Genomic DNA, 115,343 nt, shown 5'->3' on the forward strand with positions numbered 1-115,343 from the left:
CTTGGCGAGACGTTCCTGCAGCTTCTCCTTGTCGTAGTCCGAGGTGGTCTCCTCGATCTGCTGCTTGATCTGGGCAACGCGGCCCTGGATCTCGGCCTTCTTGCCGGCGCCGTCGACGATGGTGGTGTTCTCCTTGGAGATCGACACCTTCTTGGCGCGGCCGAGCATGTTCAGGCCGACATTCTCGAGCTTGATGCCGAGGTCTTCGGAGATGACCTGGCCACCGGTGAGGATAGCGATGTCTTCCAGCATGGCCTTGCGGCGATCACCGAAGCCAGGCGCCTTGACGGCGGCGATCTTCAGGCCGCCACGCAGCTTGTTGACGACGAGCGTGGCCAAGGCCTCGCCCTCGACGTCTTCCGAAATGATGACCAGCGGCTTCGAGGTCTGCACGACAGCCTCGAGGATCGGCAGCATGGCCTGCAGGTTGGAGAGCTTCTTCTCGTGGAGAAGAATGTAGGCGTCTTCCAGATCCGCAACCATCTTCTCGGCGTTGGTGACGAAGTAGGGCGAGAGATAACCGCGGTCGAACTGCATGCCTTCGACGACTTCGAGCTCGGTCTCGGCGGTCTTGGCTTCCTCGACGGTGATGACGCCCTCATTGCCGACCTTCTGCATCGCTTCCGCGATCATCGAGCCGACCGAAACGTCGCCATTGCCGGCGATGGTGCCGACCTGGGCAACCTCTTCCGAGGTCTTGATCTTCTTGGCGTTCTTGATCNGCGTCGCGACGACGTCGGCGACGGCGAGGTCGATGCCGCGCTTGAGGTCCATCGGGTTCATGCCGGCGGCAACCGCCTTGTGGCCTTCCTGGACGATCGACTGTGCCAGAACGGTCGCGGTCGTGGTGCCGTCGCCGGCGATGTCGTTGGTCTTCGAAGCAACTTCGCGGACCATCTGCGCGCCCATGTTCTCGAACTTGTCTTCAAGCTCGATTTCCTTGGCGACGGTGACGCCGTCCTTGGTAATGCGCGGTGCGCCGAACGACTTGTCGATGACGACGTTGCGGCCCTTGGGGCCGAGCGTGACCTTCACCGCGTCGGCGAGGATGTTGACGCCGCGCAGCATGCGCTCACGAGCGTCGCGGGAGAATTTTACGTCTTTGGCAGCCATTTTTAGCTCCTGGCAGGGGCTTGGATTGAGCCCGAAGATTTAANTTCCTTCATGATCAGAAGGTCTTCGCCATTGAGCTTGACTTCGGTGCCCGACCACTTGCCGAACAGGATGCGGTCGCCGGCCTTGACGTCCAGCGGGACGAGCTTGCCGGCTTCGTCACGGGCGCCGGAACCGACGGCGATGATCTCGCCTTCCTGCGGCTTTTCCTTCGCCGTGTCGGGGATGATGATCCCGCCCGCGGTCTTGGATTCGGATTCGACCCGACGAACGACCACGCGGTCATGAAGCGGGCGGAACTTCGACTTTGCCATTTTTTATTCCTCGATGAGAATGGTGAGAACAGTTCCTCCGTCCGGCGGCGCCGGACATGGTTAGCACTCATCTTGGGGGAGTGCTAACGTGGCGCTGAAATAGTCTGGCAACTCGCGCGAGTCAAGGCGCCCGGTGAGCATCATCAGAACAATTGCTTCAAACGGATGCTTCAAACAGATACTTGACCAAGTCAACTAAATGGCTGATCTTACCGGCAGGAGGATGCCATGACCATTCATCATCACCCAGGCAAGGAGCGGATCGACGCGGTGCGAGCCTTCAACCGCTTCTATACCCGCCAGATCGGGCTGCTCGACGAAGGGCTGCTGAAAAGCACCTTCTCGCTGACCGAGGCGCGGGTGCTCTATGAACTGGCGCATCGCGATGGCCTGACCGCCACGGACCTTGGGCGCGATCTCGGCCTCGATCCCGGTTATCTCAGCCGGCTGCTGAAGAAATTCGAGGAACGTCATCTGGTCGAGCGCGCCACGATCGAGGCGGATGCAAGGCGTTCGTCGATCGCCCTGACCAAGGCCGGGCGGCAGGCTTTCGCGCCGCTGAACCAGGGCTCGCACGACCAGGTCGCGGCATTGCTCGACCGGCTTTCGGTTCCCGAACAGGACAGGCTGGTCAAGGCCATGCAGACGGTGCAGCGTCTGCTGGGCGCGACCGCCGAACCCAACATTCCCTACACGCTGCGGCCTCTGCAGGTCGGCGACATCGGCTGGATCATCCATCGCCAGGGCCTGCTCTACGCGCAGGAATATGGCTGGGACGAAACCTATGAGGCGCTGGTCGCTGAAATCCTCGGCACATTCGTCAAATCCTTCGATCCGAAATGGGAACGCAGCTGGATCGCCGAGCGGGAAGGCGAGGTCGTCGGCTCCGTCTTCGTCGTGCGCCAGTCGGACGCGGTGGCGAAATTGCGCCTGCTCTACGTCGAGCCCTCGGCGCGAGGTCTCGGCATCGGCAAGCGGCTGGTCGAGGAATGTATCGGCTTTTGCCGCGCCACGGGTTACAGGACACTGACGCTGTGGACCAACGACGTGCTCGCCGCCGCCCGCCACATCTATGAGTCTGTGGGCTTTAAATTGACCAACGAGGAGTGCCACCATTCCTTCGGCAGGGATCTGGTCGGCCAGAACTGGAACCTGGAACTGTAGCAGCGCTTCCGGCGCTTCGGCGTCGGCCTGCCGTGCCTCACCCTTTGATCGGTATCCAGATTTCCAGCCCGCCATTGCCGCTGCGCGGATCAAATTCGGGGCCGTAACGCTCGAATTCCGGCGCATCGGCGATCTCGTGCCCAGAGGCTGGCAGCCATTTGTTCCAGATCGTGTTGACCGTGCGGCGGATGGTCGAGATATGGTCACGATGGGCGAACACGCCGTATTTCTGCGCCGGCACGCGCACACGCCAAAACTCCCTCGGCAGGTCCGAAAAATCGGACACTTCGACGCCAGCGATGTAGTCGAAATTGCCGGCGTCGTCGCCGTTGACGCAGACGCCATAGGCGACGTCGCCGATCTCGCCAGGAATGTTGCCAATATAGGGGCCGAACCGCTGCCACTGCATCGGGATGCCGGCGCTGGTTTCGCAGCTGTAGCGCTCGCCGAGACCGGCGATGAGAAACGGCCGGCTGGTCTCAAAACGCGGTGGTTCGAGAGTGGCGAGAAAGGACTGGTCCATCAGGATCGGCTCCACAAGATCGAGGTTGTCGAGCGAGCCTTGTGCGCGCACCAGTTCCGGCGTGGTGCCGAACTGGTCGCGGAAGGCGCGGGTGAAGGCCTCATGCGAGGCATAGCCGGCGTCGAGCGCGACCGAGAGGATGTCGGGTGCGCCGGCGCCAAGCTTGCGCGCCGCTTCGGTCAGTCGGCGAGAACGGACGTAGCTCATCACCGAACGGCCGGTAGCCGCGCCGAAAGCCCGCGTCACATGAAAGCGCGACACCCCGCTGATCTTGGCGACATCGTCCAGCGAGACTGCTTCGGGCAGATGGCTTTCGACGAACCACAAGGCTTTCTCGATCGGATTCATTTGGCACCTCGCATTGGCCCAGTCTCCGCATTGGCCCAGTCTTTACATGGCCCAGTCTTTACATTGGCCATGTCTTATATTGGCAAGATTATGGTGCCGCTTCCTGGCGGAGGCAGTTTGATCGAAATTGCGCACTGCGCAAATCGAGAGCGACGGTCGTCGGCAAGTCGCAGGCGTCGCGCGAAAAGGCTTGACAGGAAGCGGGCAAACGTCCTTTTAAATGTAACGTTATTACATCACGAGGTCTATATGGCTCCTTCTGACAAGACTTATTGCGCTGTGATTGGCGGAAAACTAGGGTGGCTGACTGATGGTCCCCGAGTCGAAAGGCAAGGGGTGAAAAGGGAACACGGTGAGATCTTCGGATCGAGGCCGTGGCTGCCCCCGCAACTGTAAGCGGTTAGCAAAATCCGAAGTGCCACTGGCCGGCAAGGCTGGGAAGGCAGGATGGCGCAAAGACCCGCGAGCCAGGAGACCTGCCATCAGCATGAGTTGACCGGACGGGGTGTGCCGGGAGGAGACGTGGACATCGGTCTTGTCGGCCGGTCCGTCCAGCTTCCTTCCGTCGCCATTGAGAAAGTGACGGTAAGTTGGACGCCTCCCAGCCTCTTCTTGAAGCGTGTGAACTGAGCGCGACGACGAATGGCCGGTGCCTGGTCAGCGCGGTGAGCCTTTCGATAGCGCCGGGCGACCGCCTCGCCATCATCGGCCCCAACGGCGCCGGCAAGACGACGCTGCTGCGCATGCTATGCGGTACGCTGCGGCCAAGCGCGGGAGATGTGAGATTTTCCGGACGCCGGCTGGAGAGGTTTTCGGCCGCCGAGCGGGCACTGCACATGGCGGTCGTTGGCCAGACCGACCAGCCTGATCCGCGGCTTGCCGTGATCGACTACGTCGAGCTTGGGCGCGTCCCGCATGCCGGCTTGCGACGGAGGAGCGAGCAACGCGACATCGTCATTGAAGCACTTCGCAGAACCGGCCTGCTGCCGCTGCTCGGCCGCACGATCGGCTCGCTATCCGGTGGCGAGCGGCAACGCGCCCAGTTGGCGCGCGCCATCGCCCAGGAGCCCAAAATCCTGTTCCTCGATGAACCGACCAATCATCTCGATCCGCGCGCCCGCAGCGACCTTCTCGAACTCGTATCGCAGTTTGGCATGACCGTCGTGGCGGTGCTTCATGATCTGTCGCTTGTCACGCCATTTGCCACCAGGGTCGCGGTGATGAACGAGGCCCGCCTGCAGGCACTTGCCAGTCCGCGCGAGGCGCTGACCAAGAAGTTGATCCGCGAGATTTTCGGCGTTGACGTGCTTTGGCTGCGCCATCCCACCGAAGACCGCGAACTCACGGTCTTCGACGTTCCGAACCGCGCCTCTTCACATCCCGATTTGACCAAGGAGCAACATCCGTGAAACGCCTCGTACTGTCTTTTGCCTCCCTCCTACTTGCCCAGACCGCCTTCGCTTTCCCGGTAACCGTTGATAGCTGCGGCACGCCGCTGACGTTCGACGCCGCGCCGAAGCGCGCCGTCATCCAAGATCTGAACATGGCGGAGATGGCCTTCGCGCTGGGGCTGCAACCATCGATCGTCGGCCTGACCGGCATCACCGGATGGTATAAGGTCGGTCCGGAATTCAAGGCCGAGCAGGGCGCGATCCCGGAACTCGCGCCGAAATACCCGACCCTCGAAAACCTCGTCGCCGTCGAGCCCGATTTCTTCTTCGCCGGCTGGTATTACGGCATGAAGCCTGGCGGCGAGGTGACGCCCGATACGCTGGCCCCGCACGGTATCAAGACGCTGGTGCCGACGGAAAGTTGCGTCCATCTCGACCAGAACCGCCCCGCAGCCTCGATGGACCTGCTCTATGGTGATGTCGAAAAGCTGGGCAAGATTTTTGGCAAGGAGGCGGAGGCGGGAAAGCTTGTTTCGAACTGGAAGGCGCAGCTCGCCGATATCACGGCAAAGATCGGCGACCGCACGGGAACGCGTGTGTTTCTTTACGACTCCGGCGAAGACAAACCCTTCACATCAGGCAAGTTCGCGATCCCCAGCGCCATGATCGCCGCAGCCGGCGGCGACAACATCATGGCCGACATGCCGACGAGCTGGGGCAATACGGATTGGGAGACGGTGGCGGCCCGCAATCCGCAATTTCTTATCCTGCTCGACTACCAGGACGGCGGCTACAGAAAACTGCTCGATTTCCTGAAAGCTCATCCGGCGATGAAGGAGACTGAGGCGGTCAAAAATGAGCACTTCATTGCGCTGCGCTATGCCGAACTGACGCCTGGGCCTGCCAACATCGAGGCGATCGGCAAGATCGCCAGGGCGATGCACCCGGAAGCTTTCTGAGCTTGCGCCAGAGAGCGTTCGAATTGGCGATGACAGCAGGAGCAGCAGCGATTGCCGCTCTTGCTCTGCTGTCGATTGCCTATGGATCGACGGTCATCGCGTTGAGCGACGTGATTGCTGCGCTCGGACATGCCGCCGGGCTGGACGGAGACATCGTGTCCGGTCCGGCCGGCAAGATCCCGATTGCCAAGATCGTCCTCGATCTTAGGCTACCGCGCACGATTATGGCCATCTGTGTCGGCGCCGGGCTGGGCGTCATCGGCGCGCTGCTGCAGACGGTAACGCGCAACGACCTCGCAGATCCGTTCTTGTTCGGCCTGTCGTCCGGAGCCGCGGCCGGCGCGGTTTCCGTCATCACCATTTTTGGCGACCATTTCGGTATCTGGACGTTGCCGGTCGCGGCCTTCACGGGCGGCGTATTGGCCGCCGGCATCGTGCTTTTGCTGGTTTCGCGGGTGAGGGGGCAAGGCCCCGAACGGCTGATCCTCGCCGGGCTTGCCGTCTCGTTCATGTTCACCGCCTTGACTAACTATCTCGTCTTTGCCGGAGACCAGCGCGCCGCTCACTCGGTGTTGTTCTGGACGATGGGCGGGCTCGGGCTGGCCCGTTGGGACAATATCGAGCTGGCTGCTCTGGGCGCAGGCACCATCCTTGTTTATGGACTTTGGAACCACCGCCGGCTCGACGCTTTCCTGGCCGGCGAGAATGCCGCTGAAAGCCTCGGCGTCCCGGTTGCGCGGATGCGCAGGATGACATTTCTCGTCGCCGCTTTCTCGACGGCGATCCTTGTCTCGGTCGCAGGCGTCATAGGTTTCGTTGGCTTGATGATCCCACATCTGTCCAGGACCCTGGCCGGCCCGCTTCATCTGCGCCTGATTGCAAGCTGCGCCCACTTCGGAGCGGTGCTGTTGCTGGCAAGCGACCTTCTCGCGCGCACGCTGCTGCCGCCGCAGGAACTGCCGATCGGCATCATCACCAGTTCGGTCGGCGCTTTCTTCGTGGTCACGATGCTCATTCGCAATCGCTCATGATGTGACTGCCATGTACATTTGCCGCCTTCTGGCACAATCCGGGTTCCTTGAATTATGAGCACGCTTATTATATATGTCGCTCATGGTTTCCGACGGCATCGACAGATTGGGCTTTTTGATCCACGACGTGCAGCGCCTGATGCGCAAGCGCTTCGAGGCGCGCGCCAGTGGTTTCGGCCTTTCTTCGGCGCAATGGCGGCTTCTGGTCCGTGTCGCCAAGGAGGCGGGTGTCGCGCAGGCGCGGCTTGCCGAGCTTCTCGAAATCGAGCCGATCAGCGTCTCGCGCCTTGTCGATCGCATGGAGGAGGGCGGCTGGATCGAGCGCCGTCCCGACGCAACCGACAGACGAGTGCGCATGATTTTCCCGACCGCCAAGGCGAACGCAGCCTACGCCCACGTCAAGAGCCTTGCCGGCGAGGTGTATGAGGAATCGCTCGTTGGCGTTTCGCCGGAAGATCGCCGCGTCCTGGTCAAGGCGCTGGAGACAATGGTGCAGAATCTTGCGGATGGTGAGACGCCGCCCTCGGAAAAAGTGAAGAATACGGAAGGCGCAGCAGCATGAACGCGGTAGCCAAAGTAGATAAGAATGCGGCCAAGCTGGAGATGGAAGCTCCCGCGAAGCCGGCGGCAGCTCCGGTAACGGTCGCTCCGCAGGTAGCTCCGGCGCCAGTGGCGCCGAAGAAGAAGCGTCGTGCCGGCCGCTTCCTTTTGATGTTTGTGCTGCCCGCTGCGTTGATCGCCGGCGGCAGCTATGTCTGGGTGACCGGCGGCCGCTATCAGGAGACCGAGAACGCCAATCTGCAGCAGGCCAAGGTGTCGATAGCCGCCGATACGGCGGGCCGCATCGTTCAGGTCGATATTTTCGACAACCAGTCTGTCAAGCAGGGCGACGTGTTGTTCGCCATCGATCCCGAGCCCTACCGGATCGCATTGGCCCAGGCCGATGCGGCGGTGGCCGGCGCGCGGCTCAATGTCGAGCAGCTGCGTGCGGCCTATAGCCAGGCGCTGGCGCAAGAGAAGTCCGACGAAAGCCAGGTCCAGTACGCGCAGTCGCAGTATGACCGCGCCGCCGACCTTGCCCGCAAGGGCATCAACGCCAAGTCGTCGCTGGACGAGGCCAAGAACGACCTCGACAAGGCCAAGCAGCAGCTGGCCGTGGCCCAGCAAGGGATCGTCAGCGCCAAGGCGGCACTTGGCGGCAATCCCGACATCGAGACCGACAAGCATCCGACAGTGATGGCGGCGCTCGCCGCACGCAACAAGGCGGCCTACGATCTGGTCCAGACAACAGTCAAAGCGCCTGCCGACGGCATCATCAGCCAGGCCGCTTCGTTCAAGGTCGGCCAGTATGTCGGCTCGGGCACGCCGCTGTTTTCGCTGGTCGAGACCGGCGATACCTGGGTCGACGCCAATTTCAAGGAAACGCAGCTCACCAACATGAATCCGGGCCAAAAGGCCGAAATCGTGGTCGACACCTATCCGGGCAAGACGTTCGAAGCCACCGTCAAGGCGATTGGCGCCGGCACCGGGGCCGAGTTCTCGCTGCTGCCCGCGCAGAACGCCACCGGCAACTGGGTCAAGGTCACGCAGCGCATTCCGGTCCGCCTGGAGTTGACCGACGCCGACGCCAAGATGGCGCTGCGCACCGGCATGAGCGCGACCGTCACGGTGGACACCGGCGTTTCCCGCGGGCTGCCGGGCATTTTCCGCCGCGCCACGGCAGGCGAGGCCAAGTAAAGAGGCCTGACAGCGGCCGCATGGCAAACAGCGAGATGGATGCAGGTGACAGGATTGGTCCGAGGGAGGCGCAGGAAGAGTTGAATGCGTAGACGGGCTGCGCTGCGGCCTGGCTAAACCAGACAACGTTGCGCAGGATCTTCGGTCCTCAGGTTTCCGGGCGGCAGGCGCCCGCTTTGTCGAGACGCTCAGTCGATGTAACCCCCACATCGATGCTCGCGTCCCACCGCGATGAGGGTCTCTCTGCAGCGAGGGCCTCGCCGTCCGGAAACCTAATGTACACGTTTTTGTTACCTGCTGGAAGTTTTACGTCATGAGCACCCCAGAACCCTTTCGCGAAGTACCGCACCGCGGCCTGATCACAGTTGCGCTCATGCTGGCGACGATCATGCAGGCGCTCGACACGACGATCGCCAACGTCGCGCTGCCGACCATGACCGGCGATCTCGGCGCCTCCCCCGACAACATCAACTGGGTGCTGACCTCCTACATCGTTGCCGCCGCGATCATGACGCCGGTGACCGGCTGGCTTGCCGACCGCTTCGGTCGCAAGGAGCTGTTCCTGACGGCGGTGGTCGGCTTCACCGTCTTCTCCATGCTGTGCGGCATAGCCTGGAGCCTGGAGACCATCGTTCTCTTCCGGCTGATGCAAGGCGTCTTCGGCGCGGCCATCGTGCCGCTGTCGCAGACCTTCCTGCTCGACATCAACCCTAGGGAACGCCACGGCCAGGCCATGGCCATCTGGGGCGCCGGCATCATGCTGGGACCGATCCTTGGCCCGACGCTGGGTGGCTGGCTGACCGAGAATTTCAACTGGCGCTGGGTGTTCTTCATCAACCTGCCGGTCGGCATCATCGCCTTCCTCGGCATGGCCGCATATCTCCCCAGCGTGGCCCGGCGGGTGCGCAGCTTCGATTTCTTCGGCTTCGCCATGCTCTCGCTCGGTGTCGGCGCGCTGCAACTGATGCTCGATCGTGGCGGTGAGGTCGACTGGTTTTCCTCGATCGAGATATGGATCGAGCTTGGTCTTTCCATCACCGGCTTCTGGGTATTCACCATTCACACGTTGACGGCGGAGCACCCCTTTATCGACCCGAAGATCTTCCTCGATCGCAATTTCGTCACCGGGCTGGCGTTCATTTTTGTCATGGGCGTGCTCATTTTGGCGAGCATGTCGCTGCTGCCGCCAATGCTGTCGACCATCTTCGGCTATCCGACCCTCACTATCGGCATCGTCCTGGGGCCGCGCGGTGTCGGCACGATGATCGCGATGCTGTTCGTCGGGCGGATCATGCACAGGATCGATGCCAGGATCCTCGTCGTGATCGGCTTCCTGCTGACCGCGCAATCGCTCTACACGATGTCGAGCTTTTCGCCGCAGATGGACAACTGGCTCATCCTCAGCTCCGGCGTCATCCAGGGCCTTGGAATGGGAATGGTGTTCGTGCCGCTGTCCACCGTGGCTTTCGCCACGCTCGACGCACGCTTCCGTACCGATGCCACGGCGTTGTTCAGCCTGGTGCGCAATCTTGGCTCATCGATCGGCGTATCGGTGGTGACGGTTCTGCTGGTGCGTAACACGCAGATCAACCACGCCGAGCTCTCGGCCTATGTCAACCCGTTCAATCCCAACCTCTGGGCGGCGTCGCCGGCAGCAGCGGGCGGCGATCCGATGGCGCTGTCGCTGATGGATCGCATGGTCAATATCCAGGCGATGATGATCTCCTACGTCAATGACTTCAAGCTGCTGATGATGATGACACTGCTTGCCGTCCCGTTTGTTTTCCTGCTGCGCAAGCCAAAGGCTGCGCCGCCCGCCGGTGGAGCGCCTGCCGCGCATATGGACTAAGTCTCACGGCTCCGGCAACCGCGACCGGCTCACGGCTTCCGTTGCCTGTGCCGGTCGCGTCGGCATTGAGCCGGTTCACCTGCCATTAGTATATCCCGACCAATATGCACTCGCTTTTGGGTTGAAGGCGAGCCTCCTTTGCTTGCCTCAAGCATCAGCGGGAGGAACTGTGTTTGGCCACGAAATCATCCAGGCAAACCGCCGAAGTGCCCGAATCCGCCAATTTGACGACGCTGGCACAACTGGCGACTGCCTCATATGAGGCGCTCGAGCGCGAGCTTCGCGCCACGATTGCAGCGCTTCAAGACCAGGCACTGCGGTTCCAGACCGCGATCGAGAACATCTCGCAAGGCATCTGCTTTTTTGACGCCGATGAACGGCTGATCCTGTGCAACCGGCGCTATGCGGAAATCTATCGCCTTGCGCCGGAGCAATTGCAGCCGGGGGCGGCGCTGCGCGAAATCGTCGAGCGGCGCGTCGCTGTCGGGACCTCGGCAATGAATGCGGACGCCTATCTGGCGTTGGCCCGGGCAGTCAATTCGGGCACTGCTTCGGGGAACTGGACAGCCGAGCTCGCCGATGGCCGGACAATTCAGGTCTGCCATCAACCGATGCCTGACGGCGGCTGGGTGGCCACGCACGAGGACATCAGCGAGCTCAGCGCCAACCGCTTGGTCGTCGACGAGCGTATCTCCTTGCAGACGCTGATCGACCTGGTGCCTGACTACATGTGGGTGAAGGACACCGAAAGCCGCTTCGTCGTCGCCAACCGAGCCATTGCGTCCGACAGCGGTCGAGACAGCACGAGCGACATGATCGGCCTGAGCGACTTCGACCTTCATGCGCCGGATCTTGCGCAGAAATTTCGCTTCGTCGAGCAGCAACTGATGCGCGACGGACAACCGATGATCGACGAGGAGGAGTTCGTCGTCGATGCGTCAGGCACCGGCAAATGGTTCCTGTCTACGAAACTGCCATTGCGCAACGTTCAAAACAACATTTTCGGCCTCGTCGGCATTGCCCGCGACATCACTGCGCGCAAGCAGGCCGAAATCCTTCGCGATGGGCAGGCGCATATCCTCGAGATGATCGCAAAGAGCGCTCCCCTCGAAGACGTGCTCGAGCGGCTCATGCGTCTGGTCGAGTCCCAACTGGCGGGGATATTCGGTTCGGTCTTGCTGCTCGACAAGGATGGCAGCCACTTGCGCCACGCTGCCGCGCCGAGCCTGGCGAAAGACTACACCGACGCCGTCGACGGCGCCGCGGTCGGCCCTCGGGCGGGGTCTTGCGGAACGGCGGTCTATCGGCACGAGCCGGTGATTGTCGCTGACATCATGCAGGATCCGCTTTGGCAGGATTATCGCGAACTCGCGCGGCCGCACGGTTTGCGTTCGTGCTGGTCGACCCCGATCCTGTCGCATCAGGGCGCGGTGCTTGGCGTCTTTGCGATGTATTCGATGACGGTGCGCGAACCGACCGAGGCCGAGACCCGCCTGATCGATTTCACCACGCGCATCGCCGGGATCGCCATCGAACGCAAACAGGCTGAAGACCGGATCCACTTCATGGCCAATCATGACGTGCTGACCGGGCTTCCCAATCGCGCCTTGCTCGAGGATCGGCTTTCGCAGGCGGTCCTGTACGCCCAGCGATACGATCGCTGGGTGACGGTGGTGTTCATCGATCTGGACAATTTCAAATTTGTCAACGACACGCTCGGCCACAATGCCGGAGACGAGCTTCTGAAGATCGTCGCAAGTCGCATGGTCGACTGCGTGAGGGCAACCGATACCGTCGTGCGGCTTGGCGGCGACGAATTCGTCATCGTGCTTTTCGACCAGCCGGCGAACGTCGATCTCGTTTCCGAGACCTTGCAAAAGCTCAGGGCGGCACTCGCCGAACCGGTTCGGCTCGGAGCGCATCTTGTGCGGGCGACTGCCAGCATCGGCATTGCCAACTATCCGAAGGATGGGACGGAGCCTGATACGCTGCTGGCAAATGCCGATGCGGCCATGTATCGCGCCAAGGAGTTCGGCCGCGACAATTTCCAGTTTTACGCTCCAGAGTTCAACACCCGGGCGCATGAGAAATTCGTGCTTCAGGAAGAGCTGCGAAATGCCTTGGCGCGTTCGGAATTCACGCTGCTCTACCAGCCGCAGGTGGACCTTCGGTCAGGTCGGGTTTTTGCGGTCGAGGCATTGATACGCTGGAACCATCCAACGCTTGGTACGATAATGCCGACGATGTTCATCCCGACCGCCGAGGAGACAGGTCTGATCGTACCGATCGGCGACTGGGTTCTGCATGAGGCCTGTCGGCAGAACAAAGCCTGGCAAGACGCCGGGCTGCCGTCCTTGACCGTTTGCGTGAATGTGTCGGCGCGGCAATTCAGGGAACGCAACCTGATCGATCGCATTGTCAGCGCGCTGAAGGACAGCGGTCTGGAGGCCAGGTACCTCGAACTGGAGGTGACCGAGAGCCTTATCATGCAGGATATCGACCTGGCGGTCGCGACCATGAACGCCCTGCAAAGCCTGGGTGTCCAGATCTCGATCGATGATTTCGGCACAGGCTATTCCAGCCTCAGCGCACTCAAGACCTTTCCCGTGGCGCGGCTGAAGATCGACAAATCCTTCATCAAGGATCTTGCCGCCGACGAGAACGACCAGGCTGTGGCCAGCGCGGTGATTTCATTGGGGCAAAATCTCAACCTGAGGGTCATTGCCGAGGGCGTTGAGACAGATGATCAGGTGGCCTTCCTGCGCAGGAACAATTGCGACGAAATGCAAGGCTATCATTTCAGCAGACCGGTTTGTGCGCAGGACATCGAGGAGTTGCTCGGCGGCCGCAAAGACTGACGGCTCGATCATCCGGCACGGACTCCGCCGACCAAAGGCGAAACCGTGCTATCTTCCGAGCACAAGGCACCAGTAGCGAAGCGTGTTGTCGCGGCCGTCGCGTACATAGGCGAGGCCGAAGCGGGTGAAGCGCGGGTCTAGCATGTTGCGGCGGTGGCCTGGCGAATGCACCCAGATATCGAACAGCTTCTGCTGGTCGAAGCGGCCTTCGGCGATGTTCTCGGCGGCGGCGCCGGCAATGCCATTGTCTTTGACGCGCGAGGCAAAGTCCTTGCCCCAGCCGGTGGTGTGATTCATGCGGCCGCGGCGCGCCATGTAGCCGGCCTGCTGCAAGGCCGCCTGTTCGAGACGAGGATCGGCGACAAGCGGTCCAAGACCGGCTGAGGCCCGAATGCCGCTCAGGGTGCCGGCCGCGGAAGCAGAGACACCGGCGCCTTCGCCGGTGGGCAGCACGGCGGTTGCGCAGGCGGCGAGCCCGGCAAGGGCGCCAAGGCCGGCAGCTCTGAGCAGCATGCGCCTGTTCAGGCTTGGTTTGCCTTCATAATTTTCAATTCTCGCAACGGTCATGCCCGCCTGACATAGCGGTGATCATGGCTTTTGCCGGGCAGGCGATTAGAATCTCGCTCAAGCCGACCCACAGCGCAACAAAAAGGGCCGAGCTCGCGGGTCGCAAGTCGCCCAGACTGTTCGTTGCGGAACCAGCAAAGTTTGCCGCTGGGTCCCCGCCTTTTATCGTGTTATGCTAATATACCCTAAAGGCCGTCCTTGAAGGGAACGGAAATGTCCGCCATGTCAACGTTGACCCGGACTTTCATTGCCGCTGTTCTTGTCGGCTGCGCACTCGTCGTGTCGTCTGCCATCGGAGCGGGAGTTACCGAGGATGTCGTGACGGGAACGCGACTCGCGGAATTGCTCCGTGCGGGGCGAAGCATCATCTCGAACTATCAGACGCTCATCAATGATCCTGCTCTTGGCGACAAGCACCTCGACGGTGAGCGCATTACGAGAGAAGCCATCGCCGCATACTCAAAACACACCGGCCACGACCCGCTTTCGGGCGGATTGACCGAGCGCGACCGGCGTCTGCTTGAGGCCCAGATTGAGGCGATGCGAGAGGTGGTGGACGAACAGCAAGATAACATCAACCGCGCGGGAACCGCTTTCAAAGGCTTCGTGCCGGCGGTGTTTGCGCGTCTGATGAATGACAAGTTCGCTGCCAAGGCCGGCAACGAAGCTCGGGTGCGCGTGACCGCGCCAGAGCAACTCGTGCGCAACCGCAAATCGCTTCCGGACGCATGGGAAGCACGGATCATCGAAAGCGTCTTGCTGGATCCGCAGAGAGCAAAGGGAGAAGCCTACACGGAAGTCACCGAGGCGGATGGACGCCCTGCATTTCGAATGCTGCTGCCCGAATACTATACTGGCTCGTGTCTTTCCTGCCACGGCGAGCCGAAGGGCGAGATCGACGTGACAGGATACCCAAAGGAGGGCGGCAAAGCGGGCGATCTGGGAGGCGCGATAAGCATCGTCTTGTTCAAATGAGCGCTTTGGAACAATCACCGCACCGCGTGGAAACGGTATCGGCGCCGGCGAGGCCCTTTGCGCGTCCCTTTGCCCATCTACCGATTTCGGCCCGCATAGCTGCGCTGACAGCGGCCGGCCTTATCAGCCTCATCGTATCGTCAATCTTTCTCACACAGGCACTTTATCGCAGTGCAGATCGAACTGCGGAGACCAAAGCATTTTTCGACGCCGCGTCCACTGCGGCTGCGGCGCACGCAACATTCGGCGAATTGCGATACTGGCTGACTGATCTGTCGGTTAGCTTGTTGATGAATTCCCAGCGTAATGCCGAGCAGGCGCGCGAGCGACTACTGGCACATCTGGACCGCCTTTCGAAATCATCACCGGATGCGGTCAGGGAAATCCGCGTTGAGATGGATGCCTATGTCAAAACAGCGCTAGAGGCGGCAGACAGCTATACTCAAGACAACCGCATCATCGGCAACACTCTCCTCGCCGAGGCGCGTACCCACAGCGCAAACGTGGATGCTGCGCTTAACAAACTCGTCGACCGAGCGAGCGCCGAGGCAGAAGCCGCTCGCAACGAGGTCGTAACGGAAACCCAGAAAACGGCGACTACTGCTGCTGTTCTGGTGGCCATCGTGGTGATGATCGGTTCGCTTCTCACCATCCTTGTTCTTCGCTCGATCGTCGGACCGTTGCGGCGGCTGAACCGGGTAATCGGAAATCTGACGGAAGGACGCTACGACGTCGAAATACAGGCAGAGGGAGGGGACGAGCTCGGCGCGATGGCGCGGACGCTTCGGCTTTTCCGGGCGAGCGCAATTGCAAAGCAACGACTGGAGGATGAGGCGGAGCGGCAAAGACGGACGATCGGAGCGGCACTCGAGGCGATTTCTGACGGATTTGTCCTGTTCGATTCGGAGGACAAGGTCCTTCTTGCCAACAGCAAATACTGCGAAATCTTTCCCGACAATGACCGAGCTACTCTGCCGGGGCAAAGCCTTCAGGATATTCTGAAAAGACGCTTGGCGAGCGGGCACGTCGACCTTGAGGGCGCGTCGCCGGAGGAATGGATTGCGAAGAGGCTGCGCATCCAGAAGGATCCGGCAGGCTTCGTCCACGAGGGTCGCTTTGGAGAACGCTGGGTCCGCGTCAGCAAACGAAAGACCCCTGACGGCGGGACCGTCGCCGTTTACACCGACATCACGGAACTGAAGCAGAGAGAGGTCGAACTCGAGCGGGCCAAGAGTCATGCTGAAGCGGCAAATGAGGCCAAGAGCAGCTTCCTCGCGTCCATGAGCCACGAGCTGCGCACTCCACTGAACGCGATCATTGGCTACAGCGAGATGCTGATCGAAGAGGCGAGCGACCAGCAAATGAATGAGTTCGTGCCAGATGTGGAAAAGATCGCCGGGGCCGGTCGCCATCTCCTCGCGCTCATTAACGACATCCTCGATCTGTCGAAGATCGAGGCAAATAAGATGGCAAATTTCCTGGAGACTTTCGACGTCGCCGACTTGTTGCGCGATGTCCAGGCCACAGTCGCGCCACTGATGGCGAAAAACCGAAACAGTTTCGTTATGGACCTCGCGGGCGACCTCGGGAAGATGCATTCGGACCAGACGAAGTTGCGTCAGAACCTCTTCAATCTCCTCAGTAACGCAGCCAAGTTCACCGAGGGGGGCCGTGTAACACTGGCGATTCGACGCGAGAGGAGATCGGACGGCGACTGGCTGATATTCACAGTGTCCGACACCGGGATCGGGATGACGCCAAAGCAGCAAGAACGGCTCTTTGATGCTTTTACGCAGGCAGACGCCTCCACCACTCGCAACTACGGCGGGACGGGATTGGGCCTCAGCATAACCCGGAGTTTCTGCCGCATGATCGGAGGCGTTGTAACCGTTAAAAGCGAGTTCGGAAAAGGCTCGACTTTCACAATGGAGATTCCAGCCGAGTGCGACGAAGAACCTGGCGAGCAGAAACCCGCCGAGCCGCTGTCGTCGAGGCCCTCGGAGCAGGCGGTTCTGATCATAGATGACGAACCAGCCGCCCGAACTCTCATCGCCAGGTCCTTGGCTGAGGCGGGACTGGCATCAATCGAAGCAGCAAGCGGCGAGGAAGGCATAGCCGCGGCGCGAGCGCATCGCCCGGCCGCAATCGTTCTCGACATCATCATGCCGCATCAGGACGGCTGGTCAGTGCTGCGCTCACTGAAGGGCGATAAGGAGCTCTGCGAGATTCCGGTAATCCTTGCGACGATACTTGCAGATCGCGAACTCGGCCTCTCACTCGGTGCGGTCGAATACCTCACGAAGCCGATCGACACCCAGAAGCTTATACGAACAATAGAGGCTTGCGGCGGCGGCAACCGCGATGTGCTTGTTATTGACGACGATCAAGCCTCCCGCGACTTCCTTCGGCGTATCCTGATCAAGAAGGATTGGCGGGTTCACGAGGCAAGCGATGGCCTGCGCGGCCTCAAGCTGATGAAGCGGTTGTTACCGCGTCTGGTCCTGCTTGATCTGCTGATGCCCGAAATGGACGGGTTCCAGACCCTGAACGAGATGCAGCAGGTGCCCGAGCTTCAGAACATTCCGGTCGTCGTCGTGACTTCCAAGGATTTATCGGCGGACGAGCTCAAGTGGCTTCGCGACAGGGCGGTCGCGGTTGTAATCAAGGGCGCAAATAGTCGGTCTCAGTTGGTCGAGGCCCTCGAGCGCCAGATCTTCCCACTTGGGTCGACAGGTGCCAGCATTGCCGATCGCGGAACCACCCCCATGGCTGAAGGAAGCTAAAGATGACGAGGATCCTTCTCGTAGAAGACAACGAATTGAACCGCGACATGCTTTTGCGGCGGTTGTCACGGCGTGGGTTCGAAGTCCTCATTGCGGAAAACGGACAGTCGGGCGTGGAACTCACCGTTTCGGAAAGGCCCGATCTCATCCTCATGGATATGAGCTTGCCGGTCATGGACGGGTGGGAGGCGACCCGGCGGATCAAGGCTGATCCGGCCACCTCCGGGATCCCGATCATTGCGCTTTCTGCGCACGCGATGGCCAACGATCGCGAAATGGCACTCGAGGCAGGCTGCGATGACTACGATAGCAAGCCGGTGGACCTGTCGCGACTTGTCCAGAAAATTGAACAATTGCTTGCCGCGAATCGATGAGGCGCGGACCGACGGTTTGAAAATATGCCTGCTAAGAACAAGTTCCAACGCCATGCGATCGCCGTCCATCTGGCGCAACAGCTCGCCGGACCGGCGCGGGCAATCTCAGGATTTCAGGAGTTGCTAACCGAGCAGGTGCAGGATCTCGGTCTGGGCCACATGAGACCGGATCTAGAGAAGGTTGGCGCCGCTGCTTGCGAATTGAGTAGCCTGATCGACAGCTTGATCCACGGCAAAGCGGACAATCAGAACCGGGCAGGGGTCGAGATCGAGGCGAAACTGCGCCACGACTTGCGAACGCCGCTCAACGCCATCATCGGCTATTCCGAAATGATTCGTGAAGAAGCCGAAGAATTGCACGAATACGCGCTGGAAGAGGATGTCAGGGTGATGCTCGCCGCGGCGGCTGAGTTGCTGGCGCATGTCGATGCGATTGCCGGCCTCTCGCGCGCACCCGACAGCGAGGAACCGCGGACCACGGATCAGGCTGAGATCGATGTGGCAGGGCTCGAACGGGCACTGATCAAGGCAGAGCACGACGCAAGCTCCGGTCACGGTGGCCGCATACTTGTCGTCGACGACATCACCAGCAACCGCGGTCTCCTCTCGCGCCGCTTGCAACGTGACGGTCATCAGGTAGTCACTGCCGAGTCCGGTCCGTCGGCGCTGACTCACCTCGCGGAACACGAGTTCGACCTGGTTCTGCTGGACGTCCTAATGCCGGACATGAACGGCATCGAGGTGCTCTCGCGATTGAAAGCGGAGCGCCGATGGCGGCATATCCCTGTCATCATGATATCGGGGTTGGACGAAGTGGACGCGGTGGTCCGCTGCATCGAGGCAGGGGCCGACGACTACTTGCCTAAACCTTTCAATCCGGTCCTGCTGCGCGCCCGGATCAACTCGAGTTTGGAGAAGAAACGTTGGCTCGACCGCGAGCACCAGTATCTTCAGCGGATCGAGGCGGAGAAGCGGCGGGCTGACTCGCTTCTCCATGCGATCCTGCCCGGTCAGATCGTGGCACGGCTGCAACGGGGCGAAGAGTTCATTGCCGACCGGTTCGATGAAGTGACCATTCTTTTTGCCGATATTGTCGGTTTCTCGAGCATAGCGGCAAGGTTGCCGCCGTCGGACCTGATCAAACGCCTCGACGGGCTATTCAGCACGTTCGACGTCTTGGCGGAGAAGCATGCCGTGGAGAAAATCAAGACCATCGGAGACGCCTATATGGCTGCGGGCGGTGTTCCGGAACCGGCAGCTGACCATGCCGACAGGATCGTGGCACTGGGGAAATCCATGCTGGACGCGTTGAAGCCCTTAGCGTGGGGCAACGATGGTTTTCGGATCCGCATTGGCGTGCACACGGGACCGGTGATCGCGGGCCTGATCGGCCGGCATCGGTTCGTCTACGACGTCTGGGGCGAAACCGTGAATATTGCAAGCCGGCTCGAGTCCCAGGGCGTGGCCGACCGCATGCAGATTTCGGAGGCAACCAAGCAGGCCCTGCACACCTCCTGGAAGCTCGAACCGCGCTGTAATGTAGAACTGGCAGGTGTCGGCAGGATTGAAACCTATCTCGTTCAACACTGATCGGAACAATGGCTAACCCTCAGGGAATTTCGCGAAGCGATGCTTGGAGTCGCGACACCTCGTAAACGAACAGCATGCAGCATTGGCGTTCCACTTTCACCCGGAGCTACACCATGAACAGGCGTCAGAGTCTTCTATTTCTCGCAGGAGCATCGGCCGCGGCAGCCAACACAACCCTGTTGGGCGCCGCGGCCTTTGCGCAGGAGACCCAACCCTTCAAGCTCCCACCGCTCGGCTACGCGAACAACGCATTAGAGCCGCACATCGACGCGACCACGATGATGATCCATCACGACCGCCATCACGCCGCTTATGTGAATGCCTGCAATCAACTCGTGCCGCTTTGGCCCGAGCTCGCCAGCACGCCGATGGAGGCTATTCTGGCAGATCTGGGCAAGGTCCCGGAAGGCGTGCGCAACAATCTTGGGGGACATTGGAATCACACTCACTTCTGGGAGCTGATGACTCCCGGGGGCCCCAACCAGCCCGGTGGCGACCTCAACGCCGCCATAAGCAGCACCTTCGGCAGCTATGCGGGCCTGACCGAAAAGCTCACGGCGGTTGGCCTTGGCCGCTTTGGCTCCGGCTGGGTATGGCTTGTCGTGAACAAGGACAAGAAGCTCGACATCGTCAGCACAGCCAACCAGGACACGCCGCTCGAGCTAGGGGCGCGTCCGGTGATTGGCGTCGACGTCTGGGAACACGCCTATTATCTCAAGTATCAGAACCGCCGCGCCGACTACCTCAAGGAATGGTGGCGCGTGGTGAACTGGGACAAGGCCCTCGCCAACTTCAAGAAGTCGACCGGCTGAGGGGGCCGCAGATCGCGACGCCTCGTCCCTTCAGCCGCAGCAGCCGGCCGCGTTCGTGGTCACAGCTGTTTTTTTCAGCGTCTCGCGCGAATACCGAGCGGTTCGCCGGCTGGGGTAGCGCCTTCGGTTCAGACATCCCGGTTGCCAATTTCCGCGACTGGCTTGTCTGTCGTGTTCACACCTTTGATATGCCCCAAGCTGTGACCGAAGGGCAGCAACGGGTCCGAGACGCGACCTTCGCGGCATCATTGGCAAAGGTCCGCAAGTGGCGCAAACCAGCCCACGCTATGCTGGACGCGAAGGTCAGCTTTTTGGCCCAATCATCCCGAAAGCGGATCTCCGCTTCCGGCCCAAACGCGACGTTAGAGTATCTGCTCGGCAATGACAGCTTCTGGCGCTGTCCGTGCATTCCGACATTCGGCCGGATCCTATCCAAAGCGGTTGTCCAGCCTCGGATAGCAAGCGTCAGATTTTCACGATCGGCTAGGCCGCTGTGTCTAGCCTCGTTTCCGGCATCGGTGGAGCCTGGCCGACCCGGTCGTCCCCGGTATGTTCCCACCATCTGCCCAAGGCCTCGATGAGCGGCACAAGCTTGAGACCGGGCGTCGTGAGGTCGTAATCCACGCGTAGCGGATAGCCGGCATGCGCCGTTCGCCGCACAATCCCGGCGTCCTCCAGCTTGCGCAGTTCGAGAGCCAGAATGCGGTGCGACACGGTCGGGTTGTCACGCCTCAGATCGCTGAAGCGCTTGGTGCCGTCCTTGAGATAGTAGAGCAGCAAGGTGGGCCAGCGACCGCTGAGCACACGGATGGTCTCTTCGATCGGGCAGCGTGAGACGACATCTTTCATGGGGGGACCTGGTTACAGAATAGTGCGTAATTTACATGGGGCGACCAGCGTTTAGGGTCAAGTTTCGCTGCGCAGCGTAATCCCTAAATCATGGAAGAGACAAAGAAATGGAACCTATCCTCCCTTTATGGCTTCCCGCTGGGAAGTTCGATGGGGCTCGTCGCTGCATTTGAACGCGTCGGACAGCCCTACCGCCTGTGTCGAGTCGACATGCTCACTGAAATGAAGAACGACGCCTATGCCAGCATCAACGGCCGTCAGGAAACGCCGGTGTTGATCACCGACGAAGGCAGGGTGCTCACCGAGACCATGGCGATTGCCGCTTGGCTCGAAGCCCGCGATACGCAACGTCGTATCAGCTTTGAGCCTCGCTCGCCGGAAGCCGACCGGATGCACCAGCTGATGGCTTTCGTGAACACCGGCTTCACCGCCGCTTTCACCCCGCTCTGGGCCGCATATGAAATGGAATCGCCCGAGCCGGTGCTGCTGGCAACCTTGCGTGACTTTGGCCGCAAGGTCGTTACCAACCGCCATGACCAGCTCGAGGCGATGATCCTCGACACGGATTTCCTGGTCGGCGACCGGCTGACGCTTGCCGATACCACGCTGATCGGCGTGGCGCGCTGGGCGGAGTTCCACAAGGCGGTCGACGGCGCAGCTTATCCCAAGCTGGCGGCGTTGCGCCGCCGGATCGAAAGCGATCCGGACGTGCGATTTGCGCAGGCCATCGAGGATGGTGAAAAGCCGGCCGGGTCAGGCGCTTGCCTCGGTCACGTGCGGCTGGCCGAGGTGATCGATCGCTTCGCGGCCTAATCTGTTCGTTCAGCCGCCCGGCGCCCTGGCGCCGGGTGGTGGCGACAAGCGCGCCGAGATCGGCTATCATATCGCCGTTCTTGAAGTGGCAGCTGCGGGCGGCCATCCTGGCGGTGACCGCCCCGACACACGGGAGAAAGGTTATGGCTGGCTTTCATGTCATGGCGGACGCGCGTGGAATGCATGTACAGCCCAGGGTGCGCCGCATCAGCACCGAGGATCTGATCGATGCGCTCCGTCTCGGCGTAGAGGATTTCTGGGCCAAGCCGTCGCATTATGTGTTCCTGTGCCTGATCTATCCGGTGGTCGGCCTGATCCTGACGCAGTGGACGTCGGGCTCGAATGCCATCCAGCTCATCTATCCGCTGATGTCCGGCTTCGCTTTGGTCGGTCCGTTCGCCGCTATCGGCCTTTACGAAATCAGCCGTCGGCGCGAGTTCGGCATGGATACATCCTGGTGGCATGCGCTCGACGTGCGCCACTCGCCGGCGCTGCCCGCGATTGCGGTCATCGGCATCATGCTGCTGGTACTGTTCCTGCTCTGGCTGTTCACCGCGCAATCGATCTACACCAGCCTGTACGGCAATCAGCCTCCGACCTCTATCGTCGGCTTTATTCGCGAGGTGCTGACGACCAGCAAGGGCTGGACACTGATCCTGCTCGGCAACCTGGCCGGGTTCGCCTTCGCCGCGATCGTGCTGGCGACGACTGTCGTCGCCTTTCCGCTGCTGCTCGACCGCGATGTCGGCGCGGTCTCGGCAGTCGAGACGTCGGCGCGCGCAGTTATGACAAACCCGCTGCAGATGGCGCTGTGGGGCCTGATGGTCGCCGTGCTCCTGGTCATCGGCTCGATCCCGCTATTTGCCGGGCTTGCCGTCGTCATGCCCGTCCTTGGCCACGCGACCTGGCATCTCTACCGCAGGGTGGTCGAACCGGAGCGGGCACAGCAGGTCAGACGGCCGATGTAGGCCCGATCAGCGTTGCGCATCGGTTGCCATCTTGACGGCCAGCGCGGTCAGCACCGTGCCCATCATCCAGCGCTGGATCACCAGCCATAGCGGCCGCCCGGCGAGGAAGATGGCGATCGAGCCGGCCGTCACCGCGATGATGGCGTTGACGGTCAGGCTGATGGCGACCTGCGTGGCACCGAGCACCAGAAGCTGCGACAGCACGTGGCCCTTGCCGGGGCTGATGAACTGCGGCAGCAACGACAGATAGAGCACTGCCACCTTCGGGTTGAGCAGGTTGGTCATCAGGCCCATGGCGAACAGCCTGCGCGGCCTGTCCTTAGGCAGTTCGCGGATCTGGAAGGGCGAGCGCCCGCCGGGCTTCACCGCTTGCCAGGCAAGCCACAGCAGATAAAGCGCGCCGGCAAGGCGCAGCACGTCATAGGCGAAGGGCACCGCGAGCAGCAGCGCGGTGATACCGAACGCCGCCGACAGCACGTAGAATAAAAAACCGAGCGCCACGCCGCCCAGCGAAATCAGCCCGGCCTTCGGCCCTTGCGACAGCGAGCGCGAGATCAGATAGATCATGTTCGGGCCGGGCGTCAGCACCATGCCGAGGCAGACCAGCGCGAAGGCGAGATGGTTGGCGGGTTCAGGCAAGAGCGTATCTCCGGATGGGGACACTCACCACATGCTTCCCCCACCGCAAGGCATGAGGGCAGGAGCCTTTGCGCCAGCGCGCTGCGCCCCTCTGCCTTTACGTCGCCAATCCCATCGCCTTCAGCCGACGATGCGCAGGTTCGACAATTCGTTGGCGATTTCCTTGAAATTGTCGGACAGCGTCGCGCCCGTCGCATTCCAGAACAGCTTGGCCGGCTTGCTCGGGTCGGCCGGATCCTTGCGGAAGCGCGAATCCGAGGAACACGCCTTCAGCGCATCGATCGCCTTCTTGTCGCCGGCATCTGTGGGCGACAGGTCGAGCGCCACCGTCATCACCAGAATGTTCGAATTCTTTGCATTGGCGCAGAGCGTTTTCATCTGCTCGTCGAGTGCTGCCGTGTAGTTGGCACCGGTATAGGTCGTCTTGCCGATATCGGTGCTGGTATTCATGAACAGGCGGGTCACGCTTCCAGATCCCGGATAGGTCAGGCCAGTGTAGCCGTAGGCGGCGTAGGTCGACCTGTTGTTGGCGTAGCTGCCGTCGCTGACGGCGCTATAGGTATTGGCTCCGTCGGTCAGCACCACGACCACCTTGTCGTTGCCCCTCTCGCTGTTCGGCCGGCCATCGGTGAACGGTGGGTTGCTCGATACCGTTCGCCAGCCCCAGGCAAGTCCCTCCGGTACGTTGGTATTGCCGTTCGGCGCCATGGCGTCGATGGCGTCCTTGATCTCCTGCTTCTCGGCGTCCTGGCTGACGTCCTTCAACGGCGTGATCGGGTTGGTGGTGCAGGAGGAATTCGGCCCATCGCCCGCGGCTGCGGATTGCGAACCGTACGGTTTTATCAGGAAATATTTGCGCATGTCAGACTGTCGCTGCGAAGCGGTAGGACCGGCGACATAGGGCCAATCGGCCCACCAGTTGTTGCCGTAATTGTAAGACGTGCTGATGACGTCGTTGATGCCGTCACGGTTGAAATCGAGCCACAGAGTGCCAGCCTCATCCGGGGCGAACATCGGCACGAAAAGCGTGGCCGGCGCGGCTGTGTCGGGCGTGATGTCGTCGACATTGTAGGGATATGGCCGTGCCTCGACGCAACCTTGCCAGCTCGCATAGCGGCTCGTCGTATAGATATATTCCGGTGCGCTCCAATGGCCGTACTGGCAGGTGCCGTTCTTCTTGTATGTGTCGCAGACATATTGCTTCGAATTGGGTACCTCTTCGCGGCCCGATTCGACCGTCATGTCGGCGTAGAGGCTGAAACGCGTCAGCGGCTGGTCCTTGGTCTCGCCCCAGCCGGTGCCGCGCTTGTACCAGATGCCATTGAGCTTCTCGGCATATTTGTCCGGATTGTTGGCTGCACTCATCGTCGTCCAGTCGAAATCTTCATGCTGGATCGGGGAGATGCCGTCCTGATCCATCCAGCCGTCTTGATCGTGGGTAGGGCCGATATTGACCGAGGCCGCAAACGGCACGAGAGAAAATTGCACCGGTTTGGTGATCTGCTTCATCTGCTGCGCCTGAAGCGCCAGCGTATCGACAAGCTGCTTGGCGGCCGACTTCAGCAGGTCTATTCGCTTCTCGCCGGTGCCGGAGCCGAGATCGCTCATCGAGCCGGAATTGTCGAGCACAAGCGCGACTTCGAGGGTGTTCTTGAGGCGGAGTTCCGAACATTCGGTGAAGGTCGTGTCGCTTGCCGTGCCGCCGACCAGCAGGCTGGCGGCCGGGAGAAAATAGGGGTGGAAGGTGAGGCTGGCGCAGAGCTTCAAGGTGCCGCCGCCGGCATTGTTGTTGGGCAGCGTGACGGTCAGCGCTGTGTTCGCCGGGTCGATACGTGCGAGATTGGTTTCGAAAAATGTCTTGGCGTAGGCCTTGACGTCGTCGTCGCTGGCGCCGGCGACGATCTGCTGGGCGGCGGCGAGGCCGGCCGCATCAAGTGCGTTCAGCGTTTCGTGCTTTTGGCGCAGCAACTCCCCGTAATCGACACTGAGCGCCAGACCGGCCATCAGCGGCACAATGGTGATTGCAGTCATTAAGGAGTAGTTGCCACGTCTGTCGTGTCGGAATTTTCCGATTATTGCCTTCAGCATTCCCGCCCCGCCCTATTTTTCCCGGACGATGCCACGCATTTTTAAATTTCCGATTGCTAAAATACGTCCAAGGTCGGTACGGTTTTTCAATCCCCGTTAACCACACGTCCGCAATCGGCAATGCCGCTCCGCGCTCTCCACGGCAAAGTCCCTAAAAGCGGATAAGGCGCTGGAAAAGAAAAGCTTTCGCCATCACGTCCCCGCCGGCGCCCCGGGCGGCAATCTTGCGGGCACAACGAAAGCTGGTGACAGAGCGAAGCGCTTCGGTTAATCCGGGCCGGCCGCTACGGACCGTCGGTCGCGGCGCTTGCAAGCATCATGGTACAGGGACAACGGCATGGCGGATTCGCCCGACATCATCGGTTCGCTCGCAGACCTGTCGGGAGCCTATTCAGCCATCCTGTGCGATGTCTGGGGCGTGGTGCACAATGGCGAATGGCATTTCCCCGCGGCTGCTGCCGCGCTGATCACTGCTCGCGCGGCGAAAATACCTGTCGTGCTGATCACCAATTCGCCGCGCCGCAGCGCCGACGTGGTGGCGCAGATGAACGCTATCGGTGTTCCTTCCGCCGCCTACGATCGTGTCGTGACGTCCGGCGACGTGACCCGCGACCTGATCGCCGACGGGCCGCGAAAGATCTTCCATATAGGCGCCGATCGAGATTTCACGCTCTATGATGGTCTCGACGTCGAGCTTGTCGAGGAGTTCGAAGCATCCGGCGTGGTCTGCACCGGCTTGTTCAATGACGAGGTGGAAAAGCCGGAAGATTATGCCGATCTTCTGCGGCGGCTGCGTGCCAGGAACCTGCCCTTCATCTGCGCCAATCCCGACATCGTCGTCGAGCGCGGCGAACGCATGATCTGGTGCGCAGGGGCTTTGGCCCGCGAATACGCGCAGCTTGGCGGGCGCACCCTGATCGCCGGGAAACCCTATGCGCCGGTTTATGAGGTCGCCATGAAAGAGATCGCCGTCATTCTCGGCCGCACGGTCGAGCGTTCGCAAGTTCTGGCCATCGGCGACGGCATGATGACCGACATCAAGGGCGCGGCCGATAATGGCTTCGACGTGCTCTACGTATCGGGCGGCATCCATGCCCGCGATTACGGTGAAGCGCTGCAGCCAGACCCGGCCAGGCTCGCGGCCTTTCTCGAAAAATACGGCTACAGGCCGGTCGCGGTGATTCCCAGACTGCAATAAGTTCAGGCCCAGACTGCAATAGGTTCAAGCCCAGACTGCAATAGGTTCAAGCTATGACGGCAATGTTCGAACGCATTTCCGCAACCGCACCGCTGCCGGCCCATCTGCGTGGCGGCGTGGTGGCGATCGGCAATTTCGACGGCGTCCACCGCGGCCACCAGGCGGTGCTCGAACGCGCGCGCGCCGAAGCGGAGCGTCGCGGCGTACCTGCCCTGGTGCTGACCTTCGTGCCGCATCCGCGAAAAGTGTTCAGGCCGGACATGCCGCTGTTCGTGTTGACGCCACCGCCGATGAAGGCGCGGCTGCTGTCGCATCTGGGCTTTGCGGCGCTGGTCGAGCAGCCGTTCACACGCGAGTTCGCCTCCTTGTCGGCGGAGGCTTTCGTCACCGGCGTGCTCGAGCGCAACCTCGGCATAAGCCACGCCGTCACCGGCTTCGATTTCCATTTCGGCAAGGACCGCCAAGGCGGCCCGGCCTATCTGATGGCGGCCGGCGAGCGCCACGGCTTCGGCGTCACGCTGGTCGATGCCTTCCGCGACGAAAGCGCCGAGGTGGTGTCGTCGAGCCGCATTCGCACGCTGCTGTGCGAGGGCAATGTGGCCGAGGCCGCCGGCCTGCTCGGCTACCGTTTCACCGTCGAGGCGGAGGTGATCGGCGGCCAGCAGCTCGGCCGGACACTCGGCTTTCCGACCGCAAACATGAGGCTTTCGCCGGAAGCCACCCTGAAGGACGGAATTTATGCAGTCCGCTTCCGCCGCGCCGACGGCTCGCTTCATGATGGCGTCGCCAGCTTCGGCCGCCGGCCGACGGTCGACGACAATGGCGCACCATTGCTGGAGACTTTTGTGTTCGACTTTTCCGGCGACCTCTACGGCGAGATTTGTGCCGTGTCCTTTTTCGGCTACCTGCGTTCGGAGGTGAAGTTCGACGGGCTTGATGCGCTGGTCGCACAGATGAAGCGCGATGAGGCTGAGGCGAAGGCACTGCTCGCCGGCGTCAGGCCGCTTTCCGGGCTCGACGCGGCCATAGCTTTCTGAATCTACTTTTTCAGCGCCAAGCCGACGGCAATGAAGGTCCAGCCTTGGAAAATCAGGTCGACGGCCAGGAACAGGCCGAGCACCCACACGCTGTTGACCGGCCAGCCCATGGCGATGACCAGTCCCGCCAGCGCGCTGATGATGCCGGCCGCGACCACCCAGCCCCAGCCCGGCTGCGGCCGGTGGCTGTAGCCGACCCAGGCCCTGAGCACGCCTGAAGCAAGGAGTGCGACTGCCAGGAGGAAGGTTAGCACCGTCGAGGCGAGGACCGGATTGTCGAAGGCGAAGAAGCCGGCGACGGCGTAGAGGAGGCCGCTGAGCAGCCAATAGAAGAAGCGGCCCCATGTCTTCACGCCGAAGGCATGGATGATCTCGACAACGCCGGCCATCAGCATCAGCCAGCCCACGACAAAGACGGAGGCGACGGTTGCGATGAACAGATTGCCGAAAGCGATGCCGCCGAAGACAAGCAGCAGCACCCCAAGCGCGACGAACCATCCCCACTTCGCCCGCGTCTGGCCAATGGCGTCTTTCAAGGCGTCGCCGTGCAGTGTCATCACCCTTCTCCCTCAAGGTTGCCTAGCTTCTTTGTTCCGGAAGGTAGCGCCGATCGCCTTGCCCGTCCAGCGAGCAGGCTGCGAGCGCCACGCCCCGAGCGATCCGCTTGCCACACTTCCGCTTTGTCCCGAAGAGGCCAAATATCAGATGGAATATTCGACCATATGCGAGGGGAGTGCTAAAGATGACGAGTGGGTTTAGGGGCGACCCGCCGTCTCGTGTATTCGCCATGACGCAAGTGTAACGAAAAATCCCCAGCGCTGGCATTGGCCCTTTATCGATGACGTGCTGCTGTACGCCGTTTTCTACGCTTGCTGAGGCTAGGGAAGCAAAATGGGCGACGTGGACGAACACCTCGATCTGACGGAGATCAACGCCGTCCGCAGGTTGTTGACCTCAAAGCCACGAACGGTCCGCTGGGACGAACGCCGGGCACGGCTCGACGAGGTTGGTTCGGTGTGGCCGATTGCCGAGGACATCCGATGCGAGGATGTGGTTTTCGATGGCCTCGAGGGAGAGTGGTCCCTGGCGCCTGCGAGTGACAGGGATAAGGTTCTGCTGTTTTTCCACGGTGGTGGCTACTGCTCCGGCTCTCCTAAAAGTCATCGTCGAATGGTGACAGAGGCAGGTCGGGCAATGGGAATGCGCACTCTCGCGATCGACTATCGACGCGCACCGGAACATCCTTTCCCTGCGCAACATGAAGACGCACTCACCGCATGGCGCTTTCTGAGGCGGCAAGGGATCGCGCCGGATCGCATCGTGGTTGGCGGAGACAGTGCGGGCGGCAACCTCACCCTGTGCCTGGTCAGTATATTGCGCGCGGCAGGCGAGCCGTTGCCGCGATGTCTTTGGCTGGTTTCGCCCTGGACGGACCTTTCGATGTCCGGCGCGACACTATCAACCAAGGACGCAATCGACCCCATCATCCACCGGGCGTATTTGGAGGAACTGGCAACCGCCTATGTTCCCAATGGCGTTGGTCGGCGCGATCCCCTGATCTCGCCGTTGTTCGCCGATCTGAGCGGATTTCCCCCAATGCTTATACAAGTCGGTTCGGCCGAGACGCTGTTGTCGGACGCAACTCGGCTCGCGGAAGCCGCTGGCGCGACTGACGTCAAAGTACGTCTCGAAATTTGGCCGCATATGATTCACGCTTGGCCGGTTTGGAATGCGCGGTTGAGTGCCGGTCGCCGCGCTCTTCACAGCGCGGGCACGTTTGTCCACGAGTATTTATAACCCTTGCCGAGGCAACTGCTGGCGCATTCCAGACGTCTTGATCTGGGATCTTGGTGCGCCAATACGATTCGTTGCTATGCGGAAAACAGGGCCAACGCCGCCAATGTTACGGATATTAAGTCAAATTTTACCGAAATGGCGCCATGGCTTGGATGAAGGCTGGTTGTATCGGCCAATGCGTTCGACGTATGGAGTAACGATGCGGTCAGTCCCGACGATCCCGACGGTCTTGGCCGCATTCATGCTCGGCACCTGCGGCGTTGCCAAGGCCGGCGAGGGCACCTTCGGCTGGCTGTCCGGAGACTGGTACCTGACGGTCGGCGCCACCGGCATGGTCGCGCCGAATTTCGAGGGCGGCAAGAAGTACCTGCTCAGCGCCTCGCCGATCATCTCGCTCGGCAAGGCTGGTCCCGCGGCGCGCTTCAACTCGCGCAACGACAATATCTCATTGGCATTGATCGACGATGGCGGCGTCCGCGCCGGCCTGACAGGCAAGTTCCTGTTTTCCCGCGATGGTGGTGACGCCGACGAATTGAAGGGTCTCGACCCGGTGCGCTGGGGCGGCGAGGCTGGCGGCTTCTTCGAATTCTATCCTTTGGATTGGCTGCGTGCCCGCGCCGAATTGCGGCACGGCATTCGCGCCCATAACGGCTTTGTCGCCGACATCGCCGCCGACGCCTTTTACGATGTGACGCCCGACGTCAGGATTTCCGGCGGGCCGCGCGTTTCATTCGCCTCATCGGACTATTTCGACGCCTATTATGGCGTTGATGCCAAGGAGTCACTGGCCTCGGGGCTCAGCGAATATCATCCAGGCGGCGGGGTGAAATCTGCGGGCCTGGGCGGCGCGGTGACCTGGAAGGTGACCGAGCCGATGACGGCCAGTCTGTTCGGCGAATATTCCCGCCTGATGGGCCCGGCCGCCGATTCCAGCCTGGTCAAGGAGCGGGGCTCCAGGGATCAGTTCATGATCGGCGTGTCGACGACCTATCGCTTCGATTTCTCGATGTGAGCGGGCGGGTTGTGCACGACGGAGAGCCGCAAGGCTCAGACGACTATGCCGTAGCCGATCCGATTGAGTTCCTCTTCCACAAGCGTGGCACCTGTTGCAGACTGAAGGAGATCGATGGGCGCGTCGTTGAGAACCCGACTTCGCTTACGCAGCCAGCGTTGCGCCTTTTCATGGTTGCCAAAAACGCGATTCGCCATCGTTGAAATGCGTTCAAGTCGCAAGGCGGACTCGGTAGTCGTCAGGGTCACATTCCGTCCTTCCAGCGCGCTAAACTGTGAAATGCAAACCGAAGATGCTGGTCTCTCGACGCCATCTACCGACAAACATAGGCGCAATTGGTGTACGCTCCTAGCGGAAGCATCAGAGTTCGGGCTTTTCAACATCGCCGGTCTCAGTTAAAAGCCCAGCCATGACGAGCTTTTCGCGCCTTCTCGCGACTGCGATACGAATTACAGGCCCGGTGTTCCGGGCGGCTTGACCGCCGCCGGAGCCGCCGGGAATCTTGCGCGCGGCCTCTCGCGCTTTTTCCAGATCATGATAGTTCAACGCCCGGGCTCTTTTGCCGACGGGCAACGCATATGGCAGACGAATGACTGATACCGAGACCGCCGAGACGATCGACTATTCCAAAACGCTCTACCTGCCGCAGACGGATTTTCCGATGCGCGCCGGTTTGCCGGAAAAGGAACCGCTGCTGGTCAAGCGCTGGCAGGATATGGACCTTTACCGCAAGCTGCGCGAAGACGCAGCCGGCCGCGAAAAATACGTGCTGCACGACGGCCCGCCCTATGCCAATGGCAACATTCATATCGGCCATGCGCTGAACAAGATCCTCAAGGACGTCATCACCCGCTCATTCCAGATGCGCGGCTATGACTCGAACTATGTACCCGGTTGGGATTGCCACGGCCTGCCGATCGAATGGAAGATCGAAGAGCAGTACCGCGCCAAGGGCAAGAACAAGGACCAGGTGCCGGTCAACGAGTTCCGGCAGGAATGCCGCGAGTTTGCGGCGCACTGGATCAAGGTGCAGGGTTCCGAATTCCAGCGCCTCGGCGTCGTCGGCGACTTCGACAATCCCTATACGACGATGGCTTTCCACGCCGAGGCGCGCATCGCCGGCGAGCTGCTGAAATTCGCCATGTCCGGCCAGCTCTATCGCGGCTCCAAGCCGGTGATGTGGAGTGTGGTCGAGCGCACCGCGCTGGCCGAGGCGGAGGTCGAATACCAGGACTATGAGTCGGACACGATCTGGGCGAAGTTTCCGGTCGTCAGCCTCGCTCGCCAGGTCATCAACATCGATGATGGGCAGCCAGCCCTGGATCCCAAGCTGACGCAGACGTCGCTCGATCTGCTTGATGCCAACGTCGTCATCTGGACCACGACGCCGTGGACCATCCCCGGCAACCGCGCCGTCAATTACTCGCCGCGCATCAACTATGGTCTCTACGAGGTCACGGCGGCCGAGAACGCCTTTGGCCCCCAGCCCGGCGAAAAGCTGATCTTTGCCGAGAAACTTGCAGACGACGCTGCCGCGAAGGCCAAGGTCACCCTGAATCGTCTTCGCGGCGTTGGCGCCGAAGAGCTTGAAAATCTTACGCTTTCGCATCCCCTCAAAAGTCTGGGTGGTGGCTACGAATTCCCTGTGCCTATGCTGGCCGGCGATCATGTCACCGACGATGCGGGCACCGGATTCGTCCACACCGCGCCGGGACACGGCCGAGAAGACTTCGACGCCTGGATGGATGCCGCCTCTGATCTTCGCCAGCGTGGCATCGACACCGCGATCCCCTTCACCGTCGACGATGCCGGCTTCTTCACCAAGGACGCGCCGGGCTTCGGCCCGGACCGCGAGGGTGGAGCGGCGCGCGTTATCGACGACGATGGCAAGAAGGGCAACGCCAACCAGGCCGTCATCGACGAGCTGATCAAGCGAAACGCGCTGTTCGCGCGCGGCCGGCTGAAGCACTCCTATCCGCATTCCTGGCGCTCGAAGAAGCCGATCATCTTCCGCAACACGCCGCAATGGTTCGTCTATATGGACAAGGAGCTTGGCGACGGCACGACGCTGCGCAGCCGCGCCCTGAAAGCCATCGACGATACCCGTTTCGTACCCGCCGCCGGCCAGAACCGCATCCGCGCCATGATCGAGGAGCGCCCTGACTGGGTGCTGTCGCGCCAGCGCGCCTGGGGCGTGCCGATCGCCGTCTTTGCCGATGCCGACGGCAATGTCCTGCGCGACGAGGCAGTCAACCAGCGCATCATGGACGCCTTCGAGAAGGAAGGTGCCGACGCCTGGTTCGCCGCCGGCGCCAAGGAGCGTTTCCTCGGCAATCACGATGCCTCGAAATGGCAGCAGGTGATGGACATCCTCGATGTCTGGTTCGATTCAGGCTCGACGCATGCCTTCACGCTTGAGGACCGGCCCGACCTGAAATGGCCGGCCGACGTCTATCTCGAAGGCTCCGATCAGCATCGCGGCTGGTTCCACTCCTCGCTGCTCGAAAGCTGCGGCACCAGGGGCAGGGCGCCCTACGAAACCGTCGTCACCCATGGCTTCACCATGGATGAGGAGGGGCGGAAAATGTCGAAGTCGCTCGGCAACACCGTCGTGCCGCAGGACGTCATCAAACAGTCCGGCGCCGACATCTTGCGGCTGTGGGTGGTGACGACCGATTATTGGGAAGACCAGCGGCTCGGCAAAAACGTGCTGCAGACCAACATCGACGCCTACCGCAAGCTGCGCAACACCATCCGCTGGATGCTGGGCACGCTCGCCCATGACGATGGCGAGGAGGTGCCGCTGGACAAGATGCCGGAGCTGGAGCGGCTGATGCTGCACCGGCTCGCCGAGCTCGATGAAGTCGTACGCTCGGGCTACGACGCCTTCGAATTCAAGCGCATCACCCGCGCGCTGCTCGACTTCATGGTGATCGAGCTGTCGGCCTTCTATTTCGATATCCGCAAGGATGCGCTCTACTGCGAAGCGCCTTCCAGCGTGAAGCGCAAGGCTTCCGTGCAGGTGGTGCGCCATCTCTTCGACTGTCTGGTGAAATGGCTGGCGCCGATGCTGCCTTTCACCATGGAAGAGGCTTGGCTCGACCGTCATCCGGATGTCGTCTCGGTGCATCTCGACCAGTTCCCGGAGATCCCGGCGGACTGGAAGGACGAGGCGCTGGCGGAGAAGTGGCGCAAGGTGCGGCAGGTCCGCCGTGTCGTCACCGGCGCGCTGGAGATCGCCCGCGCGCAGAAGGTCATCGGCTCTTCGCTGGAAGCGGTGCCGGTCGTCACTCTCGACGATGCCCTACTCGAAGCGGCGATCGCCGATGTCGACATGGCCGAGATGGCGATCACCAGCGATCTGGTTATCGCGCACGGCAAGGCGCCGGCGGGCGGCTTTACCCTCGACGATGTCAAAGGCGTCGCCGTGGTCGTCGAGAAGGCGGAGGACCGCGGCCTGGTGAAATGCGCACGCTCCTGGCGCTACACCGCCGATGTCGGCTCAGATCCGGAATTCCCGGATGTTTCGGCCCGTGACGCAGCTGTCCTGCATGAGCTGAAGGCTTTGAGCCGCCTTTAAGGCGGTGCACAATTGCCACGGCGGGCGGCCGATCGGCCCCCGTGCGTTGCCCTTAACGAGTGGTTGAGGTAAACACGCGAAACTCCGGACGACAAATTGTCGCCGGAATTCCGTCGGAAGAGCATAGGCGATGGGGGCCGGACCTTTCTTTGGCCGGCGGCAATCGAGAGGCTGTCTACAGTGGGACTTTTTGGCATGACCGAGAGAACTTACGCGCGCGTCGCGCTGCTGGCGCCGCTTGTCGTATCGAGCCTCGCCTTGTCCGGCTGCATGGGCTCGCCCACCTACGGGACCGACAAGACCGCGGGCGCGCAGCTTGCCGGCGACCTCACCGGGGCTTTTTCCTTCGCACCCAAACGCAAGGATAGTATCGACTACAAGCCGCGCCCCACGCTGGTGAAGCCAGGGCCGGGGCAGAAGGAAGTCTTGCCGCCGCCGCAGGAAAGCATCGAGACGGCGAGTGCCGAATGGCCCGAATCGCCGGAGCAGCGCCGTGCCCGCCTGCGCGCCGATGCCACCCTGCATCAGGACGACCCGGCCTACCAGGCGCAGGTCATCGATGACGTGCAGACGGATCCGGCGTCGGTCAAGGCCGCGCTGAAGCAGTCGGGCTCGAGCCACCCGCCAGCCTGGACTCCGGCCGATTCGGACAAGGACCGCGCCGCGGAAATCATGCGCCGCCGGGCTGAAGGCAAACAGGGCGACCCGACCACCCGCAGATATCTGAGCGAGCCGCCGGTGCAATACCGCGCTGCCGCCGACACTGCGCCGCAGGGTGACCTCGGCGAGGACGAGTACAAGAAGGAACGCCGCCTCAAAAGGGAGGCGGCCGCCAAGAGCAAGAGCAGCGGCATGTTCGACTGGCTGCCCTGGTAGACTGACGGCGCCAGAGACGTTCTGGCCTGGATTGGCTGAACTGGATTGGCTGACTTGGATTCGGTCCGTCTGCCGAACCAGGAAAATCAGGGTCCGCGTCGCTCGCGAAAAAAGTCCTTCAGCAATGCTGCTGCAGCGTTCTCGGCCATGCCAGGATAGATGTCGGGCACATGATGGCAGGTCGGTGACGTGAAGAAGCGAACGCCATTGACGACTGCGCCGCCCTTCTCGTCGGCGACGCCGAAATAGAGCCGGCGCAGCCTGGCGAAAGAGATGGCGCCGGCGCACATGGTGCACGGCTCCAGCGTCACATAGAGATCGTGGCCGCTGAGCCGCTCGCTGGAAAGCTTGCGGCAGGCCTCGCGGATCGCCAGCATCTCGGCATGGGCGGTCGGATCGGCGAACTCGCGGGTGCGGTTGCCGGCACTCGCAACGACCGTATCGCCGCCGACGACGACCGCGCCAACCGGCACCTCGCCACGCAGGGCGGCGGCTTCGGCTTCTTTCAGCGCCAGCGCCATGAAATCCTGCCGCCTCACGCGGTTTCCATTCCGATTATCTCCTCGCCACTAGAGCGCGATCCTGTTACTACCCGCGCAAACGAGCAAAGGCCACATGGACGACAAAAACAAGAAATTCCCGCGCAAGGCCGGCCCGAAACCGGCGGGGCCGCGTGGTCGCGATGGCGCTCCCGGCAAGGGTGGCAAGCCGTCCTTCGGCGTCAAAAAACCCTACACTCCGCGCGGCGATCGGCCGGCGGCGGCCGAAGGCGAACGGCCGAAACGCGACTTCAAGCCGAAGCGCGAAGGCGACCGGCCGTTCGGCAAAGGGCTGCGTCCGGAAGGCAAGCCTTATGAGAAGCGCGAAGGTCCACGCAAGCCTTATGCACCGCGCGGCGATCGGCCGGCGGCGGCCGAAGGCGAACGGCCGAAGCGTGACTTCAAGCCGAAGCGCGAAGGCGACAGGCCGTTCAGCAAAGGGCCGCGTCCGGAAGGCAAGCCTTATGAGAACCGCGAAGGTCCACGCAAGCCTTATGCACCGCGCGGCGACCGGCCAGCAGCTGCCGAAGGCGAGCGGCCGAAGCGCGACTTCAAAGGCAGCGAGAGGCCATTCAGCAAAGGGCCGCGTCCGGAGGGCAAGCCTTATGAGAAGCGCGAAGGTCCGCGCAAGCCCTACGCGCCGCGCGGCGACCGGCCGGCCGCTGCCGAAGGCGAGCACGGCGAAAAGCGCTTCGACCGTCCCAAGCGTGACTTCGGGGATCGTCCTAAGCGTGATTTTGGCGGCGATCGGCCGCAAGGGGCACAAAGGGCACAGGCGGCATCGGAGGGCGGCTTCAAGCCGCGTCCGCGTCGCGTCGAGGCAACGGAAGAAGCCGGCGAACGCATTGCCAAGCGGCTGGCGCGTGCCGGCCTGGCCTCGCGCCGCGATGCCGAGGAACTGATCGCGGCCGGCCGCGTCAAGGTCAACGGCAGGGCGCTGACCTCGCCGGCCTTCAACGTGATGCCCGGCGACATCATCCATCTCGACGGCATGGAGATCCCGCCGATCGAGCGCACGCGGCTGTTCCTGTTCAACAAGCCGGCCGGCGTGGTCACCACCAACCGCGATCCCGAAGGCCGCAAGACCGTCTTCGACGTGCTGCCCCCCGGGCTGCCGCGGCTGATGACCATCGGCCGGCTCGACATCAACACCGAAGGGCTGCTGCTGCTCACCAATGATGGCGGCCTGTCGCGCGTGCTCGAACTGCCGGCGACCGGCTGGCTGCGGCGCTACCGCGTGCGCGTCCACGGCAAGGTCGAGGAAAGCGCGCTCGCGGGCCTGCGCGAAGGCATTGCCGTTGACGGTGTCTTTTATGGCGCCATCGAGGCGACGCTGGACCGCGAGCAGGGTTCGAATGCCTGGCTGACGCTCGGCCTGCGGGAAGGCAAGAACCGTGAGGTCAGGAACATCCTGGGCTCGCTCGGTCTCGACGTGACGCGGCTTATCCGCATTTCCTACGGGCCGTTCCAGCTCGACGATTTGCCGGAAGGCCATGTGTTGGAGATCAAGGGCCGCGTGCTGCGCGACCAGCTCGGCGAGCGCCTGGTCGAAGAGTCCGGTGCCAATTTCGACGCCGATATCGCCAAGCCGTTTTCCAACAAGCCGGTCAGGCGTGAGCGGGAGGAGGAGCCCGAGCGGCCGAAATTCACCCGTGACGGCGAACGCCGTCCGATCGGCGAGGGCGGCCTGATCAAGAACCGCAAGCGCCGCGAAGGCAGCCGCGACGAAGCGCTCGGCAAGCTGTCGACAAAACCGGAGAGGAGCTTTGGCGAGCGTGGCGCCAAACCTGAACGCGGCGACTTCGGGGACAAACCCCGTGGCGACAAGCCTCGTGGCGGCTTCGGCGGCAAGAAATCCGAACGCGAGCAGCGGCCGATCGAACCGCCGGGCCAGCGCAAGGCCAATGTCTGGATGGCGCCGGGGGCGCGGCCGATCGGCAAGGGCAGGGCGGAGGCAGACGCCGCCAAGGCGGCGGAAAACAAGGCGCGCAAGGCCGCTTTCAAGCCGTCTTATGGCAAGCCCGGCGGTGCAAAGCCGTTCGGCAAGCCTCGTGGCGAACGTTCGGATAGCGGTGGCGACCGGCCGCGTGGCGGCCCGAAAGGAAGCAATGCGGATCGTCGGCGGTGAGCTTCGCGGGCGTCCGCTGGCGACGCCCCGCACCTTTGCCATCCGCCCGACGACCGACCGCACGCGTGAGGCGGTCTTCAACGTGCTGGCGCATCGCTTTCCCGAAAAACTGAACGGCGCGCGCGTGCTCGACCTGTTCGCCGGCACCGGCGCGCTCGGCCTCGAAGCGCTGTCGCGCGGCGCTGCCTATGCTGTCTTCATCGAGGAATCCGCCGAAGGGCGCGGCCTGATCCGCACCAATGTCGAGGCTTTCGGCCTCACTGGGCGCACCAAGATATTCCGTCGCGACGCGACGGCCTTGGGCGAGGCGGGCACCATCGCTGCATTCGGCCTGGTCTTTGCCGATCCGCCCTATGGCAAGAGCCTTGGCGAACGCGCGTTGCGCTCGGCCAAGGCCGGCGGCTGGCTCGCCCCCGGCGCGCTCTGCGTAGTCGAGGAAGCGGCGGCGGCGCCGTTCGAGGCAGGGCCGGGCTTTTCGGTTGTCGACGAGCGCAACTATGGCGAGACGGTCATCCGCTTCATCGAGGTTGGGTGAGGCCCCGCAATTGGCGAGGAAGCCGCGCCTTCAAAATGACGAACAATTCGCTTTGCCTCGACCAGCAACCCCGCCTATCGTTCCACCCCAAACCGGAGCCATCTATGACATTTCAGGCTGAATGGCTGCGCGGAACGCTCTTGGGACTGGCCCTGGTGATGGCCGAGCCGGCTCTGGCGGACAACAATCCCGACGACGGCGCAGTGACGGATTTCTTGCTCGACAACGGCATGGAGGTCGTCGTCATCCCCGACCACCGCGCCCCGATCGTCACCCATATGGTCTGGTACAAGATCGGCAGCGCCGACGAGCCGCCGGGCAAATCCGGCATTGCCCATTTCTTCGAGCATTTGATGTTCAAGGCGACCAGCAACCATGCGGCCGGCGAGCTCGATCGCGCCGTCGCCGCCATCGGCGGCTCGGACAACGCCTTCACCTCCTACGACTACACCGCTTTTCATGAGACAGTGGTGCCGCAGGCGCTCGGTGAGATGATGGGCTTCGAGGCCGACCGCATGCGCAATCTCATCCTCAACGACGATGTCATCAAGACCGAGCGCGACGTCATCCTCGAGGAGCGCCGCTCGCGCATCGACTCCAATCCGCAGGCGGTGCTCGACGAGGAGATCGACGCCACGCTGTGGCAGAACCAGCCCTACCGCATCCCGGTCATCGGCTGGATGCAGGAGATGGAGAAGCTGAACCGCACCGACGCGATGGCCTTCTACAACAAATATTATACGCCCAATAACGCCGTGCTGGTGGTGGCCGGCGATGTTGAGCCGGAAACGGTCAAGACGCTGGCCGAAAAGACCTATGGCAAGATCGCGCGCGGCCCGGATCTGCCGCCGCGCATCCGCCCGATCGAGCCCGAGCAGAACACCAGGCGCACGGTGACGCTGACCGACGGGCGCGTCAGCGTGCCGAGCTTTACGACGCAGTGGGTGGTTCCGTCCTATCACACGGCAAAGCCCGGCGAAGCCGAAGCGCTCGACGTGCTGTCCGAAATCCTCGGCGGCGGCAACCGCAGCCGGCTCTACCAGGAGCTTGTCGTCAGGCAAGGGATAGCCGCCGCGGCCGGCGCCTTCTTCCAAGGCACCATGCTCGACGACAGCAATTTCACCGTCTATGGCGCGCCGCGCGGCGATGCCAAGCTTGCAGACGTCGAGGCCGCGGTCGACGTCGAGATCGCCCGCATCGCGAAAGACGGCGTCACCAGCGATGAGCTGGAAAAATCCAAGGACCGTTTCGTCCGCTCGATGATCTTTGCCCGCGACAAGCAGGAGGACATGGCCAACATCTACGGCTCGACGCTCGCCACCGGCGGCAACGTCCAGGACGTCCAGCAATGGCCCGACCGCATCCGCAAGGTCACCGCCGACCAGGTCAAGGCGGTCGCTGCCCGCTATCTCAATCTCGACCACGCAACGACCGGCTATCTTCTGCCGCAAACCCAGGCTGGGAATTGATTTGATGATGAACCAGCACGGTCCCGCTCTGCCTTCTCCCCCGGGCTCCTCCCCTTCTCCCCTTGTGGGAGAAGGTGGCCGAGCAAAGCTCGGTCGGATGAGGGGTGTTCCAGCTTGGCACCAACGGCACTCCGTCCAACACCCCTCAACCGTCTCGGCGCTTCGCGCCGATCCACCTTCTCCCACAAGGGGAGAAGGGAAGCACGCGCGCTCCGGCCCTCTTCTAGCGACCCTCATCCTCTCCCTCGTCTTCCTCATCCTGCCGGCGCTTTCGGCTCGTGCTGCCATGAACATCCAGGAGGTGACCTCGTCGAAGGGCATCACCGCCTGGCTGGTGGAGGATTATTCGGTGCCGATCGTCGCCATCCGCTTCGTCTTCGATGGCGGCGCGACGCAGGATCCGCCCGGTAAGGAAGGGCTTGCCAACCTGATGAGCGGTCTGTTCGACGAAGGCGCCGGCGACCTCGACAGCGAGGCCTTCCAGGTCAAGCTTGACGATGTCGGCGCCGAGATGAGCTTCGATGCGCAGCGCGACGGAATCTACGGCTCGATGCGCATGCTGGCCGAGCAGCGCGACGGCGCCTTCGACCTGCTGCGCGTGGCGGTCAACCAGCCGCGCTTCGACCAGGTGCCGATCGACCGCATCCGCGCGCAAATCCTGTCCGGCATCATCGCCAACGAGCGCGATCCCGATACGCTCGCCCAGCGCAAATGGCTGGACGCGATCTACGGCAGGCATCCCTATGCGCGGCCGGACCAGGGCACCAGGCAAAGCATCGCGACGATCACGCCGTCCGATCTCAGCGCTTTCCACAAGGCGAATTTCGCCCGCGACGGTCTGCATGTCGCGGTGGTCGGCGCCATCGACGCCGAGACGCTGAAGCAGAAGCTCGACCTGGTATTCGGCAGCCTGCCGGAAAAGCAGGCGCTTACGCCCGTTCCCGACATCGACCTGAAACTTGGCCAGCAGCTCGAGGTCGTTTACGACCAGCCGCAGGCCTCGCTGCAACTCGCCTATCCCGGCGTGAAGCGGAACGCGCCGGATTTCTTCGCCGCGGTGCTGATGAACGAGATCCTCGGTGGCGGCACTTTCACCTCGCGGCTGTTCGACGAGGTGCGCGAGAAGCGCGGCCTGGCCTATAGCGTCAGCTCCGACCTCGTCGACCACCAGCATTCCGAGGCGCTTTCCATCACCACCTCGACCCGCGCCGACAGGGCGGCCGAGACGCTGGCCGTGGTGCGCGACGTGGTCAAGCGCATGGCCGAGGAGGGGCCGACCGAAGCCGAGCTGGCGGCGACCAAGAAATACATGATCGGCGCCTATGCCATCAACAATCTGAATTCCTCCGGCGCGATCGCCGCAACGCTGGTCGAGATCCAGCTCGGCAAGCTCGGCATCGACTACATGCAGCGCCGCGCCGCGCTGATAAACGCGGTGACGCTGGACCAGGTCAAGGCAGCGGCGAAAAAGCTGCTCTCCGCCGAGCCGGCCGTCATGGTGGTCGGGCCGAAGCTGGGAAGCAAGGGATGAGCCGTTGCCCGCGTTTTCCAGGCGCTGGCGCCGCCCCGGTCGGCTCCCCCTTCTCCCCTTGTGGGAGAAGGTGTCGCCGAAGGCGACGGATGAGGGGTGTTCCAGCTTGGCATCGGCGGCACTCCGTCCAACACCCCTCATCCGTCTCGGCGCTACGCGCCGATCCACCTTCTCCCACAAGGGGAGAAGGAAAGACGCGCTACGGCCACAAACCGCCGGCAATCCGGATGACGGGGCATTTGCCCAATTTCGATAGCACCGCCGCATCGAGTGTCAGAAATGGGGGCTAGCAAAGGCTCCGCGGTCGGCCCTAGCTTCGGCATCGCCTTTGGCGGCGGCGGCGCGCGTGGGCTGGCGCATATCCACGTCATCGAGGTGCTGGACGAACTGGGCATAAGGCCGGCGGCAATCGCTGGCTCGTCGATCGGCGCCATCATGGGCGCCGGCATGGCCTCTGGCATGACCGGCAAGGACATTCACGACTATACGCGCTCGATCCTCGGCCGCCGCGCCGAAGTGGCGACGCGCATGTGGCGGGCGCGGCCCGGCACCTTTGCCGAAGCGTTGCAGGGCGGCTTGCGGGTCAGCCAGTTCAATGTCGAGCGCATCCTCAAGGCGTTCCTGCCCGATGCCATCCCCGAGACTTTCGCCGAACTCAAAATACCGCTGAAGGTGACGGCAACGGACTTTTATGGCCACAAGCTCGCGGTGCTCGACGAAGGCGAGCTGCATTCGGCGCTGGCCGCTTCGGCGGCGATCCCGGCGGTGTTCCGCCCGGTGATGCGCGACGGCAGGCTGCTGATCGACGGCGGCATCTACAATCCCGTGCCGTTCGATCTGATCGAGCTCGACGCCGACATCGTCATCGCCGTCGACGTGGTCGGCGCGCCGACCGAGGCCGGGCGCAAATTCCCGACCTCCGTCGACCTGATGTTCGGCGCCACGCAGCTGATGATGCAGTCGATCATCGCCAGTAAGCTGAACCAGAGCCGGCCCGACATCCTGATCCGGCCGGCGGTGTCGAAATACCGCGTGCTCGATTTCATGAAGGTCGAGGCGCTGATGGCCGAGACGGTGGCGATCAAGGACGAGCTGAAGCGCGAGATCGAAAGGGCGGTCGAGGCGCGGGCCAAGGCCGAAGCCAGCAAGCGCACCAACCGTCTCGGCGGATGACAGCCGTCAGGCGCCCGGCGTCAACGCCCGCTGGACCATGAGCGTATCCTTCGTAAGTGGTGCGGATCAGCTCGAGATTGGCGCCAATCTCAGCCCCACTTCATCTCGCCGGTGGCGACCTTGGAGCCGATGTCGAGCGCAACCCCCATGCCGAGGCCGGGGAAGCGGGCTTCCATGGCGCTCTTCAGCGCGGCAGCGTCCTTGGCCTTGGCCAGTTCTTCCTCGAAGGCGATGAGATAGGTTTTTGTGTGCTCGACGCCCGAAAGGTCGGTCGCCGCCCCAGGCGTCATGTGCCCAGGCACGACGATCGCCGGCTTGCGCGCCGCGATCTTTTCGAGGTTGGCCAGCCAGGCGGCGCGCAGTTCCCTGGTCGGGGTGTCGGCGGTCCAGACATGCACGCCGGCAAAGATCATCACCCCGCCGAACACCGCGTTCAGCGACGGCACGAACAGATAGCGCCGGTTGCCGAGGCCTTCCGCGGCGACGATCTCGATGCTCTCGCCGTCGACGCTGAGCGTCTTGCCGTCGAACGCTTCCGGGATGACGACGTCGGCCAGCGCCTGCGGGCCATTTTCCTTCAGCTGCGGCCCCCAGACGGCGAGCTTCTTTTCGACATTGCCGTTGATGGCGGCCACCGTCTCGGCTGCGGCGATCACCCGTGCCTGCGGGAACGTCTGCTTGATCCGCTTGAGGCCGAAATAATAGTCGGGGTCGGACTGGCTGACATAGATGGTGGTGAGCGTCTTGCCGGTCGCCTTGATCGCCTCGGCCACGGCCCGGCCGTCGGGGTAGGTGAAACCGGAATCGATCAGCACGGCTTCGGTGGCGCCGGAGACCAGCACCGGGGCGCGGAAGAAGCCGTTTTCGCCGGCGGGAAAATGCTTCCAGGAAAGCCCGCTGGCCGCATGGCCAAGCCCGGCGGGAGCAAAGACCGCGGCAGCGCCGGCGGCGAGGGTGGTTTTCATGATGCTTCTCCGTGTGAACATGGATGTCTCCTGGGAATGCGGAATTCGGCGGCCTCGATGCCCGCAAGATGGCAAAAACGGAATGCATATTGAAGGCCGACAAAATAGACGTAATGTATGCTTTCGCCTGACAATGGGGCTGCATCTGCCATGAGCCACGCATGAACCTGAACCGGCTGGCCTATTTCGCGGCGGTGGTCGACGCCGGCTCGTTCACGCGGGCCGCCGAGCGGCTGGGCATCACCAAGGCGGTCGTCAGCCAACAGGTGGCGCGGCTGGAGCTCGATGTCGGAACGACGCTGCTGATCCGCACGACGCGCCGCGTCCATCCGACCGAGGCCGGCCGGACATTCCATGCCCGCTGCCTGCAGGTTCTGCAGCAGGCCGAGGATGCCTTCGACGAGCTCGCGCAGGCCGCCGCCGAGCCGACCGGCACGCTGCGCATCGCGGCGTCCAACGACTACGGCACGTCGGCGGTGGTGCCGGTGGTCGCCGCCTTCAGCGCGCGCTATCCCGCCTGCCGGGTGGAGCTGACGCTGGGCGACGAGACGATCGACCTGGTTTCCGGCCACATCGACGTGGCCATCCGCGTCGGCTGGCTGGCCGATTCCAGCCTGCAGGCGCGGCGCATCGGCACCTTCCAACAATTCATGGTGTGCGGCGCCGGGTTTGAAGGCCGGTTCACGGCCGGGGAACCGCAAGACCTTGCCGGGCTGCCCTTCATCGCCAACATGGCGCTGCGCGAACCGCTGCTATGGCAATTTTCGCGCGGCGACAACGAGCAGCAGGTCGTGCGCATGCAGGCAACGATCGCCATTGACGCGACGCCGGCAGTGCTGGCGGCCGTCCGCGCCGGCGCCGGCCTGTCGGTGCTGCCGGACTTTCTGGTGCGGGACGAGCTGGCCGCCGGGCGGCTGGTGCAGGTCCTGCCCGAGTGGCGGCTGCCCTCCGGCGGCATCTACACAGTCTACCCCGCCGCCCGCTTCCGCCCGCCCAAGGTGACGAGGTTTGTCGAGATGCTGATTGCGGCCGAGCAGAAGCTGGAGGCAGGCGGGCGGGGGCGCTGATGGGCGAAGCAGCGATCTCCCCCCCAACGGCAGGGCTATCGCATAGGGGGCCCCCCTCATCCGGCCGCTTCGCGGCCACCTTCTCCCCGCTGGGGAGAAGAGGCTGGCGTTAACGCCGGCGACCTCCTCTCCCCTCGGGGAGAGGTCGGATTGCCATCCGAATTGCCCTTCGCAATTCGGATGGCAATCCGGGTGAGGGGGCACTTGCCCCTATGCGATTGCTACAGTTGAAACGAAGGCCGGCGTTCTTTCGCGCCCCCTCTGCCCTGCCGGGCATCTCCCCCTCAAGGGGACCCTCAGGGGGGAGATTGGCTGTCATCGGCGCTTTCGCCAGCGTTGCAGGATGAGCGCCAAGGCGGAAGCCGCGATCTCCCCCCACGTGGGGAGATGGCCGGCAGGCCAGAGGGGGGCGCTGTCCCGCCGACCTATCAGTCGATGGCATTAGCGTACCCGCGCAAGTTCCAGCTCATCACACGTTGAAACGAAGGCCGGCGTTCTTTCGCGCCCCCCTCTGCCCTGCCGGGCATCTCCCCCTCAAGGGGGGAGATTGGCTCATCACGCCTTCCCCGCCGCATACTCCAGCGCCACCACGCCGTTGCTGAATTGCCTGGCAAACACCAGCTCGAGCGGCAATTGCGCGCCGGGCGGGAACAGCAGCTTGCCCTGGCCGACAGCACCGGGGTAGCTGAGCAGCCGGATGCGGTCGACAAGGCCGTGGCGCAGCAGTTCCTGCGCGACGCTGAGGCTGCCATGCACATAGATGTTGCCGCCGCTGCCTTGCTTCAGCCCTCTGACCGCGTCCGGCAACGCGCCAGTCAGCAGCTCGGCCGGCTGCCAGTCCAGCGCCGTCAAACTGGTCGACGCGACATATTTCGGCAGCGCATTGAACCGGTCGGCGAAATCTCCGGTCTCCTTGGGCCACGAGCCGGCAAAGATCTGATAAGTCGTGCGCCCCAAAAGCATGGCGCCGCTGTCGGCAAGCTCGTCGTCCTTGAATTTTTGCATTTCATCGTTCCAGGCCACGCTCGGCAGCTTTTCAACCTCGGCAATGCCATCGACGGTGATGAATTCGGTGATGATGAGTTTTCTCATGGCGGGTTCCCTTCTGTTGGGGCGGCCGTGCGGGCCTTATGCGAACTGCGCCGTCAACTAGCGCCGCGCGTTGTCAGGGGGAGGGGCTTTCCCCATTCGCTTCCAAAGACCGACACCGTGGGAAAAGCGTCTCCGACCTGCCCGTCGTTCGGTCATGCCACAAGGTCCGCGTCGGGCCCCTATCGGGTCTGGTTAGTAGTTACGGGCTGCCTACAAGTTGGCAATACCGGCTTTCAGCAGTCCTTCGCGGACGTGCTGCACGTCAGACTCCTGGGCAAAGTGCAGGGTGGCGATAAATGGATCGAGGTCGAATTGGGGATCGAGCGTTCTGATCTTGCCCAGATGCGCCGCAGCCGCGATTTCGTCACCGAGCCAGCCGTAGCAGGCAGCGGCGAAAGCGTGCTGAACCGAGTCCATGGTTGACAGATGCATGAAAGCTTCGATCGCCTCGCCATACTGGCGCGCGGCGAAATGCGCCTTTCCCAGATGGCTCCAGAATCTCTCCGGGTGGTGCGGGTTCAACTGCATTGCCTTGCGGATCCATTCGATTCCCTCTTCCGGCCTCCCCAGCCATGTCAATAACTCGCCTTGCTGCACCACCACGAGGTCGTAATTGGGATTGAGGGCCAGCGCCCGCTCTTGATGGTAGCGCGCTGTGGTCAGCTCATTGTTGTTCACGTTCACTGCCGCGAGGATGCGGTGGACATCGGCATCGTTGTTGTCCAGCGCCAGCGCCCTGTCCAGCGCTGCCATAACGTTGTTCCAGACGGCATCCCTGTCTTCGCACCAGTTATGGACCCAGGCCTGGCCAAGAATGCAGGCCCGCCAGGCATGGGCATGGGCATAATCGGGGTCGAGGGTGACGGCCCTTTCTATCAAGGTTTGCGCGCGTTCATTATCCGCAATCGTGCTTCGGTGATGCAGCACCTTGGCAGCAAGCACACATTCATACGCGGCCATGTTTGCAGGTTTCGCGCGCGCGAGCTGGTCCCGCTGAGCCGCCTCGACACGACCGGGCAGCGTGGCTGCGATCGCCGCGGTCACCTCATCCTGAATCGCGAATATGTCGACCAGCTTCCGGTCATATTTGTCTGCCCAAATATGTGCGTCATTCGCCGTGTCGATGAGCTGAACCGTCACGCGCACCCTGTCGCCGATCTTGCGGACGCTTCCCTCCACCAAATATTGGACGTCGAGTTTTTCGGCCACCTCGCGCACATTCACGGCGCGGTTCTTGTAGACGAAGGCGGAATTGCGTGAGATGACGAACAACTCATGGTGGCGGGACAGTTCGGTGATGATGTCCTCGGTCAGTCCGTCCGCGAAAAATTCCTGCTCGGGGTCGCCGCTCATGTTGGTGAATGGCAGCACCACTATCGAAGGTTTCGAGATGGATCGCTTCGCCTCGACTTCCGGCAGGACAGAACTATCAAACCCAACGCGATAAAGGCGAACCGGGCGGCTGATGTTCTTTAACGTCTTCTCGCCCAGGTCCTCCATGGCAATTTCGAGACGGTCGGCAATTTGGGTCGCCACCGCTGCGGTCACGCAGATACCGCCGACGTCGGCGAGTTGCTCGATGCGCGAGGCAATATTGACGCCGTCGCCGAAAATGTCCTCATCGTCGAAAATGATGTCGCCGAGATTTATGCCGATCCTGAATTCGATACGCCGTTCTTGCGGCACATCCGAATTGCGCCGTTTCATGCGCTGTTGGATTTCCACGGCGCATTTCACGGCATCGGTCACGCTCTGGAACTCAACGAGCATGCCGTCTCCGGTGGTCTTGATGATCCGGCCCTTGTTCTTCGCGATGGCGGGATCGACCAGTTCTATGCGATGGGTCCGAAGGCGTGCGAGCGTGCCGGATTCGTCGGCCTCCATTAGCCGGCTGTAGCCCGCCATATCGGCAGCCAGAATTGCGGCTAGTCTCTGTTCCATCGCTTGAACCAAAAACCAAGCCTATCCTTCCTGGGCTGCCAAATCCAGCAATTTGGGCTTGTGGCTGAATCAAGACGTCTTCTACACAGCAGCAAGAAAGGGCGGATCAGAACCCCCCGCCTTCCGCCAGGGGGCTGCGAACTCGATCGCGTCAATCGCGGGAGGGATCCGCGCGGCGTCAAGCTCGTCGAGGCGATATATTTCAGCAGCGCGTTGAACCGGTCGGCGAAGTGTCCGGTTTCCTTGGGCCACGAGCCGGCAAATTCTCATCGGTCGTGCGCCCTAAAAGCATGGCGCCGCTGTCGGCAAGCTCGTCGTCCTTGAATTTTTTGCATCTCATCGTTCCAGGCCACGCCCGGCAGCTTCTCGACCTCGGCGGTGCCATCGACGCTGATGAATTCGGTGACGATGAGTTTTCTCATGGCGGCTCCTTTCTGTTGGACCGCGCGGCGAACTGCGAGCCGCTCCGTGAAAGCTAGCGCGGCGCTTTGTTGTTTTTTTGGTCAATGTCAGACATGTCGACCTTCGCCCACTCCGATGCCCGGCGCCAATTGCAGTCGATCATCGCCGATGCCGGTCCGACACCCGCTCGGCGTTCGAAAATACTCGATGCTCGATTTTATGGAAGTCGGGGCGAGTGAGCCGGCGGAGATCAAGGACGAGATAACGCGGGAAGTGGGGAGCGTAGCGGAGGCGAGGCAAGGTGCGAAGGAGTAGAGGGCGGGTGAGGGACGTTGTCACAGAGATTGCTTAGTTTTGGGATGACGCAGTGAGTTTCTCAATCGCTGTGTCCAAATCCGAACACCCTGATTTTTTGAGAACCGATCGAAGATAGTCGTCTGACAGGCGCGTCTTAATTCCGGCAGAAAGGGCGTCGCGCAGGTAAGTGATGCCGTCTCGACCTGCTACGAGTCCGCCATTCGATACGGCCTGTGCGCTTTCAATCGCGAGATCGGCCAAATGCTCTGCGGTCAAGGTTTCGATATTGGCCGCGATGGACGTGTAAAGTACCTGGCCGATCCCGTGGAATAGATCGAGCTCTTTCACGAGGACGGAATTGTTCGTCGGATTGGCTGGCGGCCTATAAGTACCGGTCGCATTGCGTGTTTCCCGCCGCCAGAGCATGTCGCGCGCCTCTGAAACCGTAACCTTATCCGCCAAAACGAATATTATCGCTTTAACAAACTCTCCATTGTCGACAGGGACTAGGGTTGGGGCATTCTTTCGTGAGCTACTCGACCGCGCAAACTCGACGGGGAATGGTGTCGCGACGTCCGTGGATAGTTTTTTAGTTGTAGCCGCGCTGATCTCCGCTCCTGGATCGTTGATAAGTGATCCATATGCCAGAATACCAAGCGAGCCCTTAGCTTCGACATCAGGTGACATCCGAGCAACCTCAAGTGCGGCGCGCAGCGCTGTATGCGCTTTTCCACAGACACCCCATAAGTCGGCGTCAATATCTAAAAGAGTATCGAGATGGCCAGCCAATACACGCGCTTCCTGTTCGACCATGTCCGAAAAAGAAAGCTCGGTCATCCAGTCACCCACGAAATTGCGCCAAGCTGCTATGTCAGCGAACGCTGCTGCCGCAAACATACCGATGCGAAAATATCCAGCCGGCGTTATCGCTGCCTTGGATCGCCTGCGGACTACCCGCGCGAGAGTGCGCAGTTCGTTAGCCAGTTCGGTACTGCGAGTGACGCCTGCAACCACAGCCAAACCGGCTAGTAGAGCGAACGCCTGATCATCATCGTCGCTTGCTCTGACAAGATATTTGGCTTGTCGAATGGCTTCAGCAGCCAAGGAAGCCATCCCAGGAGCGACTTTGAACACCAGTGACGTGTTTACGAGCGCAGTAAAGGCGTGCGGATCGTCCGACGCACTCTTTAACTGGCTTCTTACCGTTTCCACCAAATCAGTCGGGGGCTCAGTCTGCGCTTCAGTCGCTCCTTCGAGAGGCCCGGGCAAGAAAGCAAACGGGAACCTTACATCGGCTTTCAGGCCGCTCTCGTTCTCCTCAATCAAGAGTTCGCGGAGTTTGGAGCTTTTGATTTTGTTCGCATTCGCGGCGGCCGCACCGACCAACCGTCCGGAAAACTCTGCCTTCAGTTGCTCGGGCTCTAGAAAATCAGGAAGCCATCGAGGCTCCGTCCGTAAATCCACCAAGGTTTGAATGTAGAAGTACTGACCTCGACCGCTACCTTTCCATTCTCGAGTGGCATTCGTTTCAAGACCCGAGGCGATGAACGCGCGCTCGATGAGTGATGCTTGCGCAATTACACCCATCCTTCTCCAGAATGGCGGAGCATCCCGCGATGTTCCGGCGTGAGCGAGGCCTCCATCTATAAAGGAGACGAGCGTTGCGAGCTGCTTCAGCCTTCCGTTAGGAGATCGCGGATCATCAGCCTTTATCTGCTCGGCGATGGATATCAGGGGCCTTTCCAACTCGGGCAGATGTTCCAGCATCCGCACACCCCATTCAAACCCGCCGACCTGAGAGAAACGATCACCGCTTTCAGCGAGCCACTTAAACAGAGCCCGCACATCTTCATTGGATGGCTGTAGCGAGTGTAAGACGTCAGCCATTTTCGGATGAGACGAAAGAAGAAGGGCGTTTTTCAGGCCCTCTAGGCCTTTCTGCTTGTACTGTTGCGCAGCATGGGCTGATGCGCCTCCCTGAAGGTAGTCTATAGTTGCCGCTTCAGTTGTTCGCTTGCCAACAAGGCGCTCATAATATCGAAACTCCGTTGGCGCTAGCGTCGAGGTCGGCGTTTCGCCTCTTGAAACACCAGCTTGAATATTCTCGAAGACAATTTCTGGAAGCAGCATCAACTCTTTTTCGAACAACGACACGTCTTCATCGTTCAGGCGAGATGACGAGATCTTAGCCCGCCAGTTTTGGATATGTTCGTCGCCATCTATGTGCCCCAATGTTCCGTCCAGACCCGAAAGTCGGTCCGAATCTACAGGCGAGAGATACCAATAATCAGGGAGAAGGCTTTTCTTGCCACCTTGCTGGTACAGAAAAACTCGCTTTTGATCTCCAATGATTGTCATGCCGATTTGCCATTTTGAACCGTCTTCCGCATCTATCGTCTGCTCNGTCTGCTCTTCACTCGAATCTAACGCCCCAGAAATGGTATCGTGGAGACGCTTTCGGTCGAAGGTTATGCTTGGGTTGCCGAGAGAGCAGTCGTTCGCCTGACGTGAGACAAAGCTTCTCCGAATTCCGGGGTACCGAACACGGCGTCTGCGATTGATGTCGGGAACGTCCTATACGCCTCCAGGATGATAGATATTTGCATGTCGATGTCAGGATTCATGTTCATCCCCCTCCATCGCCGCTAATTTTTTCTTGAGGTCATCGACCACGCTCTTCGCGTGGGCCACGAGCCATTGAAATGTGGCTTGATCCTTTGATTGGACGTCGGCAAGGATCTGATCGTCTAGCCACGCGCAGTAGCGGCGGCGTCGATCAGTCGGAAGGCGATTTGGAACGACACCGATCAATGCCAACAGTTGGAGACGGTATCGTTTTTTGTTCAAATCCGCGTTTTGCGGATCGGGGAGCCGGTGCATCCACGGGCGTATGTCGTAGAGTTCCACGAGCCAATTGCTTCTTGCGATGATGGTCTCTTCTGCTATGTCCTCGAGCCAGACATTTCTCATGCATTGGGCGATCGCTTCGAACGTGCCGCTTAGCCACTGCTGCTCTTTGGGGGCCTGCAAGACGTCGCTCATCTGTAAGCGTCGGATGCTCTCTGACATGGCGCGAAGTTCGGCATTCTCGATGACACGACCTGCGCGAAATTCTGATGCCTTCAATGCATCAAGGAGTTCATCACCGGCGATGGGTATCAAGCACAAGGAGGCCTGGCGAAGGCGAGTGCGAAGCTCTGTTCGCTCATCGTTAGTGATCACCTTGCTGTCGCAAAGAAAATCGATCAGGTCGACCGTGGTAGCGATAGGCACGCGCTTTCCGTCGTGATCGAGATTTGCGTGTTGATTTACGAACCGATCGTCGATGAGAACGGCGTCAACTTCGGAGGTCAGGCGCAAGACATTGGCAGTAGGGTGGTTCTTCAGATCGTCGCTCGCGTCAACGCTCTCAGCCAATTGGACTTTGCCAGTTTTGATCGCGGCCGCCATTTGCTGTCGCAGCCGATCGAGCACGTCTAGCACATCTGCAGCAAGCGATTGATGGGAGAGGAGCGCAGATATTTCATCCGCCTCGCTGGCATCCACGAATGCCACAAACCCAGCATTCTTGAGATGACCCAGCATTCCAACTTGGTCAAGGTACGTCACAGCTAGCTCATCCAGATACAGAACTGCCTTGTCTTTGATTTCGATCGTAGTCGGCCAGGTTCCTTCGTGAAGTGACAGATGCTGCAGCGCGCGGCGCTCGTCGGCAGCCGTTATCCGGCCTCTTTGCCGCAGAGCCGATACGACCGATGCGCAGTTGCAAAGTATGGAGGAGTAGGCAGGCAGATCAGTGATTTCTTTCATCAATGAGCCAACCTTGTGAACGGGATATGGACGAATCACTAAATGCTGACGCTCGCTTCCTTCCTGTTGAGCCGATGCTGCAGTAAGCAACGCTGCCAAATGTTCCCCGACCTCCTGTGCGGCTGAGAAATTGACTTTAAGAGCCGAAGCAAAGCGCTTGAGCTGACCGTTCTCGATCAGCTCTCGAATTTTCTTCGCACGCGTGACACGGCTTGGCTGATGAAATTCAACGTGCTGCACTTCGTTGAATAACCACGCCATAGTGCTGTGCGGGATCACCACGTGCTCAAATTGGTCCAGGGGGCAAGAGGTCAACAAAGCTCAAAGTGAGCAGCGCGTTAGGTTCGATACCAATTCTCTTTGCCTCCCACTTCGCCTTTCCGCGTTTGCCACTGAACGCAAAAAGCACCGAGCGCCGGCGCAAATCGGGCTCTTGTCTATTGGCCAGCATAGGCACGAGCGTAAGGTCGACGGTCGTTCTATTCATAGCCTCTGCCACGACGAACGTCGGAACATCCCCCGCCGTATACAATCCCCAGGTCTTGCTTTGCTTGATCTCCCATTGAGGTTGCTGGTCGAGTATATCTCCCAGACTTACCCTTCGGATCGGCCCGTCATCGCCGGACTTTTCTATCGCCGTTTGCAACCATTCGCCGACAACTGCATCGTCTTCCCAATCGCCCTTTACCGCTGCGTTATAACAGCCGATTAGAATTGCTGGATCGGATGCCGCCTTGTGAGCGGCGGCTTTCACAAGGTCTCGTGAGCGCGGCGACTTGAGTTGCGAAGCCAGTTGCCCGGCTCGTAGCAGTTCACCAGGCGATCGTTGTTCGCGCTTGTTCCACTCATCTTCAATGAAAGGCAGAAGAGTTTCCCATTCGCCCGATATGATTGCAGTCTGAATAAGCAGCAATCGGTCATTGGGGTCATCTCGTAGAGAGCGAAGAGTAGCCAGGTTAGTCTGGGCCGCTGGCAGGTTGCCAAGCCGAAAATGCGCCCACGCCAGAGCATAGAGGGCGTTTATGGAATTACCAAAAATACCTTGGTTGCTCTCAACAAAAGCTACGAGTTCTTTGTCGGCATAGGTTTCAGCGAGTGAGCGCAGGTAAACCTGGGCCGCTTCAGCTGCTTTTGTTTTTTCAAACAGTTGCTGCGCATAGGGCTTGAGGCGAGTCCAATTGCCGCTTTGTTCCAAGGCCCCCACCAAGCTAGTAAGGTTCTCTAGGGTTGGGTTCGATTGGAGCAGCTCTTCTCGGCTTGTTATGCGATCCGCGCCTTTTCCTTCATCGATGATGCTTTGCAATTCCTCCCGCAGCTGAGCGGATATCCCGTCGGCAACCAGCGTCTCCAAAATGCGTTCGGCGCGGCCAACCTGGTCCGAGTGGGCCAGAGCCTTTATGTGAAGTTGGTCAAGCGCTGCCGGTACTATGACTTTAATCAAGTCGTCGCGATTTGCATCAATATGGGCTGCAATCTGCTCTGGATCTTCCGTCAGTTGAGCGAGGGCTAGGCCTGCCAGTATGGCATCAGAAGAGTCTTGGCCTGATAGCGCTTTCTCTCTTTCGATCTGGCGTTGAACCGCTGCTCGATTGAGCTCAATTCCCAACCGTCCTGCGATCGCGACATAGTGGAGCGAGTCCGCAGGGGACGCGAGCTTTGCTTTCACTCGCTCCCGGGCTTGATCTCGATGGTCGGGATCGTTGAGTTCTAGCCACAAGGCAGTGTCGCCGGCATCCAGCTGAATAGCAGGGCACTCGAAGAGTTCAGCCTCGGTCGCCATCCGCTCTAAGAGATTCTGCGCCGCTCGGCGGCGTTCGAGGGACGCTGGCTCGCCAGCCATGAAATAGCTATTTGAAAAGAGGGGGGAGTAGTGGAGGAATGGTGCTTTCGACTCTTCGGGCAGGGTATGAATAACATTTGTCATCGCTGCTGGGCGGAGCAAGGCGGGCGATGCTTCGAAGTCATGGGCATCTAGCGAGTCGCTTAATTGCAGAGCAGGTTGCCAACGCCCGGTTTCAAGCAGTCGAAGCAGAACTAGTAGTTTCCCGTCGGCGTCCAACTCATTTGTGGAAAGGCCAGAGGCGTCAAACCGGGAAAGCGCGGTTTCAGCATCCTGGTCCCGTGTAGCGATAACAAAGGATGCGGAGCGGCTCATCGGTGAATTCAGATCTTTGATATGAGCCAAAGCCTCACTTCGGTTACCCTTAGCGAGTAATAAAAAAGCTTCTGCAATGACTACCTCAGGCCGATTTCCTAGGCGCCGCGATTTGTTCAAGAGTTCTTCGGTCTCTTCGACCGAACCAAGGGTTGAAAGAATGCGGGCGCACCAGGCGAGTGCAGCGCATTTGGCGTCATGCGATGCCTGGCTCAACTCGCCGCTTAAGAGATCTTCTGTAAGGCGGCGAGTTTCTGCCTCGAGTTTAAATTCGGCAAGGTGCCGACCGCGCCGAAGTCGCCAGAGACGATCCTTCAGCGGCTCGTCGAGAAGCGAGAGGCCACCAGCGACCCGAGACGGCACAATCGAAGCGGAAACCGTCGATTCAAGGCTGGCCAGACGGTCGGCGAGGAGGGTGTCAGCGTGGGGGCCGGTCGGGCCGGTGCGAATGAAGTGTGCGAGTTCCTTGTACAAGTCATCTTCACGGCTGCGTAGTTTGATGATGGAAACGTGATCCTCGTCCAGCGGAACGATGCTCGTGGAAGGACCGAGACCGGGATCGGCGCTGTCAGGCTTAACAATTACGCGCAGCCAGCCAAATGGCTGACGCTCCTGAAAGACAAGATTGGCAAGATTGTTCTTGCTGCTGTATGCGCGATACCACTCGTTCAAGCCTCGCAGCTCCGGATTGTTGCGGCTAAGCCCGGCCAACGTTTCGCGAGGGCGTGAGAGGAGCCTTAAGGCATTTGCCAGCGTAGCTTGATCTGATCCTTGATGAGGCGTCGCTATGAACACCACCTGCCGAACGCGTCTGACAAACGAAGCGACATTTGCCTTGAAAGGCATCTCGGCTTCTGCCTTTCGTAGCAGCGCCTTGATGACCAGGCCCCCTAGGCTGTGGCCCACCAGCACTATGTTGCCACTCTGGAGCTTGCGTTCGTTGGCGAGGCGAGGCAGCAGATTGGAAGCTCGATCCACGAGTGCCATGGCGTCTCCGCGTTGCCACCTGCTTGCTGCCGCAGGATAACCAATGCTCCAGACACCTACATCTCCAGTGTCAGCCTCAAGCCACGTTGGCCAGAATTCTTTGGGATTGGTGCGTGACTCCCAAGTTTGCTCATAATGGCCAGTTAAGCCATGAATGAAGATCACGTGGGTGGTGACGCGATCGATAGACGTATTTGGGTATCTGATATCTGACAGCGTCTTCCCCCACCGATCAAGCCCTTCGGCAGACTTTGCCAAGTGTGGGCCTACCATCACGGTAACTGTTAATGCACTAGGTACTATGAGAGAACTCGATTGTTGTGAGCCTAGGAGTTTTTCGACATCTAAATTCGGCTTCTGGTCCCAAAGGGATCGCAGGGGGCAACCTCTGAGATGAAAGCTTGGTGCTCTCGAATAACACCTCCATCCCCTCTTGCCATCCCCACCTGGCGCAGAGCCTGTTGCGGCGGCTCCTTTACCGTCGGGCCTGCTGACCAACCACTTATCGCCGCGCCTTCGGCGCGCATTTGTGACGGTCACCGCCCTCATGAAGCAACTCTGATCCCAAATATCATCGTGCGATGCCAAGCCGTTGCGGGAGGGGATCGGCAACGTCAGCAAAGTGGAACAATCCGGCAGCCGGCGGGTTTGTAGGATGAAGGGCGATCTGTTTCGGAGGAAGATTGCGATGAAACGCGTCCTTGCCCACCATGCGGTACGACTGATGCTCGGCGGCGCCTGTCTGCTGACGGTCGTCGAGATTCCCAACCCGATTGCGCCATTGTCGCTCGTGTCCGAGGCAAGGGCTGCCACCACCGTTTCGATCAGCACATTCTACGAAGACCTGTCTTCCTATGGTGATTGGGTCTCGTATCACGGAGCGACCGTTTTCGTGCCGGTTGATGTGCCTGACGATTGGCGTCCCTATACCGTTGGACACTGGGCCTATACCGAGCAGTATGGCTGGCTGTGGGTATCCGACGAGCCATTCGGCTGGGCGACGTACCATTACGGCCGGTGGGGCTATGCCGACGATATCGGCTGGTACTGGGTTCCGGGCACCCGTTGGGCGCCGGCATGGGTCAGTTGGCGTCGTGACAGGGAGCACATGATTTGGGCTCCGCTGCCGCCGCGCCGCGATCCGGATCTGATTTCAATCGAGGTGACCTTCGACACGACGCCGGATTATTACTGGGTTGTGGTCCCCACCCGCGAATTCCTTGCTGCGGACATTTCCACCGTCGTTATCCGTGATGAGCCCGAGTTTGTGCGCATCGTCGAGGCGGCCGAGCCGGCCGGCGACGTGACGATCCAGAACAATGTGGTGATCAACAAAGTCATCGATGTCGATGTGATCGAGAAGGAGACGAACCAGGAGGTGACTGCCGTCAAGGTCAGCAAGACCGACGCGCCCGAACAGGCCGGCAAATTGGAAAACGATACGGTCACGGTCTTTGAAGGTGAGGTGAAAGCCGATGCCGATGCCAAACCGGCTAAGCTCAAAGACATCGAGGAGGTGAAGCAGGTTCAGGCTGGCCGCAAATCGAAGCCGACCGAAGGCGCAGCAACGACCGAACAGGCCGAACCGGAAAAGACCGCCAAGCCTGAGAAGCCGACGACCGAGGAGCAGCCCGCCGCCGGGCAGCAGCAGGCCGAACCCGAGCAGGCAGCCAAGCCTGAGAAGTCGAAGGCCAAGGAGCAACCCGCCACGGAACAGCAGCAGGCTGAGCCCGAACAGACGGCCAAGCCTGAGAAGCAGAAGACCAAGAAGCAGCCCGCCGCGGAACAGCAGCAGGCCGAGCCGGAACAGGCGGCCAAGCCTGAAAAGCAGAAGGCCAAGGAGCAGCCCGCCGAGCAGCAGCAAGCCGAGCCGGAACAGGCGGCCAAGCCACAGAAGCAGAAAAACAAGGCGTGCGATCCGCAGACTGAGAGCTGCTAGCCGTACGGGTAGACTGCGGCACCGCGATTATTCGATCGCGGTGCTCGCTGAGCGACCATTCTCCCCTTGCCATCCCGACATCCTTCGTCCTAATCTCCCCCTGAGAAAACCTTTTCCCAATCCGCCTCGCGCCCGCTGACCTCATCAACCAGCAAGCCGCCGGACCATAAGAGAAAAGCTTTTCTCAACCGGGAGGATCGATTCCAAATCATGGCGTCCGACGTCCAGCCAACGCCCGCCAAGCAGCCCGTCACGCTTCGTGAGGTGGCGGCCATTGCCGGCGTCAGCGTTGCCACGGCGTCAAAAGCGCTGAACGGGCAGGGGCGGATGACGGCCGAGACGCGGAGCCGGATTCGTGAGACGGCGCAGCGGCTTGGCTTTCGCCCGAACAGCCTGGCGCAGAGCCTGCTCAGGCGGCGCTCTTTTACCGTCGGGCTGTTGACCAACGACACCTATGGCCGCTTTTCGCTGCCGCTGATGGCCGGCGTTTCCGATGCGCTGGTCGATGCCGGCGTCTCGGTGTTCCTGTGCAATGTCGAGGACGACCCACGCCTTGCCCAGCTGCATGTCGATGCCATGCTCGACAAGCGCGTCGACGGCATCATCGCCACCGGCAAGCGCATCGATCGCCATCTTCCGGTCGACCTCGCCAATCTCGGCATTCCGGCGATCTACGCCTTCACCGAGCCCGATCCCAACGCCATCGCGTTTGTGTCGGACGATGCCGGCGGGGCGCGGCTGGCGGTCGAGCATTTTTGCCGGCTCGGACGACGGCGCATCGCCCATGTCAGCGGTCCCGCGAGCTTTGCCGTGGTGCATGCCCGGGCCGAAGCCTATCGCGAGGTGCTGGCCGAGAACGGCCTGCCGGTCTTGGAGCCGCTGCTCGGCCCATGGTCGGAAGCCTGGGGCCACGAGGCGGTCAGAAGACTGTTCGACGGCGAGGGTTTCGACGGTACGCGCGAAAAGCCCGATGCGGTGTTCTGCGGCAACGACCAGATCGCGCGCGGCGTCATCGACGCTTTGCGCGAGCGCGGTATCGGCGTGCCGGACGAGGTCGGCGTCATCGGTTTCGACAATTGGCAGATCGTCGCCGAGGCAACCCGCCCGCCGCTGACCTCGGTCGACATGAATCTCGCAGCACTTGGCCGCGAGGCCGGCCTTGCCTTGCTTTCGCTCGTCGGCGGCGAACCCGCTCTGCCGGGCATTAGAAAACTGCCGTGCCGGTTGGTGGTGCGTCAGTCATGCGGCCGTCCGCCGGACGGCTGAACGAAACGGGCCGTGTCGATAGTCACCCGCTTGGGGGCGCGGCTAAATTAAGACGCTAAATTAAACCATGTGGAGGAGAAGCATGAGAACCACCATTACCGGGCTCGCCATCGCCGCGAGCATTTTCGGCACGCTTGCGACGGTCGGCTCGGCCGCCGCCGATACCGCCAACATCTGGGTTCGCGCCGACGGCTCGAACTTCATGCCGCGCATCGTCGATGCCTTCAACAAGGGGCATCAGAACCAGATCAAGCTGGACATCATCCCCAACGCCGAAATCATCCCGAAATACGGCGCTGCCGCCGCCGGCGGCACGGCGCCCGATGCGCTGTCGCTCGACCTGATCTACACGCCGTCCTTCGCCGCCGCCGGCCAACTGGAGGACATCACCGACTGGGCGAAATCGCTGCCCTATTTCGCCAGCCTGTCGCCGGCGCATGTCAAGACGGGCACCTATAAGGGCCGCATCTACGGGCTGCCGTTCTCGGCCGATTCCTCGGTGCTGATCTGGAACAAGAAGCTGTTCAAGCAGGCCGGCCTCGATCCGGAAAAGGGCCCGACCAACTGGGCCGAGATCGAAGCCGACGCCGAAAAGGTCAACGCGCTCGGCGGCGACATCAAGGGCTTCTACTTCTCCGGCAATTGCGGCGGCTGCAACATCTTCACCTTCACGCCGCTGATCTGGGCCTCGGGCGGCGACATCCTGACGGAGGACGGCTCCAAGGCGACGCTGGACACGCCGCAGATGCGCGGCGCCATCGACCTCTACCGTTCGATGGTCAAGAAGGACCTGGTGCCTTCAGGCGCGCAGACCGACACCGGCTCCAACTTCTTTGCCGCCTTCGCCACCGGCAATATCGGCATCTCGCCGTCCGGCGCCTTCGCCATCGGCGCGCTCAACACGCAATATCCCGACATCGACTACGGCATCACCTTCCTGCCCGGCAAGGATGGCGCCTGGTCGTCGTTTGCCGGCGGCGATAATTTCGTCGTCACCAAGGGCACCACCAAGGTCGCGGTGGTGAAGGAGTTCCTCGATTTCGCCTATTCGCTCGAAGGCCAGACCATCCTGGCGAAATACGGCAGCCTGCCGGTGCGCGGCGACATCGCCAATGAGGCGCTGAAAGACCTCGACCCGCGCTACAAGGTCGCCGCCGAAGCCATGGCCAAGGGCCGCACGCCCTATTCGGTGGTGTTCAACGATCTGATCAACTCGGCCAACGGTCCGTGGAACCAGATGATGAACGAGGTCTTCTTCGGTGAAGACGTCGACGGCGCCATCGCCAACGCGCAGGAGACCATGCAGTCGATCATCGATTCGGCGCCGCAGAAGTAAAGCGCCGGCGCTCCGGCCGCCCGCCTATCTCCCTGGGCGGGTGGCCGGACATTGCATCGGAAGACCGTCCGTAACTCACCTTGGAAGGACCGATTGTTAATGTCGGCACCGCCCCTCATCCGCCTGCCGGCACCTTCTCCCCGTATAGTGACGGGGAGAAGGGGCTGGCCGCGACCCTGGCACCCTTTCTGCAACGCTGGATGTTGGCGAAATCCTTTGCGAAGGCACCCTTCTCCCCGTCACTATACGGGGAGAAGTGCCCGGCAGGGCGATGAGGGGCAGCGCAAACCAGACGCGATTGACTTGGGGCGGGAGACCGAAGATTTGCAACCATTCAACCGCAAGAACCGCGCATGACCACCATCGCAGCAACCACCGCCGCACCCGCACGCGCATACAAACTGGTCGGCGCCGGCCGCCGGCAGTTGATCGGCCTGCTCTATGTCGCGCCGGCCGTTGCCCTGGTCGTGGTCTTCTTCATCGTGCCGCTTTGCATGACCGCCTGGATGTCGCTGCACAACTGGCCATTGATGGGCGCGCACAGCTTTGTCGGGCTCGACAATTACTGGGCGATCCTGCGCGACACCCGCTTCTGGAACGCGCTGAAGTTCACCGGTTATTACACAGTGGTGGTGACGATCGCGATTTTCGCCGTCGCCTTTCCGCTGGCGCTGTTCATCGAAAGGCCGCGGCAGCTGACCGGCCTTTACCGCACGTCCTTCTTCATGCCGGCGGTCATCGGTTTTGCCTCGGCCAGCCTTTTGTGGTCATGGCTGCTCAACGTCGATTCCGGCCTGTTCAGCCCAGCCGCCTTCGAGCTTGGCCTGACCGAGAAGAAATTCAACCTGCTGGCGACTTTCCAGCCGGCCTTCTGGTCGATCATCGCCATGGTGGTCTGGAAGGTGGCGGGGTTCACCATGATCATCCTGATGACCGGCCTGCAATCGATCCCGCCGGACCTGCAGGAAGCGGCGATGATCGACGGGCAGGGCCATTCGCGCGGTTCCGCGCCATCACCTTGCCGCTGATGCGCCGCACGCTGGCGCTGGCGCTGATCCTGTCGGTGGCCGGCTCGATCCTCGCCTTCGACCAGTTCTACATCATCCTGCGCGGTGGGCCACGCAACCAGACGCTGACCGCCGTCTATTGGATCTTCAACCAGTCCTTCGTGTCGTTCAAGCTTGGCTATGGCGCCGCCCTATCGATGGTGCTGCTGGTCATCCTGGTCGCGCTCAGCCTCATCCAGCTGCGGCTGCTGCGCCAGCCCGAGGGGGTCGACTGATGGCGCAGGCAAGGAGCCGCAAACGCCGCATCGGCATGCAGATCGCCGAGCACGCGACCGGCATCATCGCATCCATTCTGTTCCTGGCGCCGATCGCCTGGACGGTGCTTTCGGCCTTCAAGCCGGCGCACGAGGCGCGCCAGCCGCCGCTGCCGCCCTGGCCGACGACGGGCTTTTCGCTAGAGAATTACGCCACGCTCAACACCTTCGGCGATGGCCTCTGGCTGCCGGCGCAAAACAGCATCTATGTCTCGGTCATGACGGTGGTGCTGTCGGTGATCGTCAGCGTGCTCGCCGGCTACGGTTTCTCGCGCTTCCGCTTTCCGCTGAAGAACCTGCTCTTCGTCGTCATCCTGTCGACGATCATGATCCCGTTCCAGTCGATCCTGACGCCGATCTTCCTGGTGCTGACAAAAATCGGCCTGCACAACACGCTGACCGGGCTGGTCTGCGTCTACGTCACGCTGCAGCTGCCGTTCTCAATCTTCATGATGCGCAACGCCTTCGACGCGGTGCCGCGCGAGATCGAGGAGGCCGCGCGCATGGACGGCGCCAACAATGTCACCATGCTGCTTAGGGTCATGCTGCCGCTGGTCTGGCCGGGCATCGTCACCATCGCGCTGTTTGCCTTCCTTGGCGCCTGGAACGAGTTTCTGGCGGCCCTCGTGCTGATGACCGACCAGTCCAAATTCACGCTGCCGATCATGATGACCGCACTGCAGTCCGGCCGCTTCGGCGCCATCGACTGGGGCGCCGTGCAGGCCGGCGTCACCGTGATGATGGTGCCGTGCCTGGTGCTCTTCCTGCTGCTGCAGCGCTTCTACATCCGCGGCCTGATGGCAGGGGCCGTCAAGTGACCAATCGAACCGAACCGGAGTAAATTGATGACCGCATCGCCATCCGCCAGTCAGGGCGCCAAGCCAAAACTCGCCTTCCGTCCGCTGCCGGTGCCGCAGGTCGACGTGCGCGGCTTCTGGGGCGACCGCGTCGATGCCGTCGCCAGCAAAACCGCCGGCATCCTCTACGACCGCTGCGTCGAGGCGCGCATGCTCGAGCAGATCGACCCGGACCGGCCGTCGCCCGGCGTCGTCATTCCGTTCCACTCACCCTCGCCGGACGAGGCGGCCACCGCCGGCAACGAGTTCACCGGATCGACGGTGACCACCCAGATGTTCTGGGACAGCGACTGGGGCAAGACCATCGAGACCGCCGCCTATTCGCTCTACCGCCGCCGCAACGACGAGCTGGAGAAGAAGATCGACGCCGTCATCGACATGTACGGCAGGCTGCAGCAGTCCGACGGCTATCTGTCGAGCTGGTACCAGCGCATCCAGCCCGGCCTGCGCTGGACCAATCTGCGCGATTGCCACGAGCTCTATTGCGCTGGCCATTTGATCGAAGGCGCGGTCGCCTATTACCAGGCCACAGGCAAACGCAAGCTGCTCGATATCATGTGCCGCTACGCCGACCATATCGCAGAAACATTCGGTCCCGAGCCCGGCAAGAAGAAGGGCTATTGCGGCCACGAGGAGATCGAGCTGGCGCTGGTCAAGCTGGCGCGGGTGACGGGCGAGCGCAAATACATGGAGCTTGCCAAATACTTCATCGATCAGCGCGGCCAGCAGCCGCATTATTTCGACGAGGAGGCGCGCGCCCGCGGCGCCGACCCGAAGGCCTATCACTTCAAGACCTACGAATACAACCAGTCGCACAAGCCCGTTCGCGAGCAGGACAAGGTCGTCGGCCATGCGGTGCGGGCGATGTACCTCTATTCGGGCATGGCCGACATCGCCACCGAATATGGCGACGACACGCTGCGGGTGGCGCTCGACCGGCTGTGGGACGATCTCATGACCAAGAACCTTTACGTGACTGGCGGTCTCGGGCCATCGTCGCACAACGAGGGTTTTACCGCCGATTACGACCTGCCCAACGACACCGCCTATGCCGAGACCTGTGCTTCGGTCGGCCTGGTGTTCTGGGCAAGCCGCATGCTCGGCATGGGCCCAAATGCGCGCTACGCCGACATCATGGAGCGGGCGCTCTACAACGGCTCGATCTCGGGCCTGTCGCTCGACGGCTCGCTGTTCTTCTACGAAAATCCGCTCGAAAGCCGCGGCGCCCACCACCGCTGGAAATGGCACCGCTGCCCGTGCTGCCCGCCCAATGTCGGGCGCATGGTCGCCTCGATCGGCAGCTATTTCTATGGCCTGTCGGACACAGCACTTGCCGTCCACCTCTATGGAAACGGCACGGCTCGTTTCGATATCGCCGGGGCGCAGATAGAGCTCACCCAGACCAGCAATTATCCCTGGGACGGCGCGGTCTCGATCTCCGTCGAACCGGAAGCGCCGACCGAGTTCACCTTGCACCTGCGGCTGCCGGCCTGGTGCCGCAAGGCAACGCTCAAGGTCAACGGCGCCGATATCGATCTGGATGCTGTCACCAGTGACGGCTATGCCGCGATCCGCCGCGAATGGCGCAAGGGCGACCGCGTCGAGCTCGATCTCGAAATGGCCGTCGACCGCCTCTACGCCAACCCGCAGGTGCGGCAGGATATCGGCCGCGTCGCACTGGCGCGCGGACCGCTGATCTATTGCATCGAAGAGACCGACAATTCCAGCCAGCTGCACCGCATCGCTCTACCGCGAACGGCCGACATCGAGACACACAAGCAGCCGAACCTTCTGGGCGGCGTCGTGACACTTTCGGCTATTGCCAAGAAGGAGGCTTTCGAAAACTGGGAAGAGGGGCTCTACCGCACCGAACCGCCGGCGGTCGAGGAAGCGAAAGTCACCGCCGTGCCGTACTTCGCCTGGGACAACCGCGATCCCGGCGAGATGCTGGTCTGGCTCAGGGACGAATAAAGCCCGACGGCGGCGCCCGGCCGATCTCCTCGGCCACAAGTTCCTGCAGCTGCCAGAGATTGCGGTCGCGGATGCCGCAGGCGTCGAGATGGCGAATGGTCTCGAACAGATATTCGGCGCCCGAACCCCAATGGCCGACGGCCATGGCCAGGGTCGCCGCTATCGCTCGCTTTTCGAGCTTGCCGGCATAGCGCGGATTGGCGGGATCGACAACGAAACCAAGCGCTTGGCCCATGCCGTCGCCCGTCCTGACCTGCAGCCAGCGCGGCACGTTGACGGCCGGCAGGATGGTCATCTCGCGGCGCAGCAGCGCTTCGAGATTAGCCGCCACTGGCTCGGCGATCTCGAACACCATCCCCTGGCATTGGCCGCCGCGGTCGAGCGCCATCATCAGGCCGGGCTGCTCCACCGTGCCCCTGAAGCGCTGCACCGTAAAACAGAACGAACGGTGCCAGCCCGTCGCTACGGCCCGTTCGCCACCCCTGACCTCGCCGGCCGGCTTCCATAGCAGCGAACCATAGGCGAACAGCTTCACCGGCCCGGCCGGCGCGCCGGCCAGCACCTCGTCGCGAATGCGCGCGTAATCGGCATCGGTCATGTAGACCATGCCCGGCGTCGGCCCGGCGTCCTCGACCGCCCGCAAGGTGCGGGCGACCAGCGCCTCGGTCAGCGCCATCGGTGACTTGCGCGGCGCCGACTGACGCCGCGATGCGGCGGAAATGACCTTGCTCATCCTCACACTCTCAGCTTTGCCGCCATGTTGCCGAAGGCTGGAGGATTCTCAAGGGCCGAGTACGCGGGCGCGGCATCAGGGTTCAAACTGTCGTGTACAACAGCTTGACGGAATCGCACAAAATACGCGGCGGACTTTTGCGCGTCGAATTCCAGCCACGGCACCGCATCGCTCTGCCGCGAACGGCTGAGATCGAGGCACACAAGCAGCGAACCGTCTGGGCGGCGGCGTCACGCTTTCGGCGATTGCCAAAAGGAGACTTTCGAAAACTGGAAAGGGGCTCTACCGCACCGAACCGCCGGCGGTCGAGGAAGTGAAAGTCGGCGCCGTGCCGCATTTCGCCTGGCACAACCGCGACCCCGGCGAGATGCTGGTCTGGCTCAGAAGCGCCGGATAGCGGTATCGCCAATTTGAGCCGCGTGAACGCCTTGAATTCGCCGGGGCGCGCGTCATCTAGCTTTGAGTGGCGCCTGCCATTTGAACGGGTGGAGGCAGATTTTGGCGCTCGAAGCTGTCGCGCGTCCGAACGCCGGTGGCCGCTTTGTTGCGGTAGCCGTCGTCGCGGTGCCGTTGGCTTTCGTCGTCAGTGGGCTGGCCATTCGCTATGCCGCATTTGCTTCGGTTTCGGCAGAACCCGGCTTCGCGGCCTATGCCCAGGCGCTCTGCCGCTGGGATTGCGCGTGGTATGTCGGCATTTCCGAACACGGCTATGAGCGCTTTCCCATTCCAGGCCAGAGCAATGTCGGACGCTGGGGCTTTTTCCCGCTCTATCCGATGCTGGTGGCGGCAATCCGGTCTGTTTTCCGCTTTCCGACGATACTCGTCGCGTCGATCACATCGATTGCGTGCAGCTATGCCGCCTGTCTGGTGGCGTGGCCACTGCTCGAGAAGAACATGCGCGCTTATGTTCTGTATTGCGCCTTCCTGCTCAGCGGCCCGTTCTCCTATCACTTCACGACTTTCCTGACCGAACCTCTTTTCGTACTCCTGACTTCGTGCGTTTTTCTGGCGCTCAAACGCTCCAGCTATCTGGCTGCGGGACTGTCATCGGCTCTCCTGTCGGCAACCAGGCTCGTCGGGGTGCTCGTTGTATTCGCGACCGTCATTCAGATGTTCACGGATTACCGCGCAAAGGGCGGATCGACGCTGTCGTTCCCGCGTTGGCTGCTTGGCCGACCGGATCTGCTCGTCGCCATCTTCATCTCGCCAGCCGGCCTATTCGCCTACATCCTGTTTCTCTATCTGACCATCGGCGACGGCTTTGCCTTCCTGCACGTGCAGCGCGCGTTTGGACGGGTGCCGGGCAATCCGCTCGCCTTTATATGGGACGGGTTTTCGGCCGTTCCGACAACTGGATGGCTGCCCACGGCGCCGCAATGGAGCGCGCTCGCCGCACTCATCGGACTGGCGCTATCGGCGGTTCTGGCGGTTCGCAGGCAATATGGCGCCGCGTTGTTCTGCGCCTGCTGCATCATCCTGCCGCTGATCACGAACCTGGCCTCGATGGTCAGATACGTCGTTGGGCTTGCACCTCTGACAATATTGCTGGCCATGCTGTCGTCGGCGTCGAAGCTGACTTTTCTTGCGGCTCTGGCTCTCTTCCTGGGCGCCTGTTATTTCATGACCGTGGCATGGATCGGAGGCTATCTTGCCCTGGTCTGACATTTCGGGCCGGTATCTGCGCGGGGCCAGGCTTGCCAGCTACGCGCTGGCGGCGGTTCTGGCGGGAACGGAAATCGTCATTCTTGCGCTTGCTCTCAATCCGAATGTCAACGCCGATTATCGCGCCTATTACATTGACCGGACGACGACCTGCCTCAATCGCGATGCGGTCGGCAGCTATACCCTAGGCGAGACGGTGTCGTTCCGGTCCGACGGAGCCAAAAAGGCAGCCGGCATGAGGGTCTGCGGCTGGTCGGGACCCGTTGCCGACGGCACCCATTCCCTAGGCGAGACCTCGCGGCTTCGGCTGAAGATACCGCCGCTCCACGACAGTGTGACGGCCACGCTGCAAATGGCCGCCGCCATTCGCCCGCCGCAGGTCACGCAGCGGATTATTATTTCGGTGAATGGCGTTCGGGTGCATGCGGTGACGCTGTCCGGCAAAGAGCCGCGAACGGTCTCGTTCGTCATTCCAACGGCGGCCCTCGCCGAGGCCAGGATACTCGATGTCGCCTTCGACTACCTCGACGGCATTCCGCCAAGTTCGGCCGCCAGCAACATCTACAAGCGCGCCATCAAATTGTTGTCGTTCCGGCTCGATCCTGTTGAGCCGGGTTAGGGCGGGCGATCACGTTGCTGGCCGGGTCTTCGCTGCGCAAAAACCCACCGGTCGAGCATGAGAAGATTGACCGCTGGAACAAGCAAGCATGTAACCAGAATGGCGATGATCGGCGGCAGGCCGAGTTTGGCCGTCAAAACCGCCGGCGCCGCGCAGGCAACGGCGAAGCCTGTCGCCGTCAGCAAGAAAAAACGCGGAGCTTCCGATCGATGCGATCCGCTCGACGCGAAAGTCACGAACTTATGCGCGAGATAAGAAAACAGGGCGGCTGCGGTGTAAGCCGCGAGCGAGGCACCGACCGGCGAGAGGCCGAACCGTTGCCATTTTACCAAAGCGGTGGCCATCACTGCATAAAGGATCGTTGCGGCGATGCCGACCGACCCGAAGCGCGCCAGCACCCTCAGCCCGGCGTCGCCGGTTGAACGGCGCTCAGACACGCGCACTACACGCATACTGCGCTCCAAGCGGCAAAGGCGCGAATACCCGCTCGACCCTTCTGGCCAAGGGCCTTGCCGATGGCAGCAGCAGGAAATGCTCGGAGCGGATGTCCCGGAAGCCTGTTTCCTGAAAAACGGACCTCGCTTTGGCGGCGTTGAGCAGAACCGCGTCGTGATCGAACGGACACCGGAACACAGCAAGGCGCGTCAGTGGATTGTAGGGATTGTGCTCGATAATGCAGGCGACGCCGCCCGGCCGTACGACGCGCCGCATTTCCAGGAAGAAATCGAGCCAGGAGGAGGGCGGAACGTGATGGACGACGCAACTAGCGAAAGCCAGATCGAACGTGCCGTCCTCGTAAGGCAGCCCCTGAGTGCTGCAGGTCCTGTAGGCCACACGCGGATTGTGTTGGCTGGCGTGCAAAATCGATTCTTGCGAGACATCGCAACCATCGACGCTGTCGAAAGCACCGTCGAGGTAGGGGTGGAGCGAACCGACGCCGCAGCCGACATCCAGCGCCCTTACAGCCGACCCACCCTGCCGAAGCTTTCGCTCGAAGACCAGACGCCGCAGCAGATCCGCCTTGGCGACAAGGAAGAAGTCGTGGCTGAGTCCGGAAAACCGGATGGACCCTTCGACCGCCTCGCCATAGTTGGATTTATAGCTGTCGAAGAGTTCGGCCATTGGCGGGGACTCCACTCCTGGGTTTGTGAAACGATCGGCGGCGCTCACCGGAGGCGGCACGCATCGACTCGTCGAAGCCGGTGAGCCGATCGATGACATAAAGCGGGCGGCGTTTCACCTCGGCGTGGATGCTGCCGACGTAGAGTCCGACCACGCCGGTCATGAAAAGGTTGATCCCGCACAGGAGCGACACGATCACCACCGTGGATGTCCACCCGGCAATGATCCCGGTTTCAAAAAACCAGGCAAAGATGGCGTAGGCGCCAAAGACCCCCGCAAGCGCGGAAATGACCAACCCGCCCCAGAGCGCCAGGCGCAACGGCTTCTCGGAGAAACTGACGATGCCGTGAACCGCAAGGTGCATCATCTTCCAGAACGGGTATTTGGTCTGGCCCAGGGTTCGTGCGTGGCGCTCAAATGGCACGGCCGTCTGCTTGAACCCCATCCAGCCGAACATGCCCCTGACGAAGCGGTCATGTTCGGGCATACGCTTGAAGGTTTCCAGCGCCTTGCGGCCGACTAGGCGGAAGTCGCCGACGTCGCGCGGAATATCGACCGACGTCATTTTCTCCAGCAGGCGATAGAAAAGACTTGCCGTAAAGCGCTTGAACCAGGATTCGCCCTCGCGCTTGACCCGGCGGGCGTAGACGATCTCGAAACCTTCCTTCCACTTAGCCACCAGATCGAGAACGACTTCCGGCGGATCCTGCAGGTCCGCATCCATGACGATGACGGCATCGCCCGCAGCGGCGTCCATGCCGGCGGTAATCGCCACCTGGTGGCCGAAATTGCGGGAAAATTCGATCAGCCGAAAGCGCGGCTCGGCGGCGACCACTTTTTGAAGGTATTCGACGCTTCCATCGCGGCTTCCGTCATCGACGAAGATGGCCTCCGTTTCGCCGTCCAGCCGGCCGATAAGCGAACTGATCCGCTCGATCAGCCGAGGCAGCACCTGTTCTTCATTGTATACGGGCAGGACCAGCGAGTAGCGCGGCGGTGACCTGTTCACCGTTATTCCCGGGCCTTGGACCACAGACTCTCGCATGCGGTTGAAAATGGAACGCAAGCTACAAAGTTCCAAAGGCAATTAAGAAACTGCTAATTTAGTTAGTTCTGAAGGGGATACCGATCCTCGAGGAGGACTGAAGGGTGTCGTGGTGACGTCGGACGTCCGCATCGAAGCGTGAAATTATCGGTAGGCTGCCGGCGCGATCGGCCTGGCGAGAAGCAGTCGCTGAGGCATAACCCGTTGACCGCATTGCCTGCTCCCGGACTTGCCTGTTGAAGCAGCACTACGGGTGACCTGAGCGTGCGGGCCGACCGCTTCGACGCATGTCAGACATGGCTCATGGAACATGGTCGCCGAGCCCGGCCGAGTATCGCGCTTGTAGGCCGCCGAGCGTCCTGGCCGGAACCTATCGTACCGGCCGGGCCTTAGCTGGTCCGGCCGGTACGATACAACACTTGCTGGCCAGACGAGGGCGGCCGTCAAGCGGCCGGCCGGATGTTTTGGTTCACCCGGAAGAGGTTGTTCGGGTCGTATTTCTTCTTTAGCGAGGCCAGGCGCTCGTAGTTATCGCCATAAGCCGCCTTGAGCCTTCCCTCGCCCTCGTCATCCATCATGAAGTTCAGATAGGCGCCACCCAGATCGAACGGATGCACGGCCTCCCAGTAGGCCTTGGTCCAGCGCGTCACCGGCCCCGCTTTCTGTGGGTCCGGATCGATCCCGGCGATGACCATCGACCAGGTCGCATCACGGTAATTCCAGGGTGTCTCGTCTTTGCCGACGCGATGGACCGCGCCGTCGATCGGATAGAGATGCATGAGCGATAGCTCGCTCGGTGTTTTCGCCGCCTGCTCGAGATGAGCGTCGATCGCCTCGTCGGACAGCGTCTTGACAAAATCGCCCCGCCAATACCACTGCATCCCCTTCGGGTAGAGCCCATCGAACATGCTCTGCACCGCGGGATAGGGCATCATTCCCATCCAATTGAACCAGGGCGCGGGGAGCGCATCGAGTAGCGGAGCCAGCGCCTCTCTGCCCTTTTCCTCCGGGCCGTTGTAGCAACACATCAGCAGACACATCCGCTCTCCCCAAAACTCTTCCGGGAACGGTGCGCTCGACAGGATCGTCTTGAGCCCGAGGAAGATCCCGAGTTCCTCGGGCGCGCGCGGCAGGAACTCGCGATAATGCTGCATGATGGTGCGGGCCTGGCGCTGATCCCATGCGATCGGCCCCGCAAAGACCATGCTGACCTGGTGGAGCTTGAACACAAAGCTGGTGACGACGCCGAAATTGCCGCCGCCGCCGCGAAGCGCCCAGAACAGGCTAGGGTTCCGCTCCTTGCTGGCGGTGACGAAGCTGCCGTCGGCAAGCACGACATCGGCCTCGACCAGATTGTCGATGGTCAGGCCATATTTGCGCGTCAGATAGCCATGGCCGCCGCTCAGCGTCAGTCCGGCGACCCCGGTGGTCGAGATGATGCCCGCCGGTACGGCCAGGCCAAAGGCATGGGTTGCGTGGTCGAGGTCGCCCTGAGTGCAGCCCGGACCCACCCGCGCCGTACGGGCATCCGGATCGACACGCACGCCGTTCATCGCCGACAGGTCGATCACCAGACCGTCGTCGCAACTCCCCAATCCTGGTCCGTTATGGCCGCCGCCACGTACCGCAACCAGCAAATTGTTGTCGCGGCCGAAATTCACCGCTGTGATCACGTCGGCCACGTCCACACAGCGGGCGATGATCAGCGGCCGCTTGTCGATCATGCCGTTGTAGAGCTTGCGGGCCTCATCATAGCGGGCGTCGCCGGTCCGGATGACTTCGCCCCGCAGGCTTGCTGCGAATTTGGTGATGTCTTCATCGTGCATGACATTCCTCCCTGTTATTGGACCTGTCGGCCGGTCGATGAAACGCTAATCCCGTCCGCTGTTCCCGCAAATGTCACATCGTCCATTTCTGTTGCCCGATCGTTCAGAGTGGGATTAGACCGGATGGGTAGTTGCTCGGGCGGCTGTATTGCCGGATAGTTCGAGATGCCTGGCCGAAAAACTCGTTGTCAAAGGGAGTAGCCGATCGTTTCCGGAGGTGTAGTGCATGGATGTCCTTTCCGATGTGCTCCGAGCCGTTCGCCTCACCGGTGCGATCTATTTCGACGTCGACGCCAGCTCTCCCTGGGTCGGCGAGTCGCCGGGCACGGCCGACATTGCCGCCGCCATCATGCCGGAGGCAGAGCACATCATTTCTTTTCATGCCGTGATGTCGGGCTCGTGCTGGGCCGCGCTGGCAGACGATTCGGTGCCCCCGGTGCTCGTGAACGCCGGTGATGTCGTTGTCTTCCCCGGTGGTGTTCCGAACGTCTTGAGCTCTTCGCCCGGAGCGCGGGGCGAACCCAATATGGCGATGTATTATCGGCCGATTGACGAGAGCCTGCCGTTCGCGGTGATCCATGGTGGCGGGGGAGACGAGCGGACCCGGTTCATTTGCGGGTATCTTGGCTGCGATGCACGTCCCTTCAATCCTCTCCTCGCTGCATTGCCGGCCATCCTGTGTGCCCGCAAGCCCGCCGATGGAAGCAGCTGGGTTATCGACCTGTTTCGGCTGGCGCTGGCCGAAGGTGGCAGTGGGCGGGCGGGCGGTGAAACGATCCTCGCCAAGCTGAGCGAGCTGATGTTTGTCGAGATCATCCGCCGCCATCTTGAGACCCTCCCCGGCGATTCGCGCGGCTGGCTGTCAGGCCTACGGGATCCACATGTCGGCGAGGCGCTCCGGCTCATCCACGCTCGCCCCAGGGAGGAATGGACATTGGACCGGCTCGCCCGCGAAGTAGGGCTCTCGCGCACGGCGTTTGCGAGCCGCTTTACCCACTATGTCGAGGTCTCGCCGATGCACTATCTTGCTCGCTGGCGTCTGCAACTGGCGGGACGTTTGCTCGAACGGCCCGAAATGAGCATCGCGCAAGCGGGTGCCGACGTCGGCTACGAGTCGGAAGCCGCCTTCAATCGCGCCTTCAAAAAGTTCGTCGGCATTCCACCTGGCACCTGGCGAAAGGGACGGTCGGCGTTGCTCGAGGCTCAAAGATTGCCCGCTGGCGTCGTGCAATAGGAAAGAACTGGCCGGGCGTTGACGCTGCGGTCTGCGTGCCGCGTCCCAATGCTCGAAAGCCCCCTGGCACAAAGCGGTCGACGATGACCGGCCGCCTCGGCGCGCTAGGGCGAGGCGTTTCAGGCTTCGCGCCTCAATCCTTCGCGCGCTCGACATACGCGCCATCCGCCGTCATCACCACCACGCGGGTGCCGGCGCTGATGTGTGGTGGCACCAGGGTACGCACGCCGTTGGACAGCGTTGCCGGCTTATAGGACGAGGACGCCGTCTGGCCCTTGGTCACCGGCTCGGTCTCGACCACCTCGAAAGTGGCGCGCTGCGGCAGTACCAGCGAGATGGCGATGCTGTTGTATTGCGAGATCTGCACCGGCATGCCTTCCACCAGGTAGGGCGCCATGTCGCCGACCACGCTCTCCGGCACCGCCACCTGGTCGTAGCTCTCCGGGTTCATGAAATGAAAGCCTTCGCCGTCCTGGTAGAGGAAAGTGTGCTCGCGCTCCTCGACATAGGCGCGCTCGACCTGCTCGGTGGTGCGGTAACGCTCGGAAACTTTAACCCCGTCGGAGATACGCCGCATGTCGAGCTGGGTGACCGGCGTACCCTTGCCAGGATGAATGTTTTCGGCAAAGAGGATCACATAAAGCTTGCCGTCCTTTTCGACGACGTTGCCTTTGCGTAAGGAGCTGGCGATGACCTTCACGGGTTTCCATCCTGATAAAATTTGTTGGCGCAAATCGGCTGGAGAGGCCGTTGGGTGCGGCCTAGCGCATCTTGGCCGCAATCGCCAGCCCTCTGTGCAATTCGCCTGAAGCCGATGACCGCCGCTTCGCCATGGTGGACGCCGCATGTCCATGCCGACCGCCGGCCGCGGCTGATCCTGCGCAACGCCATTGCCGCCGGCATGCGCGACTGGTTCGCCCGCCGTGACTTCGTGGAGGTGGAGACATCGGCCCTGCAGATCTCGCCCGGCAATGAAGCGCATCTGTCGGCCTTTGCCACCGAGGCGATCGGGCCGGACGGGCAGCGCCAGCCGCTCTACCTCCACACTTCGCCGGAATTCGCCTGCAAGAAGCTGCTTGCCGCCGGCGAGGAGCGCATCTTCAGCCTCGCTGCTGTGTGGCGCAACCGTGAGCGCGGCCCCTTGCACCATCCGGAGTTCACCATGCTCGAATGGTACCGCGTCGGCGAGGCCTATGAGAGCCTGATGCGCGATTGCGCCGAGCTCGTCGCGCTGGCGGCCGAACGGGCGGGCGCAAAGCGTTTTAGCTTCCGCGGCCGCGAGGCCGACCCGTTCGCCGAGCCGGAACGGTTGAGCGTCGCCGAAGCCTTCATGCGCCATGCCGGCATCGATCTGCTGGCGACTGTGGCAGCCGATGGCAGCACCGACCGCGCGGGGTTGCATGCCGCCCTGGTCCAGGCCGGATTGCGGACCGCGCCCGACGACAATTGGGCCGACCTGTTCAGCCGGGTGATGGTCGAAAAAATCGAACCGGCGCTGGGGCAGGGGCGCGCCACCATTCTTTTCGGATATCCGATCTCGGAGGCGGCATTGGCCAGGCCGAGCGCCGACGATCCACGCACCGCCGAGCGTTTTGAGCTTTATTGCTGCGGCGTCGAGCTTGCCAACGCCTTTGGCGAGTTGATCGATCCGGCCGAGCAGCGCCGGCGCTTTGCCGCCGAAATGGACGAAAAGCAGCGTGTCTATGGCGAACGCTATCCGATCGACGAGGATTTCCTCGCCGCCCTCGCCATCACGCCGCAAGCGAGCGGCGCGGCGCTCGGCTTCGACCGGCTGGTGATGCTCGCCACCGGCGCGCTCAGGATCGACGACGTGATCTGGACGCCGGTGGCCGCTTCCTGAGGGATTGTCGATCTCGCCATTGCCGCTCACCTGCCTGACACTGGCAGCCCTGTTCAGGCGCTTGATGCCCCCGCTTTGCGCCTTCTCCCATTGCAGAAGCTGCATCGGGACAATAGATGGTGCAGCAGCGGCTGCCCTTCAGCCGGCCGGAAATAACAGGATTATGCGCATGACCGATACGCTCGACGCAGCGAAACTGACCGACCGCGTCGCGGCCCTGGTCGAGGCTGCCAAACGGGCCGGCGCCGATGCCGCCGATGCGGTTGCAGTACGCGGCCGCTCAACCGGTGTGTCGGTGCGGCTTGGCAAGGTCGAAGGCACAGAGGCGTCCGAGAGCGAGGACGTCTCGTTGCGCGTCTTCGTCGGCAGACGGGTGGCGAGCGTTTCGGCAACGGCGGCATCCGACCCCAATATGCTGGCTGAGCGCGCCGTCGCCATGGCCAAAGTGTCGCCCGAAGATCCCTATCAGGGTCTCGCCGATCCGGCCTTGCTGGTCAAAAAGCCGCGCGATCTCGATCTGTTCGACGCCACCGAGGTATCGGCGGACCAGTTGAAGGAAGCAGCCCTTGCCGCCGAGGCGGCGGCGCTTGCCGTCAAGGGCGTCACCAATTCGGCCGGCAGCGGCGCCAGCGCCGGGCTCGGCGGCCTTGTGCTCGCCACTTCGCATGGGTTTGTCGGCCATTATGTCGCGTCGCGCTTTTCGCGCTCGACCAGCGTCATCGCCGGCGAGGGCACCGGCATGGAGCGCGATTACGAATTCTCCTCGCGCCAGCATTTTTCCGATCTCGACGCGCCGGAAGACATCGGCCGCAAGGCCGGTGAGCGCGCCGTACGCCGCATTGGCGCGCGCAAGGCGGCGACCGGGCCGGTCGACGTGGTGTTCGATCCGCGCGTCGCGCGCGGCATTGCCGGCCATCTCGCCGGTGCCATCAATGGCGCCGCGGTGGCGCGCAAGACCAGCTTTCTGCGCGACATGATGGGCAAGAAGGTGGCTTCGGCCGCAATCACCGTCACCGACGAGCCGCTCCGGCGCCGCGGCCAGGCCTCGCGCCCCTTCGACGGCGAAGGCGTCGAGGGCGAGAAATTGTTCATGGTCGACAAGGGCGTGCTCAACCACTGGTTCCTGTCGACCTCGGCGGCGCGGGAACTCGGCCTCGTCACCAATGGGCGCGGCTCGCGCAGCGGCTCGTCGGTCTCGCCATCGTCGACCAATCTCGCCATCGAGCCCGGGGAAAACACGCCGGAAGAGCTGATCAAGTCGCTCGAGACCGGCTTCTACGTCACCGAAGTGTTCGGCCAGGGGGTCGACATGGTGACGGGCGAATATAGCCGCGGCGCTTCCGGCTTCTGGATCGAGAATGGCGAGCTGGCCTATCCCGTTGCCGAGGTGACCATCGCCTCCAATTTGAAGACGATGTTCCTCAACATGGTTCCGGCGAGCGATCTCGACCGCAATTTCGGCACTGCCGCGCCCACGCTTTTGATCGAAGGGATGACCCTTGCCGGAGCTTGATCCGGCCGTCTCGGCCGGCGCTACTGAAGACCTGCAGCTGCTGCGCGACGCTGCCCGCGAGGCGGGGCTCATCGCCATGCAGTACTTCAACAACAATCCGCAAGTATGGATGAAGGGCGGCACCTCGCCGGTCAGCGAAGCTGATCACGCCGCCGACAAATATCTGCGCGAGACCTTGCTGGCGGCCCGGCCGGACTATGGCTGGTTGTCGGAGGAAACCGTCGACGACCCGGTAAGGCTTGTCGCGCGCCGCACCTTCGTCGTCGATCCGATCGACGGCACGCGCGGCTTCCTCGAAGGCCTGCCCACATGGTGCGTCAGCGTCGCGGTGGTCGAGAACGGCCGCACGCTTGCCGGCGTGCTCGACTGCCCGGCGAAGGGCGAAATCTATTGGGCGCTGCCGGGCGAGGGCGCATTCCTGAATGGCAAGCGCATCAGCGTGCGTCCGCCGTCGGAAACGGCCGAAATCGCCGGACCGAAGGCGATGATCGACCTGATGCCGGCGAAATGGCACAAACGGCTGAAGCGCGTGCCCTATATTCCTTCGCTCGCCTACAGGTTGGCGATGATCGCCGGCGGCCAGCTCGATGCCACCTTCGTCAAGGCCAACGCGCATGACTGGGACATCGCCGCGGCCGACCTCATCCTGCGCGAGGCAGGCGGCGCCGTGCTCGATCGGCACGGCCGCGCGCCGCTCTATGCCGGCGAAGTGATCCGCCACGGCGCGCTTGCCGCCGGCAGCGGCGAACTCCTCGCTGTGCTCGCCGGCGTCATCGCCGGGCTGGACAATTGACCATCATCAATAGTTCCAAAGTCGGCGGCTTTGGTCTAGACCTGTCCCAAACTCACGATATGTGAAGGATCGACATGGCCGCTGAAGACGGAAAGAAACAGCTTTTGCACCTGGTGTTCGGCGGCGAACTCAAGAAGCTGGGCGGCACCGAATTCCGCGACCTCGACGCGCTCGACGTAGTCGGCATCTATCCCGACTATCAATCGGCGCACGCCGTCTGGAAGGCCAAGGCGCAAGCCAGCGTCGACAATGCCCATATGCGTTATTTCGTCGTTCACCTGCACCGCCTGCTCGACCCCGAAAACAAGGCTGCCGGTTGACATCGATGAACCATGAAGCGGTCAAGCGATCAGCCCCGCGGTCGGCGGTCAGACGTCGCAAGCCGAAGACGTTCTGGCGCAAGATCCGCGAACCGCTGGCGCAGTCGCGATTCGTCAAGAATGCGCTTGCCGCGCTGTTTGCGTATTTCGTCCGCCTTGTCCGCCTGACCAACCGCATGGTCGACGGATCGGCGAAGTTTTCCGGCGGCGCCTATGCGCAGCTCGAGCCTGGCATCATCGCGCTCTGGCACGGCCAGCATCTGCTGACGCCGGCCTATTATCCCAAGGGACGGCCACTGGTTGCCATGGTGTCGCGCAGCGCCGATGCCGAGCTCAACGCGCTGATGGTCGAGAAATTCGGCATCGAGGCGGTGCGCGGCTCTGGCGGGCGCGAAAGCGCAAGGCATCTCGACAAGGGCGGCGCCAAGGCGCTCATCGCCCTCAAAAAGTCGCTCGCCACCGGCAAGAATGTCGCCATGATTGCTGATATTCCCCACGGCACGCCGCGCGATGCGGGGCTCGGCGTCGTCCTCCTGGCGCGGCTGTCCGGCCGGCCGATCCTGCCTGCCGCGATTGCCACCAGCCGCCGCAAGGTGATCGAGGGCAGCTGGGACAAGACGACGATCAACTTGCCCTTCGGCCGCTCCTCGATTGTCGTCGGCACGCCTGTCTTCGTGCCGGCCAACGCAGACGCCGCGGAAATGGAACGCAAGCGCCAGGAGGTCACGGCCTCGCTCAATGCCGCGACCGCCGAGGCCTATCGCCTTGTGGACGGTTCGAAATGAGTATGCGCTGGGCGCGCGCCTTCCTGACGGCATACCGCTTCGCCGGGGCCGCCGCCTACCCGCTGGTCGGACCTTATGTCGCCTGGCGCACATCCAGAGGCAAGGAGGATCGCATTCGCCGGCGCGAGCGCTACGGCGTCGCCGGACGCGAGCGCCCCGAAGGCCCGGTGATCTGGATCCATGCAGCCAGCGTCGGCGAGACCATCGCCGTCGTGCCGCTGGTCGAGAGCATTCTCGACTACGGCGTCAACATCGTGCTGACGACGGGCACCGTCACCTCGGCGCAGGTCGCCGAAGAACGGCTGGGCGGCCGCATCATCCACCAATATGTGCCGCTCGACCTCAAGCCGGCGGTCAGCCGCTTCCTCGATCATTGGCAACCGGACCTGGCGATCATCGCCGAATCGGAGATCTGGCCGATGACCATCCTGGAACTCGGCGCCCGCCGCGTGCCGCAGGTTCTGGTCAATGGCAGGCTGTCCGACCGCTCCTTCAAATCCTGGAAGAAGCGCGCCAACATCGCCGAAGCATTGTTCGAAAATCTCGCCCATGTCGTCGCCCAGTCGGATCTCGATGGCGAGCGCTTCCTTTCGCTCGGCGCCCGGCCGGTCACCGTGTCCGGCAATCTCAAGGTCGACACCGCGCCGCCGCCGGCCGACGAACGGGCACTGGCGGCGCTGAAACGCCAGATCGGCGCTCGCCCGACCTGGGCGGCGATTTCGACCCATGACGGCGAAGAGGCGGTCGCGGCCGAAGTTCACGCCATGCTGCACAAGCGGCACCACGGGCTTTTGACGATCATCGTGCCGCGCCATCCCGAACGCGCCGGGCAGCTGGCCGCCCAGATTTCCGGCATGGGCCTGAAGCTGGCGCAGCGCAGCAAGGGCGACAGGATCACCGCCGATACCGATATTCTGCTCGGCGACACGATCGGCGAGATGGGGCTTTATCTGAGGCTGACGGAAATTGCCTTTGTCGGCCGTTCGCTGACTTCCGAGGGCGGCCAGAACCCGCTGGAACCGGCCATGCTGGAGACAGCGGTGCTTGCCGGCCGCAACGTCCAGAATTTTCGCGAGGCCTATCAGCGCCTGCTCGACAGTGGCGGCGCCAAGCTGGTGCGCGACCGCGATATGCTGGCCGGCGCCGTGAATTTCCTTTTGACCAACGAGGTGGCTCGTCACGAAATGATGGCGGCGGGTGCGGCGACGGTCGACGAGATGCGCGGTGCGCTGGCGCACACGCTCAGGTCGCTCGAGCCCTATATCCAGCCGCTGGTCGTCAAGTCGCGCCTGAAGGGCGCGAACGGGCGTTGACGTGACCTCGGAAGCGCCGCCCTTCTGGTGGGAAGAGCCGGACTGGCGGGTCGTGGCGCTGTCGCCGCTTTCCGCCATCTATGCGCTTATCGCCGGTCGCCGCATGCGGCACGCGCCGCGCGAAAAAGTCGAGGCGCCGGTGCTCTGCATCGGCAACTTCACGGTCGGCGGCACCGGCAAGACGCCGGTGGCGATCGCATTGGCCGAGCAGGCCCGGCGCATGCAGCTCAATCCCGGTTTCCTGTCGCGCGGCCATGGCGGCTCCTTCGCGCAGCCGCATGTCGTCGATCCGCACCACGACGCCGCCAAGCATGTCGGCGACGAGCCGCTGCTTTTGGCCGAACATGCGCCGGTCGCGGTGACGCCGAACCGGGCCGCCGGCGCCAGGCTTCTGCTGGAGAAGCTCGGCTGCGATTTCCTGATCATGGATGACGGTTTTCAGAGCGCGCGCATCCACATCGATTATGCGCTGGTCGTCGTCGACGCGCGCCATGGCATCGGCAATGGCCGCGTCATCCCCGGCGGACCGCTGCGGGCGAACATCGTCGACCAGCTGGTCTTCACCAGCGGCTTGCTGAAGATGGGCGAGGGCACCGCGGCCGATACGGTCGTGCGCCAGGCAGCGCGCGCCGGCAGGCCGATCTTCGAGGCGCACACCGCCCCGAGCAGCACGGTGACGCTGGCCGGCAGGCGGTTCCTGGCGTTCGCCGGCATCGGCCATCCCGACAAGTTTTTCGACACCGTAGCCGAGGCCGGCGGCGAGCTTGCGCTGACCCGACCGTTTCCTGACCATCATTTCTACAGCGCGGACGAGCTTGCCGAATTGGCGGCGACGGCACGTAAAGCCGGGCTTGGCCTGATTACCACTGCCAAGGATGCTGCCCGCCTGCGTCACGGCGCAGCGCCGCCGGAATTCCTCGACCGGCTCGATGTGCTGGAGATCGACACCGTCTTCGAGCTCGACCATGTGCCGCAACGCATCATCGACGAAACGCTGGATGCCTGGCGGCAGCGCAGGCTTAAAGGCTGACCGGCAGCTTGAGACCGAGGCAATGCGGGGACCGGAATTTGCATCTTTCCGCGGGTCGAGTGTATTTTGTTCTTGCTTTGTGCCGGCAGCTATGCTAGTAATTTAGGTATGGTGATGATTCGCCGACGACCCGCCCTCGAGCCCCGAGGCGGGTTTTTTATTTCAAGATAACTTCTAAGGTTTCGGTGTCGCTGGCTTGACGTCGCGGCAGGAGACGGCGCGCGAAGGATCGCAACGGGGCGACTTGCATTTGCGCTGGACTACCGTCGGCGGCGCAGTTCCGGATGCGCTTCGATCTCGCGGCGCAATGATGCAGCGGCATTCAGATAGGGTTCCTGCCTGGCGACACTCCAATATTTGAGCTCGTCGAGCGGGATGCTCTCGCCGGTCACCGCACAGCGAACGAAGGCGCCGGGGCTAGTCACCTGGAAGTCGCCGTCGAGATAGCGGATGCGGGCTTCCTTGCCGCCGGGGCCTTCGAAACGGTTCATCATGGGGTGGAGCCGAAATTCATGACGATGTCATCGCCACAAATTGCGGCGAGGTCAAGCTTGGTTGGCTTTGCCTGCCTCTGTTTCTGGTGACACTTGCTCGAACAAGCCGGCAAAGCGGATGCCAATGCATGTCGCGCAAAAGTGTGCAGCGGTTTTGCGATAACGACATGCATAAACACAAGAACCTGAAGCGCGTCGCATGAGGCCGGTCGAACGCGACGCGCTTCAGGCATCTCATTCTTCGGCGATGATAAACTCTTCGATCCTCTCCGCTGGCAGTCCGGCCTGGACTGCGATGCGACGAGCAAGTTCGGCTGCCGCGGCGCGCGGCCGCCCCAGCGGCCGGTCGAGCCAGTAGGATATCGGGCTGAGGGCACCGCGCTCGTTCACGGCGACGATGCGGCCCGATTTCAATTGGTCCACCGTCAATGGCGGACGCGCCAGCGCAATGCCGAGCCCGTGCGCGGCGGCGTCGAGCACGAGGTTGTAATCCTCGAAACGGCGGTCGTGCGGCCGCGGCCGATAGTCCATCTCCTGCGCCGCAAACCAGGCGCGCCACGCCGAAGCGTCGGAATCGTTGATCACCGGAAATTCGAGCAGCCGGGCCGAATCGCCGCGGCCGATCTCCCTGGCCAATTCCGGCGAGGCGACCGGGAACACATATTCTTCGAAAAGCTGCACCGAGATCCGGCCCGGAATGCGGCCGCGCCCGCAGCGGATCGACAGGTCGATGCCCTCGTCGGCAAGATCGCCCTGGCGGATGTCGACGTCGAGCACGATGCGCAGCTTGGACGGGTGGTTCTCCAGCGCCGCCATGCGCGGCATCAACCACAGCCCGCTGACCGAGGGGATCGAGGTCAGCCGCACCACCGCCGTGCCGCGCGGCTCGACCCAGCGATCCGAATTGCTGGCGATCAGGGCGAAGGCTTCGGTGGTGCGCAGATGCAGGCGATTGCCCTCGACGGTCAGCGAGACGCCGCGCGCGCCGCGATCGAAGACTTTCAGCCCAAGCCAGTTCTCGAGCTTGGCGATCTGCCGGCTGACGGCGCCATGGGTGATGTTGAGCTTCTCGGCCGCCGCCGAAAAGCTGCCTGCCCGCGCCGCGGCATCGAAGGCGCGCAGGGTTTCAAGCGGCAGCATCGAGTCTGAGCTGTGATCCATAGTCACAGGTGATACTCGATTTGTTCGTTTGTCAATCGACGCGCAATAGCGTTTCTCTACTTCATGGCATTGGATCGCGAGGACACCGAGATGAGCATCTATACCGGAACGTTGAATCCGACACAGCGTATGGATGCCACGGCGGCCATCGCGGTGGCGCTGACGGTGGTCGGCTGGGCCTCCGCCTTTCCGGCGATCCGCGCCGGCCTTGCCGCCTTCGGGCCGCTGGAACTCGGCGCGTTGCGCTTTGCCATCGCCGCGGTTCCGGCGGCGATCTTCCTCGCGGTCAAGCGGCCGGCGCTGCCCAGGCTCGACGAACTCTGGCGCTTTGCCTTCGGTGGTGCCGTCTTCGTCGCGCTCTACACGGTGATGCTCAATTTCGGCGAGCTGACTGTTTCGGCAGGTGCGGCCGGCTTCATCATCAATGTCAGCCCGATCTTCACTGCGATCATGGCCATGGCGCTGCTCGGCGAACGCTTCTCAGGCCTGGCCTGGGCCGGCACATTCCTGTCCTTCGCCGGTATCGGCATCATCGCCATGGGCGAGGGGCAGGGGCTGCATTTCAACAATGCTGCGCTGCTTGTCCTCGGCTCGGCGCTGTGCTCGGCCGTCAACACCATCGTTCAGAAGCCGCTGTTTGGTCGCCACCACCCGCTGACCATCTCGGCCTCGAACATGGTGCTTGGCGCGCTCTGCCTGTCGCCATTCCTGCCGAGCGGTCTGGCGCAGGCAGCGGTCGCCGATNTCGAACATGGTGCTTGGCGCGCTCTGCCTGTCGCCATTCCTGCCGAGCGGTCTGGCGCAGGCAGCGGTCGCCGATACCGCCGGGCTCGGCGCCGTCATCTTTCTCGGCATCGTGCCCAGCCTCATCGCCTACGCTGCCTGGGCAACAGCACTTTCCCGACTGCCCGCGGCGCGTGCCTCGAACTTCCTCTATCTGGTGTCGCCGGTGGCGACGCTGATCGGCTTCTTCTGGCTTGGCGAGGTGCCGACGCTGTTCGGCATCCTCGGCGGCGCACTGGCGCTCGGCGGCGTTATCGTGGTGAATTTGAAGAGATGATTCAGATAATTGAAGCTTTTTCCCGACTCAAACCATGAGCCGTTACTGACGACCATTGCGATGCAGACATGAGCCAGGCCGGCGTCTATGTTGATTGCGTTTGCGAAGCATGGCGAGGGGTCGACATGGGAATGCAGTTTATCTCCGCAATTTTTTTCTTGTTGCTGTTCAGCCAAAATGCCGTCGCGGGTTGGTATCAGATCGAAAACTACGAAGGTTTCATTGGGCCTAACCCAGTCCATCTGTCGCTGCAGAGGAATGACAGTTTCGGCAGCGGGATTACGGTCGAGGGGAGCTATTTCTACGACGCGAAGCAAAGCCCGATAGCAGTGTACGGCAAGATCAACGGCACCAGCGTATCCCTTTGCGAGATTGCGGACGACAAGGAATTCGACCGGGTGCTGGTCATGGGTTCGAAAACGCCCGTCGACACCAGTGGATGCCCATTTTCTCTCGACATTGGTGAAAGCGGCGCAACAGGAACCTGGAGCAAGGGTGCGGACAAACATCCCGTCACGCTCAAGAAAGTTGCGAGCCTGGACGATACCGGCGACGGGAAGATTGACGGAACCGTTGAGATCCCGTTCTGGGCGCAGACCGACACCGACAGGTTTTCAGGCATCTACGCGAAAACCGAAGCCGGAATTTGCATGCGAAAATTGCAAGTCATCGGCAAGCGAAGCAAGAAAGTCTATCAAGAGATCGAGTTCGATGACGACAATTGCGACGCGGGAATGCTGATGACGCCAATCTACATGAATGTTCAAAAACAGACGGAAAAAATCGCCGAGATCATTTCAGTAAACTTTCGTGGCGGCGGCGCTGGCTATACAATGGACTATGTTTTCTCTCTTAAAACTAAGAAGTATCATCAATTGGCGAATTGAGCGGGTGCCTCGCTTGGCGTTGCCCAGGTAATGCTTACCGTCGCCCGAACAGCCTCTCGATATCCGCCAGCTTGAGTTCGATGTAGGTCGGGCGGCCGTGGTTGCAGGTGCCGGAGCCGGGCGTCGCCTCCATCTGGCGCAGCAGAGCGTTCATCTCTTCCGGTTTGAGCAGGCGGCCGGAACGTACCGAGCCGTGGCAGGCCATGGTCGCGGCTATCCTGTCCAGCCGCTCCTTCAGCGTGCCGACCGTGTCATTGTCGGCGATCTCGTCGGCGAGGTCGCGCACCAGCTGCTGGACGTTGGTCTCGCCGAGCATCGACGGCGTCTCGCGCACCGCAACGGCGCCTGGGCCGAAGCGCTCGATGCCGAGGCCGAAGCGGGCCAGCGTCTCGGAGTGCATGGCAAGCCGCTCGGCGTCTTCCTCCGGCAGGTCGACAATCTCGGGCAGCAGCAGCATCTGCGACGGCACCGCGCGTGAGTGGAGGGCGTTCTTCAAGGCCTCGTAAACCAGTCGCTCATGCGCCGCATGCTGGTCGACGATGACAAGCGAATCCCTGGTCTGGGCGACGATGTAGTTCTCATGCACTTGCGCGCGCGCCGCGCCCAATGCCGTGCCGAGCAGCGTCTCTGCCGCCTGATCCTGTCCGGCGCGCGCGTCGGCACTGTGCAGTGGGCCGGCGTCGAAGGCCGCCTGCTCGTCCTCGCCGAAGCCGCCATTTGCAGAGCCCATATCGAGCGGCCGCTGCGGCGAACGGGCAGGGTCGAAACCCGCAAAGCCCGACGCCCGATAGGCGGCCTCGTAACTGCGGTGACCGTTGGCCGGGCCGCCATGCGCATAGGATGCCGCGCCCGGCCGGAACGCTGCCATCATGCCGGCGGCACCGGTGGTGGCGGCGCGGATCCCGGCATGGGCCAGTGCTTCGCGGATGGCGCCGACGATCAGGCCGCGCACCAGCCCCGGATCGCGGAAGCGCACGTCGGCCTTGGCCGGATGGACGTTGACGTCGACGATCGCCGGATCGAGCGTCAGGAACAGCACGGTGACGGCATGGCGGTCGCGCGGCAGCACGTCGGCGAAGGCGCCGCGAATGGCGCCGGCGATCAATTTGTCACGCACCGGGCGGCCGTTGACATAGGCATATTGCTGCAGGGCGTTGGCGCGGGTGAAGGAGGGCACCGAGACATGGCCGGCGAGGTGCACGCCGTCCCGCACCGCGTCGATGGCGATCGCATTGTCGGGAAAGTCGGCGCCCATCACCTGTGCCACCCGGCGCAGCCGGCCTTCCGGGCTGTCCTCGGTCGCCGGCAGCTCCAGCGTCGAGCGGTCCGGGCCGGCCAGCGTGAAGCGCACGGCGGGAAAGGCGATGGCGATGCGCTTGACCACGTCGCCGATGGCCGAGCCTTCGGCGCGCTCACCCTTCATGAATTTGAGCCGCGCCGGCGTGGCGAAGAACAGGTCGCGCACCTCGACCGTGGTGCCGCGATTGGCCGCCGCCGGCCTGACGGCGGAGACGCGGCCGCCGTCGATGCCGATCTCGGCGGCGTTTTCACTGGACGCTGTGCGTGAGCGGATCGACAGCCGCGCCACCGAGCCGATCGACGGCAAGGCCTCGCCGCGAAAGCCGAGCGAGCGGATGTCGTGGATGTTGTCGGCGAGCTTCGAGGTGCAATGGCGCGCGATCGCCAGCGCCAGTTCCTTTTCCGGAATGCCCGAGCCGTCGTCGCTGACACGGATCAGGTTCAGCCCGCCGCCGGCGGTGACGATCTCGACACGCGTGGCGCCGGCATCGAGCGCGTTCTCGACCAGTTCCTTGACCACGCTTGCCGGACGCTCGATGACTTCGCCGGCGGCGATCTGGTTGATCATCGTTTCGGAAAGCTGGCGAATGGGCATGGCAGCACTATAGGCGGATTCGTGGTCGATGCGGGAGGGGGAGAATAGCGTTGATTGTTGCAAGGCAGGGAGACTGCTCCGTTGCGCTCCGTCCCACCCCCCTCTGGCCTGCCGGCCATCTCCCCCGCAAGGGGGGAGATCGGATGTCGCCTCGGCCTCCGCCAGTCTCCAATGTCTCAAAGGTTGGCGGGACGCATGAACCGCCAATCTCCCCCCTTGCGGGGGAGATGGCCGGCAGGCCAGAGGGGGGTGCTGTCCCGCCACGATGTAGAGATAGGAATATTGTTGAAGTGAATGGGCTTGGCCCCCAATTGACTTAGTGGATTTAGTCGGGCGAAGGCCAAAATCTGAAGCGAATGGCCGTTGGAGGCGACATTTGGACGTCATCCTAGATTACTTAATGGTAAACTTCGCTCGATGGATACAGCGTCGAAAGAGTCGTATTGCAAGAGTAATTTTGTTCACTATTTGGACGATTATTTCGATATCGCTAACAGTTGTTCTGGTTTACCTCCTGTATATTCGAAATCTTACCATATAGATTATTGTTCAATCGTCGGGTCGTTCTCGAGGAAATCCACGCAGCTGACCGCGACCGTGCCTTCAACTCATGAGCTTGGGCAGCGCTGCCGCCAGTGCATCGACGGCAAGGCGGACTTTCATCGGCAGATGTGGCGTCTGCAGCCACAGCGCATGGGCGTCATAGAGAAACCTCGGCTGTTCCGGCAATAGCGGGACAAGTACGCCCGCCTGAATGCGCTGGCGAACCAGCCAGTATGGCAGCCAGGCGAGCCCCATGCCGGCGGCCGCGGCATCGGCGATGGCATCGAGATCGTCGAGCCGCAATCTGCCAGCGAGCCTGACCTCCGTCGCAGGCTGGCCATTGCGTGGAAACAGCCACGGCTGAACGGCACGCCCGGAACGGCGGTAGATGATCGCGTGATGGCTGCCGAGGTCATCTATCGCCTGCGGCTGGCCGTGCCTGTCGAGATAGGATGGCGACGCGCAGACGACCATGTGCTGGCGCGCGACGCGCCGCGCCATCACCCCGGCCTGGTCCTCCAGATCGCCCGTTCGGATGGCAAGGTCGCAGCCGTCCTCGGCGAGGTCGGCGAGGGCGTCGCTGAACGACAGGTCAAGTTCCAGCGCCGGATATTGCTGCGCAAGCCCGAACAGGATCGGGGCAACGCAGCGCCGGCCGAAATGCACCGGCATGAGGACGCGCAGCTTTCCGCGCGGTTCGGCAAGCTGGTCGGCGGCGAGCGCATCCGCGGCCTCTGCTTCGGCAAGCACCAGCCGGCAGCGTTCATGATAGGCGCGCCCGAAATCTGTCAGGCTTTGGCGGCGCGTGGTCCGGTTGATGAGGCGCACGCCCAGGCGCTCCTCGAGAAACCGGACATGCTTGCCGACCATCGGCCCGGACAGATCAAGAGCCGCCGCCGCGGCCGCGAACGAGCCCAGGTCGACGGCTTTGACGAACACGGCCATGCTCGTAAGGCGATCCATATTCAAAACCCACAGTTTCTGCTGATCTACTCAAGCGGCTATTTATCTGCCCGATCGCCGCTGGCATAGCCTATTCAGTTCAAATATTTTGGAGTTGTGACCGATGGCGCGTGTCGTTCGTTTTTATGAGCTTGGTGGTCCCGAGGTTCTGCGCATCGAGAATGTCGACATGCCTGCGCCGGGACGAGGCGAGATCCAGATCCGTGTCAAGGCGTTGGGTCTGAACCGGGCCGAGGCGTTGCTGCGTTCAGGCAGATATATCCAAACCGCGCCGTTGCCTTCCGGTCTTGGGCTTGAGGCCGCTGGCCTCGTCGAAACGGTCGGCGAAGGCGTGGACGGGTTTGCGCCGGGCGATGCCGTCAGCATCGTGCCGCCAGTGTCGATGGCCCGCTGGCCTGCCTATGGTGAGATTGCCACATATCCCGCCGAGCTCGTCGTCAAGCATCCACCATCGCTGAGCTGGAAAGAGGCCGCCGCTGCGTGGATGCAATATCTCACCGCCTACGGTGCGCTGATCGACATTGCCAAACTCGGCAGGAAGGACTTTGTCGTCATCACTGCGGCATCGAGCAGCGTCGGACTGGCGGCGATCCAGATTGCCAACCTGGTTGGCGCGACGCCGATCGCCGTCACACGGACGTCCGCCAAGAAGCGGACTCTGCTTGAGTTCGGCGCGGCCCACGTCATCGCCTCGGCAGAGGTGGATCTGGAAGCCAGGTTGAAGGAAATCGCCGGCCCGGACGGCGTGCGCGTGGTGTTCGACGCGGTCGGCGGGCCGATCTTCGAGCCTCTGACGGCAGCGATGTCGCCAGGCGGCATTCTCATCGAATATGGCGGCTTGAGCCCCGACCCGACACCTTTTCCGTTACCTGCAGTGCTAGGCAAGACGCTGACGCTGCGCGGCTATCTCGTCCACGAGATCGTGCGCGATCCGGCCCGGCTACAGGCCGCCAAGACATTCATCCTTGATGGACTGAAATCGGGTTCGCTGAAGCCCGCAATCGCTAGAACCTTTCCGTTTGATCAGATCGTCGAGGCGCATCGTTATCTCGAGTCGAACGAACAATTCGGCAAGATCGTCGTGACGGTTTGACCGGGCATTGTGGGATAGCCTCACGCTTGCGCCGCCAGCCAGTCCCGCACCTTGCGGGCGTTGTCGCTGAGCTCGCGGTTCCTCGACCAGATGACATGAAAGCCCTTGCCGGTCGTCATTGTGTGGCCGGTGACGCGCACCAGCAGCCCTGATGCCAGCAGCCGCTCGGCGAGATGACCCCAGCCGAGCGCGATGCCTTGCCCTTCCATGACTGCCTGGATCACCAGCGCATAGTCGTTGATGCGCAAGCCACGCCCGGCATCGGCGATGTCGACACCGGCCGAGGCGAACCATTCGTCCCAGCTGGCGGCCTCGCGAAACGGCTCTTCGAGATGAATGAGACGATGCGATGGAAGGTCCTTCACGTTCGCCGGCAGCCCGAACCGGGCCACATAACTAACGCCGGCGACGGGGAATATCACTTCATCGGCCAGCGGCAGCGAATGATAATCCGGCCATTCCTTGGGCTCGCCGCCGCGGACGCCGAGCGGAATGTCTTCGGCGATGATGTCGAGATCGCGGTCCGCGGTCTGGATGCGCAGGTCGATGCCCGGCAGTTCGTCGCGAAACTGCTGCAGGCGCGGCATCATCCAGAACGAGGCGAATGCGGTCGAGGCGGCGAGCGTCACGTGAGCGCCGACGGCGATCTGGCGCAGATCTTCCGCCGACTTGCGGATGTGCGACAGGCCGAGCGAGACGTCGGCGTGAAAGCGATCGCCGGCCTCGGTAAGGCTGACTTGCCGGTGGCGGCGCTGGAAGAGTTTGGCGCCGAGCTGCTCCTCGAGCCCACGGATCGCATAGGAGACGGCAGCCTGCGTCATGCCGAGCTCCCGCCCGGCGGCGGTAAAGCTCGACAGCCGGCCGGCGGCCTCGAAAACGATCAGGCTGCCGGCCGAGGGCAGCAGATGGCGCAAGCTTCGCATAAGCTGAGCTTATACAAGAGATCAGGATTTTCCAGCGTCACAGCTGCATTTTGTCTGGCTAGATTGATCGAGACAGGAAGATGGAGCCTCCATGAACGCACCGGCCGTTGAAGTGAGCGAACATACCAATCGTCGCGCGGGTGGCCGCCTGGGGCGCAAGGCGCTGCGGGGAGCTCCCGTAGCGTCATTTCCGACCCTGGTTCGCAAGATTCCGGTGTATCAGATGGTCCCGGACGAGGCGGTGGAGCTCATCCACCAGGAGTCGCTCAGCATCCTCGAAGAGGTGGGATGCGAGTTCCGCGACGACGAGGCTATCGCAATGTGGAAGGCGGCGGGCGCCGATGTCTCCGAGACAAGGGTCCGGATCGACCGCGCCCTGCTGATGGACCTCGTCTCGAAGGTCCCGTCGGAGTTCACGCTCAATGCGAGGAATCCCCAGCGTTCCGTACGTGTGGGTGGCAACAACTCCATCTTCGTGCCGATGTACGGGGCGCCTTATGTGCGCGACCTCGACAACAACAGGCGCTACGGCACACTCGCCGACCTCAACAATTTCCACAAGCTCGCCTACATGGCGCCGGCGCTGCATTCGTCGAGCTCGATCATCTGCGAGCCGATGGAAATCGCGGTGCCGAAGCGTCACCTCCACATCATCCATTCAGCGCTGAAGCACTCCGACAAGCCGTTCATGGGCATCGTGACCTCCAAAGATCGAGCCGAAGACACGATGGCGATGGCAGGCATCGTGTTCGGCGAGGACTATGTCCGCGACAACCCGGTCCTGGTGGCGATCACCAACTGCAATTCGCCGCTGGTCTGGGATGCCACCATGCTGGACGCGATGAAAGTCTATGCGCGCCACAACCAGCCGCTGATCCTCGCGCCCTTCGCCCTTTGCGGCGCCTCGACTTCGGCCTCTGCAGTCGGTGCGGTCGCGCAGGTCAATGCCGAAGCGCTGGCGGGCGTCGCGTTCACACAGCTCTTGCGTCCGGGTTCGCCGCAGATCTACGGACAGTTCATGGTGACGGTCGACATGAAGACCGGCGCTCCCATGGGCGGCACGCCGGAGGCGGCCCAGATGATGTATCTCATGGGCGCGCTGGCGCGGAAGTATCGGCTGCCGTGGCGCACGTCCGGTTTCCATGTCGGTTCGAAGCTGAACGACGCCCAGGCGGGCTACGAGGCGAACATGCTGATGCATGCCGCCATCCTTGCCGGCGCCAACTACATCTGGCACTCCGCCGGTTGGCTCGAGGCCGGCCTGACCTGCGGCTATTCGAAATTTGCCACCGACTGCGAGCAGCTTGTCGGCTGGTACAAATATGCTGGCGGGCTGCCATTCGACGATTTCAAGGAGGCTATGGCGGCTATCCGCGAGGTCGGACCGCAGGGCCATTTCCTCGGCACCCAACACACGCTCCAGCATTTCGAGTCCGCCTTCTTCATACCGAGCATCATGGACTTCAATTCGTTCGAACAGTGGAAGGCGGAAGGAGCAAAGGACCACGACACCCGCGGCCGCGAGAAAGCGCGCAACATGCTCGCCGATTATGAGGAGCCGAAGCTCGATGAGGGCATCGCCGATGGTCTCAAAGATTTGATTGCGCGGCGCGAGGAGAAACTACCGGACAGCGTTAGTTGATAACGGGCGAAGACCCGATGGGAACCATAACGGAGGAAAAAATGACACTCTTCAGAAGCAATGGTGATCGCGTGCCGAGCGCCATCGAAGCGATGGCCAGCGAAGCGCGTGCAGGTCATGTGGATCGGCGCGAGTTTCTGGCTCTGGCAAGCGCTTTCGGCGCATCGACAGCTCTTGCTTACGGCATGATCGGTCTTGCTGTGCCGGAACAGGCTTTGGCTGAAGAGCCGAAGAAAGGCGGAACGCTGCATGTTTCGATGTCGGTGAAGGCACAAAAGGACCCGCGCACCTACGACTGGGTGGAACTTGCGAACATTTCACGCTGCTGGCTGGAGCCGCTTGTCCGCTACACCCGCCAGTTCACATTCGAGCCGGTTTTGCTCGAAAGCTGGGAGGTCAATGACGACGCCACCGAATATGTGCTGCATGTGCGCAAGGGCATCACCTGGACCAATGGTGATGCTTTCGGCGCCGATGATGTGGCCTACAATCTGACGCGCTGGTGCGAAAAGGCTGCCGCCGGCAATTCCATGGCCGCGCGCGTCGGTGCGCTGATCGACGCAAAAACCGGCAAGGCCAGGGATGGCGCGATCACCAAGGTCGACGACAACACGGTCAAGCTGAAGCTGAACGAACCGGACATCTCGCTGATCCCGAACTTCACCGATTATCCAGCGCTCGTGGTCCATCGCAACTTCGACGCCGACGGCGCCAATCCGATCGAGAAGCCGATCGGCACCGGGCCGTTCGAACTGGTGTCCTATTCGGTCGGCCAGAAAGCGGTCGTCAAGCGTCGGGAGACTGGCAAATGGTGGGGCGGTGAAGCGCTTCTCGACGGCGTCGAATTCATCGACTACGGAACCGATTTCAACGCGTCGATAAATGCATTCGACTCCGGCGAAATCGATCTCAACTTCGAGACGCCCGCCGACTTCATAGACATCCTCGACAAGATGGGGCTGGTAAAATCGGAGGTCGCGACAGCGACCACGCTCGTTGCCCGGACCAACGTCACGCACAAGCCCTACGACGACAAGCGCGTCCGCAACGCCCTGCAAATGGCCGTCGACAACCAGGCGGTGCTCGAACTTGGCTATGCCGGGCGAGGGACTGTTGGTGAAAACCATCACGTCAGCCCGATTCATCCGGAATACTTCGCGCTGCCCAAGAAGACACGTGACGCCGCGGGCGCCAAGAAGCTGATGGCCGAGGCCAAGCAGGCCGACTTCGAGCATGAACTGATCACCGTCGAGGACGATTGGCAAAAGAATACCGGCGACGCTATTGCCGGCCAGTTGCGCGACGCCGGGATCAAGGTGAAGCGCACCGTGCTGCCGGGTTCGACTTTCTGGAACGACTGGACCAAATATCCTTATTCCATGACCATTTGGTACATGCGCCCGCTTGGCGTCCAGGTGTTGGCGCTGGGCTATCGCACCGGCGAGGCCTGGAATGAAACCGGCTACTCGAATCCTGATTTCGACGCCAAGCTCAAGCAGGCTCTCTCGCTCATCGACGTGGAAAAGCGCCGCGAGGTCATGAAGGACATCGAGCAGATCCTCCAGGATTCGGGCGTCATCATTCAGCCGTTTTGGCAGAAGCTGTTCAGCCACATGAACGAGAAGGTGAAGAACTACGCTGTCCACCAAACCTTCGAGATGGATCTCCAGAACGTCTGGCTGAACGCCTGAGTTGCCAGCAGAGGACGCGTTGCAGGATTTCATGGACCGCAAGAAAGCCGACAGGCAAGATGCGTGGTACTGATAGCTTCCGTCAGTGAACAATCGGGGACACGCATGAAACTGCCACTTTTTGTTGCCGCGCTTTCGATGGCCTTGCCGGCGGCCGCGTTTGCCGGCCCTGCTGCCAACGCCGTGAAGTTCTTCTATGTCCCGTCGGTCAAATTCGAGGCCGATGCGCAATATCGCGACCGCTTCACCGCGCCGGTGACGAAACTGTTCGAACTGAACGACAACGCGGCAAAGAACCATCCGGATGAAGTTCCCTGCATCGACTTCGCCCCTGGTCTCGATGCGCAGGACTATGACGAGAAGACCGTGGCCAAGACGCTGACGCTGGCCGAAACGCTGGATGGCGACAGCGCCGAGGTGACGGCGACGTTCAGCCTTTTCCCGGAAGGCGATGATTCCAAACGCGAAATGGTCTGGTCACTCAGGAAGATCGATGGCCAGTGGAAGGTCGCCGACATCACCTCGAAGACCAGCGGCTGGACGCTGAGTGCGCTCGAATGTCTGGCCGGGCAGACCCCGGAGTGATGCCGTGCTCCGCTGCCGTCCCTGGGTTCTGGCGACTGCGTGCCTGCTGGCCGGATTGAGCAGCGCCGCCGCTCAGGGCCTGTTGGGCGCGCCGCCCGCAGACGCGCCGGCCGACAACGCGGCACCTCCGCCGGCAGAGTCGCCGGCAGAAAACGCACCGGCCGCACCCGTGCAGCCGGGCTCGCCGACGGCGGTGGTGAAGCCGTTCTACGAGCATGCCAGGCTCGAGGTCGATCCGGCTCAGCGGGGCCATTTCACCGATCCGGCAAAGTCGGTGCTGGACAAGAGCGACGCGCTGCGGAAGTCGGGGCAGGGCGAGTGCCTCGATCCCAACATGGCGCTCGACAATGCCGAATACGACGAGGCGGAGATCGACAAGAGCCTGAAGACCATCGAAGCGGTCAAGGGCGACCAGGCCAAGGTCGTTGTCGCTTTCGTCGCCTCCGGCAATCCGCACCGGCTGGAATGGAAGCTCAAAAAGGTCGACGGCGACTGGAAGATATCGGACCTGCTCTCGGTGACAGGCGAATGGGCGCTCAGCCAATACCAGTGTGAGTGAGAACGGAACCGATGAAGATCAGCAACATCCGCGTCACCCACGTCAACGTCCCGCTCGATGCTCCGTTCTGGTGGACGGCTGGTCTCTACGGCGGCGCCTCGAAATCGATCATCGAGGTCGAGACGGACGAAGGCGTGGTCGGACTGGGCGAGGCGCCATGGTGGCATTTCGGCGAGGTGATCAAGGCCGAGATCGCGCCGGCGCTGATTGGCGCCGATCCGCTCGACATCGCCGACTGCGAGGCGCGCTGTGTGCCGCCCTGGCAGATCACCGCCAACACCGGCGAGAACGCAGCCACGGTGGCGTTCGGCGCCATCGAACTGGCGCTCTGGGATATAAGAGGCAAGGTCTTCGGCATGCCGCTCTATAAGCTGCTCGGCGGCGCGGTGCGCAAGGACATTCCGTTTTCGGAATATTTCGCCTTTCGCCCCGCTCAAGGCGGAGCCGGCGGCGAGATGACCGCCGAAGCGATCGTCGACTATTGTCTCGGCATGCGAGAACAGCACGGCTCGACGATCTTCGAGGGCAAGCTGATCATGGGCGATCCCGAGCTCGAGATCAGGACAGTGCGCATGCTGCGCGAGGCGCTTGGCGATAAGGCGCAGATCAAACTCGATTCCAACATGCAGTGGTCGCTGACCACAGCGCGCTGGGTACTGCGCGAGATCGAGCCGTTCAACATCCGCAATTACGAGGATCCGGTCGCGACCTTCGAGGAGATGGCAGCGCTGCGCCAGCATTCGCGCATTCCGTTCTCCACGCACATCCCGGATCTCAGACGGGCAGTCGCGCTCGGTGCGCCGGATTACTTCGTCTGCAATTTCGCAGCACTCGGCGGATTGTCGAAAACTCTGAAATTCATCGCCGCCTGTGAGGCGATGGGCAAGGGGTTCTGGTGCTATTCGAACGATCTCGGCATCATGACATCGGCTTATCTGCACGTCGTGGCGGCGACACCGTGGATCACCGAAGCATCGCAGTCGCTGTTTCGCTGGCAGATCGGCGATGTCATCAAGGACGGTCCTTTCCGCCAGACGGGCAATACGGTGCGCGTGCCGGAGGGTGACGGGCTGGGCGTCGAACTCGATCCGGCTGCGATGAAACGCTGGGCGGGCCACTTCGCCGAACACGGGCCGATGGGCCATTTCAGCGACCCGAACAATCCCGGCCGCTACCGGCGGCTCCCGCTCAACTGATGCAACGTATTTTCCTCAGAAACTCAGGCTCACCCGCGCCCGCGATAGGGGGCGACGCCGGTGTCGGGCAGCCACACACCTTCCGGCGGGGCGCCCGTCTGCCAGAACACGTCGATCGGAATGCCGCCGCGCGGATACCAGTAGCCGCCGATGCGCAACCACAATGGCTTGGTCGCGGCGATGATGCGGCGGCCGATCATGACGGTGCATTCTTCGTGGAACGCGCCATGGTTGCGAAACGAGGTCATGAACAGCTTGAGCGACTTCGATTCCACCAGCAGCGCATCGGGTGCGTAGTCGACGACGATATGGGCGAAGTCCGGCTGGCCGGTGACCGGGCAGAGCGAAGTGAATTCCGGGCAGGTGAAGCGAACGATGGCCGGCGGGCCGTCGCCGCGCGAAAATGGCACGGTTTCCAGGACTGCCGCTTCAGGGCTCTGTGGCGCCTCGACGTTGGTGCCGAGCTGGGTGAGGTTTTTCGTATCGGTCATGAGCAGGTTCCTTGCTGCATGTCGCCCAAAACTGCGCAGCGATTTTGGGATAGCGACATGCGTAAAAACAAAAATTTGCCGCTCATTAGCACAATTTGAAACAGCAGGAAGACGATGACTAACAACGACCCGCTCCTCCAGCCCTATCAGCTCAAGCATCTGACGCTGAAGAACCGGGTGATGTCGACCAGCCATGAGCCGGCCTATTCTGAGGACGGCATGCCAAAGGAGCGGTACCGGCTCTACCATGCCGAAAAGGCCAAGGGCGGCATGGCGCTGACCATGACCGCCGGCTCGGCGATCGTCTCGCGCGACAGCCCGGCCGCCTTCGGCAATCTGCATGTCTATGACGACCGCATCGTGCCGTGGCTCGCCGAGCTTACCGATGCCTGCCACGAGCATGACTGCAAGGTGATGATCCAGATCACCCATCTCGGCCGCCGCACCGGCTGGAACAAGGCCGACTGGCTGCCGGTGCTGTCGGCTTCGCCGGTGCGCGAACCGGCGCATCGCGCCTTTCCCAAGATTATCGAGGACTGGGATATCGAGCGCATCGTCGTCGACTACGCGGCGGCCGCCCAGCGCTGCCAGGCTGCCGGCCTCGACGGCATCGAATTCGAGGCCTACGGCCACCTGATGGACGGCTTCTGGTCGCCGGCCACCAACCAGCGCGACGACGATTTCGGCGGCTCGCTCGACAACCGGCTGCGCTTCACCGGAATGGTGCTCGATGCGGTGCGTGCCGCGGTCGGCGAAAAGTTCGTCGTCGGCATCCGCATGGTCGCCGACGAGGATTTCGAGAAAGGCCTGTCGAAACAGGAAGGCGTCGAAATCGCCAGGCGGCTGGCCGGCTCCGGCAAGGTCGATTTCCTCAACATCATCCGTGGCTCGATCGAGACTGATGCCGCGCTGACAAAAGTCATTCCGGTGACCGGCATGCGGTCGTCGCCGCATCTCGACTTCGCCGGCGAGGTGAGGGCGGCGACGAAATTCCCGACCTTCCATGCTGCGCGGATTTCCGACGTCGCCACCGCGCGTTACGCCATCGCCACCGGCAAGCTCGACATGGTCGGCATGACGCGCGCCCATATCGCCGACCCGCACATCGTCAAAAAAGTGATGGAGGGCCGCGAGCACGAGATACGTCCTTGCGTCGGTGCAACCTACTGCCTCGACCGCATCTATGAGGGCGGTGAGGCGCTGTGCATCCACAATGCGGCAACGGGCCGCGAGGCTGATATCCCGCATATCATCCCGAAAACCGAGGGACCGAAGCGAAAGGTGGTCGTGGTCGGCGCCGGCGCCGGCGGGCTGGAGGCAGCGCGGGTCGCCGCCGAGCGCGGGCACCAGGTAACGGTGCTGGAAGCATCGAGCCAGGCCGGCGGCCAAGTGCGGCTGGCAACGCAGAACCCGCGCCGCAAGGAATTGATCGGCATCATCGACTGGCGGTTGGCCGAGCTGGACCGGCTCGGCGTCGAGATCCGCTACGACACCTGGGCGGAGAAGGACGACGTGCTGGCGCTGTCGCCGGACGTGGTGGTGATCGCCACCGGCGGCCTGCCGCAGAACCCGCCTCTGACTGCGGGCGACGATCTCGTCACCTCGAGCTGGGACATCATGGCCGGCAGCGTCAAGCCGGCCGAGAACGTGCTGCTCTATGACGACAATGGCGGCCATCAGGGCATGGGTGCTGCCGAACTGATCGCCAACAGCGGCGCCAGGCTGGAGCTGGTTTCACCAGAGCGCTTCTTCGCGCCGGAAATGGGCGGCATGAACCATGTGCCTTACATGCGCGCCTTCCAGGAAAAGGGTGTCACGGTGACCATCAACACACGGCTGCGTTCGGTGCGGCGCGAGGGCAACCAGCTGATCGCCGAGCTCGCCTCCGACTTCGCTGATGGCTGGCGCGGAGAGCGCCGCGTCGACCAGGTGGTGGTCGAGCACGGCACGCTGCCGCTCGACGATCTCTATCTGGCGCTGAAGCCGCTGTCGAAGAACGCCGGCGCGATCGACTACGAAAAGCTGGTCAATGGCGGCGACATCTTTCCCGTGCGCAATCCTCACGCCGGTTTCGTGCTCTTCCGCATCGGCGATGCAGTAGCCTCGCGCAACATCCACGCCGCCATCTATGACGGCATCAGGTTCGGCTTGCGAATCTGAGGAATATTTTGGATTGATTGGTGGCGCGCAGCCGAACCTCCGTACGGAGAGCCACCACGGTACTTCGGCTCGTTCTGCGCGCCGCGCACGCCGCCGGCTTGCGGCCGGACACCGTACGATCTTGCGATTGCGGCAGGCCGCTCAAAACATCCTGGCGGTAGCCATGCAGAACACGGTGATGACCAGCAGCCCGCCGGCGATGCGTTCGCCTTTTGTCATCTTCGCGCGCAACTGGGTTTGCGTCGCCGCATCAGCGCCGGCCAACTGCCTGCTGGCGGAACCCACCAGTGCGCCCTGGACCCCGGCGGCAATCAAGGCAGTCAAGATGCCCAGCGCCAGGACCTTCTCCATCGAGCCGAAGGACCCGTTGTGGAAGAAATACCAGAGCAGCAAACCCGTGAGGAAAACCACGCCGGCCGCGCCCATTTGCGGCCGGAAGAAACGTTCCGCCCGGATCTCCGGTTCGCGGGCAACCGCGATGGTGGTGCCGGCCCAGAACACACCCGCCATGACGTGAAGGCCGAGGACGATGATGTAGACATATTGCATGACCGCATTTCCTCTCTTGCCCACCGCTAACCATATGGATAGATATCAAATGATTAGATGTCAACGCATAAGCTCGAGCCGGTTCCATAGGCTTTGCCCTTGTTCTAGTGTCGGATCATGACGCCCTTTGACCGCCCGCCGATCGGGATGAATCTCGCCCGCACCGCCAAGCTGGTCGCGCAGGCTTTCGACGCTGCCCTGGTCGAGGCGGGGGGCACGCTGCCGGTCTGGGTGACTTTGCTGTCGGTCAAGTCGCGGGAGCTGGCCAACCAACGCGAGCTCGCCGGCATGATCGGTATTCGGGGCGCAACACTGACCCATCATCTCAACGCCATGGAGACGCAAGGCCTGCTGATACGGCGCCGCGATCCCGAAAATCGCCGGGTTCACCAGGTGGAGCTGACCCAAGCCGGAGAAGCGCTGTTCCTGAAATTGCGCACCGCCGCGTTAGCCTTCGACAAGCGGCTGCGGAAGGGATTATCCGACGACAGGTTGGCGGAGTTTGCACAGGTGCTGGCCGCGCTGCGGGCCAATGTCGAAGGTTAGAATTAGGCTAGGAAAACGCTATGCGCGAAATTTCGCTGAAGGATGCCAGGACTACACTCTCGGCGCTGCTCGATCAGGTCGTCGCGGGAGAACCGGCGGCCATCACGCGGCGCGGCCGCAAGCAGGCGGTCATTTTGTCATTTCAGGACTACGAAAAACTGGCGCGTGTGCCCAACATTGGACAATTGCTGGCAGCATTTCCCGGTGATGAGGATGACCTTCCGCCTCGGCTCATCAGGTCGGTTCGCAAGCCCGAACCATGACGGATCTACGCCCGGCTGCCCTGCAGCACCGTCAGCCTGGCCTTCTTGGGCGCCCGGGCCACCAGCCATTCGCGCACCCTGTCCGGTGGCATCGGGAAAGCGATGGAATAGCCTTGCACCTGGTCGCAGCCGATCGCCATCAGCGAGTCGAGCTCGGCTTCGGTTTCGGCGCCCTCGGCGACGATCGAGATGCCGAGACCGCGGGCGAGCTCGGTGAGGGCACGCACGATCTTGGTGTTGCCGCTGTTCTCGTTGATGTTCTGGACGAAACGGCGATCGATCTTCAGCCGGTCGATCTCGTTTGGATTGACATGGCTGAGCGATGCGTAGCCGGTGCCGAAATCATCGAGCTCAAGATGGATGCCGGCGGCGCGGATGTGCCGCAGCTTTGCCGCGATACCGGTCTTCTCGTCATCGAGAATAACGGATTCGACGATCTCCAGCGATAGTTTGTGCGCGGGCAGGCCAGCCCTCTCCAGCGTACCGAACAGGAAGACTTCGAAATCTGTCTCGCGCAGCTCCGAGCCGGACACATTGACGGCGATCCGTCCGAAGGCGATGCCTGCGCGGTTCCATTCGGCTGCTTCGTCGATCGCCTTGGCAATAACGATGCGGCCGATCTCGGGCATCAAGCCGCATTTTTCTGCGATCGGAATGAACTCGCCCGGCGCGATCATGCCGCGCTCGGCATGCCTCCAGCGAACCAAAGCCTCGATGCCACTGATAGCGCCATCCGACAGCGACACCTGCGGCTGGAAATAGACTTCGAACGCCTTCTCAGAGATGGCGATCCTGATGTCGAGTTCGAGCTGCTTGCGATTATCAAGTTCGCGCCTCAGCTCATCGGAGAAGAACGACAAACTGCCGCCGCCCTGCCTCTTGGCTGAATAGAGTGCCAGATCGGCATGGACGAGCAGGTCCTGCGCATTGTCGGCGTCGACGGGGTAGACCGCAATCCCGGCACTTACGCCTGGATGGATCGTCGTGCCTTGGAAGATGACCGGCTCATTGAGTTTGGCCAGCATGCGTCTGGCGACGATATCGATGTCCGCGGTGCTGCCGGCGTCGTTGAGGACGACAACGAATTCGTCGCCTCCGAGACGCACGTTGAGATCCGACGTCCGGCAGGAATCGCGCATGCGCTGCGCGGCCACCACCAGCACATAATCGCCAGCGGCGTGGCCGAGCGTGTCGTTGATCTGCTTGAACCGGTCGAGGTCGAACTGCACTACGGCGACCCGCTCACGCCTTCGCTGCGCACCACTGATGAACGTATCGAAATGGTCGGTCAGGAAGGTACGGTTGTGCAGGCCGGTCAGCCCGTCATGCACGGCAATGAAGGCCATGGAATTGCGTGCATCGACCAGCTCGCGCGTCCGGCGCAAGATGGCATTCGACATCGGCCGGAAAATGAAAAGTGCCACCAGCAGGATGACGCCGATGGTCGAATGGAACAATGTGCGATGAAGATCGAGGAGCCTTTCGGAGCGCTGGTCCGCGTAGGCGCTGATGCGCTGGCCGAGTGCTGCGTAGCCCGACAATGTTGCGTTGGCAACGGAAGCGTCCAGATTAACGCGCTCCTCTCCGCCCTTGTAGCCGCCGCTGCCGGTCGTGTTGAGCCGCGATTCGAATGAAGAGATCAGACGCTCGCCGTTGGCGATAAGCCCGACCGAGAAATAGTCGAGATGGTACGGCTTGGCGAAAAGCACGCTCTCGATCGATTTCGGATCGAATCTTGCCGGCGACACCGGATCGGCGGCGGTCCGCTCGAGCAGCAGATCGTAGTTCTTCTCGAACTCCACTGTCGCTTGCTTGAGCGCGCTAACCAGGGCGTGCTGTTGATCGCGCGAGGCGCTGCCTGTTGCGCCGGCAAGGAAGACGATGCGCTGCGACAGGGCTTTTTGTGTGCTGACGATATCGAGCAGCGCCTGATTGTGCCGTTGGGTCGCCATCACCTGTTGCAGCAGGATGAAGGACGCCACTACCATGGCGGCTATGATCAGCAGAGCCAGCCAGTAGCCGGACTTGATCAGGAGTATAAGCCTGCCCGAAACGGCGTGCACCGGCTGCTGCGACATTTTCCGAGTCGGCCCTCTCGCCAACGAATTCTTGTGCGACAACCTTTGGCTTCAAAGTGTTAACAGCTTTGGGATGGCAACAGGCCGGCGGCGACGACCGTGGCGGGAAACCCGCAAAGTGGTTATTGCAATCTTTCGCGGCGCCTCTGCATTTGAACATCGTGGCCTCTGCCGTGCCATTGCCGCCACCGAAGCGGTCGCTTTTGCGATGGATTTTTCGTCCGCGCGGCGCGACAGTCCTCATCGATCTCAACAGGGCCTGATCATGACCGAAGCATTCCTTTCCCACATCGACAGCGAGCTTGAAGGACTGAAATCGGCAGGTCTCTACAAATCCGAGCGGGTGATAACCTCGACCCAATCGGCCGAGATCGAGGTGGGCGGCGAGAAGGTGCTGAATTTCTGCGCCAATAATTATCTCGGCCTCGCCGACAGCGCCGAACTGCGGGAAGCAGCCAAGCAGGCGCTCGACCGTTACGGCTACGGCATGGCGTCGGTGCGCTTCATCTGCGGCACGCAGGAAGAACACAAGCAGCTCGAGGCGACCATTTCTGATTTCCTCGGCATGGAGGACACTATCCTCTACGGCTCCTGCTTCGATGCTAATGGCGGCCTGTTCGAGACGCTGCTCGGCGAGGAGGATGCGGTCATCTCCGATGCGCTGAACCACGCCTCGATCATCGACGGCGTGCGGCTGTCGAAGGCAAAGCGCTTCCGCTACGCCAACAACGACATGGCCGATCTGGAGGCGCGGTTGAAAGACGCGAGCGACTGCCGGTTCCGGCTGATCGCCACCGACGGCGTGTTCTCGATGGATGGCACCATCGCCAATCTGAAGGGCGTCTGCGACCTCGCCGACAAATACGATGCTATGGTGATGGTCGACGACAGCCATGCAGTTGGTTTCGTCGGCAGGAATGGCCGTGGCTCGGCCGAACATTGTGGCGTCGAGGNCGTCGAGGGCAGGGTGGACATCATCACCGGTACGCTCGGCAAGGCATTGGGCGGAGCGTCGGGCGGCTACACGTCGGGCAGGAAGCCGGTGGTCGACTGGCTGCGCCAGCGCTCGCGGCCCTATCTTTTTTCCAACACGCTGATGCCGGCGATCGCCGGCGCCTCGATAAAGGTCTTCGAACTGATCAAAGTCGGGGATGGATTGCGGAAGAGGCTCTACGACAATGCCGGGCATTTCCGGTCCGAGATGGGCAAGCTCGGCTTCACCCTGGCCGGCGCTGACCACCCGATCATCCCCGTGATGCTTGGCGATGCGACGCTGGCGCAGGAGATGGCGGCGCGGATGCTGAAGCGCGGCATCTATGTCATCGGCTTCTCGTTCCCGGTGGTGCCGAAGGGCCAGGCGCGCATCCGCACGCAGATGTCGGCCGCCCATTCCAGCGCAGACATCGATCGCGCGGTTGAGGCGTTCGCCGCAGTCGGTCGGGAACTCGGCGTGATTTCCTGAACGGCCGGAACCGAAAAGCGATTCCGGATCAAGAGGTTCAAGCGACTAAGGTTCTGGGGAACAAAAGAATGTCGAACATGATGAAGGCGCTGGTCAAGGCCAAGGCCGAGCCGGGCATCTGGATGGAAGAAGTGCCGGTGCCGGAGATCGGCCCCAACGACGTGCTGATCAAGATCAGGAAGACGGCGATCTGCGGCACCGACGTCCACATCTATAATTGGGACCAGTGGGCGCAAAAGACCGTGCCGGTGCCGATGGTTACCGGCCACGAATTTGTCGGAACCGTCGCCGATTTCGGTGCGGCGGTGACCGAGTACAAACTCGGCCAGCGCGTTTCCGGCGAAGGCCATATCGTTTGCGGCCATTGCCGCAACTGCCGGGCGGGCAGGGGGCATTTGTGCCGCAACACGCTCGGCGTCGGCGTCAACCGGCCGGGCGCCTTTGGCGAATACCTGGCGATCCCGCAGCACAATGTGGTGCCGATCCCCGACGACGTGCCCGACGAGATCGCGGCGATCTTCGATCCCTTAGGCAATGCTGTTCACACCGCATTGTCCTTTGATCTCGTCGGCGAGGACGTGCTGGTCACCGGCGCCGGGCCTATCGGCATCATGGGTGCACTGGTGGCGCAGTGCGTCGGCGCGCGAAAAGTGGTCATCACCGATATCAACCCGGTGCGCCTGGCACTGGCGAAAAAGCTTGGCGTTCAGCATGTCGTCGACGCATCGAAGGAAAAGCTGCGCGACGTGATGCCGGCGCTTGGCATGACCGAGGGCTTTGACGTCGGCCTCGAAATGTCGGGCGCAGCCCCTGCCTTCCGCGACATGATCGACACCATGAACAATGGCGGCAAGATCGCCATTCTCGGCATCGCGCCGACCGGCTTCGAAATCGACTGGAACAAGGTCATCTTCAAGATGCTGCATCTGAAGGGCATCTACGGCCGCGAGATGTTCGAGACCTGGTACAAGATGATTGCGCTGGTGCAGGGTCCTCTCGATGTCAGCGGCCTGATCACCCACCGCATCGGCATCGACGACTATGTTTCCGGCTTCGAAGCGATGAAGAGCGGCAATTCCGGCAAGGTGGTGATGGACTGGTAGGCGATCAGAAATGTTGGCGGGACAGCACCCCCCTCTGGCCTGCCGGCCATCTCCCCCTCAAGGGGGGAGATTGGCAGCTTCGCCGACATCGCTCTTCTTTGGAGATTGGCGAAAGCCGAAGCGACGTCCAATCTCCCCCCTTGAGGGGGAGATGTCCGGCAGGACAGAGGGGGTGTGAACGATCGCTGCGTAGCAGCTTTCACAGCTCCTTTCGTCGATCCGGCAACGCCATCTCCAGGGCCGCCACTCCGCTGACAACGGCCGCTCGCTGTTCCGTGCTCAGCCTCGCAAGCAATTCCAGCTCGAACGCTTTAGCCAGCGGCACCATCTCGCGATAGGCGACAAGGCCAGCTCGGGTCAGCGTCAGATGCTCGACCCGCCTGTCTTTTCCATCCGGTGTGCGAGTGAGCCAGCGGCGCCGTTCGAGCTCGGCGACGGCTCGCGAAACCTTGGTCTTGTGCATGGCCGACTGCTCGCCGAGTTCCGTCGCGGTCATGGTGCCGTGCTGGCCGAGCCCGGCCAGCGTGCGCCATTCGGGTCGGGTCAGGCCGTGACGGTCCTTGTATATCCTGGAGAATTCCCGGCTGACGGCATCGGCGAGACGGTAGAGCCGGTAGGGCAGGAAGCTTTCGAGTTCCAGGACGTCCATGATTTTGTATCCCGGCAGACGCCGTGGTTGATAGTTACATTTTCAATGGTTACAGATGAAACCAGTTTGGTCAATGCTTGAGTGCCGCAGCCATCGGAGGCGAGGAGCGCGCTCTGTCAGTATCCAGGGAGGATGCCATGGCCTATTCCTACATGCCGGGTTTCGGCAACGACTTCGAGACCGAGACTTTGCCGGGCTCGCTGCCGCAAGGACGCAACTCGCCGCAGCGGCCGGCCTACGGCCTCTACGCCGAGCAGCTTTCGGGCTCTCCTTTCACTGCGCCGCGCGGCACCAATGAGCGCTCCTGGCTTTATCGGATAAGGCCGAGCGTCAGGCATACCGGTCGCTTCAAAGCGGCGAATTATCCGCTGTGGAAAAGCGCGCCGAACGTCGGCGACCACCAGCTCGCTCTCGGCCAGTATCGCTGGAGCCCCGTGCCGATGCCGAAAGAGCCGACAGACTTCATCGCCGGCATGCGCTCGATCACCACCGCCGGCGACGTGCTCGGCCAGACCGGCATGGCGGCACATGTCTATGTCGCCAACCGTTCGATGGCCGACGACCATTTCTTCAACGCCGATGGCGAGTTGCTGGTCGTGCCGCAGGTTGGAGCCTTGCGCTTCGTCACCGAGATGGGCGTCATCGAACTCAGGCCGGGCGAGATCGCCGTGCTGCCGCGCGGCCTGGTGTTCAAGGTCGAACTGGTGGATCCGCAAGTGCGTGGCTATGTCTGCGAGAATTACGGCGCCAAGCTGACGCTGCCGGATCGCGGCCCGATTGGCGCCAACTGCCTGGCCAATCCGCGCGATTTCAAGACGCCCTGTGCCTGGTTCGAGGACAAGGAAACACCGTGCCGGCTGATCGCGAAATGGTGTGGCCAGTTCCATGTCACCGAGATCGATCATTCGCCGCTGGATGTGGTGGCGTGGCACGGCAATTATTCGCCCTACAAATATGATCTTGCGACCTTTTCGCCGGTCGGCGCGATCTTGTTCGATCATCCTGACCCATCGATCTTCACCGTGCTGACCGCGCCGAGCGGCGAGGAAGGCACCGCCAATATCGATTTCGTCATCTTCCCGCCGCGCTGGCTTGTGGCGGAAAACACTTTCCGGCCGCCGTGGTATCACCGCAACATCATGAGCGAGTTCATGGGCCTGATCCATGGTCAGTACGATGCCAAGGAAGAGGGCTTCGTGCCCGGCGGCATCAGCCTGCACAACATGATGCTGGCTCACGGACCAGATGCGTCTGGCTTCGAAAAAGCCTCGCGCGCGGAGCTGAAACCGGTCAAGCTCGACAACACCATGGCCTTCATGTTCGAGACACGCTTTCCGCAGATGGTGACCCGCTATGGCGCCGAGCTCGAAACCCGGCAGGACAATTACATCGACTGCTGGGCCGATCTGAAGAAACGCTTCAACGGCACGCCAGAGGGCGACTGGTCTTGAGCGCCGTCGCATGACGGATCGTCTGGTGCTTCTCGGCTCGAAGGGCGGCCCGGCGCTCAGGCCGGGCGGGCCGTGGCCGAGTTCGTCACTGCTGGAGATTGGCCGTCGCAGCATCGTCGTCGATTGCGGGCTGGGCGTAACGCGCGGGCTGACCGATGCCGGCGTCAGCCTGAAGGCGCTCGACCTGATCTTCATCACGCATTTGCACTCCGACCATGTGCTGGAACTCGGACCGTTGATCCACACCGCATGGACGGCCGGCCTGGGGACAAAGGTCACCGTATTCGGCCCGCCCGGCATCGGCTACTACTGGCAGCGCTTTTGCCAGGCGATGGAGTTCGACATCGAGATCCGCATCGCCGACGAAGGGCGGCCGGATCTCCGCGACCTGGTCTCGATTGTCGAGTTTGGTGAAGGGCAGGTGGCGGAAGAGCGCGGTCTCAAAATATCGGCCTTGCGTGTCGACCACCCGCCGGTGACGGACTGCTTTGCGCTGCGCTTCGAGCAAGCCGGGCAAAGCATCGTCTTCTCGTCCGATACGGCGTTCTTTCCGCCATTGGCGGATTTCGCCGAGGGCGCCGATGTCCTGGTCCACGAGGCCATGCTGGAAGAGGGTATCGAGCGGCTGGTCGNCGGGCAACGGCGCAAGGCTGAGGGAACACCTGCTTGCCAGCCACAGTTTTGCCGAGGAAGCCAGCCGCATCGCCAGTGATGCAGGCGTCAAAAGACTGGTCCTCAACCACCTCATTCCGGCCGACGATCCGGAAATTGGCGAAGCCGACTGGATTGCCGCCGTCAGGAAAACATGGGCCGGCGACTTGACGATCGCCCGCGACGGCCTTGTTGTGGAATTAAGCAGCGCCAAAGCTGCGCCAGGAGAGGAAACCGCATGAAGCTTGCCACCTTGAAGGACGGGACGCGCGACGGAAAACTCGTCGTCGTCTCGCGCGACCTGACGCGGTTTACCGATGCGTCGTTCCTGGTGCGGACGCTGCAGGCCGCGCTCGATGACTGGCGTCGGATCGCGCCGCATCTCACCGCCATGGCCGAATCGCTGGAGAACAATGCGGTGCCGTCGGCTCGCTTTCACGAGCACGACGCCCATTCGCCGCTGCCGCGCGCCTACCAATGGGCCGACGGCTCGGCCTATGTGAACCATGTCGAGCTGGTGCGGAAGGCGCGCGGCGCCGAGATGCCGGCAAGCTTCTGGACCGATCCGCTGATCTACCAGGGCGGTTCGGACGCCTTCCTCGCACCGCGCGACCCAATCCGCATGATCGACGAGACCCTTGGCATCGACCTGGAAGGCGAGGTCGCCGTCATTGTCGACGACGTGCCGATGGGCGCTGGCCTCGACGAGGCGCGGGCAGCGATCCGGCTGGTCATGCTGGTCAACGACGTGACGCTGCGCGGCCTGACCGGACCCGAGCTTGCCAAGGGGTTCGGCTTCTTCCAGTCGAAACCGTCATCAGCCTTTTCGCCGGTTGCGGTGACGCCGGACGAACTGGGCGATGCCTGGGACGGCGGCAAGGTCAGCCTGCCGCTGCTGGTCGATCTCAACGGCAAACCGTTCGGCCGGGCGAACGCCGGCATCGACATGACCTTCGACTTTCCGGCGCTGATTGCCCATGCCGCAAAAACGCGGCCGCTGGCCGCCGGCACCATCGTCGGTTCGGGCACCGTCTCCAACAAGCTCGATGGCGGGCCGGGCAAGCCTGTCTCGGCGGGCGGCGCCGGCTATTCCTGTATCGCCGAGTTGCGTATGATCGAGACCATCGAAGCCGGCGAACCGAAGACGCCGTTTCTGCGCTTTGGCGATACCGTGCGCATCGAGATGAAGGACAGGGGCGGGCATTCGATCTTCGGCGCCATCGAGCAGAAGGTCGAGAAATACGAGGGGGCAAGAGAATGACAGGCGAGACATTCTATCTCCTGTGCGGTGTCTGGGCCCTTGTCATGCTGGCGATCTTCATCCAGGCGATCCGGCTGAGCTATCGCATCGAGGCGCGCTCGCCCGGCCTGACCAACCGCAGCGGCTTTCCGCGCAAAGCGATGATGTTTCACACCGTCACCAACACGAACGTCGCGCGTGACCAGGAAACGCAAGGCATGCGGCGGCGCATGATCGGGCTGCTGCTGATTGTTCTCGCTGGATTCCTGCTAATGGGGGCAGGCTTGTCGTTGGTCCGGTCAGCTGCGTGAAGTCATGGACCTGCTGAACCATTTCCGCCGCATGGCGCGCAACAATCTCTGGTCGAACGACCGGCTTTATGGCGCCGTACTGCAGCTTAAGCCTGGTGAATTCGAAGCCGAGCGAACCAGCTTCTTCCCGTCGATCAAGGCAACGCTGAACCACATTCTGGCGGTCGATCACCTCTATCTCGATTTTCTCGAAGAGGGCGGCGTCGGCGCCGCGGCCTATGATGAGTTCTTGCGCTTCGACGAAGCGGACGCGCTCTTTGGCAAGCGGGCGGAGGCCGACCGGCGGCTGATCGCTTTTTGCGACCGCCTGTCGGCGGACGATCTCGAACGCCGCGTCGTCACTGATCGGCGCGAGGACGGCATGATACCGGAGCGGATCGGCGATTTGCTCGCCCATCTCTTCATCCACGACATCCATCATCGCGGCCAGGTGCACGCGATGCTGTCTGGCACCTCGGTGAAACCGCCACAACTCGACGAGTTCTTCCTCGATTACGATGTTAAGTTGAGGAAAGCCGAAGTCGAGCGGCTGGGACTGCGAGACCAACTGCTTGGCTAATTATGCCAAAGCCACATCGTAACTGGCGAAATGCGGGTCGGATGTAAGGATGGTGAGATTCTCCATTTGCGCCTGCGCAATCAGAAGTCTGTCGAACGGATCACCATGGTGGTGGGGTAGGCTGCCGACGGCGTTTGCGTGCTGGAAGGTTACGGCGAGCGGCTGAAATTGCATCCTTGGAAGCAGCGTTGGCAGGTCGTCCGGCGCATCGAGTTTTCTGATCGAGCGTTTGATGGCAATTTCCCAGACGCTAGCCGCGCTCGCGAACACCACCGCTTCCGAAGCCAGAATAGCGCGGTGGTGCTCGCTGAGACGCCGATCGTCCGAAATCGACCAGAGGATGATGTGTGTGTCGGCGAGAAACGGGCCGACCGTCATTTCACGTACTCATCCCACTCGGGACCGAGTTCATCAAAATCGTCCGCAATCCAGATCTTGCCCTTCAATGCGCCGATACGCGGCAGGGATTCGGCCACTGCCGGAGGTACGATACGCGCCGCCACCTTGCCGTGGCGTGTGAGCACGATCTCCTCGCCGGCTTCCGCACGGCTGACGAGTTCCGACAATTTGGCCTTGGCTTCGGCAATGGAAACATTCATGACTCGATCCTTTATGACCAGAATTTAGGTCATAACTGATCAAACCACAAGGCACCTCGGCCGAACTGGCTACGCTGCCTTGCCGTCCACCTTCAGCACGCCGCGCTTGATCTGGTCCTGCTCGATGGATTCGAACAGAGCGCGGAAATTGCCCTCGCCAAAACCTTCGTCGCCCTTCCTCTGGATAAACTCGAAGAAGATCGGCCCGATCACAGTCTTTGAAAAAATCTGCAGCAGGATCTTGGTCGTGCCGCCGTCGACGACGCCTTCGCCGTCGATCAGGATGCCGTGCCTTTTCATGCGCTCGATCGGCTCTTCATGGCCGTTCACGCGGGCATAAGACATGTCGTAATAGGTCTCGGGCGGGCCCGGCATGAACTTCAGGCCGTTGGCGGCCAGCCTGTCGGTGGCGCCGTAAATGTCGTCGGTGCCGACGGCGATGTGCTGGATGCCCTCGCCATTGTACTTCTTCAGATATTCGGCGATCTGGCTGGTCTCGTCCTTGGACTCGTTGAGCGGGATGCGGATCTTGCTGCAGGGCGAGGTGATGGCGCGGCTGACCAGGCCGGTGATCTTGCCGTCGATGTCGAAGAAATGGATCTGCTTGAAGCCGAACAGGTCGCGGTAGAAATCCCACCATTTGTCCATCTGGCCGCGATAGACATTGTGGGTCAGGTGGTCGAGATAATAGAAGCCGACGCCTTCCGGCCTGGGATCGCGCTCGCCCAGCCAGTCGAACTCGGCGTCGTAAGCCGAGCCCTTCTCGCCATAGGTTTCGATGAAATAGAGCAGCGATCCGCCGATACCGACGATTGCCGGCACGTCGAGCGACTTGCCGGCGCCTTCATAGGGCGTCGCGCCCTTGGCAACGGCGTGGTCGAAGGCATGCCTGGCATCGACCACCCGCCACGCCATCGAGGCGGCGCAAGGGCCGTGCTTGTCGACGAATTTCATCGCATGCGAGCCGGGTTCGGCATTGACGACATAATTGATGTCGCCCTGCCGCCAGACGGTGATGTCCTTGCTGCGGTGCTTGGCCACCGGCACGTAGCCCATGCGGGTGAAAAGCTCGGCGAGCTTTTCCGGCTCGGCATGCGCGAATTCGACGAATTCGAAGCCGTCGGTGCCGGCGGGATTGGTTTTGCTGATCTTGGCGGGCGGTGCGTCGTGCGGGAAGGGACCCATGGCATTGCTCCGAAATCTGGCCCGAAATCTAGCATTGGCCGCATCGGCCATATCTGATCCCAATCATAGCGCGGAGCGAGTGCAAATTGCTTGCATTCAAACGCTTGAAATGTTCCGATCATGCGCAACTTGTGCATGACCGGGTCGAAATCCATGGATGAAGCGCGCATTGACCAGTTTGACCGCAAGATAATGGCTCTGCTGCAGGCCGACGCGCGGTTGACCAACAACGATTTGTCGGAACGAGTGAATCTGTCAGCGTCGCAATGCTCGCGCCGTCGCCAGCGGCTGGAGGAGGACGGTTATATCAAGGGCTACCGGGCGGTGCTGGACCGCGACAAGCTCGGCTTTTCCCTGGTCAACGTCATTTCGGTGACGCTCGCCACCCACAACCGCGACAATGCGCGGCGTTTCGGCGAATTAGTGGCGCGGCTGCCGCAAGTGCAGGAAGCGCACGCGCTGACCGGCGAGATGGATTATATATTGAAAGTGGTGACGCCGGACCTGAAGTCGCTGTCGGAATTCGTCAACAGCGTGCTGCTCCCGCACGAATCGGTGCAGCATGTGAAGACGGCGATCGTGCTGGAGACGTTGAAGGAGACCGGCGCGCTGCCGATCTGAGGGCGCGAACGTTCACCCCTTCGATTGCTGGATCAGCCCATAGAGATTGGTGCAGCGGGCGCCGGACCGGCAATAGGCGAACACCGGGCCTTCGAGTTCGTCGAGCGCCTCAGCCTGGTCCTCGACATTCTCGGCCGTGATCTGGCCGCTGATGACGGGGATGTAGCGGAAGGCGAGCCCGGCGCCCTCGACCGCCGCCTTGACGGTGTCGGCCGATGGCTGGCCGGGCTGCTCGTCGTCCGGCCGGTTGCAGATCACGCTCTTGAAGCCGGCGGCCTTGATGGTCGCGACATCCTCGGGCTGGATCTGGCCCGAGACCGAATAGTCCTCGCTGATCTGACGGTATTCCATGGCTGGGGTCCTCGCAATCTGGTTAGCGGCAGTCTTGCCACTCCCTGACCCGGTCGGCAATCCGCGCGAAAAGAAATCCATCCGCGCAGATAGAGATTTCGATGCCGGAAATCCAGCCGGGCTAACGCCGCATGTCGCCAGGACGCATCATGCGCCAGCCCGGCTGGATGAACCGGATCGGTCGGCTCAGCTGCCGAGGATCGCGCCTTTGATCTGGGCGATGTTGTTGTGCATCAGGTCGATATAGGTCGAGGCCGGGCCGTCGGGCTGTGAGAGCGCATCGGAATAGAGCGTGCCGCCCACCTTGATGCCGGTCTCGCTGGCGATCTGCTCGATCAGCCGCGGATTGGTGATGTTCTCGACGAAGATCGCCGCCGCCTTGTCCTGTTTCACCTGGCTGACCAGCTTGGCGACGTCGGCGGCGGAGGGCTCCGACTCGGTCGACACGCCTTCCGGGGCCAGGAACGTCAAGCCGTAGGCCTGCTCGAAATAGCCGAAGGCATCATGCGAGGTGATGACGACGCGCTTCTCTTGCGGGATCGACTGGATCGCTGCCTGTACCTCGCCCTCGAGCGCATCGAGCTTTTGCGTATAGGCGGCTGCATTGGCCTTGTAGCTGTCGCAACCCGCAGCGTCGGCCGTGCAGAAGGCGTCGGCGATGTTCTTCACATAGATCTTGGCATTGGCGATCGACTGGAAGGCGTGCGGATCGGTTGCCGTCTCACCATCGGCGTGGGCGTCGGCCTCGGCGAATTCGGGCTTGAAATTGATCGGCGTGACGCCCTTGGTCAGCACGGCGACGGTCGCCTTGGTTGCGCTGGCGTCGACCAGGCGCTGCAGAAAACCTTCGAAATGCAGGCCGTTGACCAGCACGATGTCGGCCTTGGCCATCGCCACCGCATCGGCTGGGCTCGGCTCGTAGACATGCGCATCCCCGTTCGGCCCGACGATGGTGGTCAGATCGATCCGGTCGCCGCCGACATTCTTGGCGAAGTCTCCGATGATGGTGAAACTGGCGACCACTTTCAACGGCTCCGCGAAAGCCGAAGATGCGCCAAAGGCGGTTAATGTTATAACGCTCACGGCCAAAGCGGCGCGGATCGATTTCAGCATGGACAAGTCTCCTTCGTTGGGATCAGGCAGTTCTGTGGCGGTGATGGATGATGCGGGCGCGCAGGATGCCGCGCGTCCCGAACAGGATCGAGGCGAAATAGACGACGCCGGCGGACAGGATGATGGCCGGGCCGGAGGGCAGCGACGCATGATAGGACAACAGCAGCCCGGCAATGCAAGAGGCAAAGCCGATCACTGTCGCCAGCACGCACATCGGCTCGACGCGCGAGGTCCAGAAGCGGGCCGCCGCTGCCGGCAGCATCATCAGCCCGACCGACAGCAAGGTGCCGAGCGCCTGGAAGCCGCCGACGAGGTTGAGCACGACGAGGCCGAGAAAGATGAAATGCACCGGGCTGCCCATCCGGCTGACCGAGCGCAGGAACAAGGGGTCGAGGCATTCGGCGACCAGCGCTCGCCAGAAGATGGCGAGGCTGACCAGCGTCACCACGACGATGCCGCCGATCAGCGTCAGCGCCTCGTTGTTCAGCGCCAGCACGGTGCCGAAAAGCACATGCATAAGATCGACGCTGGAGCCGCGGATCGACACCATCAGCACGCCGATGGCCAGTGAAATCAGATAGAAGGCCGCCATCGAGGCGTCCTCGCGCTGGATGGTGAAGCGCGAGACGGCACCGGCGCCGAGCGCCACGATGATGCCGGCGATCAACCCGCCGACGGTCATGGGCAGGATCTCCAGCCCATAGAACAGGAAGCCGGCGGCAGCACCGGGCAGGATGGCATGGGCCATGGCGTCGCCGGACAGGCTCATGCGCCGCAGCATCAGGAACACGCCGACCGGGCAGGCGCCGAGCGACAGCATCAGCGAGCCGGCGAGCGCCCGCTGCATGAAGGCGTAGTCGGCGAAAGGAGCTACGAAAAGACCGTAAAGCACGTCCATCATGCCGCCCTCGGCCCGGAGCCGTGATGATGGTCGTGGTCATGGCTGTGCTCGTGGCCACTGTGCTCGTGGTCATGCTCGCCAGGCTCACACCATGGCGCGTTGTCCTCCCAGGCTTCGTGGAAGCGGCGCGCGCGCAACAAATTCTCCGGCCTCAGCGTCTCTCTGGTCTCGCCCCAGGCGACCGGCTGGCGCGCCAGGAGCAGTGTTTCGGGGAAATTCTGCCGCACCAGGTCGAGATCGTGGACGACCACCATGATCGTACGCTCCTCGCCATGCCAGCGCTTGATCAGTGCGATCAGGTCGCCGACGGTCTTTGTGTCGACGGCATTGAACGGCTCGTCGAGCAGGATGAGCTCGGCATCCTGCAACAGCACGCGGGCAAACAGCGTGCGCTGCAGCTGGCCGCCCGACAACGTGTCGATCGGCCGCTTCTCGAAACCGCCGAGGCCGACGGCCATCAGCGCCTTGCTGACCGAGTCGCGATCTTCCCTGGTATAGCGGCCGAGCATGCCACGCCGCGGCCACAGGCCAAGCGAAACCAGGTCGACGACCCGGGCCGGAAAGGAGCGGTCGAGCTCGGACTGCTGCGGCAGGTAGGCGGCGCGCACGCCCGGCGCCCGGATCACCGCACCGGCCATCGGCTTCAGGACGCCAACGATGCCCTTCATCAGCGTCGACTTGCCGGAGCCGTTGGCGCCGACGACCGCCGTCAACGATCCCTTGCGGATCGTGCCGTCGAGGTGGTGGATCGCAGGATGGCTGTTATAGCCCAGCGTCAGGTCGCGGAAGGTCAGGCAGGTTTGGCTCATGTGACGATCCATGGGGCGACGATCGGTGCTGCAGGGGCGGATTCGATATGTGATGTTATTACATTAGTCAACAAGCCAATCGGGCGGAATTGCGGCCGGACCGTCTTGTTGTGTGCTTTGGCTTGGCTCAAGAGGTTCCGCTCGAGCGGCCTTGCCCCCGGCGAACCCGGCCCCTAAACAGGCGCAACTGGCAAGAGGAGAAGGAATATCCAATGAGCATTCGTCGCATCGATGTAGGCCCGCGCATGAGCCAGATCGTCATCCACGGCAACACCGTCTATCTGGCCGGTCAGGTCGGCAAGCCGGGTGGAAACGTCGGCGCCCAGACAAGAGACATTCTGGCGGCGATCGACGAATTGCTGGCCAAGGCCGGCACCGACAAGACCAAGATCCTGCAGGCGATCATCTGGCTGGCCGACATGGGCACCTTTGCTGAGATGAACGCCGAGTGGGACAAATGGGTACCACAGGGCAACACGCCGGCCCGCGCCACCGGCGAGGCCAAGCTTGCCGGACCGGAATATCTGGTCGAGATCATTGTTACCGCGGCGATTTGAGGCGCTCCGTAGGTTCCCCCTCATCCGGCCGCTTCGCGGCCACCTTCTCCCCGAGGGGAGAAGAGACTGGCGCTGGCACCAGCGATCTCCTCTCCCCTCGGGGAGAGGTCGGATTGCCCCGAATTGCTCTTCGCAATTCCGTCGGCAATCCGGGTGAGGGGGTCTGACCCTCAGTTGAAATGCTCACCCCTGCGACGGCGTGAACCGCGCCACCAGCGTATGGCTCTCGGCCGCGTAGGTGAACCGGACATGGGTGACGGGGTGCTCGGCGCTCCATGTTCGCCGCTCGATCACCAGGCACGGCGCGCCGGTCGCGATGTCGAGAGCCGCCGCGATGTGCTTTTCGGCGGCAACCGCGCGGATGCGATGCTCGGCCGCACTCCATGGCACACGGCCGATCAGCCACGGACCGGGCGCCGTGTCGAAAAACGCCTCTTCGGCGGCCTCCGGCACGGCAGCCAGGTTGATCAGCCGCTGCTCGTGGGCGAACGGCCGGTTGCCGGCGAAATGCCGGCATTCCAGCGCCAGCACCGGCCCGGCGACGTCGAGTTCCAGCAGGGCGCGATCGTCGGCACTGCTGCGCCTTCTGCTTCCCGCCACGCGCTCGTAGCGGTAGGGCAGGCCAAGTGCCTCGACCTCGATTCGGATGTCGTGGATTTCGAGAACGGCCGCCTGCGATTGCGGCCGGCGGACAAAACTGCCGGAGCGACGCCGGCGCTCGATCAGCCCGGCCTTGGCCAATTGCGACAGCGCCTTGTTCACCGTCATGCGCGAACATCTGTATTCTTCCGTCAGTTCATGCTCGAACGGAATGCGGTGGCCGGGCGCCCAGGCGCCGGACAGGATCCGTTCGCTAATGTCCGACAGGATGCGCTGGTGTAGCGAAAGGGCCTCGCCGCCGTCCGCGCTTCCAGAATCCGCGCTTATCGCCTCGATCATGCTCATGCCGAAAGCGCCGTCATCACCTTGCGGAAGCGCTCGGCAATGGCATCGCGTCTTGCATGCCTGCCGTCGCTGACCAGTTTCCTGCCATGCACCCAGACGCAATCGATCTTGGTGCCGTTGGCAAAAATCCAGGCGTCGAGGATCGCATCACCTGCCTTGCCCGCCAACGATGGATG

103 protein-coding genes, 3 pseudogenes and 1 riboswitch (1 of these 107 running past the window's edge) are annotated in these 115,343 nt (G+C 62.2%); of the genes and pseudogenes, 64 read left to right on the forward strand and 42 right to left on the reverse strand.

What is annotated here, in order from left to right; translation table 11 throughout:
- Positions 1-1,113 (reverse strand): chaperonin GroEL (groL, locus tag X760_RS43895; protein ID WP_031193444.1); only part of this gene is annotated, 1,113 nt, incomplete at its 3' end.
- A 2-nt stretch (positions 1,114-1,115) separates the two neighbouring features.
- Positions 1,116-1,427 (reverse strand): co-chaperone GroES, encoded by a 312-nt coding sequence (locus X760_RS43900; RefSeq protein WP_023717101.1) that lies wholly within the window; start codon positions 1,425-1,427, stop codon positions 1,116-1,118.
- 228 nt (positions 1,428-1,655) lie between these two features.
- On the opposite strand from X760_RS43900, the gene X760_RS43905 reads away from it, so the two are divergent.
- Complete coding sequence (locus X760_RS43905) at positions 1,656-2,591, forward strand: helix-turn-helix domain-containing GNAT family N-acetyltransferase (RefSeq protein ID WP_023717102.1); 936 nt, start codon at positions 1,656-1,658, stop codon at positions 2,589-2,591.
- 37 nt (positions 2,592-2,628) lie between these two features.
- Here X760_RS43905 and X760_RS43910 read toward each other — a convergent pair whose 3' ends face one another.
- Positions 2,629-3,462: an AraC family transcriptional regulator gene (locus X760_RS43910; RefSeq protein ID WP_023717103.1), complete on the reverse strand. Its 834-nt coding sequence runs from the start codon at positions 3,460-3,462 to the stop codon at positions 2,629-2,631.
- A 294-nt stretch (positions 3,463-3,756) separates the two neighbouring features.
- Positions 3,757-3,961, forward strand: a riboswitch (cobalamin riboswitch).
- A 91-nt stretch (positions 3,962-4,052) separates the two neighbouring features.
- Between X760_RS43910 and X760_RS43915 the strand changes: the two genes are divergently transcribed.
- The 7 genes from X760_RS43915 (at position 4,053) to X760_RS43945 (ending at position 13,287) form a co-directional block, all read left to right on the forward strand.
- Positions 4,053-4,871 carry an ABC transporter ATP-binding protein gene (locus tag X760_RS43915; protein ID WP_036244226.1) on the forward strand — a complete coding sequence of 273 codons (819 nt, stop codon included), beginning with the start codon at positions 4,053-4,055 and terminating at the stop codon, positions 4,869-4,871.
- Positions 4,868-5,812, forward strand: a complete 945-nt coding sequence (locus tag X760_RS43920; RefSeq protein ID WP_023717105.1) for an ABC transporter substrate-binding protein — start codon at positions 4,868-4,870, stop codon at positions 5,810-5,812. The genes X760_RS43915 and X760_RS43920 overlap by 4 nt, the downstream gene beginning before the upstream one ends.
- A 29-nt stretch (positions 5,813-5,841) precedes the next feature.
- Complete coding sequence (locus X760_RS43925) at positions 5,842-6,843, forward strand: iron ABC transporter permease (RefSeq protein WP_084642487.1); 1,002 nt, start codon at positions 5,842-5,844, stop codon at positions 6,841-6,843.
- An 82-nt stretch (positions 6,844-6,925) separates the two neighbouring features.
- Positions 6,926-7,405, forward strand: coding sequence for a MarR family transcriptional regulator (locus X760_RS43930; RefSeq protein WP_023717107.1), 480 nt, complete (start codon positions 6,926-6,928; stop codon positions 7,403-7,405).
- Entirely contained in the window at positions 7,402-8,580 is a 1,179-nt protein-coding gene (locus X760_RS43935; protein ID WP_023717108.1) for an HlyD family secretion protein, read from the forward strand. Before X760_RS43930 ends, X760_RS43935 begins: the two co-directional genes overlap by 4 nt.
- A 313-nt stretch (positions 8,581-8,893) precedes the next feature.
- The gene (locus X760_RS43940; protein ID WP_023717109.1) at positions 8,894-10,429 is read left to right on the forward strand and encodes a DHA2 family efflux MFS transporter permease subunit; all 1,536 of its coding nucleotides are present in this window, start codon (positions 8,894-8,896) and stop codon (positions 10,427-10,429) included.
- A gap of 173 nt (positions 10,430-10,602) precedes the next feature.
- Positions 10,603-13,287: an EAL domain-containing protein gene (locus X760_RS43945; RefSeq protein WP_023717110.1), complete on the forward strand. Its 2,685-nt coding sequence runs from the start codon at positions 10,603-10,605 to the stop codon at positions 13,285-13,287.
- Between the two features lie 48 nt (positions 13,288-13,335).
- On the opposite strand, the gene X760_RS43950 is transcribed toward X760_RS43945, so the two are convergent.
- The gene (locus X760_RS43950) at positions 13,336-13,854 is read right to left on the reverse strand and encodes a CAP domain-containing protein (protein WP_023717111.1); all 519 of its coding nucleotides are present in this window, start codon (positions 13,852-13,854) and stop codon (positions 13,336-13,338) included.
- 213 nt (positions 13,855-14,067) lie between these two features.
- On the opposite strand from X760_RS43950, the gene X760_RS43955 reads away from it, so the two are divergent.
- The 5 genes from X760_RS43955 to X760_RS43975 all read left to right on the forward strand — a co-directional run bounded on the left by X760_RS43955 (position 14,068) and on the right by X760_RS43975 (position 20,388).
- Positions 14,068-14,829 (forward strand): DUF3365 domain-containing protein, encoded by a 762-nt coding sequence (locus X760_RS43955; protein ID WP_023717112.1) that lies wholly within the window; start codon positions 14,068-14,070, stop codon positions 14,827-14,829.
- Positions 14,826-17,612, forward strand: coding sequence for a response regulator (locus tag X760_RS43960; protein ID WP_023717113.1), 2,787 nt, complete (start codon positions 14,826-14,828; stop codon positions 17,610-17,612). Before X760_RS43955 ends, X760_RS43960 begins: the two co-directional genes overlap by 4 nt.
- 2 nt (positions 17,613-17,614) lie before the next feature.
- A complete protein-coding gene (locus X760_RS43965) occupies positions 17,615-17,986 on the forward strand; it encodes a response regulator (protein WP_023717114.1) in 372 nt (123 codons plus the stop codon).
- A 24-nt stretch (positions 17,987-18,010) separates the two neighbouring features.
- On the forward strand, positions 18,011-19,576 hold the full coding sequence (locus X760_RS43970; protein ID WP_023717115.1) for an adenylate/guanylate cyclase domain-containing protein: 1,566 nt from the start codon (positions 18,011-18,013) through the stop codon (positions 19,574-19,576).
- Between the two features lie 113 nt (positions 19,577-19,689).
- The gene (locus X760_RS43975) at positions 19,690-20,388 is read left to right on the forward strand and encodes a superoxide dismutase (protein ID WP_084642425.1); all 699 of its coding nucleotides are present in this window, start codon (positions 19,690-19,692) and stop codon (positions 20,386-20,388) included.
- A 483-nt stretch (positions 20,389-20,871) separates the two neighbouring features.
- Here X760_RS43975 and X760_RS43980 read toward each other — a convergent pair whose 3' ends face one another.
- Positions 20,872-21,237, reverse strand: a complete 366-nt coding sequence (locus tag X760_RS43980) for a helix-turn-helix domain-containing protein (RefSeq protein WP_023717117.1) — start codon at positions 21,235-21,237, stop codon at positions 20,872-20,874.
- 150 nt (positions 21,238-21,387) lie between these two features.
- On the opposite strand from X760_RS43980, the gene X760_RS0136995 reads away from it, so the two are divergent.
- Together X760_RS0136995 and X760_RS43985 are read left to right on the forward strand one after the other, a co-directional pair.
- Positions 21,388-22,050 (forward strand): glutathione S-transferase family protein, encoded by a 663-nt coding sequence (locus X760_RS0136995; RefSeq protein WP_031193453.1) that lies wholly within the window; start codon positions 21,388-21,390, stop codon positions 22,048-22,050.
- A 143-nt stretch (positions 22,051-22,193) separates the two neighbouring features.
- A complete protein-coding gene (locus X760_RS43985; RefSeq protein ID WP_023717118.1) occupies positions 22,194-23,018 on the forward strand; it encodes a DUF2189 domain-containing protein in 825 nt (274 codons plus the stop codon).
- Between the two features lie 6 nt (positions 23,019-23,024).
- Here the strand turns inward: X760_RS43985 and X760_RS43990 are convergent, their stop codons facing one another.
- Complete coding sequence (locus X760_RS43990) at positions 23,025-23,657, reverse strand: LysE family translocator (RefSeq protein ID WP_023717119.1); 633 nt, start codon at positions 23,655-23,657, stop codon at positions 23,025-23,027.
- Positions 23,658-23,777: 120 nt separating this feature from the next.
- Entirely contained in the window at positions 23,778-25,745 is a 1,968-nt protein-coding gene (locus tag X760_RS43995; RefSeq protein WP_031193455.1) for a pilus assembly protein, read from the reverse strand.
- Positions 25,746-26,082: 337 nt separating this feature from the next.
- Between X760_RS43995 and X760_RS44000 the strand changes: the two genes are divergently transcribed.
- The gene (locus tag X760_RS44000; RefSeq protein WP_023717121.1) at positions 26,083-26,943 is read left to right on the forward strand and encodes a TIGR01459 family HAD-type hydrolase; all 861 of its coding nucleotides are present in this window, start codon (positions 26,083-26,085) and stop codon (positions 26,941-26,943) included.
- Positions 26,944-26,996: 53 nt separating this feature from the next.
- Complete coding sequence (locus X760_RS44005) at positions 26,997-27,980, forward strand: bifunctional riboflavin kinase/FAD synthetase (protein WP_023717122.1); 984 nt, start codon at positions 26,997-26,999, stop codon at positions 27,978-27,980.
- Positions 27,981-27,982: 2 nt separating this feature from the next.
- Here X760_RS44005 and X760_RS44010 read toward each other — a convergent pair whose 3' ends face one another.
- Positions 27,983-28,537: an HdeD family acid-resistance protein gene (locus X760_RS44010; RefSeq protein ID WP_023717123.1), complete on the reverse strand. Its 555-nt coding sequence runs from the start codon at positions 28,535-28,537 to the stop codon at positions 27,983-27,985.
- A gap of 334 nt (positions 28,538-28,871) precedes the next feature.
- Between X760_RS44010 and X760_RS44015 the strand changes: the two genes are divergently transcribed.
- Positions 28,872-29,777: an alpha/beta hydrolase gene (locus X760_RS44015; RefSeq protein WP_031193457.1), complete on the forward strand. Its 906-nt coding sequence runs from the start codon at positions 28,872-28,874 to the stop codon at positions 29,775-29,777.
- Between the two features lie 199 nt (positions 29,778-29,976).
- The gene (locus X760_RS44020) at positions 29,977-30,789 is read left to right on the forward strand and encodes a MipA/OmpV family protein (RefSeq protein ID WP_023717125.1); all 813 of its coding nucleotides are present in this window, start codon (positions 29,977-29,979) and stop codon (positions 30,787-30,789) included.
- A 35-nt stretch (positions 30,790-30,824) separates the two neighbouring features.
- Here X760_RS44020 and X760_RS77780 read toward each other — a convergent pair whose 3' ends face one another.
- The gene (locus X760_RS77780) at positions 30,825-31,037 is read right to left on the reverse strand and encodes an MbcA/ParS/Xre antitoxin family protein (RefSeq protein ID WP_023717126.1); all 213 of its coding nucleotides are present in this window, start codon (positions 31,035-31,037) and stop codon (positions 30,825-30,827) included.
- A gap of 112 nt (positions 31,038-31,149) precedes the next feature.
- On the reverse strand, positions 31,150-31,335 hold the full coding sequence (locus X760_RS76155; protein WP_023717127.1) for a hypothetical protein: 186 nt from the start codon (positions 31,333-31,335) through the stop codon (positions 31,150-31,152).
- 43 nt (positions 31,336-31,378) lie between these two features.
- Here X760_RS76155 and ileS point away from each other — a divergent pair, with 43 nt between their 5' ends.
- Positions 31,379-34,369, forward strand: a complete 2,991-nt coding sequence (ileS, locus tag X760_RS44035) for an isoleucine--tRNA ligase (protein WP_023717128.1) — start codon at positions 31,379-31,381, stop codon at positions 34,367-34,369.
- A gap of 195 nt (positions 34,370-34,564) precedes the next feature.
- Positions 34,565-35,245 carry a hypothetical protein gene (locus tag X760_RS44040; protein WP_023717129.1) on the forward strand — a complete coding sequence of 227 codons (681 nt, stop codon included), beginning with the start codon at positions 34,565-34,567 and terminating at the stop codon, positions 35,243-35,245.
- 86 nt (positions 35,246-35,331) lie between these two features.
- Here the strand turns inward: X760_RS44040 and X760_RS44045 are convergent, their stop codons facing one another.
- Positions 35,332-35,784, reverse strand: a complete 453-nt coding sequence (locus tag X760_RS44045; protein WP_023717130.1) for a nucleoside deaminase — start codon at positions 35,782-35,784, stop codon at positions 35,332-35,334.
- A gap of 76 nt (positions 35,785-35,860) precedes the next feature.
- Between X760_RS44045 and X760_RS44050 the strand changes: the two genes are divergently transcribed.
- The 5 genes from X760_RS44050 (at position 35,861) to X760_RS44070 (ending at position 42,620) form a co-directional block, all read left to right on the forward strand.
- On the forward strand, positions 35,861-37,912 hold the full coding sequence (locus X760_RS44050; RefSeq protein WP_023717131.1) for a pseudouridine synthase: 2,052 nt from the start codon (positions 35,861-35,863) through the stop codon (positions 37,910-37,912).
- The gene (gene rsmD / locus X760_RS44055) at positions 37,893-38,447 is read left to right on the forward strand and encodes a 16S rRNA (guanine(966)-N(2))-methyltransferase RsmD (RefSeq protein WP_023717132.1); all 555 of its coding nucleotides are present in this window, start codon (positions 37,893-37,895) and stop codon (positions 38,445-38,447) included. Before X760_RS44050 ends, rsmD begins: the two co-directional genes overlap by 20 nt.
- A gap of 104 nt (positions 38,448-38,551) precedes the next feature.
- Positions 38,552-39,916 (forward strand): pitrilysin family protein, encoded by a 1,365-nt coding sequence (locus X760_RS44060; RefSeq protein WP_023717133.1) that lies wholly within the window; start codon positions 38,552-38,554, stop codon positions 39,914-39,916.
- A gap of 286 nt (positions 39,917-40,202) precedes the next feature.
- Entirely contained in the window at positions 40,203-41,447 is a 1,245-nt protein-coding gene (locus X760_RS44065) for a pitrilysin family protein (protein ID WP_036244232.1), read from the forward strand.
- Positions 41,448-41,726: 279 nt separating this feature from the next.
- Positions 41,727-42,620 (forward strand): patatin-like phospholipase family protein, encoded by an 894-nt coding sequence (locus X760_RS44070; protein ID WP_023717135.1) that lies wholly within the window; start codon positions 41,727-41,729, stop codon positions 42,618-42,620.
- Between the two features lie 89 nt (positions 42,621-42,709).
- Here X760_RS44070 and X760_RS44075 read toward each other — a convergent pair whose 3' ends face one another.
- On the reverse strand, positions 42,710-43,606 hold the full coding sequence (locus X760_RS44075; RefSeq protein ID WP_031193462.1) for an MBL fold metallo-hydrolase: 897 nt from the start codon (positions 43,604-43,606) through the stop codon (positions 42,710-42,712).
- 140 nt (positions 43,607-43,746) lie between these two features.
- Here X760_RS44075 and X760_RS44080 point away from each other — a divergent pair, with 140 nt between their 5' ends.
- A complete protein-coding gene (locus tag X760_RS44080; RefSeq protein ID WP_023717138.1) occupies positions 43,747-44,652 on the forward strand; it encodes a LysR family transcriptional regulator in 906 nt (301 codons plus the stop codon).
- Positions 44,653-45,207: 555 nt separating this feature from the next.
- On the opposite strand, the gene X760_RS44085 is transcribed toward X760_RS44080, so the two are convergent.
- From X760_RS44085 to X760_RS44110, 6 genes are all read right to left on the reverse strand, one after another.
- Positions 45,208-45,744, reverse strand: a complete 537-nt coding sequence (locus X760_RS44085; RefSeq protein WP_023717139.1) for a dihydrofolate reductase family protein — start codon at positions 45,742-45,744, stop codon at positions 45,208-45,210.
- A gap of 210 nt (positions 45,745-45,954) precedes the next feature.
- Positions 45,955-47,685, reverse strand: a complete 1,731-nt coding sequence (locus X760_RS44090; RefSeq protein ID WP_023717140.1) for an adenylate/guanylate cyclase domain-containing protein — start codon at positions 47,683-47,685, stop codon at positions 45,955-45,957.
- A gap of 266 nt (positions 47,686-47,951) precedes the next feature.
- Positions 47,952-48,107, reverse strand: a complete 156-nt coding sequence (locus X760_RS77785; RefSeq protein ID WP_245278513.1) for a hypothetical protein — start codon at positions 48,105-48,107, stop codon at positions 47,952-47,954.
- A 328-nt stretch (positions 48,108-48,435) separates the two neighbouring features.
- Complete coding sequence (locus X760_RS44100; protein WP_023717144.1) at positions 48,436-50,742, reverse strand: hypothetical protein; 2,307 nt, start codon at positions 50,740-50,742, stop codon at positions 48,436-48,438.
- A gap of 255 nt (positions 50,743-50,997) precedes the next feature.
- Positions 50,998-52,473, reverse strand: a complete 1,476-nt coding sequence (locus X760_RS44105; protein WP_156948008.1) for a hypothetical protein — start codon at positions 52,471-52,473, stop codon at positions 50,998-51,000.
- Between the two features lie 7 nt (positions 52,474-52,480).
- Entirely contained in the window at positions 52,481-55,594 is a 3,114-nt protein-coding gene (locus tag X760_RS44110) for an alpha/beta fold hydrolase (RefSeq protein ID WP_198030458.1), read from the reverse strand.
- Between the two features lie 466 nt (positions 55,595-56,060).
- On the opposite strand from X760_RS44110, the gene X760_RS44115 reads away from it, so the two are divergent.
- The 6 genes and pseudogenes from X760_RS44115 to X760_RS44140 all read left to right on the forward strand — a co-directional run bounded on the left by X760_RS44115 (position 56,061) and on the right by X760_RS44140 (position 64,026).
- Entirely contained in the window at positions 56,061-57,275 is a 1,215-nt protein-coding gene (locus X760_RS44115) for a DUF6600 domain-containing protein (protein WP_156948010.1), read from the forward strand.
- 210 nt (positions 57,276-57,485) lie between these two features.
- Positions 57,486-58,541 (forward strand): LacI family DNA-binding transcriptional regulator, encoded by a 1,056-nt coding sequence (locus tag X760_RS44120; protein WP_023717149.1) that lies wholly within the window; start codon positions 57,486-57,488, stop codon positions 58,539-58,541.
- A gap of 82 nt (positions 58,542-58,623) precedes the next feature.
- Positions 58,624-59,877 carry a sugar ABC transporter substrate-binding protein gene (locus tag X760_RS44125; RefSeq protein ID WP_023717150.1) on the forward strand — a complete coding sequence of 418 codons (1,254 nt, stop codon included), beginning with the start codon at positions 58,624-58,626 and terminating at the stop codon, positions 59,875-59,877.
- 353 nt (positions 59,878-60,230) lie between these two features.
- Positions 60,231-61,159: pseudogene (locus X760_RS44130) on the forward strand (sugar ABC transporter permease).
- Entirely contained in the window at positions 61,159-62,016 is an 858-nt protein-coding gene (locus tag X760_RS44135; protein WP_023717151.1) for a carbohydrate ABC transporter permease, read from the forward strand. The pseudogene X760_RS44130 and the gene X760_RS44135 overlap by 1 nt, the downstream one beginning before the upstream one ends.
- A 27-nt stretch (positions 62,017-62,043) precedes the next feature.
- Positions 62,044-64,026 carry a glycoside hydrolase family 127 protein gene (locus X760_RS44140; protein ID WP_023717152.1) on the forward strand — a complete coding sequence of 661 codons (1,983 nt, stop codon included), beginning with the start codon at positions 62,044-62,046 and terminating at the stop codon, positions 64,024-64,026.
- Here the strand turns inward: X760_RS44140 and X760_RS44145 are convergent.
- Positions 64,013-64,759 carry a gamma-glutamylcyclotransferase gene (locus X760_RS44145; protein ID WP_023717153.1) on the reverse strand — a complete coding sequence of 249 codons (747 nt, stop codon included), beginning with the start codon at positions 64,757-64,759 and terminating at the stop codon, positions 64,013-64,015. The two genes, X760_RS44140 and X760_RS44145, sit on opposite strands and share 14 nt — an antisense overlap.
- Positions 64,760-65,087: 328 nt before the next feature.
- On the opposite strand from X760_RS44145, the gene X760_RS79030 reads away from it, so the two are divergent.
- The 3 genes from X760_RS79030 to X760_RS44155 all read left to right on the forward strand — a co-directional run bounded on the left by X760_RS79030 (position 65,088) and on the right by X760_RS44155 (position 67,040).
- Positions 65,088-65,156 carry a hypothetical protein gene (locus tag X760_RS79030; RefSeq protein WP_348633208.1) on the forward strand — a complete coding sequence of 23 codons (69 nt, stop codon included), beginning with the start codon at positions 65,088-65,090 and terminating at the stop codon, positions 65,154-65,156.
- A 101-nt stretch (positions 65,157-65,257) separates the two neighbouring features.
- Entirely contained in the window at positions 65,258-66,421 is a 1,164-nt protein-coding gene (locus tag X760_RS44150; protein ID WP_023717154.1) for a hypothetical protein, read from the forward strand.
- Entirely contained in the window at positions 66,408-67,040 is a 633-nt protein-coding gene (locus X760_RS44155) for a hypothetical protein (protein ID WP_023717155.1), read from the forward strand. Before X760_RS44150 ends, X760_RS44155 begins: the two co-directional genes overlap by 14 nt.
- Here the strand turns inward: X760_RS44155 and X760_RS44160 are convergent.
- The 4 genes from X760_RS44160 to X760_RS44175 form a co-directional block, all read right to left on the reverse strand.
- Positions 67,037-67,492, reverse strand: a complete 456-nt coding sequence (locus tag X760_RS44160; protein ID WP_023717156.1) for a GtrA family protein — start codon at positions 67,490-67,492, stop codon at positions 67,037-67,039. The two genes, X760_RS44155 and X760_RS44160, sit on opposite strands and share 4 nt — an antisense overlap.
- On the reverse strand, positions 67,470-68,162 hold the full coding sequence (locus X760_RS44165; protein WP_023717157.1) for a class I SAM-dependent methyltransferase: 693 nt from the start codon (positions 68,160-68,162) through the stop codon (positions 67,470-67,472). The genes X760_RS44160 and X760_RS44165 overlap by 23 nt, the downstream gene beginning before the upstream one ends.
- Complete coding sequence (locus tag X760_RS44170) at positions 68,137-69,207, reverse strand: glycosyltransferase family 2 protein (protein ID WP_156948034.1); 1,071 nt, start codon at positions 69,205-69,207, stop codon at positions 68,137-68,139. The genes X760_RS44165 and X760_RS44170 overlap by 26 nt, the downstream gene beginning before the upstream one ends.
- Before the next feature lie 443 nt (positions 69,208-69,650).
- Positions 69,651-71,033 carry an FAD-binding oxidoreductase gene (locus tag X760_RS44175; RefSeq protein ID WP_023717159.1) on the reverse strand — a complete coding sequence of 461 codons (1,383 nt, stop codon included), beginning with the start codon at positions 71,031-71,033 and terminating at the stop codon, positions 69,651-69,653.
- A 226-nt stretch (positions 71,034-71,259) separates the two neighbouring features.
- Between X760_RS44175 and X760_RS44180 the strand changes: the two genes are divergently transcribed.
- On the forward strand, positions 71,260-72,267 hold the full coding sequence (locus X760_RS44180) for an AraC family transcriptional regulator (RefSeq protein WP_023717160.1): 1,008 nt from the start codon (positions 71,260-71,262) through the stop codon (positions 72,265-72,267).
- 133 nt (positions 72,268-72,400) lie between these two features.
- Here the strand turns inward: X760_RS44180 and efp are convergent, their stop codons facing one another.
- Positions 72,401-72,967, reverse strand: coding sequence for an elongation factor P (efp, locus tag X760_RS44185; RefSeq protein WP_023717161.1), 567 nt, complete (start codon positions 72,965-72,967; stop codon positions 72,401-72,403).
- A 114-nt stretch (positions 72,968-73,081) separates the two neighbouring features.
- Here efp and epmA point away from each other — a divergent pair, with 114 nt between their 5' ends.
- From epmA to lpxK, 7 genes are all read left to right on the forward strand, one after another.
- The gene (epmA, locus tag X760_RS44190; RefSeq protein WP_023717162.1) at positions 73,082-74,128 is read left to right on the forward strand and encodes an EF-P lysine aminoacylase EpmA; all 1,047 of its coding nucleotides are present in this window, start codon (positions 73,082-73,084) and stop codon (positions 74,126-74,128) included.
- A 169-nt stretch (positions 74,129-74,297) separates the two neighbouring features.
- Positions 74,298-75,641 carry a TldD/PmbA family protein gene (locus X760_RS44195; RefSeq protein ID WP_023717163.1) on the forward strand — a complete coding sequence of 448 codons (1,344 nt, stop codon included), beginning with the start codon at positions 74,298-74,300 and terminating at the stop codon, positions 75,639-75,641.
- Positions 75,628-76,434 (forward strand): 3'(2'),5'-bisphosphate nucleotidase CysQ, encoded by an 807-nt coding sequence (locus X760_RS44200; RefSeq protein WP_023717164.1) that lies wholly within the window; start codon positions 75,628-75,630, stop codon positions 76,432-76,434. The genes X760_RS44195 and X760_RS44200 overlap by 14 nt, the downstream gene beginning before the upstream one ends.
- A 74-nt stretch (positions 76,435-76,508) precedes the next feature.
- On the forward strand, positions 76,509-76,754 hold the full coding sequence (locus tag X760_RS44205; protein ID WP_023717165.1) for a DUF4170 domain-containing protein: 246 nt from the start codon (positions 76,509-76,511) through the stop codon (positions 76,752-76,754).
- A gap of 5 nt (positions 76,755-76,759) precedes the next feature.
- Entirely contained in the window at positions 76,760-77,539 is a 780-nt protein-coding gene (locus X760_RS44210) for a lysophospholipid acyltransferase family protein (RefSeq protein ID WP_023717166.1), read from the forward strand.
- Positions 77,536-78,852 (forward strand): lipid IV(A) 3-deoxy-D-manno-octulosonic acid transferase, encoded by a 1,317-nt coding sequence (waaA, locus tag X760_RS44215; RefSeq protein WP_023717167.1) that lies wholly within the window; start codon positions 77,536-77,538, stop codon positions 78,850-78,852. Before X760_RS44210 ends, waaA begins: the two co-directional genes overlap by 4 nt.
- Before the next feature lies 1 nt (position 78,853).
- Positions 78,854-79,882 (forward strand): tetraacyldisaccharide 4'-kinase, encoded by a 1,029-nt coding sequence (lpxK, locus tag X760_RS44220; protein WP_023717168.1) that lies wholly within the window; start codon positions 78,854-78,856, stop codon positions 79,880-79,882.
- A gap of 260 nt (positions 79,883-80,142) precedes the next feature.
- On the opposite strand, the gene X760_RS44225 is transcribed toward lpxK, so the two are convergent.
- Both X760_RS44225 and X760_RS44230 read right to left on the reverse strand, forming a co-directional pair.
- Positions 80,143-80,376 (reverse strand): DUF2093 domain-containing protein, encoded by a 234-nt coding sequence (locus X760_RS44225; protein ID WP_031193470.1) that lies wholly within the window; start codon positions 80,374-80,376, stop codon positions 80,143-80,145.
- A gap of 234 nt (positions 80,377-80,610) precedes the next feature.
- Positions 80,611-81,516: a LysR family transcriptional regulator gene (locus X760_RS44230; protein ID WP_036244240.1), complete on the reverse strand. Its 906-nt coding sequence runs from the start codon at positions 81,514-81,516 to the stop codon at positions 80,611-80,613.
- A gap of 111 nt (positions 81,517-81,627) precedes the next feature.
- On the opposite strand from X760_RS44230, the pseudogene X760_RS79035 reads away from it, so the two are divergent.
- Both X760_RS79035 and X760_RS44240 read left to right on the forward strand, forming a co-directional pair.
- Positions 81,628-82,597 (forward strand): annotated as a pseudogene (locus X760_RS79035) (DMT family transporter).
- A 68-nt stretch (positions 82,598-82,665) separates the two neighbouring features.
- Entirely contained in the window at positions 82,666-83,484 is an 819-nt protein-coding gene (locus X760_RS44240) for a hypothetical protein (RefSeq protein ID WP_023717171.1), read from the forward strand.
- Between the two features lie 34 nt (positions 83,485-83,518).
- Here X760_RS44240 and mutL read toward each other — a convergent pair whose 3' ends face one another.
- Together mutL and X760_RS44250 are read right to left on the reverse strand one after the other, a co-directional pair.
- The gene (gene mutL, locus X760_RS44245; protein WP_023717172.1) at positions 83,519-85,378 is read right to left on the reverse strand and encodes a DNA mismatch repair endonuclease MutL; all 1,860 of its coding nucleotides are present in this window, start codon (positions 85,376-85,378) and stop codon (positions 83,519-83,521) included.
- A gap of 603 nt (positions 85,379-85,981) precedes the next feature.
- Positions 85,982-86,884: a LysR family transcriptional regulator gene (locus X760_RS44250; protein ID WP_023717173.1), complete on the reverse strand. Its 903-nt coding sequence runs from the start codon at positions 86,882-86,884 to the stop codon at positions 85,982-85,984.
- A 103-nt stretch (positions 86,885-86,987) separates the two neighbouring features.
- On the opposite strand from X760_RS44250, the gene X760_RS44255 reads away from it, so the two are divergent.
- On the forward strand, positions 86,988-87,977 hold the full coding sequence (locus tag X760_RS44255; protein ID WP_023717174.1) for a zinc-dependent alcohol dehydrogenase family protein: 990 nt from the start codon (positions 86,988-86,990) through the stop codon (positions 87,975-87,977).
- Positions 87,978-87,997: 20 nt separating this feature from the next.
- Here X760_RS44255 and X760_RS44260 read toward each other — a convergent pair whose 3' ends face one another.
- On the reverse strand, positions 87,998-88,900 hold the full coding sequence (locus X760_RS44260; RefSeq protein ID WP_023717175.1) for a LysR substrate-binding domain-containing protein: 903 nt from the start codon (positions 88,898-88,900) through the stop codon (positions 87,998-88,000).
- 91 nt (positions 88,901-88,991) lie between these two features.
- Between X760_RS44260 and X760_RS44265 the strand changes: the two genes are divergently transcribed.
- The 5 genes from X760_RS44265 (at position 88,992) to X760_RS44285 (ending at position 94,573) form a co-directional block, all read left to right on the forward strand.
- Positions 88,992-90,542, forward strand: coding sequence for a trimethylamine methyltransferase family protein (locus X760_RS44265; RefSeq protein WP_023717176.1), 1,551 nt, complete (start codon positions 88,992-88,994; stop codon positions 90,540-90,542).
- Positions 90,543-90,583: 41 nt separating this feature from the next.
- Positions 90,584-92,233: an ABC transporter substrate-binding protein gene (locus X760_RS44270; RefSeq protein ID WP_023717177.1), complete on the forward strand. Its 1,650-nt coding sequence runs from the start codon at positions 90,584-90,586 to the stop codon at positions 92,231-92,233.
- Positions 92,234-92,338: 105 nt separating this feature from the next.
- Positions 92,339-92,818 carry a DUF3828 domain-containing protein gene (locus X760_RS44275; RefSeq protein WP_023717178.1) on the forward strand — a complete coding sequence of 160 codons (480 nt, stop codon included), beginning with the start codon at positions 92,339-92,341 and terminating at the stop codon, positions 92,816-92,818.
- Positions 92,819-92,822: 4 nt separating this feature from the next.
- Positions 92,823-93,377, forward strand: a complete 555-nt coding sequence (locus X760_RS44280) for a hypothetical protein (RefSeq protein WP_051409602.1) — start codon at positions 92,823-92,825, stop codon at positions 93,375-93,377.
- 11 nt (positions 93,378-93,388) lie between these two features.
- Positions 93,389-94,573 carry a mandelate racemase/muconate lactonizing enzyme family protein gene (locus X760_RS44285; protein ID WP_023717180.1) on the forward strand — a complete coding sequence of 395 codons (1,185 nt, stop codon included), beginning with the start codon at positions 93,389-93,391 and terminating at the stop codon, positions 94,571-94,573.
- A gap of 29 nt (positions 94,574-94,602) precedes the next feature.
- Here X760_RS44285 and queF read toward each other — a convergent pair whose 3' ends face one another.
- The gene (gene queF, locus X760_RS44290) at positions 94,603-95,064 is read right to left on the reverse strand and encodes a preQ(1) synthase (RefSeq protein WP_023717181.1); all 462 of its coding nucleotides are present in this window, start codon (positions 95,062-95,064) and stop codon (positions 94,603-94,605) included.
- Between the two features lie 114 nt (positions 95,065-95,178).
- On the opposite strand from queF, the gene X760_RS44295 reads away from it, so the two are divergent.
- Positions 95,179-97,224: an NADH:flavin oxidoreductase gene (locus X760_RS44295; RefSeq protein ID WP_023717182.1), complete on the forward strand. Its 2,046-nt coding sequence runs from the start codon at positions 95,179-95,181 to the stop codon at positions 97,222-97,224.
- A gap of 141 nt (positions 97,225-97,365) precedes the next feature.
- On the opposite strand, the gene X760_RS44300 is transcribed toward X760_RS44295, so the two are convergent.
- Positions 97,366-97,773: a hypothetical protein gene (locus tag X760_RS44300; protein ID WP_023717183.1), complete on the reverse strand. Its 408-nt coding sequence runs from the start codon at positions 97,771-97,773 to the stop codon at positions 97,366-97,368.
- A gap of 117 nt (positions 97,774-97,890) precedes the next feature.
- Here X760_RS44300 and X760_RS44305 point away from each other — a divergent pair, with 117 nt between their 5' ends.
- Both X760_RS44305 and X760_RS44310 read left to right on the forward strand, forming a co-directional pair.
- Positions 97,891-98,319: a MarR family transcriptional regulator gene (locus tag X760_RS44305; RefSeq protein WP_023717184.1), complete on the forward strand. Its 429-nt coding sequence runs from the start codon at positions 97,891-97,893 to the stop codon at positions 98,317-98,319.
- A 20-nt stretch (positions 98,320-98,339) separates the two neighbouring features.
- Positions 98,340-98,582, forward strand: a complete 243-nt coding sequence (locus X760_RS44310; RefSeq protein WP_023717185.1) for a type II toxin-antitoxin system Phd/YefM family antitoxin — start codon at positions 98,340-98,342, stop codon at positions 98,580-98,582.
- A 5-nt stretch (positions 98,583-98,587) separates the two neighbouring features.
- Here the strand turns inward: X760_RS44310 and X760_RS44315 are convergent, their stop codons facing one another.
- Positions 98,588-100,660 carry an EAL domain-containing protein gene (locus X760_RS44315; RefSeq protein WP_023717186.1) on the reverse strand — a complete coding sequence of 691 codons (2,073 nt, stop codon included), beginning with the start codon at positions 100,658-100,660 and terminating at the stop codon, positions 98,588-98,590.
- 265 nt (positions 100,661-100,925) lie between these two features.
- Between X760_RS44315 and X760_RS44320 the strand changes: the two genes are divergently transcribed.
- Both X760_RS44320 and tdh read left to right on the forward strand, forming a co-directional pair.
- On the forward strand, positions 100,926-102,122 hold the full coding sequence (locus X760_RS44320; protein ID WP_023717187.1) for a glycine C-acetyltransferase: 1,197 nt from the start codon (positions 100,926-100,928) through the stop codon (positions 102,120-102,122).
- A gap of 68 nt (positions 102,123-102,190) precedes the next feature.
- Positions 102,191-103,225, forward strand: coding sequence for an L-threonine 3-dehydrogenase (tdh, locus tag X760_RS44325; RefSeq protein WP_023717188.1), 1,035 nt, complete (start codon positions 102,191-102,193; stop codon positions 103,223-103,225).
- Positions 103,226-103,424: 199 nt separating this feature from the next.
- Here the strand turns inward: tdh and X760_RS44330 are convergent, their stop codons facing one another.
- Positions 103,425-103,874 (reverse strand): MarR family transcriptional regulator, encoded by a 450-nt coding sequence (locus X760_RS44330; RefSeq protein ID WP_023717189.1) that lies wholly within the window; start codon positions 103,872-103,874, stop codon positions 103,425-103,427.
- A gap of 137 nt (positions 103,875-104,011) precedes the next feature.
- Between X760_RS44330 and hmgA the strand changes: the two genes are divergently transcribed.
- From hmgA to X760_RS44355, 5 genes and pseudogenes are all read left to right on the forward strand, one after another.
- Positions 104,012-105,325 (forward strand): homogentisate 1,2-dioxygenase, encoded by a 1,314-nt coding sequence (gene hmgA, locus X760_RS44335; RefSeq protein WP_023717190.1) that lies wholly within the window; start codon positions 104,012-104,014, stop codon positions 105,323-105,325.
- 10 nt (positions 105,326-105,335) lie between these two features.
- Positions 105,336-106,218: pseudogene (locus tag X760_RS44340) on the forward strand (MBL fold metallo-hydrolase).
- A complete protein-coding gene (locus tag X760_RS44345) occupies positions 106,215-107,237 on the forward strand; it encodes a fumarylacetoacetate hydrolase family protein (RefSeq protein ID WP_023717191.1) in 1,023 nt (340 codons plus the stop codon). The pseudogene X760_RS44340 and the gene X760_RS44345 overlap by 4 nt, the downstream one beginning before the upstream one ends.
- Complete coding sequence (locus tag X760_RS44350; protein ID WP_023717192.1) at positions 107,234-107,527, forward strand: hypothetical protein; 294 nt, start codon at positions 107,234-107,236, stop codon at positions 107,525-107,527. The genes X760_RS44345 and X760_RS44350 overlap by 4 nt, the downstream gene beginning before the upstream one ends.
- A gap of 4 nt (positions 107,528-107,531) precedes the next feature.
- Positions 107,532-108,086 (forward strand): DinB family protein, encoded by a 555-nt coding sequence (locus X760_RS44355; RefSeq protein ID WP_023717193.1) that lies wholly within the window; start codon positions 107,532-107,534, stop codon positions 108,084-108,086.
- On the opposite strand, the gene X760_RS44360 is transcribed toward X760_RS44355, so the two are convergent.
- The 3 genes from X760_RS44360 to hppD all read right to left on the reverse strand — a co-directional run bounded on the left by X760_RS44360 (position 108,087) and on the right by hppD (position 109,870).
- Entirely contained in the window at positions 108,087-108,464 is a 378-nt protein-coding gene (locus tag X760_RS44360; RefSeq protein ID WP_023717194.1) for a type II toxin-antitoxin system VapC family toxin, read from the reverse strand.
- Positions 108,461-108,685 (reverse strand): type II toxin-antitoxin system prevent-host-death family antitoxin, encoded by a 225-nt coding sequence (locus X760_RS44365; RefSeq protein WP_023717195.1) that lies wholly within the window; start codon positions 108,683-108,685, stop codon positions 108,461-108,463. The genes X760_RS44360 and X760_RS44365 overlap by 4 nt, the downstream gene beginning before the upstream one ends.
- Before the next feature lie 69 nt (positions 108,686-108,754).
- Entirely contained in the window at positions 108,755-109,870 is a 1,116-nt protein-coding gene (gene hppD / locus X760_RS44370; RefSeq protein ID WP_023717196.1) for a 4-hydroxyphenylpyruvate dioxygenase, read from the reverse strand.
- A gap of 153 nt (positions 109,871-110,023) precedes the next feature.
- Between hppD and X760_RS44375 the strand changes: the two genes are divergently transcribed.
- On the forward strand, positions 110,024-110,491 hold the full coding sequence (locus tag X760_RS44375) for an Lrp/AsnC family transcriptional regulator (protein ID WP_023717197.1): 468 nt from the start codon (positions 110,024-110,026) through the stop codon (positions 110,489-110,491).
- A 12-nt stretch (positions 110,492-110,503) separates the two neighbouring features.
- Here X760_RS44375 and X760_RS44380 read toward each other — a convergent pair whose 3' ends face one another.
- From X760_RS44380 to aztA, 4 genes are all read right to left on the reverse strand, one after another.
- On the reverse strand, positions 110,504-110,842 hold the full coding sequence (locus X760_RS44380; RefSeq protein ID WP_023674411.1) for a TIGR01244 family sulfur transferase: 339 nt from the start codon (positions 110,840-110,842) through the stop codon (positions 110,504-110,506).
- Positions 110,843-111,028: 186 nt separating this feature from the next.
- The gene (aztC, locus tag X760_RS44385) at positions 111,029-111,955 is read right to left on the reverse strand and encodes a zinc ABC transporter substrate-binding protein AztC (protein WP_023717198.1); all 927 of its coding nucleotides are present in this window, start codon (positions 111,953-111,955) and stop codon (positions 111,029-111,031) included.
- Between the two features lie 22 nt (positions 111,956-111,977).
- On the reverse strand, positions 111,978-112,853 hold the full coding sequence (aztB, locus tag X760_RS44390; RefSeq protein ID WP_023717199.1) for a zinc ABC transporter permease AztB: 876 nt from the start codon (positions 112,851-112,853) through the stop codon (positions 111,978-111,980).
- Positions 112,853-113,665 carry a zinc ABC transporter ATP-binding protein AztA gene (gene aztA, locus X760_RS44395; RefSeq protein ID WP_023717200.1) on the reverse strand — a complete coding sequence of 271 codons (813 nt, stop codon included), beginning with the start codon at positions 113,663-113,665 and terminating at the stop codon, positions 112,853-112,855. The genes aztB and aztA overlap by 1 nt, the downstream gene beginning before the upstream one ends.
- 212 nt (positions 113,666-113,877) lie before the next feature.
- Between aztA and X760_RS44400 the strand changes: the two genes are divergently transcribed.
- Positions 113,878-114,222: a RidA family protein gene (locus X760_RS44400; RefSeq protein WP_023717201.1), complete on the forward strand. Its 345-nt coding sequence runs from the start codon at positions 113,878-113,880 to the stop codon at positions 114,220-114,222.
- A 183-nt stretch (positions 114,223-114,405) separates the two neighbouring features.
- On the opposite strand, the gene hutC is transcribed toward X760_RS44400, so the two are convergent.
- A complete protein-coding gene (gene hutC / locus X760_RS44405; RefSeq protein WP_023717202.1) occupies positions 114,406-115,167 on the reverse strand; it encodes a histidine utilization repressor in 762 nt (253 codons plus the stop codon).
- A protein-coding gene (locus tag X760_RS44410) for a formimidoylglutamate deiminase (RefSeq protein ID WP_023717203.1) crosses the window boundary here: on the reverse strand, positions 115,164-115,343 show its 3' portion. The gene runs 1,173 nt beyond the window's last position; only the last 180 of its 1,353 coding nucleotides appear in the window; its start codon lies beyond the right edge, outside the window; it ends in the stop codon at positions 115,164-115,166. The genes hutC and X760_RS44410 overlap by 4 nt, the downstream gene beginning before the upstream one ends.

Source organism: Mesorhizobium sp. LSHC420B00, assembly GCF_000503055.1.
Taxonomy (GTDB): Bacteria; Pseudomonadota; Alphaproteobacteria; order Rhizobiales; family Rhizobiaceae; genus Mesorhizobium.

Bases quoted from the DNA above. Each gene is read 5' to 3' on its own strand.
- aztA (WP_023717200.1), bottom strand. From the start codon at position 113,665: ATGAGCCAAACCTGCCTGACCTTCCGCGACCTGACGCTGGGCTATAAC.
- X760_RS44330 (WP_023717189.1), bottom strand. From the start codon at position 103,874: ATGGACGTCCTGGAACTCGAAAGCTTCCTGCCCTACCGGCTCTACCGT.
- X760_RS44240 (WP_023717171.1), top strand. From the start codon at position 82,666: ATGAGCCAGGCCGGCGTCTATGTTGATTGCGTTTGCGAAGCATGGCGA.
- X760_RS44080 (WP_023717138.1), top strand. From the start codon at position 43,747: ATGAACCTGAACCGGCTGGCCTATTTCGCGGCGGTGGTCGACGCCGGC.
- X760_RS43935 (WP_023717108.1), top strand. From the start codon at position 7,402: ATGAACGCGGTAGCCAAAGTAGATAAGAATGCGGCCAAGCTGGAGATG.
- X760_RS44250 (WP_023717173.1), bottom strand. From the start codon at position 86,884: ATGGATCGCCTTACGAGCATGGCCGTGTTCGTCAAAGCCGTCGACCTG.
- X760_RS44170 (WP_156948034.1), bottom strand. From the start codon at position 69,207: ATGCGAGAGTCTGTGGTCCAAGGCCCGGGAATAACGGTGAACAGGTCA.
- X760_RS43985 (WP_023717118.1), top strand. From the start codon at position 22,194: ATGGCTGGCTTTCATGTCATGGCGGACGCGCGTGGAATGCATGTACAG.
- X760_RS44375 (WP_023717197.1), top strand. From the start codon at position 110,024: ATGGATGAAGCGCGCATTGACCAGTTTGACCGCAAGATAATGGCTCTG.
- X760_RS43955 (WP_023717112.1), top strand. From the start codon at position 14,068: ATGTCCGCCATGTCAACGTTGACCCGGACTTTCATTGCCGCTGTTCTT.
- X760_RS44195 (WP_023717163.1), top strand. From the start codon at position 74,298: ATGACCGATACGCTCGACGCAGCGAAACTGACCGACCGCGTCGCGGCC.
- X760_RS44265 (WP_023717176.1), top strand. From the start codon at position 88,992: ATGAACGCACCGGCCGTTGAAGTGAGCGAACATACCAATCGTCGCGCG.
- X760_RS44295 (WP_023717182.1), top strand. From the start codon at position 95,179: ATGACTAACAACGACCCGCTCCTCCAGCCCTATCAGCTCAAGCATCTG.
- X760_RS44050 (WP_023717131.1), top strand. From the start codon at position 35,861: ATGGACGACAAAAACAAGAAATTCCCGCGCAAGGCCGGCCCGAAACCG.
- X760_RS44285 (WP_023717180.1), top strand. From the start codon at position 93,389: ATGAAGATCAGCAACATCCGCGTCACCCACGTCAACGTCCCGCTCGAT.
- X760_RS44090 (WP_023717140.1), bottom strand. From the start codon at position 47,685: ATGGAACAGAGACTAGCCGCAATTCTGGCTGCCGATATGGCGGGCTAC.
- X760_RS44075 (WP_031193462.1), bottom strand. From the start codon at position 43,606: ATGTTCACACGGAGAAGCATCATGAAAACCACCCTCGCCGCCGGCGCT.
- X760_RS44205 (WP_023717165.1), top strand. From the start codon at position 76,509: ATGGCCGCTGAAGACGGAAAGAAACAGCTTTTGCACCTGGTGTTCGGC.
- X760_RS43970 (WP_023717115.1), top strand. From the start codon at position 18,011: ATGCCTGCTAAGAACAAGTTCCAACGCCATGCGATCGCCGTCCATCTG.
- aztB (WP_023717199.1), bottom strand. From the start codon at position 112,853: ATGGACGTGCTTTACGGTCTTTTCGTAGCTCCTTTCGCCGACTACGCC.
- X760_RS44365 (WP_023717195.1), bottom strand. From the start codon at position 108,685: ATGAATGTTTCCATTGCCGAAGCCAAGGCCAAATTGTCGGAACTCGTC.
- X760_RS43975 (WP_084642425.1), top strand. From the start codon at position 19,690: ATGAACAGGCGTCAGAGTCTTCTATTTCTCGCAGGAGCATCGGCCGCG.
- X760_RS44165 (WP_023717157.1), bottom strand. From the start codon at position 68,162: ATGGCCGAACTCTTCGACAGCTATAAATCCAACTATGGCGAGGCGGTC.
- X760_RS44255 (WP_023717174.1), top strand. From the start codon at position 86,988: ATGGCGCGTGTCGTTCGTTTTTATGAGCTTGGTGGTCCCGAGGTTCTG.
- hutC (WP_023717202.1), bottom strand. From the start codon at position 115,167: ATGAGCATGATCGAGGCGATAAGCGCGGATTCTGGAAGCGCGGACGGC.
- X760_RS44180 (WP_023717160.1), top strand. From the start codon at position 71,260: ATGGATGTCCTTTCCGATGTGCTCCGAGCCGTTCGCCTCACCGGTGCG.
- X760_RS44360 (WP_023717194.1), bottom strand. From the start codon at position 108,464: ATGACGGTCGGCCCGTTTCTCGCCGACACACACATCATCCTCTGGTCG.
- aztC (WP_023717198.1), bottom strand. From the start codon at position 111,955: ATGCTGAAATCGATCCGCGCCGCTTTGGCCGTGAGCGTTATAACATTA.
- X760_RS44000 (WP_023717121.1), top strand. From the start codon at position 26,083: ATGGCGGATTCGCCCGACATCATCGGTTCGCTCGCAGACCTGTCGGGA.
- X760_RS44135 (WP_023717151.1), top strand. From the start codon at position 61,159: ATGGCGCAGGCAAGGAGCCGCAAACGCCGCATCGGCATGCAGATCGCC.
- X760_RS44210 (WP_023717166.1), top strand. From the start codon at position 76,760: ATGAACCATGAAGCGGTCAAGCGATCAGCCCCGCGGTCGGCGGTCAGA.
- X760_RS44100 (WP_023717144.1), bottom strand. From the start codon at position 50,742: ATGACAATCATTGGAGATCAAAAGCGAGTTTTTCTGTACCAGCAAGGT.
- X760_RS43950 (WP_023717111.1), bottom strand. From the start codon at position 13,854: ATGACCGTTGCGAGAATTGAAAATTATGAAGGCAAACCAAGCCTGAAC.
- X760_RS43960 (WP_023717113.1), top strand. From the start codon at position 14,826: ATGAGCGCTTTGGAACAATCACCGCACCGCGTGGAAACGGTATCGGCG.
- X760_RS43980 (WP_023717117.1), bottom strand. From the start codon at position 21,237: ATGAAAGATGTCGTCTCACGCTGCCCGATCGAAGAGACCATCCGTGTG.
- X760_RS44300 (WP_023717183.1), bottom strand. From the start codon at position 97,773: ATGCAATATGTCTACATCATCGTCCTCGGCCTTCACGTCATGGCGGGT.
- X760_RS44160 (WP_023717156.1), bottom strand. From the start codon at position 67,492: ATGCGTGTAGTGCGCGTGTCTGAGCGCCGTTCAACCGGCGACGCCGGG.
- X760_RS44125 (WP_023717150.1), top strand. From the start codon at position 58,624: ATGAGAACCACCATTACCGGGCTCGCCATCGCCGCGAGCATTTTCGGC.
- X760_RS44305 (WP_023717184.1), top strand. From the start codon at position 97,891: ATGACGCCCTTTGACCGCCCGCCGATCGGGATGAATCTCGCCCGCACC.
- X760_RS44225 (WP_031193470.1), bottom strand. From the start codon at position 80,376: ATGATGAACCGTTTCGAAGGCCCCGGCGGCAAGGAAGCCCGCATCCGC.
- X760_RS43910 (WP_023717103.1), bottom strand. From the start codon at position 3,462: ATGAATCCGATCGAGAAAGCCTTGTGGTTCGTCGAAAGCCATCTGCCC.
- X760_RS44120 (WP_023717149.1), top strand. From the start codon at position 57,486: ATGGCGTCCGACGTCCAGCCAACGCCCGCCAAGCAGCCCGTCACGCTT.
- X760_RS44140 (WP_023717152.1), top strand. From the start codon at position 62,044: ATGACCGCATCGCCATCCGCCAGTCAGGGCGCCAAGCCAAAACTCGCC.
- X760_RS44015 (WP_031193457.1), top strand. From the start codon at position 28,872: ATGGGCGACGTGGACGAACACCTCGATCTGACGGAGATCAACGCCGTC.
- X760_RS44020 (WP_023717125.1), top strand. From the start codon at position 29,977: ATGCGGTCAGTCCCGACGATCCCGACGGTCTTGGCCGCATTCATGCTC.
- X760_RS44115 (WP_156948010.1), top strand. From the start codon at position 56,061: ATGCTCGGCGGCGCCTGTCTGCTGACGGTCGTCGAGATTCCCAACCCG.
- X760_RS44350 (WP_023717192.1), top strand. From the start codon at position 107,234: ATGACAGGCGAGACATTCTATCTCCTGTGCGGTGTCTGGGCCCTTGTC.
- X760_RS77785 (WP_245278513.1), bottom strand. From the start codon at position 48,107: ATGAGAAAACTCATCGTCACCGAATTCATCAGCGTCGATGGCACCGCC.
- X760_RS44260 (WP_023717175.1), bottom strand. From the start codon at position 88,900: ATGCGAAGCTTGCGCCATCTGCTGCCCTCGGCCGGCAGCCTGATCGTT.
- X760_RS44355 (WP_023717193.1), top strand. From the start codon at position 107,532: ATGGACCTGCTGAACCATTTCCGCCGCATGGCGCGCAACAATCTCTGG.
- X760_RS44085 (WP_023717139.1), bottom strand. From the start codon at position 45,744: ATGAGAAAACTCATCATCACCGAATTCATCACCGTCGATGGCATTGCC.
- X760_RS44065 (WP_036244232.1), top strand. From the start codon at position 40,203: ATGAACATCCAGGAGGTGACCTCGTCGAAGGGCATCACCGCCTGGCTG.
- X760_RS44040 (WP_023717129.1), top strand. From the start codon at position 34,565: ATGACCGAGAGAACTTACGCGCGCGTCGCGCTGCTGGCGCCGCTTGTC.
- X760_RS44270 (WP_023717177.1), top strand. From the start codon at position 90,584: ATGACACTCTTCAGAAGCAATGGTGATCGCGTGCCGAGCGCCATCGAA.
- X760_RS0136995 (WP_031193453.1), top strand. From the start codon at position 21,388: ATGGGGCTCGTCGCTGCATTTGAACGCGTCGGACAGCCCTACCGCCTG.
- X760_RS44060 (WP_023717133.1), top strand. From the start codon at position 38,552: ATGACATTTCAGGCTGAATGGCTGCGCGGAACGCTCTTGGGACTGGCC.
- X760_RS44315 (WP_023717186.1), bottom strand. From the start codon at position 100,660: ATGTCGCAGCAGCCGGTGCACGCCGTTTCGGGCAGGCTTATACTCCTG.
- tdh (WP_023717188.1), top strand. From the start codon at position 102,191: ATGTCGAACATGATGAAGGCGCTGGTCAAGGCCAAGGCCGAGCCGGGC.
- X760_RS44175 (WP_023717159.1), bottom strand. From the start codon at position 71,033: ATGCACGATGAAGACATCACCAAATTCGCAGCAAGCCTGCGGGGCGAA.
- X760_RS44400 (WP_023717201.1), top strand. From the start codon at position 113,878: ATGAGCATTCGTCGCATCGATGTAGGCCCGCGCATGAGCCAGATCGTC.
- queF (WP_023717181.1), bottom strand. From the start codon at position 95,064: ATGACCGATACGAAAAACCTCACCCAGCTCGGCACCAACGTCGAGGCG.
- ileS (WP_023717128.1), top strand. From the start codon at position 31,379: ATGACTGATACCGAGACCGCCGAGACGATCGACTATTCCAAAACGCTC.
- X760_RS44345 (WP_023717191.1), top strand. From the start codon at position 106,215: ATGAAGCTTGCCACCTTGAAGGACGGGACGCGCGACGGAAAACTCGTC.
- X760_RS44310 (WP_023717185.1), top strand. From the start codon at position 98,340: ATGCGCGAAATTTCGCTGAAGGATGCCAGGACTACACTCTCGGCGCTG.
- X760_RS43995 (WP_031193455.1), bottom strand. From the start codon at position 25,745: ATGCTGAAGGCAATAATCGGAAAATTCCGACACGACAGACGTGGCAAC.
- X760_RS44145 (WP_023717153.1), bottom strand. From the start codon at position 64,759: ATGAGCAAGGTCATTTCCGCCGCATCGCGGCGTCAGTCGGCGCCGCGC.
- X760_RS44380 (WP_023674411.1), bottom strand. From the start codon at position 110,842: ATGGAATACCGTCAGATCAGCGAGGACTATTCGGTCTCGGGCCAGATC.
- rsmD (WP_023717132.1), top strand. From the start codon at position 37,893: ATGCGGATCGTCGGCGGTGAGCTTCGCGGGCGTCCGCTGGCGACGCCC.
- waaA (WP_023717167.1), top strand. From the start codon at position 77,536: ATGAGTATGCGCTGGGCGCGCGCCTTCCTGACGGCATACCGCTTCGCC.
- X760_RS44230 (WP_036244240.1), bottom strand. From the start codon at position 81,516: ATGCTGCCGCTTGAAACCCTGCGCGCCTTCGATGCCGCGGCGCGGGCA.
- X760_RS43940 (WP_023717109.1), top strand. From the start codon at position 8,894: ATGAGCACCCCAGAACCCTTTCGCGAAGTACCGCACCGCGGCCTGATC.
- X760_RS43905 (WP_023717102.1), top strand. From the start codon at position 1,656: ATGACCATTCATCATCACCCAGGCAAGGAGCGGATCGACGCGGTGCGA.
- X760_RS44070 (WP_023717135.1), top strand. From the start codon at position 41,727: ATGGGGGCTAGCAAAGGCTCCGCGGTCGGCCCTAGCTTCGGCATCGCC.
- X760_RS43925 (WP_084642487.1), top strand. From the start codon at position 5,842: ATGACAGCAGGAGCAGCAGCGATTGCCGCTCTTGCTCTGCTGTCGATT.
- X760_RS44005 (WP_023717122.1), top strand. From the start codon at position 26,997: ATGACGGCAATGTTCGAACGCATTTCCGCAACCGCACCGCTGCCGGCC.
- epmA (WP_023717162.1), top strand. From the start codon at position 73,082: ATGACCGCCGCTTCGCCATGGTGGACGCCGCATGTCCATGCCGACCGC.
- X760_RS44275 (WP_023717178.1), top strand. From the start codon at position 92,339: ATGAAACTGCCACTTTTTGTTGCCGCGCTTTCGATGGCCTTGCCGGCG.
- hmgA (WP_023717190.1), top strand. From the start codon at position 104,012: ATGGCCTATTCCTACATGCCGGGTTTCGGCAACGACTTCGAGACCGAG.
- mutL (WP_023717172.1), bottom strand. From the start codon at position 85,378: ATGCCCATTCGCCAGCTTTCCGAAACGATGATCAACCAGATCGCCGCC.
- X760_RS43965 (WP_023717114.1), top strand. From the start codon at position 17,615: ATGACGAGGATCCTTCTCGTAGAAGACAACGAATTGAACCGCGACATG.
- hppD (WP_023717196.1), bottom strand. From the start codon at position 109,870: ATGGGTCCCTTCCCGCACGACGCACCGCCCGCCAAGATCAGCAAAACC.
- X760_RS43930 (WP_023717107.1), top strand. From the start codon at position 6,926: ATGGTTTCCGACGGCATCGACAGATTGGGCTTTTTGATCCACGACGTG.
- X760_RS44010 (WP_023717123.1), bottom strand. From the start codon at position 28,537: ATGACACTGCACGGCGACGCCTTGAAAGACGCCATTGGCCAGACGCGG.